This is a genomic window from Mesorhizobium sp. LNHC229A00 (assembly GCF_000502415.1).
Lineage (GTDB): Bacteria > Pseudomonadota > Alphaproteobacteria > Rhizobiales > Rhizobiaceae > Mesorhizobium.
On the sequence record NZ_AYWQ01000001.1, the window covers coordinates 567,480 to 682,513 of the forward strand.

At 62.6% G+C, this 115,034-nt stretch carries 104 protein-coding genes, 3 tRNA genes, 2 pseudogenes and 1 riboswitch (2 of these 110 cut by a window edge); of the genes and pseudogenes, 64 read left to right on the top strand and 45 right to left on the bottom strand.

The window, feature by feature from the left end; genetic code table 11:
* Positions 1-13: the end of a phytoene/squalene synthase family protein gene (locus X742_RS166925; RefSeq protein WP_031247612.1), read on the top strand. The gene continues 839 nt to the left of window position 1, outside the view; only the last 13 of its 852 coding nucleotides appear in the window; its start codon lies beyond the left edge, outside the window; the stop codon is at positions 11-13.
* 141 nt (positions 14-154) lie between these two features.
* On the opposite strand, the gene X742_RS166920 is transcribed toward X742_RS166925, so the two are convergent.
* The 4 genes from X742_RS166920 to X742_RS1000000171950 form a co-directional block, all read right to left on the bottom strand.
* Positions 155-457 carry a type II toxin-antitoxin system ParD family antitoxin gene (locus X742_RS166920; protein ID WP_023769976.1) on the bottom strand — a complete coding sequence of 101 codons (303 nt, stop codon included), beginning with the start codon at positions 455-457 and terminating at the stop codon, positions 155-157.
* Positions 458-513: 56 nt separating this feature from the next.
* Positions 514-1,926, bottom strand: a complete 1,413-nt coding sequence (trmFO, locus tag X742_RS166915) for a methylenetetrahydrofolate--tRNA-(uracil(54)-C(5))-methyltransferase (FADH(2)-oxidizing) TrmFO (RefSeq protein WP_023769977.1) — start codon at positions 1,924-1,926, stop codon at positions 514-516.
* A gap of 570 nt (positions 1,927-2,496) precedes the next feature.
* Positions 2,497-2,637 carry a DUF1127 domain-containing protein gene (locus tag X742_RS1000000171945; protein WP_013895120.1) on the bottom strand — a complete coding sequence of 47 codons (141 nt, stop codon included), beginning with the start codon at positions 2,635-2,637 and terminating at the stop codon, positions 2,497-2,499.
* A gap of 49 nt (positions 2,638-2,686) precedes the next feature.
* The gene (locus tag X742_RS1000000171950; RefSeq protein ID WP_013531315.1) at positions 2,687-2,827 is read right to left on the bottom strand and encodes a DUF1127 domain-containing protein; all 141 of its coding nucleotides are present in this window, start codon (positions 2,825-2,827) and stop codon (positions 2,687-2,689) included.
* A 235-nt stretch (positions 2,828-3,062) separates the two neighbouring features.
* Here X742_RS1000000171950 and X742_RS166910 point away from each other — a divergent pair, with 235 nt between their 5' ends.
* Together X742_RS166910 and X742_RS166905 are read left to right on the top strand one after the other, a co-directional pair.
* Positions 3,063-4,181, top strand: a complete 1,119-nt coding sequence (locus tag X742_RS166910; protein WP_023769978.1) for a DUF2157 domain-containing protein — start codon at positions 3,063-3,065, stop codon at positions 4,179-4,181.
* Positions 4,178-4,762, top strand: coding sequence for a GDYXXLXY domain-containing protein (locus X742_RS166905; protein WP_031247613.1), 585 nt, complete (start codon positions 4,178-4,180; stop codon positions 4,760-4,762). The genes X742_RS166910 and X742_RS166905 overlap by 4 nt, the downstream gene beginning before the upstream one ends.
* A 113-nt stretch (positions 4,763-4,875) precedes the next feature.
* Here the strand turns inward: X742_RS166905 and X742_RS166900 are convergent.
* Positions 4,876-4,958 (bottom strand) — tRNA-Leu (locus tag X742_RS166900).
* A gap of 360 nt (positions 4,959-5,318) precedes the next feature.
* Between X742_RS166900 and tig the strand changes: the two genes are divergently transcribed.
* Together tig and X742_RS166890 are read left to right on the top strand one after the other, a co-directional pair.
* Positions 5,319-6,803, top strand: coding sequence for a trigger factor (gene tig / locus X742_RS166895; RefSeq protein ID WP_023769980.1), 1,485 nt, complete (start codon positions 5,319-5,321; stop codon positions 6,801-6,803).
* 174 nt (positions 6,804-6,977) lie between these two features.
* Entirely contained in the window at positions 6,978-7,478 is a 501-nt protein-coding gene (locus tag X742_RS166890) for a hypothetical protein (protein WP_023769981.1), read from the top strand.
* 157 nt (positions 7,479-7,635) lie between these two features.
* On the opposite strand, the gene radC is transcribed toward X742_RS166890, so the two are convergent.
* Entirely contained in the window at positions 7,636-8,397 is a 762-nt protein-coding gene (radC, locus tag X742_RS166885) for a DNA repair protein RadC (RefSeq protein ID WP_023769982.1), read from the bottom strand.
* A gap of 187 nt (positions 8,398-8,584) precedes the next feature.
* Between radC and X742_RS166880 the strand changes: the two genes are divergently transcribed.
* Positions 8,585-8,968 carry a hypothetical protein gene (locus X742_RS166880; protein WP_023769983.1) on the top strand — a complete coding sequence of 128 codons (384 nt, stop codon included), beginning with the start codon at positions 8,585-8,587 and terminating at the stop codon, positions 8,966-8,968.
* Between the two features lie 31 nt (positions 8,969-8,999).
* Here the strand turns inward: X742_RS166880 and X742_RS166875 are convergent, their stop codons facing one another.
* Positions 9,000-9,680 carry a M24 family metallopeptidase gene (locus tag X742_RS166875; protein ID WP_023769984.1) on the bottom strand — a complete coding sequence of 227 codons (681 nt, stop codon included), beginning with the start codon at positions 9,678-9,680 and terminating at the stop codon, positions 9,000-9,002.
* 201 nt (positions 9,681-9,881) lie between these two features.
* On the opposite strand from X742_RS166875, the gene X742_RS166870 reads away from it, so the two are divergent.
* The 9 genes from X742_RS166870 (at position 9,882) to X742_RS166830 (ending at position 14,765) form a co-directional block, all read left to right on the top strand.
* Positions 9,882-10,304 (top strand): hypothetical protein, encoded by a 423-nt coding sequence (locus X742_RS166870; protein WP_023769985.1) that lies wholly within the window; start codon positions 9,882-9,884, stop codon positions 10,302-10,304.
* Positions 10,305-10,415: 111 nt separating this feature from the next.
* Positions 10,416-10,655, top strand: a complete 240-nt coding sequence (locus X742_RS166865) for a hypothetical protein (RefSeq protein ID WP_023769986.1) — start codon at positions 10,416-10,418, stop codon at positions 10,653-10,655.
* Positions 10,656-10,837: 182 nt separating this feature from the next.
* Positions 10,838-11,134, top strand: coding sequence for a DUF982 domain-containing protein (locus tag X742_RS166860; protein WP_023769987.1), 297 nt, complete (start codon positions 10,838-10,840; stop codon positions 11,132-11,134).
* A 168-nt stretch (positions 11,135-11,302) separates the two neighbouring features.
* Positions 11,303-11,566, top strand: a complete 264-nt coding sequence (locus tag X742_RS166855; RefSeq protein WP_023769988.1) for a DUF6074 family protein — start codon at positions 11,303-11,305, stop codon at positions 11,564-11,566.
* Positions 11,567-11,677: 111 nt separating this feature from the next.
* The gene (locus X742_RS166850; protein WP_023769989.1) at positions 11,678-12,079 is read left to right on the top strand and encodes an autotransporter domain-containing protein; all 402 of its coding nucleotides are present in this window, start codon (positions 11,678-11,680) and stop codon (positions 12,077-12,079) included.
* Positions 12,080-12,403: 324 nt separating this feature from the next.
* Complete coding sequence (locus tag X742_RS166845) at positions 12,404-13,633, top strand: pilus assembly protein TadG-related protein (protein ID WP_023769990.1); 1,230 nt, start codon at positions 12,404-12,406, stop codon at positions 13,631-13,633.
* Between the two features lie 6 nt (positions 13,634-13,639).
* Complete coding sequence (locus X742_RS166840) at positions 13,640-14,080, top strand: TadE/TadG family type IV pilus assembly protein (protein ID WP_023769991.1); 441 nt, start codon at positions 13,640-13,642, stop codon at positions 14,078-14,080.
* A gap of 103 nt (positions 14,081-14,183) precedes the next feature.
* Positions 14,184-14,537 carry a TadE/TadG family type IV pilus assembly protein gene (locus X742_RS166835; RefSeq protein ID WP_245273761.1) on the top strand — a complete coding sequence of 118 codons (354 nt, stop codon included), beginning with the start codon at positions 14,184-14,186 and terminating at the stop codon, positions 14,535-14,537.
* Positions 14,538-14,689: 152 nt separating this feature from the next.
* Positions 14,690-14,765 (top strand) — tRNA-Cys (locus tag X742_RS166830).
* 64 nt (positions 14,766-14,829) lie between these two features.
* Here the strand turns inward: X742_RS166830 and X742_RS166825 are convergent.
* The 5 genes from X742_RS166825 to phaC form a co-directional block, all read right to left on the bottom strand.
* Entirely contained in the window at positions 14,830-15,969 is a 1,140-nt protein-coding gene (locus X742_RS166825) for a hypothetical protein (RefSeq protein ID WP_023769993.1), read from the bottom strand.
* A 465-nt stretch (positions 15,970-16,434) separates the two neighbouring features.
* A complete protein-coding gene (locus X742_RS166820) occupies positions 16,435-16,680 on the bottom strand; it encodes a hypothetical protein (RefSeq protein WP_023791552.1) in 246 nt (81 codons plus the stop codon).
* Positions 16,681-20,168: 3,488 nt separating this feature from the next.
* Positions 20,169-20,243: transfer RNA gene (locus tag X742_RS166810), tRNA-Glu, on the bottom strand.
* Positions 20,244-20,486: 243 nt separating this feature from the next.
* Complete coding sequence (locus X742_RS166805; protein WP_023769998.1) at positions 20,487-21,728, bottom strand: YcbK family protein; 1,242 nt, start codon at positions 21,726-21,728, stop codon at positions 20,487-20,489.
* A gap of 405 nt (positions 21,729-22,133) precedes the next feature.
* Entirely contained in the window at positions 22,134-23,969 is a 1,836-nt protein-coding gene (gene phaC, locus X742_RS166800; protein WP_023769999.1) for a class I poly(R)-hydroxyalkanoic acid synthase, read from the bottom strand.
* A gap of 98 nt (positions 23,970-24,067) precedes the next feature.
* Between phaC and X742_RS01000000169515 the strand changes: the two genes are divergently transcribed.
* The 8 genes from X742_RS01000000169515 (at position 24,068) to recJ (ending at position 31,178) form a co-directional block, all read left to right on the top strand.
* A complete protein-coding gene (locus X742_RS01000000169515; RefSeq protein WP_023770000.1) occupies positions 24,068-24,460 on the top strand; it encodes a hypothetical protein in 393 nt (130 codons plus the stop codon).
* A 44-nt stretch (positions 24,461-24,504) separates the two neighbouring features.
* Entirely contained in the window at positions 24,505-25,722 is a 1,218-nt protein-coding gene (locus X742_RS166795) for an LL-diaminopimelate aminotransferase (RefSeq protein WP_023770001.1), read from the top strand.
* A 36-nt stretch (positions 25,723-25,758) separates the two neighbouring features.
* Entirely contained in the window at positions 25,759-27,072 is a 1,314-nt protein-coding gene (locus X742_RS166790; RefSeq protein ID WP_023770002.1) for a homoserine dehydrogenase, read from the top strand.
* Between the two features lie 129 nt (positions 27,073-27,201).
* Positions 27,202-27,558: a hypothetical protein gene (locus tag X742_RS166785; protein WP_023770003.1), complete on the top strand. Its 357-nt coding sequence runs from the start codon at positions 27,202-27,204 to the stop codon at positions 27,556-27,558.
* Between the two features lie 69 nt (positions 27,559-27,627).
* Positions 27,628-27,795, top strand: a complete 168-nt coding sequence (locus X742_RS1000000171965; RefSeq protein ID WP_023770004.1) for a Thivi_2564 family membrane protein — start codon at positions 27,628-27,630, stop codon at positions 27,793-27,795.
* Between the two features lie 203 nt (positions 27,796-27,998).
* On the top strand, positions 27,999-28,982 hold the full coding sequence (gene glpX / locus X742_RS166780) for a class II fructose-bisphosphatase (protein WP_023770005.1): 984 nt from the start codon (positions 27,999-28,001) through the stop codon (positions 28,980-28,982).
* 96 nt (positions 28,983-29,078) lie between these two features.
* Complete coding sequence (locus X742_RS166775; protein WP_023770006.1) at positions 29,079-29,303, top strand: DUF6434 domain-containing protein; 225 nt, start codon at positions 29,079-29,081, stop codon at positions 29,301-29,303.
* Between the two features lie 93 nt (positions 29,304-29,396).
* A complete protein-coding gene (recJ, locus tag X742_RS166770) occupies positions 29,397-31,178 on the top strand; it encodes a single-stranded-DNA-specific exonuclease RecJ (protein ID WP_023770007.1) in 1,782 nt (593 codons plus the stop codon).
* 41 nt (positions 31,179-31,219) lie between these two features.
* Here the strand turns inward: recJ and X742_RS166765 are convergent, their stop codons facing one another.
* The 4 genes from X742_RS166765 to folE form a co-directional block, all read right to left on the bottom strand.
* Positions 31,220-31,777 carry a dihydrofolate reductase family protein gene (locus X742_RS166765; protein WP_023770008.1) on the bottom strand — a complete coding sequence of 186 codons (558 nt, stop codon included), beginning with the start codon at positions 31,775-31,777 and terminating at the stop codon, positions 31,220-31,222.
* A gap of 87 nt (positions 31,778-31,864) precedes the next feature.
* Positions 31,865-32,836 (bottom strand): patatin family protein, encoded by a 972-nt coding sequence (locus X742_RS166760; RefSeq protein WP_015317575.1) that lies wholly within the window; start codon positions 32,834-32,836, stop codon positions 31,865-31,867.
* Positions 32,837-32,920: 84 nt separating this feature from the next.
* The gene (gene hisI, locus X742_RS166755) at positions 32,921-33,382 is read right to left on the bottom strand and encodes a phosphoribosyl-AMP cyclohydrolase (RefSeq protein WP_023770009.1); all 462 of its coding nucleotides are present in this window, start codon (positions 33,380-33,382) and stop codon (positions 32,921-32,923) included.
* 42 nt (positions 33,383-33,424) lie between these two features.
* On the bottom strand, positions 33,425-34,060 hold the full coding sequence (gene folE, locus X742_RS166750) for a GTP cyclohydrolase I FolE (RefSeq protein WP_023770010.1): 636 nt from the start codon (positions 34,058-34,060) through the stop codon (positions 33,425-33,427).
* A 240-nt stretch (positions 34,061-34,300) separates the two neighbouring features.
* Between folE and X742_RS166745 the strand changes: the two genes are divergently transcribed.
* Positions 34,301-34,747: an iron-sulfur cluster assembly scaffold protein gene (locus X742_RS166745; protein ID WP_023770011.1), complete on the top strand. Its 447-nt coding sequence runs from the start codon at positions 34,301-34,303 to the stop codon at positions 34,745-34,747.
* A 279-nt stretch (positions 34,748-35,026) separates the two neighbouring features.
* Here X742_RS166745 and X742_RS166740 read toward each other — a convergent pair whose 3' ends face one another.
* Complete coding sequence (locus tag X742_RS166740) at positions 35,027-35,944, bottom strand: LysR substrate-binding domain-containing protein (RefSeq protein WP_023770012.1); 918 nt, start codon at positions 35,942-35,944, stop codon at positions 35,027-35,029.
* Between the two features lie 322 nt (positions 35,945-36,266).
* Here X742_RS166740 and yidD point away from each other — a divergent pair, with 322 nt between their 5' ends.
* The 4 genes from yidD to X742_RS166720 all read left to right on the top strand — a co-directional run bounded on the left by yidD (position 36,267) and on the right by X742_RS166720 (position 40,741).
* Positions 36,267-36,641: a membrane protein insertion efficiency factor YidD gene (gene yidD, locus X742_RS166735; RefSeq protein ID WP_023770013.1), complete on the top strand. Its 375-nt coding sequence runs from the start codon at positions 36,267-36,269 to the stop codon at positions 36,639-36,641.
* A 137-nt stretch (positions 36,642-36,778) separates the two neighbouring features.
* Positions 36,779-37,597, top strand: coding sequence for a class D beta-lactamase (gene blaOXA / locus X742_RS166730; protein WP_023770014.1), 819 nt, complete (start codon positions 36,779-36,781; stop codon positions 37,595-37,597).
* A 144-nt stretch (positions 37,598-37,741) separates the two neighbouring features.
* Positions 37,742-39,718 carry a threonine--tRNA ligase gene (gene thrS, locus X742_RS166725; protein WP_023770015.1) on the top strand — a complete coding sequence of 659 codons (1,977 nt, stop codon included), beginning with the start codon at positions 37,742-37,744 and terminating at the stop codon, positions 39,716-39,718.
* 84 nt (positions 39,719-39,802) lie between these two features.
* Positions 39,803-40,741: a GNAT family N-acetyltransferase gene (locus X742_RS166720; protein ID WP_023770016.1), complete on the top strand. Its 939-nt coding sequence runs from the start codon at positions 39,803-39,805 to the stop codon at positions 40,739-40,741.
* A 3-nt stretch (positions 40,742-40,744) separates the two neighbouring features.
* Here X742_RS166720 and X742_RS166715 read toward each other — a convergent pair whose 3' ends face one another.
* On the bottom strand, positions 40,745-41,707 hold the full coding sequence (locus X742_RS166715; protein ID WP_023770017.1) for a hypothetical protein: 963 nt from the start codon (positions 41,705-41,707) through the stop codon (positions 40,745-40,747).
* 154 nt (positions 41,708-41,861) lie between these two features.
* Between X742_RS166715 and X742_RS166710 the strand changes: the two genes are divergently transcribed.
* A complete protein-coding gene (locus X742_RS166710; RefSeq protein ID WP_023770018.1) occupies positions 41,862-42,446 on the top strand; it encodes a nitroreductase in 585 nt (194 codons plus the stop codon).
* The gene (locus X742_RS166705; RefSeq protein WP_023770019.1) at positions 42,447-43,055 is read left to right on the top strand and encodes a flavin reductase family protein; all 609 of its coding nucleotides are present in this window, start codon (positions 42,447-42,449) and stop codon (positions 43,053-43,055) included. It abuts the gene before it with no gap.
* A 3-nt stretch (positions 43,056-43,058) separates the two neighbouring features.
* Here the strand turns inward: X742_RS166705 and X742_RS166700 are convergent, their stop codons facing one another.
* Positions 43,059-43,940: a CoA ester lyase gene (locus X742_RS166700; RefSeq protein WP_023770020.1), complete on the bottom strand. Its 882-nt coding sequence runs from the start codon at positions 43,938-43,940 to the stop codon at positions 43,059-43,061.
* Complete coding sequence (locus tag X742_RS166695; protein ID WP_023770021.1) at positions 43,940-44,392, bottom strand: MaoC family dehydratase; 453 nt, start codon at positions 44,390-44,392, stop codon at positions 43,940-43,942. The genes X742_RS166700 and X742_RS166695 overlap by 1 nt, the downstream gene beginning before the upstream one ends.
* A gap of 151 nt (positions 44,393-44,543) precedes the next feature.
* On the opposite strand from X742_RS166695, the gene X742_RS166690 reads away from it, so the two are divergent.
* Entirely contained in the window at positions 44,544-45,737 is a 1,194-nt protein-coding gene (locus X742_RS166690; protein WP_023770022.1) for a DUF2336 domain-containing protein, read from the top strand.
* On the opposite strand, the gene X742_RS166685 is transcribed toward X742_RS166690, so the two are convergent.
* Together X742_RS166685 and parE are read right to left on the bottom strand one after the other, a co-directional pair.
* A complete protein-coding gene (locus X742_RS166685; RefSeq protein WP_023770023.1) occupies positions 45,734-47,803 on the bottom strand; it encodes an FUSC family protein in 2,070 nt (689 codons plus the stop codon). The two genes, X742_RS166690 and X742_RS166685, sit on opposite strands and share 4 nt — an antisense overlap.
* Before the next feature lie 44 nt (positions 47,804-47,847).
* A complete protein-coding gene (parE, locus tag X742_RS166680) occupies positions 47,848-49,905 on the bottom strand; it encodes a DNA topoisomerase IV subunit B (protein ID WP_023770024.1) in 2,058 nt (685 codons plus the stop codon).
* Positions 49,906-50,143: 238 nt separating this feature from the next.
* Here parE and cpaB point away from each other — a divergent pair, with 238 nt between their 5' ends.
* The 10 genes and pseudogenes from cpaB (at position 50,144) to X742_RS1000000175415 (ending at position 59,225) form a co-directional block, all read left to right on the top strand.
* A complete protein-coding gene (cpaB, locus tag X742_RS166675) occupies positions 50,144-51,070 on the top strand; it encodes a Flp pilus assembly protein CpaB (protein WP_245273760.1) in 927 nt (308 codons plus the stop codon).
* A 30-nt stretch (positions 51,071-51,100) separates the two neighbouring features.
* Positions 51,101-52,546: a type II and III secretion system protein family protein gene (locus X742_RS166670; protein ID WP_023770026.1), complete on the top strand. Its 1,446-nt coding sequence runs from the start codon at positions 51,101-51,103 to the stop codon at positions 52,544-52,546.
* Positions 52,547-52,655: 109 nt separating this feature from the next.
* A pseudogene (locus X742_RS166665) lies at positions 52,656-53,030 on the top strand (secretin); the annotation flags it as partial.
* 3 nt (positions 53,031-53,033) lie between these two features.
* Positions 53,034-53,303, top strand: coding sequence for a hypothetical protein (locus X742_RS166660; RefSeq protein ID WP_023770028.1), 270 nt, complete (start codon positions 53,034-53,036; stop codon positions 53,301-53,303).
* 33 nt (positions 53,304-53,336) lie between these two features.
* Positions 53,337-54,548 carry a response regulator/pilus assembly protein gene (locus tag X742_RS166655; protein ID WP_023770029.1) on the top strand — a complete coding sequence of 404 codons (1,212 nt, stop codon included), beginning with the start codon at positions 53,337-53,339 and terminating at the stop codon, positions 54,546-54,548.
* A complete protein-coding gene (locus tag X742_RS166650) occupies positions 54,545-55,963 on the top strand; it encodes a CpaF family protein (protein ID WP_023770030.1) in 1,419 nt (472 codons plus the stop codon). The genes X742_RS166655 and X742_RS166650 overlap by 4 nt, the downstream gene beginning before the upstream one ends.
* 5 nt (positions 55,964-55,968) lie before the next feature.
* Entirely contained in the window at positions 55,969-56,934 is a 966-nt protein-coding gene (locus X742_RS166645; RefSeq protein WP_023770031.1) for a type II secretion system F family protein, read from the top strand.
* Between the two features lies 1 nt (position 56,935).
* The gene (locus X742_RS166640) at positions 56,936-57,898 is read left to right on the top strand and encodes a type II secretion system F family protein (protein ID WP_023770032.1); all 963 of its coding nucleotides are present in this window, start codon (positions 56,936-56,938) and stop codon (positions 57,896-57,898) included.
* 334 nt (positions 57,899-58,232) lie between these two features.
* Positions 58,233-58,706, top strand: coding sequence for a tetratricopeptide repeat protein (locus tag X742_RS166635; protein ID WP_023770033.1), 474 nt, complete (start codon positions 58,233-58,235; stop codon positions 58,704-58,706).
* 231 nt (positions 58,707-58,937) lie between these two features.
* Positions 58,938-59,225 (top strand): hypothetical protein, encoded by a 288-nt coding sequence (locus X742_RS1000000175415; protein WP_023770034.1) that lies wholly within the window; start codon positions 58,938-58,940, stop codon positions 59,223-59,225.
* On the opposite strand, the gene gcvP is transcribed toward X742_RS1000000175415, so the two are convergent.
* From gcvP to gcvT, 3 genes are read right to left on the bottom strand one after another with little or no spacing between them, the layout of a single operon-like run.
* The gene (gene gcvP, locus X742_RS166625) at positions 59,226-62,036 is read right to left on the bottom strand and encodes an aminomethyl-transferring glycine dehydrogenase (RefSeq protein ID WP_023770035.1); all 2,811 of its coding nucleotides are present in this window, start codon (positions 62,034-62,036) and stop codon (positions 59,226-59,228) included.
* An 18-nt stretch (positions 62,037-62,054) separates the two neighbouring features.
* Entirely contained in the window at positions 62,055-62,423 is a 369-nt protein-coding gene (gene gcvH / locus X742_RS166620) for a glycine cleavage system protein GcvH (RefSeq protein WP_015317602.1), read from the bottom strand.
* A 5-nt stretch (positions 62,424-62,428) separates the two neighbouring features.
* A complete protein-coding gene (gene gcvT / locus X742_RS166615) occupies positions 62,429-63,529 on the bottom strand; it encodes a glycine cleavage system aminomethyltransferase GcvT (protein ID WP_023770036.1) in 1,101 nt (366 codons plus the stop codon).
* 149 nt (positions 63,530-63,678) lie between these two features.
* Positions 63,679-63,765: riboswitch (glycine riboswitch) on the bottom strand.
* A 172-nt stretch (positions 63,766-63,937) separates the two neighbouring features.
* On the opposite strand from gcvT, the gene X742_RS166610 reads away from it, so the two are divergent.
* Positions 63,938-64,939 (top strand): hypothetical protein, encoded by a 1,002-nt coding sequence (locus X742_RS166610; RefSeq protein WP_023770037.1) that lies wholly within the window; start codon positions 63,938-63,940, stop codon positions 64,937-64,939.
* Here the strand turns inward: X742_RS166610 and X742_RS166605 are convergent.
* The 7 genes from X742_RS166605 to X742_RS166575 form a co-directional block, all read right to left on the bottom strand.
* The gene (locus tag X742_RS166605; RefSeq protein WP_023770038.1) at positions 64,936-65,373 is read right to left on the bottom strand and encodes a GNAT family N-acetyltransferase; all 438 of its coding nucleotides are present in this window, start codon (positions 65,371-65,373) and stop codon (positions 64,936-64,938) included. The two genes, X742_RS166610 and X742_RS166605, sit on opposite strands and share 4 nt — an antisense overlap.
* The gene (locus X742_RS166600; protein ID WP_023770039.1) at positions 65,373-66,164 is read right to left on the bottom strand and encodes a molybdopterin-binding protein; all 792 of its coding nucleotides are present in this window, start codon (positions 66,162-66,164) and stop codon (positions 65,373-65,375) included. Before X742_RS166600 ends, X742_RS166605 begins: the two co-directional genes overlap by 1 nt.
* Position 66,165: 1 nt before the next feature.
* Positions 66,166-67,047, bottom strand: coding sequence for a cytochrome b/b6 domain-containing protein (locus X742_RS166595; protein WP_023770040.1), 882 nt, complete (start codon positions 67,045-67,047; stop codon positions 66,166-66,168).
* A gap of 97 nt (positions 67,048-67,144) precedes the next feature.
* Positions 67,145-67,822: a DUF1345 domain-containing protein gene (locus tag X742_RS166590; protein WP_023770041.1), complete on the bottom strand. Its 678-nt coding sequence runs from the start codon at positions 67,820-67,822 to the stop codon at positions 67,145-67,147.
* 30 nt (positions 67,823-67,852) lie between these two features.
* Positions 67,853-68,320, bottom strand: coding sequence for a YaiI/YqxD family protein (locus X742_RS166585; RefSeq protein ID WP_023770042.1), 468 nt, complete (start codon positions 68,318-68,320; stop codon positions 67,853-67,855).
* 64 nt (positions 68,321-68,384) lie between these two features.
* On the bottom strand, positions 68,385-68,954 hold the full coding sequence (gene gfa / locus X742_RS166580; RefSeq protein WP_023770043.1) for an S-(hydroxymethyl)glutathione synthase: 570 nt from the start codon (positions 68,952-68,954) through the stop codon (positions 68,385-68,387).
* Positions 68,955-69,021: 67 nt separating this feature from the next.
* Positions 69,022-70,149, bottom strand: a complete 1,128-nt coding sequence (locus X742_RS166575; RefSeq protein ID WP_023770044.1) for an S-(hydroxymethyl)glutathione dehydrogenase/class III alcohol dehydrogenase — start codon at positions 70,147-70,149, stop codon at positions 69,022-69,024.
* A 252-nt stretch (positions 70,150-70,401) separates the two neighbouring features.
* Here X742_RS166575 and X742_RS166570 point away from each other — a divergent pair, with 252 nt between their 5' ends.
* The 3 genes from X742_RS166570 to X742_RS166560 all read left to right on the top strand — a co-directional run bounded on the left by X742_RS166570 (position 70,402) and on the right by X742_RS166560 (position 76,908).
* Positions 70,402-72,414 carry an acetyl/propionyl/methylcrotonyl-CoA carboxylase subunit alpha gene (locus tag X742_RS166570; protein WP_023770045.1) on the top strand — a complete coding sequence of 671 codons (2,013 nt, stop codon included), beginning with the start codon at positions 70,402-70,404 and terminating at the stop codon, positions 72,412-72,414.
* A 107-nt stretch (positions 72,415-72,521) separates the two neighbouring features.
* Positions 72,522-76,049 carry a DNA polymerase III subunit alpha gene (gene dnaE / locus X742_RS166565; protein WP_023770046.1) on the top strand — a complete coding sequence of 1,176 codons (3,528 nt, stop codon included), beginning with the start codon at positions 72,522-72,524 and terminating at the stop codon, positions 76,047-76,049.
* A gap of 55 nt (positions 76,050-76,104) precedes the next feature.
* Positions 76,105-76,908: an ion channel gene (locus X742_RS166560; protein ID WP_023770047.1), complete on the top strand. Its 804-nt coding sequence runs from the start codon at positions 76,105-76,107 to the stop codon at positions 76,906-76,908.
* A gap of 9 nt (positions 76,909-76,917) precedes the next feature.
* Here X742_RS166560 and X742_RS166555 read toward each other — a convergent pair whose 3' ends face one another.
* Positions 76,918-77,799 carry a DMT family transporter gene (locus X742_RS166555; RefSeq protein ID WP_023770048.1) on the bottom strand — a complete coding sequence of 294 codons (882 nt, stop codon included), beginning with the start codon at positions 77,797-77,799 and terminating at the stop codon, positions 76,918-76,920.
* A gap of 191 nt (positions 77,800-77,990) precedes the next feature.
* Between X742_RS166555 and X742_RS166550 the strand changes: the two genes are divergently transcribed.
* Entirely contained in the window at positions 77,991-78,497 is a 507-nt protein-coding gene (locus X742_RS166550) for a hypothetical protein (protein ID WP_023770049.1), read from the top strand.
* Between the two features lie 6 nt (positions 78,498-78,503).
* Here X742_RS166550 and X742_RS166545 read toward each other — a convergent pair whose 3' ends face one another.
* Complete coding sequence (locus X742_RS166545) at positions 78,504-79,832, bottom strand: DNA polymerase IV (RefSeq protein WP_023770050.1); 1,329 nt, start codon at positions 79,830-79,832, stop codon at positions 78,504-78,506.
* A 65-nt stretch (positions 79,833-79,897) separates the two neighbouring features.
* Between X742_RS166545 and X742_RS166540 the strand changes: the two genes are divergently transcribed.
* Positions 79,898-80,485 carry a GNAT family N-acetyltransferase gene (locus X742_RS166540; protein ID WP_023770051.1) on the top strand — a complete coding sequence of 196 codons (588 nt, stop codon included), beginning with the start codon at positions 79,898-79,900 and terminating at the stop codon, positions 80,483-80,485.
* A gap of 93 nt (positions 80,486-80,578) precedes the next feature.
* A complete protein-coding gene (locus X742_RS166535) occupies positions 80,579-82,153 on the top strand; it encodes a hypothetical protein (RefSeq protein WP_245275478.1) in 1,575 nt (524 codons plus the stop codon).
* A 73-nt stretch (positions 82,154-82,226) separates the two neighbouring features.
* On the opposite strand, the gene X742_RS166530 is transcribed toward X742_RS166535, so the two are convergent.
* Both X742_RS166530 and X742_RS166525 read right to left on the bottom strand, forming a co-directional pair.
* A complete protein-coding gene (locus X742_RS166530) occupies positions 82,227-82,880 on the bottom strand; it encodes a hypothetical protein (RefSeq protein ID WP_023770053.1) in 654 nt (217 codons plus the stop codon).
* Positions 82,877-83,176: a DUF3572 domain-containing protein gene (locus tag X742_RS166525; RefSeq protein WP_023770054.1), complete on the bottom strand. Its 300-nt coding sequence runs from the start codon at positions 83,174-83,176 to the stop codon at positions 82,877-82,879. The genes X742_RS166530 and X742_RS166525 overlap by 4 nt, the downstream gene beginning before the upstream one ends.
* A 246-nt stretch (positions 83,177-83,422) precedes the next feature.
* On the opposite strand from X742_RS166525, the gene X742_RS166520 reads away from it, so the two are divergent.
* The 9 genes from X742_RS166520 to ugpC all read left to right on the top strand — a co-directional run bounded on the left by X742_RS166520 (position 83,423) and on the right by ugpC (position 93,614).
* The gene (locus X742_RS166520; protein ID WP_006334976.1) at positions 83,423-83,794 is read left to right on the top strand and encodes a response regulator; all 372 of its coding nucleotides are present in this window, start codon (positions 83,423-83,425) and stop codon (positions 83,792-83,794) included.
* Positions 83,795-83,827: 33 nt separating this feature from the next.
* Positions 83,828-85,201 (top strand): PleD family two-component system response regulator, encoded by a 1,374-nt coding sequence (locus tag X742_RS166515; protein ID WP_023770055.1) that lies wholly within the window; start codon positions 83,828-83,830, stop codon positions 85,199-85,201.
* A 541-nt stretch (positions 85,202-85,742) separates the two neighbouring features.
* Complete coding sequence (locus X742_RS166510) at positions 85,743-87,278, top strand: FAD-dependent monooxygenase (protein ID WP_031247619.1); 1,536 nt, start codon at positions 85,743-85,745, stop codon at positions 87,276-87,278.
* Positions 87,279-87,363: 85 nt separating this feature from the next.
* Positions 87,364-88,098: a FadR/GntR family transcriptional regulator gene (locus X742_RS166505; protein ID WP_023770057.1), complete on the top strand. Its 735-nt coding sequence runs from the start codon at positions 87,364-87,366 to the stop codon at positions 88,096-88,098.
* Positions 88,095-89,282 carry a PLP-dependent transferase gene (locus X742_RS166500; RefSeq protein ID WP_023770058.1) on the top strand — a complete coding sequence of 396 codons (1,188 nt, stop codon included), beginning with the start codon at positions 88,095-88,097 and terminating at the stop codon, positions 89,280-89,282. Before X742_RS166505 ends, X742_RS166500 begins: the two co-directional genes overlap by 4 nt.
* A gap of 25 nt (positions 89,283-89,307) precedes the next feature.
* Positions 89,308-90,585 carry a sugar ABC transporter substrate-binding protein gene (locus X742_RS166495; RefSeq protein ID WP_023770059.1) on the top strand — a complete coding sequence of 426 codons (1,278 nt, stop codon included), beginning with the start codon at positions 89,308-89,310 and terminating at the stop codon, positions 90,583-90,585.
* A 185-nt stretch (positions 90,586-90,770) separates the two neighbouring features.
* Positions 90,771-91,694, top strand: a complete 924-nt coding sequence (locus tag X742_RS166490) for a sugar ABC transporter permease (protein ID WP_023770060.1) — start codon at positions 90,771-90,773, stop codon at positions 91,692-91,694.
* Positions 91,694-92,542 (top strand): carbohydrate ABC transporter permease, encoded by an 849-nt coding sequence (locus tag X742_RS166485; protein WP_023770061.1) that lies wholly within the window; start codon positions 91,694-91,696, stop codon positions 92,540-92,542. The genes X742_RS166490 and X742_RS166485 overlap by 1 nt, the downstream gene beginning before the upstream one ends.
* 4 nt (positions 92,543-92,546) lie before the next feature.
* Positions 92,547-93,614 carry a sn-glycerol-3-phosphate ABC transporter ATP-binding protein UgpC gene (ugpC, locus tag X742_RS166480; RefSeq protein ID WP_023770062.1) on the top strand — a complete coding sequence of 356 codons (1,068 nt, stop codon included), beginning with the start codon at positions 92,547-92,549 and terminating at the stop codon, positions 93,612-93,614.
* A 91-nt stretch (positions 93,615-93,705) separates the two neighbouring features.
* Here the strand turns inward: ugpC and rpmG are convergent, their stop codons facing one another.
* The 8 genes and pseudogenes from rpmG to X742_RS166440 all read right to left on the bottom strand — a co-directional run.
* On the bottom strand, positions 93,706-93,873 hold the full coding sequence (rpmG, locus tag X742_RS166475; protein ID WP_006201775.1) for a 50S ribosomal protein L33: 168 nt from the start codon (positions 93,871-93,873) through the stop codon (positions 93,706-93,708).
* A 154-nt stretch (positions 93,874-94,027) separates the two neighbouring features.
* Positions 94,028-94,486 (bottom strand): hypothetical protein, encoded by a 459-nt coding sequence (locus X742_RS166470; protein WP_023770063.1) that lies wholly within the window; start codon positions 94,484-94,486, stop codon positions 94,028-94,030.
* A 114-nt stretch (positions 94,487-94,600) separates the two neighbouring features.
* Entirely contained in the window at positions 94,601-95,779 is a 1,179-nt protein-coding gene (locus X742_RS166465; RefSeq protein ID WP_023770064.1) for an MFS transporter, read from the bottom strand.
* Between the two features lie 78 nt (positions 95,780-95,857).
* Complete coding sequence (locus X742_RS166460) at positions 95,858-96,598, bottom strand: NUDIX hydrolase (RefSeq protein WP_023770065.1); 741 nt, start codon at positions 96,596-96,598, stop codon at positions 95,858-95,860.
* 73 nt (positions 96,599-96,671) lie between these two features.
* On the bottom strand, positions 96,672-97,106 hold the full coding sequence (locus tag X742_RS166455) for a DUF983 domain-containing protein (RefSeq protein ID WP_023770066.1): 435 nt from the start codon (positions 97,104-97,106) through the stop codon (positions 96,672-96,674).
* Positions 97,106-99,412, bottom strand: a complete 2,307-nt coding sequence (gene rnr, locus X742_RS166450) for a ribonuclease R (RefSeq protein WP_023770067.1) — start codon at positions 99,410-99,412, stop codon at positions 97,106-97,108. The genes X742_RS166455 and rnr overlap by 1 nt, the downstream gene beginning before the upstream one ends.
* 6 nt (positions 99,413-99,418) lie before the next feature.
* A complete protein-coding gene (gene topA, locus X742_RS166445) occupies positions 99,419-102,037 on the bottom strand; it encodes a type I DNA topoisomerase (protein WP_023770068.1) in 2,619 nt (872 codons plus the stop codon).
* A gap of 345 nt (positions 102,038-102,382) precedes the next feature.
* A pseudogene (locus X742_RS166440) lies at positions 102,383-102,565 on the bottom strand (hypothetical protein); the annotation flags it as partial.
* Positions 102,566-102,785: 220 nt separating this feature from the next.
* Here X742_RS166440 and X742_RS166435 point away from each other — a divergent pair.
* The 4 genes from X742_RS166435 (at position 102,786) to X742_RS166420 (ending at position 107,938) form a co-directional block, all read left to right on the top strand.
* On the top strand, positions 102,786-103,532 hold the full coding sequence (locus X742_RS166435; RefSeq protein WP_023770071.1) for a cytochrome c biogenesis CcdA family protein: 747 nt from the start codon (positions 102,786-102,788) through the stop codon (positions 103,530-103,532).
* Between the two features lie 159 nt (positions 103,533-103,691).
* A complete protein-coding gene (glmU, locus tag X742_RS166430; RefSeq protein WP_023770072.1) occupies positions 103,692-105,068 on the top strand; it encodes a bifunctional UDP-N-acetylglucosamine diphosphorylase/glucosamine-1-phosphate N-acetyltransferase GlmU in 1,377 nt (458 codons plus the stop codon).
* A 201-nt stretch (positions 105,069-105,269) separates the two neighbouring features.
* On the top strand, positions 105,270-107,093 hold the full coding sequence (gene glmS / locus X742_RS166425) for a glutamine--fructose-6-phosphate transaminase (isomerizing) (RefSeq protein WP_023770073.1): 1,824 nt from the start codon (positions 105,270-105,272) through the stop codon (positions 107,091-107,093).
* A gap of 92 nt (positions 107,094-107,185) precedes the next feature.
* On the top strand, positions 107,186-107,938 hold the full coding sequence (locus tag X742_RS166420) for a DUF502 domain-containing protein (protein WP_031240956.1): 753 nt from the start codon (positions 107,186-107,188) through the stop codon (positions 107,936-107,938).
* On the opposite strand, the gene recG is transcribed toward X742_RS166420, so the two are convergent.
* Positions 107,890-109,998 carry an ATP-dependent DNA helicase RecG gene (gene recG / locus X742_RS166415; protein WP_023770075.1) on the bottom strand — a complete coding sequence of 703 codons (2,109 nt, stop codon included), beginning with the start codon at positions 109,996-109,998 and terminating at the stop codon, positions 107,890-107,892. The two genes, X742_RS166420 and recG, sit on opposite strands and share 49 nt — an antisense overlap.
* Before the next feature lie 92 nt (positions 109,999-110,090).
* Here recG and X742_RS166410 point away from each other — a divergent pair, with 92 nt between their 5' ends.
* The 3 genes from X742_RS166410 to X742_RS166400 form a co-directional block, all read left to right on the top strand.
* Entirely contained in the window at positions 110,091-110,378 is a 288-nt protein-coding gene (locus X742_RS166410) for a succinate dehydrogenase assembly factor 2 (RefSeq protein ID WP_023770076.1), read from the top strand.
* A gap of 73 nt (positions 110,379-110,451) precedes the next feature.
* On the top strand, positions 110,452-113,949 hold the full coding sequence (mfd, locus tag X742_RS166405; RefSeq protein ID WP_023770077.1) for a transcription-repair coupling factor: 3,498 nt from the start codon (positions 110,452-110,454) through the stop codon (positions 113,947-113,949).
* A 157-nt stretch (positions 113,950-114,106) separates the two neighbouring features.
* Positions 114,107-115,034, top strand: the 5' portion of a protein-coding gene (locus X742_RS166400) for a 3-deoxy-7-phosphoheptulonate synthase class II (RefSeq protein ID WP_015317645.1). It continues 446 nt past the right edge of the window; 928 of the gene's 1,374 nt are visible here — the first part of the coding sequence; the start codon lies at positions 114,107-114,109; its stop codon lies off the right edge, out of view.

The window sequence follows — 115,034 nt, forward strand, 5'->3', positions numbered from 1 at the left end:
AACATTGACGTAAACGTCAATCGTGATGGAAGTCCGCCTGCCGAGAACTGTCGCCGAAGACGACAGGCTGGCCCGGAGGAGATCCCGTTCATGAGCTTGCCCGTGATTGCCTTCACCTTCGGTTTCAACCTGGTCAGGTTCGGATATTCCTTCACTAAGAACGACGGCGAGACGCTGACTTATCATTGTCTCGCGCCAGTTGCGAAATGCGGTCCTTAACTCTGTCGATTGCCTCATTGAGTGGAATGGCGGGTCTCGTATCCTCGATCGACGCCTTCACACGCGCCCTGATCGAGGCCATGCGTTCGGCGTGTTCCTCTTCTTCGCGTTGGAAAGCGTGAAGAGCCGCGCGGATAACCTCGCTGGCCGAGCCGAACGAACTGTCCTCGACTCGTTCGCGGATCATGCGTGCCATCGCGGGTGTGACGGTGACGGATAGTTTCTCGGCTGCTTCCATGGAACGGCTCCGCTCGTGTATACTTTACACCGAGCGTTCCAATCAGAACCGCGAGGTTATTCGGCAGCCTCAGCCGTTTGCGCCGGCACGCCCAGCCATTCACGGCAGTCTTGCAGGGCACGCGAGGTGATGGCGTGGCGCTTGGCAACGGTCTTGTCCTTGCCGCGCAGGCGCTTGCCTTCGATCTTCACCGCTTCCACCGGTGGGAACAGGCCGAAATTGACGTTCATGGGCTGGAAGGAACGCTTTCCCGGTTCATCGTCGGAGACGATGTGGCCGCCGGTGATGTGGTTGAGCAGGGCGCCGAAGGCCGTGGTGAGCGGCGGCAGCGATGGTGTGTGCCCAAGGCGCTCGGCGGCGGCGAAGCGCCCGGCGAGCAGGCCGATGGCGGCGCTTTCGACGTAACCCTCGCAACCGGTGATCTGGCCGGCGAAGCGTAGGCCGGGATGCGACTTCAGCTGCAGCGAGCCGTCGAGCAAGGTCGGCGAATTGATGTAGGTGTTGCGGTGCAGGCCGCCCAGGCGCGCGAAGTCGGCGTTTTCGAGGCCCGGAATCGTGCGGAACACGCGCACCTGTTCGGCATGCTTCAGCTTGGTCTGGAAGCCGACCATGTTGTAGAGCGTGCCCAGCGCATTGTCCTGCCGCAACTGGACGACCGCATAGGCCTTCACCGTCGGATTGTGCGCATTGGTGAGGCCCATCGGCTTCATCGGTCCGTAGCGCAGCGTCTCGACGCCGCGTTCGGCCATGATCTCGATCGGCAGGCAACCGTCGAAATAGGGCGTGCCTTCCCATTGCTTGAACTCGGTCTTCTGGCCGTCGACCAGCGCCTGCACGAAGGCGAGATACTGATCCTTGTCCATCGGACAGTTGATGTAGTCCTTGCCGGTGCCGCCAGGCCCGACCTTGTCGTAGCGCGACTGGAACCAGCAGGTATCCATGTCGATCGTGTCGAAATGGATGATCGGCGCGATGGCATCGAAGAAGGCGAGCGCATCGGCGCCGGTCGCTTCGGCGATCGACTGGGCAAGCGATGGCGCGGTCAGCGGCCCGGTGGCGATGATCGTCTGGTCCCACTCCGCCGGCGGCAGGCCGGGAACTTCCTCGCGCTCGATGGTGATCAGCGGGTGTGCCTCGAGCTTTTTCGTCACCGCGTCGGAAAAACCATCGCGGTCGACGGCAAGCGCGCCGCCTGCCGGCACCTGGTTGGCGTCGCCGGCGCTCATGATCAGCGAGCCGGCCAGCCGCATTTCGGCATGCAGCAGGCCGACGGCGTTGTTTTCGGCGTCGTCGGAGCGGAAGGAATTGGAACAGACGAGTTCGGCCAGGCCGTCGGTCTTGTGGGCATCGGTGCCGCGAACCGGGCGCATTTCATGCAGGATGACGGGAACGCCGGCCTCGGCCGCCTGCCATGCCGCTTCGGAACCGGCGAGGCCGCCGCCGATGATATGGATTGGATTTTTGCTCATGGTCGCCGGAATAATCGCTTGCCGCGGCGATTGCAATTGTCGCGTGGCGGTAACGCGAAACGCCGGGTCGGGAACATCTGCCCCTGAATACAACAACACCCGCCGGGGGAGGAGGTCCGGCGGGTGTCGTTTTGGGGGTCGACCCTCGGGAGGAGGTGAAGGCCGACCGTATTCGCCATCGCCGGGGAGGAGGTCGGCTCAGGCGAAATTCTCTCCGCATTTTTAGAGAGGGCGAAACCTCTGGGGCAAATTCGTTTTCCCCGGGGAAACAGCGCCCGCCGCGGGAGGAGGTGCGGCGGGCGCCGTTTGGGTGGCCAACCTTGGGGAGGAGGTGAAGGTTGGGCCTATTCGTCATCGCCGGGGAGGAGGTCGGCTCGGACGAAATTCTCTTCGCATTTTTAGAGAGGGCGAAACCTCTGGGGCAAAATTCGTTTGCCCCGGGGGGAACAACGCCCGCCGCGGGAGGAGGTGCGGCGGGCGCCGTTTTGGTGGTCAACCCTTGGGAGGAGGTAAGGGCTGACCGTATTCGCCTGGGTCGGGGAGGAGGTCGACCCCAGCGAAATTCCTTGGTTAGATCGCCCTGCGGGCGACGATCTTGATTTCGTCGCGGACGATACCGAGATCATGCAGTTGGCGGTTCGAAAGGCGACCCAGCTCGGTAACCGTCTCGCGATAAACGCGCCAGTTACGATAGTTGCGGATCAGGTTCATTGTCGTTCTCTTTTCAGAAACTTGTTCGGACCATTCGCGGTCCGAAGAATTAGACCGCCTTGCGAGCGACGTAAGGAATGTCGCTGCGGCTAATGCCGAGGTCGGTCAGTTCACGGTTGCTCAGGCGGCTCAGCTCGGAGACGGTGTCCCGGTAGCGGCGCCAGTTGCGGTAGTTGCGGATCAGGTTCATGGTAGTTCTCGTTTCGTCTTTCTTGCGGATCATTCCGTTTGTGTACGAACCATAAGTAGGGGGACCCATATCGATTTAAAAGCGCTATGGCTGCATGGCAGCAATGCAAATTGTGCAATGCAGCATTAACGCGGCTTCACCGACCCGACGCAAGGAAGTCGGAATCAGAAAGTGCCGTAACGTCAACGGTTTGGCCTGATCGGCTGAAAAAAAACCAGCTGGGGGAGGAAGGGGAATGGCGGGCTATTCATCACGACTAAAGTCCGATATCGCGCGGTGGCGGCAGGCAGGCCTGATCGACGCCGCCACAGCCGATTCCCTGACCCGTGACGTCGACGCAAACGCCCGCCGGTCGCTCAGCTTTGGCTCGATCCTCGCGATGATGGCGGCCCTGCTCTTTGGCGCGGCGATCCTGATCTTCGTCGCCGCCAATTGGGAAGCGATCCCAAGACTGGCGCGGGTGGCCGCGCTGTTCGCGGTTATCCTTGGCGGCTATGTCGGCGGCGCGGTGCTGAAGACGCGCGACCATGCGGCGATCGGCGAAGCCCTGTGGATCGTGGCTGCTGCCGCGTTCGGCGGTTCGATCGCCCTGATCGGGCAGATGTACCATTTGTCCGGCGACCAGGCTTCCGCCCTGGTCACCTGGGGCGCCGGAACGGCGTTGGCCGCGGTGGCGCTGCGCTCCAACGCGCTGACCGTGGCAGCGGTCGGTGTCGCCGATGCCTGGCTGTTCCTGAAAGGGTTCGACTATTACAGCCGCAGCGAGTTTCCGCACGCTTTCGTCGTCATGGCGGTGGTGCTGTTTGCCGTTTCGTTCTGGACCCGCAGCCAGTCGGCAAGGCACCTGATCATCCTGTCGCTGCTCTTCTATCTCGTGCTGTTGGCCATGGATCACGCGACCCTGCCAGTGGCGATCCCTCTGGTCATCGTCTCTGTCGTGCTTTTCGCTGCTGCCGTCCTTGCGCCGGAACCGGTCGACAGGATCGTGCAACTTGGCGGCCGTTTGCCCCTGCACGCGCTGCTTGGCTTTCTCACCGGCCTGGCCATCATCCAGTTCGAACTGGCTGACGAGAGCACCTACAACAGCGGTTTCGCGACCGCTTCGGTCGTCGCATTGGCTGGTATCGTCGCGGCAATCGTGTTCGCAGGCCGTGAGAGCCGTGGCCTGCGCTGGCTGGCCTATCTCGGCTTCGCCTTCGAACTCGCCATGATTTATGTCGTGACGCTTCAGTCGATGCTAGACACCGCCGGCTTCTTCCTTGCCGCGGCGCTGCTGCTCGGGGTGCTTGCTATCGTCATCATCCGCGTTGAAAAACGCATGAAGGGTCCGGCCATTGGGGGAGCCACGGCATGATGACCGGGAAGAGGCTTGTCATCTCGGCGCTGGTGCTGGCGCTCGCCCAGCTCGGTTTTCTCAGTTGGATCATCGCCAGCCGGGCGGCGATCCTGCGTAACGGCAAGGAAGTGCTGCTGAAGATCGAACCGGTCGATCCCCGCGACTTACTGCGCGGCGACTATATCGTCCTTGGCTATGACATCTCGCGCATACCGGTGAAAATGATCGCCAACATTGCGCCGGACAAACAGTCCAGCGACGACACCTCGATCGTGGTCCGGCTAAAGAAGGGCGCCGACGGCTACTGGACGCCGACCGCCGCCTGGTTCGGCACGGCGCCGACGCCGGCCGCCGCGGACGAAGCCGACATTTCGGGCCATGTCGCCGCAGGTTGGGACCTTCGCGGCGAAGGCATGACGATCGCCCCGGATTACGGCATCGAGCGCTTCTATCTGCCCGAAGGCGAGGGGATGGCGATCCAGAGCGACATGCGGGTGCGCCCGTTCGGGATCAAGCTGGCGCTCGCCGCCGACGGCACGGCGCAGATCAAGGCGCTGATGGATGGCGACAAGACGCTTTTCGAGGAGCCGCTTTATTAGGGTCGTGAGACGCGCGATAACGAGGCCGGTCCTCCTTCGCCAGGCTTCGGAGCACGCTCCTTCGTCTAGCGAGCGTCGGGTGGCCTGCCACCCGACGCTCGAAGCGCGAAGGGTGGTGCGGGTAGAGGGACTCGAACCCCCACGATCTCTCGCCAGAACCTAAATCTGGTGCGTCTACCAGTTCCGCCATACCCGCGTGGCCCGGCAATCCCATGTAGCCATCATTCTGTCAATGTCGGAGACAAGATGTCGGCTCAGGGCCGGAATGTTGGTTATTCGCCTGAACGCGAAGACTGTTGAAAATTGGGCTCGCCTGTGACAAAAGGCGTGTCAAATGTGACGGAACGCGACGATCCGCTTCTACAAAATGTGATAAGAAGTAGGAAAAACAAGAACTTATTCACATTTTGGAACGCAGTTTGGGAGAGTTTGAGCCGTATTTCCGGTCAAATCGCCAGGTTCCGTACCAAAAGCCATTCCCGGCAAGAATTACCGGCAGGCTGTGAACGGCAGGGAGCCGTTTGGCAGCCTCATTGGTGAAAACAAAGGTTTTACGATGCAGGTCACCGAAACACTCAATTCCGGTCTCAAGCGCGAGATCAAGATCACCGTGCCGGCCGGTGATATGGAAGCCAAGCTGATGGCGCGGCTGTCGGACGCCCGCAACAAGGTCCGCATCAACGGCTTCCGTCCGGGCAAGGTGCCGGTGCAGCACCTCCGCAAGGTCTATGGCAAGTCGTTCATGGCCGAAGTGGTCAACGAGATCCTCAACGACTCGACCCGCTCGATCATCACCGGGCGCGGCGAAAAGGCCGCCATGCAGCCCGAGGTCATCATGACCGAGGACGAGAAGGAAGCCGAGAAGATCCTGGCCGGCGGCGCCGACTTCGAGTTCCGCCTCAACTACGAGGTCATTCCGGCGATCGAGATCAAGGATTTCTCCGACATCAAGGTGACGCGCCAGGTGTTCGACGTGCCGGATTCGGAAATCGACGACCAGGTCAAGCGCGTCGCCGAATCGGCGCGCAGCTACGAGCCGAAGACCGGCAAGGCCGCCGAAGGCGACCGCGTCACGATCGACTATGTCGGCAAGATCGACGGCGAGGCTTTCGCTGGCGGCGCCGGCACTGACCAGCCGCTGGTGCTGGGTTCCAAGGAGTTCATTCCGGGCTTCGAGGATCAACTGATCGGCGCCAAGGCCGGTGACGAGAAGCAGGTCACGGTGACCTTCCCGGAAAACTACCAGGCGGCGCATCTGGCCGGCAAGGAAGCGACCTTCGAGGTAACCGTCAAGGACGTATCGAAGCCCGGCGACCTCGAAATCAACGACGAGACCGCCAAGAACCTTGGCCTGGAATCGCTCGAGCGCTTGCGTGACATCGTGCGCGGCCAGATCGAGAACCAGTTCGGCTCGATGACGCGCCAGAAGGTCAAGCGCCAGCTGCTCGACCAGCTCGATGCGGCCTATTCGTTCGAAGCGCCGTCGAAGCTCGTCGAAGCCGAGTTCAACAACATCTGGGCGCAGGTCAACCGCGACCTGGAAGCCGCTGGCCGCACCTTCGCCGACGAAGAGACCACCGAGGAAGAAGCGCGCGCCGAATACATGCGCCTTGCCGAGCGCCGCGTGCGCCTTGGCCTGGTGCTGGCCGAGATCGGCGAGAAGGCGGGCGTCACGGTTTCGGACGAGGAACTGCAGCGCGGGCTGTTCGAGCAGGTTCGTCGCTTCCCGGCCAACCAGCAGCAGGAAGCCTTCGAGTTCTACCGCAGCAATCCCGAGGCGCTCAACGCGCTGAGGGCGCCGATGTTCGAGGAGAAGGTTGTCGACCACCTGCTCGAACAGATCTCGGTCACCGACGTCAAGGTCAGCAAGGAAGAGCTGATGGCCGACGACGAGGAAGACGACACCAAGGGCAAGGCGAAGCCGGCCAAGAAGGCCGCGTCGAAGAAGGCCGAAGCCAAGGCAAGCGATGCCGCTGACGAGGCGGAAGAGCCGAAGAAAAAGGCCGCGCCGAAAAAGAAGGCCGCCAAGGACGCCGAATAGGTCGCTCATTGCAGCGAATTCCGATAGGCCGCCTCTGGGCGGCCTTTTTCGTTGCCAAACTGCAACATCGGATTCGTTCCTGATGGGCACCGGTGGCGATACGAAGCCTTGATCATTATCTGGTTGGTTGGAAGACCAGAGGTAATTGGTGATGTCGTTGGGGTGTTCGTGGGAATGAGGCGCGCTGCCGCCACGGTGCTTTTCCTTGCCTGGGCCTGCGGCGCTGCCGGGGCCGGTACGGACAATTGGCGTTTTGACACCGCCAATGACGGCCTTGTCACCGCCTCGGTCTATGCCACCAACAAGCTCATCACCGGAGGCGGCGCGCTGAGCTACAGCCCGGTGCTGACCATCGCTTGCCGGGCTGACGGGGAGCCGGCCTGGACCGAATGGCTGCAATTGAACGACGCGGTCTCCGCCAGCCGGAAAATCACCATGTCGGTTACCATCGACGGCGCCGGCAAATTCGACGAGAGCTGGTCCGTCGGCACGCGCGGCAGGCAGCTGATGCGCGACGGCGCCGATGGCATCAAGCGCCTCGTTCCGGCAAACCGCCTGCTGCTGTCATGGCGCTTCGGATTGTTGTCCGGGCGGGGCCAAGCCGATTTCGACCTCGCCGGCTTCGACGAGGCGGTCAGCCAGATTGCCGGCAGCTGCAAGACCGGTCGGCCTTGATTTTAGAAGAGTGGCGATCTTTTGGGCTGTCGCTACTGGAAGATTGATCCGCGAAATGCGCGGTATCAGCATCGTTCTTTCAACGATTGAATGATCTCAAATTCGGGCGAGGATAATCGCCAGCGCCGTGGCGGTGCTGCCTCGCTGAATTCTGGACCTAGATCAGCAGCAGGCCCTTCATGCTGGAATAGCCCTTGCGCCCGATTATGATGTGGTCATGCACGGAAATGCCCAGCCGCTTGGCGGCCTCGATGACCTCTTTCGTCATGGCGATATCGGCACGCGACGGAGTCGGGTCGCCGGAGGGGTGATTGTGGACCAGAATGATCGCGGTAGCCGACAGTTCGAGCGCGCGCTTGACCACTTCCCTGGGATAGACGGGCGTGTGGTCGACCGTGCCTGTCTGCTGCACCTCATCTGATATCAGCGCGTTCTTCTTGTCGAGGAAAAGGATGCGGAACTGCTCGCGCGCCTCGAACGCCATTGCCGAGCGGCAATAGTCGAGAAGCTGCTGCCACGACGAGAGGATTTCGCGGCCCTGAACCTCGCCGCGCGCCATGCGCTGGGCGGTCGCCGCGACGACCTTCAGCTCGATCGCCACGGCCGGTCCGATGCCCTTGACCTCCTGCAACAGGCCGACGGGCACGCCGAGCACTTCGGCCAACGTGCCGAAGCGGGCCAGCAGCGCCTTCGCGACCGGCTTGGTGTCGGCGCGCGGGATCAGGCGGAAGAGCAGGAGTTCCAGAAGTTCATAATCGGGCAAGGCATCTGGGCCGGCCGAGGCAAAGCGCTCGCGCAGACGATCGCGATGGCCGAGATAGTGAGGCTTTTCGGTAGGAGCCTGTCTGGCCTTCGTGGCTTGCCGCACCGGCGCCTCGGAGAAGAAACTCCGTTCGTCGTCATCGCCTTGTGTCGCCATGTGCCGCCCATCCAGCCCGAGCAATGATCGCTGATCCCCGCGAAATACTAGGACGGCGGGCAGGGTGCGGTCGAGGTCTTTTCGGCGGCAAGGAATGAGTAGCCTCCGACTTCGACGCAATGTTGCGGCAATGGGGGTCGCGCAAGCTCACCGCATTGCCATTGATGGCCCGCATCGGAGAACCAAGATGCCCAGCCTCGTTCGTATCCTGCTATACGTCGGACTGTTTCTAGGCTTCGGTCCTGCAATGGCTGCCCCGGTGATCGATGCCGTACCCGCCGGTAGCCGCTCCGATCAGAGCCTTCCGATCCATTTCATCCAATACGATGATCCCTGCACGGACGGGCGTTACAGCGACGGCAAGCCGCATAACTGCCGGGAGCTCTTGCGCATGCTGGACCGCCGGGATCGTTATCGGGAACGGCACGACAATTACCCGCGCCAACGCTACGATCCCTGCACCGATGGCTGGGTCAGCGATGGCCGACCGCGCAGTTGCCGGAAAATAATGCGCTGGCTACGAGATATGGACGAGGATGAAGACTGGCGGCCACGCAAGCACTGGGAATAGGCCGCTATTCAAAGAACCTCGCCACGTCGTCCTAAGCCGGCAAGCCCGGACGGTCGAGCTTTTTGGGCGACAGCGTGAAAATCTCGCAGCCGGTGTCGGTCACGCCGATCGTGTGCTCGTACTGCGCCGACAGCGAGCGATCGCGCGTCACCGCCGTCCAGCCATCCGACAACACCTTCACATGCGGCCGGCCAAGATTGATCATCGGTTCGATGGTAAAGATCATGCCGGCGCGCATTTCCACACCTTCATTGGCGCTGCCATAATGCAGGATGTTGGGGGCGTCATGGAACAGCTGGCCGACGCCGTGGCCGCAGAAATCGCGCACCACGGAGCAGCGCTCCGCTTCGGCGTAGGTCTGGATGGCGGCGCCGATGGCGCCGGTGCGCGCGCCCGGCCTGACCGCGGCGATGCCGCGCATCAGGCACTCATGGGTGACCTCGAGNTGATTGATCGAGGTGCAGGAGGATTTCGTGTAACCGCGATAGTTGAGTGTGGCCGGCAGCGCACCGTTGTCCATGCCGAACTCGAAGACGAAACGGTCGATCGTGTCCGTGGTGACGCCGGGACCGACCATTGGCACCAGCTCGTCCAGGCAGCGCGCGGTGAGGTCGCATGCCTTGCGCATGCCGGCAAAGCCTTCCTCGCCATAGAGGCGGATCTGGCCGGTGTTTCTGAGCGGTGCCGTGGCGGCGTCGAGATAGGTGACCATTTTGTCCATATCGAAGGTGGCGCGCGGCAGGAGTGCAGGCGCGTGGATCCCACCAGATTTGGCACTTGGGGGCGAATGGTTCAAGGAAGAACTGCCTGATGTGGCCCCAGCCGCCCGGATATTCGCTTGCCGAGGCTATACTTTTTCCCGTTTTTCGCGGCGTTGCTTTCCTTTGAGGCAATCGTGCGTTAGGGCGGGTTTATGTTTTGGAGATCGCTTCCGTTCGCGGCGACCAGGCGCTTCAAGTCGCTTGAAGCGCCACTGACGCCAGCCTGCTCATGTCTGATGGGCCTTGTGCTGCTGGCGATGCTGTGCCTCGGCCGGCCGCACACGCCCATTTCCTGGGATCGTGCGCAAGGCGGTGCCAGCATCGGCCTGGAACGGTCGGGGGAGGTGGCAGCGCTGCTGCGTGTCACCAGCAAGGCCCAGGCGCTGGAGGTTCGCGGCGCCCGGCCGGTGATCGCCAAGTTCGCCGGCGGCCATCCGACCCTGTCGGTTCCGCAGGCTGTCTTCCGTCGGTTGGCCCCGACGTCGCGGGAGATGTCTGTTGCCGGCCGTGGGCCGGTCTCCGCGCCTCGCGTGAGCACCAACCAGCCACGTGCGCCACCGTCCATACGACCCTGAGCGGTCCGGGACCGCACGTTCACCTTCATTCCAAACCATTCGCGTCGGGACCCGTGCGGCGGCCGAGAGCCGCGCATTGGTGGCGAAGCGCGTCATTTTCGGATCATTGCAATGCAACAGCGTATCAAGACATTCAAAAGCCTGTCAGGCGCGGCCTCGGCTGCTTCATTTCTTTCCGTCCAGGCTTTCATCGGCATCGGAACCGTTTATTGGGCAATCGCGGAAACGCTCTATTTGTCGGGAGCCGGAGCGCTCGTCCTTGGCGTGCTGTTTGCCTTGCCGTCGGCCTACGTTCTGCTGATGGCGGTACGCATGGCCTTCGACGCGGAGACCGATCCGGCAAACCAGTAATCGCTGCGGGGGCGAAGGAAAGCACTGCCGGGCCGCCTGGTGCGGGCAGGCTTTGCCTTTGCCCGCTGCAGCAAAGCGGCGGCTTTCCGCAGTGACGACACATTTCCGTGGCACAAAACGGACAAAGCAACTTTTGACCACGAACGGCGTTGCTTGGGCGATGCCGGTTCGGGAGATGTCGAATGGACAGATTGCAATTCGAGGTGCCGGTGCGCATCGCACCAGGCCCTGGCTTGCCCGTCGAGGAAATCTACAGCGTCGAGCAGGCGCTCGATTTTCTGCAGGATTGGCCGGCACGCCGGCAGGGGCCAGTGTATCAGAAAGCCTTCAACGCCTGCTTCGGTGCCACGGTGGACGTGGTCGAGACCGAAGACGCCTGCCGGGCATTCATGGCGTTCTGCCGTGTCACCGGACTGATGGCCGGCGACATGATGGTGCCGCGCAAGCGCGGCGGCGAGGCGAGAGCATTGGAGGCCTGAGGGCCGCAGCGAATGGCCGGGTGAAACAGTCCGGCTTCGAGAGTACATGACAATTCGCGTGCGCGAGGTATCGGCCGGTCACCGTTAAGCTTCCGTTTCCACCTTCGGGGTTAGCCATTGCTTGTTCGGCAATGGTTGATTCGTTGCGTCAGTTTCATGGTTCGGAAGATGTACCCAGAAAAAGTCCGTGCGTTCCCGATCGATCGTCAGCTATTCTTGGTCAGGGAAGTTGCCGCCAAGCTCGGCAATCTGCATGGCGAGACCGCCACTTCGTTCTGGAAGGCAAAAGCGACGGAGTTGCTCGATCTCGTTGTCGGGACGGGCAGGGACAGAACGGCAGCCAGCGACGAAGTACGCAGGTTCTTCCTGGCAGTGCAAAGAGAATTGTTGGCTGAGTCGAACGGCGAGTCCGTGCCAGTTCTTTCTGCCTGAAGAAGCTGACGATCAATCCAGCCGGATATCGCTTACCGGGACAGGCGCTGCCGCCGCTGATCCAAGTGCGGGCGTGCAGCACTACACCTGCAGCAGTAATGATCCAGCGCGGTGAACGATCACGCCGGCGACGCCTGCCAGCAAACGTCGCTTGGCACTGGCGCGCTCGGCTTGAGCTTCGACCACCGCGTCGTCACCTCGCTGCCGGTCTCCCTCGGCCTGCAACTCGACACGACGATCGCCATCGGCGGCGACCAGTCGCTGCAGGCCTGGGGTCGTGCGGCATGGGTCCACGAGTTCGAACCTGACCGTTCCGTCAGGCCGAGCTTCCAGGCAGCGCCGGGCTATTCCTTCGTGGTCCAGGGCGCCGCGGCAGCTGAGGACGCGGTCGCCGTCAACGCCGGCCTGAAGATGAACTGGAGCAACAACACCAGGATGTTTGCCACGTTCGATGGCAAGTTCGGCGACGGCGTGCAGACCTATGGCGGCAATGTCGGCTTCAAGGTGAACTAGTAGGCAACGGTACGGGAGAAGCGAAGAGGCTCGTGCAATCCCCTTGTTGACGCGCATGCCATTCAGGCCTTGCGCCGGAGTCTTGGACAAATGGCCGAGACGGGCAAACAAGAACACTGTGCCCAGGGAATGTCTCGTGCCCATCGGGGCATGTCATTCGCGGTGTCTGTCATCAGGCAACGGTAGACCATTCCTGCCTGCCGGCCGGTGGCTTCCCGTTCTTCCAGTTTGGCGGCGGCCGCCAATCAAACAATGGCACCCCTGATCGAAAATGAGCCTAAGTTTTTAGCCTTTCGTTCATATATGCGTGCTTTCTAATTGATCATGGTGTTCAACTGCTTCACCCGGATACGGCTGACGGCGGCCGGCATAGGTCGCAGCAGAGCCGCGAACGTCGCCACCATCTTTGCCCTCACCCTGCCGATCGTTGTCGGCGCGGCGGGTTTTGGTGTGGAAACCTCCTATTGGTACTATAATAGCTTGAGACTGCAGGCCACGGCGGATGCCGCGGCCTATGCCGGCGCGCTGGAGCAGATCTCGGGTTCCGACACGCCGACGATCGTCGCGGCGGCGACCCAGTCGGCAGCGACGAATGGGCTTGGCGTAGGCACGATCGTTGTCAACACGCCGCCCGCATCCGGACCGAACACGGCCAAGAAAGCGGTTGAAGTGATCGTCGGCCAAAAGCTCAATCGGATGTTCACTCTGATCTTCACTCAGACCCAGGTTCCAGAACAGGCGAGGGCGGTGGCCCTGATCACCAATGCTTCGAAGGCCTGCATGCTGGCGCTCGATCCGACCGCCTCGCAGGCTGCCCTCTTTTCAGGCAACACCAGCGTGAAGGTCACAGGCTGCTCGGTGATGGCCAATTCGATCGCCTCGGATGCCATCAAGCTTCAGGGATCGGCGGGTCTCCAGGCCGATTGCCTGATAACGGCGGGCGGCATCTCCCTCAGCAACCCCGTCACCACCGTTTGCGCGGCCCCGATCACACAGGCGCTGCCTGCCGCGGATCCATTTGCCGGCCTGCCGGCCCCGGCGGCCTCGAACCCCTGTCAGAATGCCAACAAATCAGCGCTGGGACCGGGTACATATTGCAATGGACTGAGCTTGAGCGGCAGCGTGACGCTGCAGCCTGGCGTTTATGTCATCCAGGGTGGCGATTTCAAAGTGAACGCCAACGCCAACATAGCCGGCAATGGCGTACTCATTTACCTCGCCGCTGGATCGCGTGTGTCGATGAATGGCAACGCCACGGTCAATCTGAGCGCGGCGACATCCGGCATCTACTCGGGCGTGCTGATGTATGGTGACAGAACGGCCACCGGCGGACAGAGCACCTTCAACGGCACGGCAACCTCGCTGCTGACGGGCGCGCTCTATTTTCCCAAGCAGCAGGTCAATTATCTCGGCAATTTCTCTGGCCAGAACGGATGCACGCAGGTTGTCGCCGATATGATCCAATGGTCCGGCAACTCGACCATCAATCAGGACTGCACAAGTCTCGGAATGCGCGACATTCCCGCCACGCAATCCGTAGCGCTGGTCGAGTAGCCTTCCATGGAACGACCATCGGTTCCGATCCTGAGCGATGATACCGGCGTCGCCGCGGTCGAGTTCGCACTAGTGCTCCCTTTCCTGTGCGTGGCGTTGCTTGGTATCCTGGACGGTTGGTCCTATGTGACCAGCTCGCTGTCGATGCGCGCCGGCGTGAAGACCGCCGCGAACCTGATCATGGCTGGGTCGACCAATGATACGGCGACCCAGGCCGTTGCCATTGCGAGCTGGGAAAAGCGGCCGGCGGACGGCCAGGTCGCCCTAAGTCGGATCTATATGTGCGGGACGACCGTTGTCGACGCGTCCACTTTGTGCAGCGGGCCGAAGGCGCCCTCGGTCTTTGTTCAGATCCAGGCGTCCGCCACCTGGGAGCCGCCCGTCACCTTCGGCGTCTTTTCCGCCTCCAGCACCATCGGCCACCTGGAGGTGATCCGTGTCCGCTAGGGGTAGTGCAGGAAAGGTGCCTGGTGGGTTTCCTTTCGGAATTGCGTCGATAGGCAACTCGGGAGCAAGCGCGTTCAGGTGGGATCGGTCCGGCGGGGCCGGGTTGGAATTCGCGCTCATAGCGCCGTTCCTTGTCATGCTGTTGTTCGGAATCTTTGCCTTTGGTTGGTCGATGAACGCCGTCTCCAGCGTTCGCTATACGCTGGAGACGACGTCGCGTTCGCTGCAACTCCAGAACACGTTGTCCCAAGCCGCCCTGCAATCGATCGCGACGCAGAAACTGCAGGCCCTGGGCCTGAAGGATGTCAACGTCACCATCGCTATCGATCCCGTGAGCGGCGGCTTTCGCATGGCGCATCTGACCGCCACCTATGCCTTCGTCATAGACTTTCCTTATTTCAACGTCTTCCCGATCAACTACGCGACGACGGTTACCGTGCCGCTGGTCGGCAGTTAGACACGTAGGCTATCCCTGCCATGTCGGCGAAGGAGTCTTGGAACTGTTCCATTCCGCCCAGTAACGGACTCTTTTGCCAGGGCGGGATTGCCGAAATTTTTACCCAAGCTATCAAGAATCCTTAAACGTCTGCCCTTTACGAAAGCACGTATGGCCTCGTGGCGGAGCGGCTACGCTAGAGACTGCAAATCTCGGAAGCCTCGGTTCGATTCCGAGGCGAGGCCTCCAAATTCCGATGCGGCTGGTTCCATTCCGCATTACGCCAAGCGGTTCCGCTTGGGTGCAAAAAGCTCTAACGGAACAGATATCTCGACACCTCGGGGTTGCCGCGGCGCCACATCACGTTATCGAGGAAGTAGTGGTGTACGTTGATGAAAATCAACACGATAAAGAAGAACAGCGACGATCCAAGGACCTCCCGGTCATAGGGGACAATGGCAGTCAGCGCGGTCGGAATCAGCCAGAAACCCAGACCGCCGAGGAGGAGGCCAGCACTGATGAACTCCAGGAGCCGCACTCTGTAGGCCGGACCAAGGATCGACAGGATTCTGGATTGCGGAATTTTTTCGGCATCGCGCTCATCACGCTCGACATTGCTCTGGTAGCGCCAGACCACCGCCAAGTACTGCAAGGAATGGAGCGCCGGCACCACGAGCAGCCAGAGCGGATTTATCCTTACGATCAGAATCCAAAGATAAAGCGACGCGCTGTAGGCGATGATGCCGTTATATGGCAGGCTGCCGCCATTCCTGGTCCAGCGATTGATCAGCATCACAACGGTGGCAGCCGTGGAAGCGGCCGCGGCCGAGAGTGCAATCGCATTGAGCCATGCAGGAGTGGCAAACGTATAATATTCCAGCCCCAGATATTTTCCCTGGCTGACCGCCGTGTTCGTCTGAAGCCATGCGAACAGCCAAACGGCATAGCTGTTGACCAGCAGGATTTTCTTGTCCGGATCGGTGAAGAACCGGCGCTTCAGAACGGCATCAACCATCAACATGCCGTAGCCTTGCTTGACGTAATGCCAACCCACGAAAAAGAACATCGCGTTGGTTGCGTTCCCCAAGAGCCGGGCGTTAGCCGTTATCGAGCCATAAGCGAAAAATGCGCCCATGAGCAGGGGAACGACGATGCCGGCGAAGATGTAGCGGATCTGCAGGTTCCTGTCGTATCCGTCGCCGCGTAGCTTCCGCCCAAAATTGCGGTAGAAGAGTTGGTAGGAGTGGGCGAAGTGCGGATAGTTGATCAGATAAGCCAGGAAAAGCATCGTCGCCGCAACGAGCCCTTCGTATCTCAGCGGCACGAAATACAGCACCGGCAAAATCAGGAATGCGCTGCCGCCAAGCATCAGAAAGTCCGTGAGCGGACCAAAGAGATATTTTGGAGGCGTTGCCGCAGGAGCGCGTGTATCCGCCGAAAGGTGAACTGCCATATGAGCGCTCCCTTACGGTCCATTTAACCACCGGCCCGTTTGCTCGACAAGATCGAGAATCCGAACGGTCACCGCAACGGGCTTGAGCATCGGCCGCAACGGACGCCGTGATCCTCAAATTGTCGATGCGGTGCCGCCTTGCCAAATCTGCCGGGCACTCGCTGTGTAGAATCGGGAAGGAGAGATCGAGGCCTGAAAAAAGTCTGGTACGCCCAAGAATCAGTCCGCGCTGTTGTTCGCGATTGTCCATATTAAACAAAGATGTTGAGGAAATTGCTCCCGCCATTGTGCGCCGACGTACAGGGGCGGTTCGGGCCAGCGGACTGAAGGGCACGAATGCTGTGATAGGTGCCTTGAAAGGCCTGAAGACGGAGGCGTCAAGGGCCGATATCGCGCGGACTTTGACCAGCAACAACAGCGCGGTGCGCGCTTCTGACGGCCAATGCCGGCTCTCGGCTACAGACTTCAGAGATCGATAATGTTGCGCGTGCGCTGCTGCTCACGTGGGGTCAGCGCCACTGATTTGCGATGATCGTACCAGAGCGCCATAAGGACGATGACGATTGTTAGGCATATGCCAACGGCCAACCCCTGCAAGAATTTTGGGTCCAACCTGTGCAGATACCAGCCCAGCCAGTCATGCAGTACGGCCATCAGGCAGATCGTGATGACCGCTGCGATTAGCTGAAGGATCGTGGCCCTGTTGGTCATCATATCCGGCCCGATTACAGACGGGTGAGCACCAGTGTGAAGAAAACCTATCAGAAACCAGCGCTGATCAAGCGAGAGAAGCTTGCGTCAATCTCGGCTCAGATCGTCCCTGTATCCGGCCCGAGCGACGTCTGACCCATTTAGTGCAGCAATCAAGCGCGCTGGCTCCGGCTGGCGGGCTTTTGCAATTGTACGGTGCGGAACAATCGGCATTAACATTTGTTGGGGCGCTTATGGAAAAGGCCGATCCTCCAGAACCGATCCCGGACAGCATTCTCTTGGCCGCTGCAAGGTTGCAGGCGGCTCTCGAAAAGCGATCCAGCACCGGTTCAAGTGGAAGTGAAGGCCGACGCAGTGCCTGAGAGCTACCGTGCGGCCAGGCGACCTTACAGGTCCGCCGTGCGCCCACAAGCCAGAATGGTCGTCACGCCGTCAATGTGATCGCTCGGGGCTATCTGCCTCCAAAAGGCGTACGGTGCCCTGGTCGCCCCCGAGATTTCCGGCATCGGACCGTTTGGAAGACAATCATGCGTCCCCCCTATCAGGGCAGATGAGGCATGGACCCCGTCAAAGAGTACCTTCCTGACATCGTTCGCGACCAGGAGACCGCCTTGTCCATTCAAGGCGAGCGGCTGCTCGTGAGCTCATTCGAAAACCTGAAATCCGCGCAGGCCGCCCTTCGGCGGCTGGATAAGCATTGGGCAAACTGGGCATGCTCGGCAGCGCCACTGTGTCGATCCAGCACACGCCGCTGTGGCATTCGTCTTGCAACGCCATTTTGTCGTGGGAGAAGACAGAATGGCTTTATCCAATCAGCTGCTCGACAAAAACCTGACCTTTCAGTGTCCGGGCTGCAAAACCCCACTGGTCAGGAAAGGCTCCTGGATCAAGTCGGTAACGACGTTCACCTGTAAGCGATGCGGTCAAAGGGTACGGCTGTCTTACAGCGAAAAGCTTGAGATTTTCAGGTTGGGTACCGGTCCGCGCGACACCGGGACCTAACCTCCTGTACTCTGTTATTTCCGCCTTGGAAATTCGATCACCTTCGCCTCAGGCTCCGGCTCCAGCGGTTCATGACCAGCCCGGTCATGCCAGAAGACTTGGCGCAGACCGCGTTGGTCGACCCGCTGGCCACATCTAGGGCAGTTATAGAAGTGAAGATGCTCCTCAATATGCTGCCCTCCATGCAGTTTGCCGGGAATCGGAGGGCCAAGGTCAGATAGCTTCATCATGCGGGCTGCAACATCCGACCATGCTAAATGTTCCGGAACTATTTTAGCTCGAACTAATTGAATCGCGGTTGGGTAACAATCGGGAGGGCGTGAGTGTTGGAGTATCGAGTTGATATTATGGCCGGCGGGTCGGTTGTGTCTTCGCAGGTCGTGATGGCCCAGGTGCCATTCAAGGCGGCAGAATTACATGTCGGCCAGCGGGTCACATTGAGGCACCAGGAGGAAGACTGGCTGCGTGTCACCGAAATAAGGGGCGGGAAGCGAACCTACGCTTACGTTTGCCGGAAAAGGGCGGCGTGAGCACGGCTGCTCCGCAGGCCACATCATCATCCTAGCTGCAGGAAACACAGCGGTAGAAACCAGGAACTCACGTCGGTTTAGTCTTTTCGAGGGTCGCTTGCCATTCGGCATCGCTGCGGTAGTCCGGGGAAGTAGGTGTGAATTTCTCGCATCGGCAGTTTCAGATGGGTGTCCCGGTAAGCGCGCCGGTGCTGATCATTGAAGAACGTGATGTGGCGGAAAAGTCACGCAACTTTGAAATGCGGGGATTCAACCTGCGAGCGCTTATTGTCCAGCTGAGCGAGGCGTACCGTCACCATCGGGCAAAGGGGATGCCCCCTGACCGCGACGCGGTTCATACCTCCCCAACTAGCGCCCGGTGCGGAAAACGTGGTTTGGGCGCTTTTCTTATCCAGGCAGGGCTGCTCAGCCTAGCGCTCAAGCGCCCAGCCTGGTGCGCAGGGCGGCTTTCTTGCGATGTGTCCTTATATTAGCAAGCAACGATATATTAAGGACTGTGACGCACCCTTCCACATAATGAGGACGGGAAAGCATCTCCCTCATCGACGTTACAACGCGCGCGCACCTGGAGCGCCGCTCGACCAATGCGGAGCGGAGCAAACGCATGAGTGTCGTCAGAGCAACTCTCGAACGATTGCTGCAGTTGATTCATCGCCGAGCCCTTAAAATAGCGGCGTTGCCGGAGGATGAAAGGGATTCACACTACGACCTCCTCCGCCTGTCATGTTGCGCAGCCGCCGAGCACATCGGGCAAAGTCCTGACGAGGCAGCCATCACGGCAAACAATATGGTTCAGTTTGTTCGCGCACTGGTTGGAATCATTGAGGTTGTAGGCGAAGGATCGGACCAAGAGCGAAGCTCCGATCGGCCGCCGGCGCCGACGCGACATTTTGGTAGCCGGGAGAATAGCACCACGCGCATCTAGGGATTGCGATGCAAGTCGGCCGCCAGGGACCATGGCCGGTGTTCTTCACATGCGTTCCTAACTATGTTGGGTATGGATATGCGCGGCGGAACGTCTGAGCCGGTGCCGCTGCCTCACGGTGGTGGGCTTTGCGTGTGGCGCAAGGAACGAGTCGGCCAGCGGTAGCGTTATTGTCCATCAAACCGATGGAGGTAACCGTGAGGAAGCTGATATTCGCATCCGTTCTTGCGCTTGCCACTACTGCCGCTGTCTCCTCGCCGACCCAGGCGCAATTTCTCTTCTCACCTTTTGGCGGCCCCTTTGGCGGCTATTATGGCGGTGGGCTCGGAGGATTCCCGTTCCCCCACCGTTACGTGGGGCCTTACTATGGCGACCCGTATTACGAGGGACCATACCGGCCCTACTACAGATACCACCACAGGTATTATCCCAGATATTTCTACCACCACAGGCACCACCATAGGCACCACCACAGGCACTATTACCGCCACAGGTATTGAGATTGGCCCGGCGGCTTTGGCTTCCGGGCCTAAATTCCGTCTATACGTCATCCCAAGGGCCGACTGTCTCTGACGACATCGCCTTTACTAGGCATTTGGGGACCCAATTCACGAAGCGGGTCAAGTTAACCGCGTAGCCGCACCGCCTGGACGTGCTCTCTTCACCTACATAAATTGCAAAAACTCGCGGCACTTGATCCATAGTGGAAAGTGGGGCGCCCGAGCAGCAGGCCCCAGCAATTTCGCTGACCTTATAAAAAGAAGTGCCGACGCAGCTCCTGAAACTCGGGTTGGGTGAATAGGGCAATTTCCGCCTTATATATCCGCGAAAGTAAACCGCGGACCGATTGAAGTCAGGCCCATCCTTCGCAATCTCGCACGAATCACGGGCGTTGTTACTCACTTCAATGGGCATCAGGGACCGATTGCTCCGCGCTTGCAATTTGGCTTCGAAGCAGCTTTTTCAAAGGGGGAAATTGGCCAGAACTTGGACGGAAACCAAGCTCACTCGAGCTAAGCCGTTGAAAGATCTGGTACGCCCAAGGGGAATCGAACCCCTGTTACCGCCGTGAAAGGGCGGTGTCCTAACCGCTAGACGATGGGCGCGCTCAGACGAAGCGGCTTATACTGGCGTTGCGCGCAACCGGCAACCCGTTAGGTGCCGCCTTGGACAACTTTTTTCCAGCCTGCCAAATCGGCGTTTTCGCGAGGGCGGAAGAGCTTGCGATTTGCGGTGACGTCAGTCGCTCCGGCATCCTCGGGTGTTCGCGACGGAGCTTCGCTCCTGCTCTGCCAGTGGATGACGAAGCCGGCGACTCCGCCGACAGCCTCCAGCCCGCCAAATCGCTGCTAGCCGTCGTCACCGCCGCTGCGCCGGCGGCAGCGCCAGTTCCAGTCGCGCTCGGGGCCGACGTCGACGTGGACCGATTCGGTGTGGCAGTAGGTGCCGACGCCGCCGCGGCCGGGCATGGTCCTGATGTAGCTCGCAAGCTCCCATTTGGAGACGCCGGGCACCTGGATGTCGGCGGCGGCGCAATACATGTGCAGCGAGTTCTTGGCGCCGTTGGCGCGACGATTGCGGGCCGGATCGCGATAGCCCGAGGTCACCATCATCTTGCGGCCATAATGGCCTTCGATCGTCTTCAGCACGCGTACAAGGGACGGCTTCAGGCAGGCGACGTCGACGCTCTCATTCTGCTTCAGAAGCCCGTTGGGCGCGAGCCGAGCCATGCCGGCGGCGGACGCAACCTGATAGGAGCCGCCGGAGCCTTCGTCCTCGTTGAGGTCGACGTCGCTTTCATCGTCGAGGCCGGATTTGCGCTTTATCTCGAACAGGGCTGTCTGGCGCACGCCGGGCAAGGCGTCGCTGCCGGTGATGTGACCGGTATCGCCGCCGAGTGAAGCCAGTTGCAGTGGCTTCTGCGTGGAATCAGCAGAGGCCAAAGTGATGATCGGTTTTGCCGCGGCAGCAGCGGGCTTGGGCTGCACGGCGGGCTGTTCGCCCGATCGAGTGTTGACCAGCGGAGCAGGTGTCGCCGAAGCCGGGGTGGCGCCAAACATGGAGGCCAGGAAGCCTTTTTTCTTGGGCGTGTCGGCTTGTGGTGCCTCGCCGGCGGTCACGTACACCGGATTGTTCATCATCGGTGCCGCGGTCGGCGCCGTCGCGGCGGCATCGGCGGCGGCGATCTTCTGGGCGACCACGTCGGTCCGCTGCGCCGTCTGTACCGGCTGCTGCAAGGACTGCGACGTCTGTCCCGCGATCGTCTCCGCGCCGGCCGGTATGGTGAGCGGGAAAGTGGGCCCCGGCTTGGCCATCGGTACGTAAGCAACCGTTTCGGGAAGTGCCGTATCGCTTTCGCTCATCACGGTCGTCTGCTCTGTCGCCACCTGTGACGACGAATCGGCGGCGAGAGGCTTGCCCGCGGAGGCGGCGTGAAGGTCCGATGCGGAAGCATTGTAGCCGGGCATTCCAACCGACAGTGTCGGGTCACCAGCCGATGTGCAGGAGGCCAGAAGCATGGAGCAGAGCGCTGCCACAATGGCGCGGCGTTCTCCCTTTGCGAGGCTCCATCCTGCTGATTTCAAAGTCAAATTCCCCCTCGATGTCCGATCGGTATATCCGTGGCGCAGACTGGTATGTCCGCGTCATGGTGACCTTTGTCTCCGATCCGGAAACGAGACCTGTGTCAAATCAGCAAGCCTTTAGGTATTTTTGCAGCGATTGCCGAATTNCGCGGCGTTCTCCCTTTGCGAGGCTCCATCCTGCTGATTTCAAAGTCAAATTCCCCCTCGATGTCCGATCGGTATTTCCGTGGCGCCGACTGGTATGTCCGCGTCATGGTGACCTTTGTCTCCGATCCGGAAACGAGACCTGTGTCAAATCAGCAAGCCTTTAGATATTTTTGCAGCGATTGCCGAATTGCGGCTGCTTGATGGTTGACGACACCATTTCGCCCGCTTTTGCGGGGGCGTCAACTCACCAGACATTACAGTCCGTTACACACGGACCTTGACATAGGTACCGGGAGCATCGCCCAAGGTTTTCATATGCTTGCCGGGTTTGCGGGCAGGCACACGGATGTTGTCCTTGGCCTCTATCCAGCCTTGCCAGTGCGGCCACCAGGATCCCGGATGGTCGGTGGCGGAGGCTATCCACTGGTCGAAGTCGCCCTTCGGCGGACCGCCGGTCCAGTACTGATATTTGTTGGATGCGGGTGGATTGACGACGCCCGCGATATGCCCCGATCCCGCCATCACGTACTCGACCGGGCCGCCGAAATATTTCGAGCCAATGAAGACGGACAGAGCCGGCGCGATGTGATCTTCCCGGGAGGCGAGATTGTAGACCGGAATGGTGACATCGCCGAGCGAGACCGTGTGGCCCGCCAGTTCCATCGTGCCGCGCGAGAGGTTGTTCTCGAGATAGCAGTTGCGCAGGTAGAAGGAGTGGTTGGCCGCCGCCATGCGGGTCGAATCGGCGTTCCAGTAGAGCAGGTCGAAGGGCAGGGGGTCCTTGCCGCGCATGTAGTTGTTGACAACATAGGGCCAAATCAGGTCGCCCGATCGCAGCATGTTGAAGGCGGTTGCCATCTTTGTGCCGTCGAGATAGCCCTTTTCGTTCATCGACTTTTCCACCGCCGCGACCTGTTCCTCGTCGACGAACACTTTCAGATCGCCGGCATGGGTGAAGTCGACCTGCGTGGTGAAGAAGGTCGCCGACTTGATGCGGTCGTCGCCTTCCCCAGCCATCAGCGCCAAAGCCGCCGCCAGCAGCGTGCCGCCGACGCAGTAGCCTATGGCATTGACGTCGCGCTCGCCGGTCGCCTTCTCGATCGTGTCGAGGCCGTATTGCAGGCCTTCCCTGATATAGGCTTCCCAGTTCTTCGCGCCGTGGCGTTCGTCCGGATTGATCCAGGAGATGACGAAAACGGTGTGGCCTTGCTCGATCGCCCAGCGGATGAAGGATTTCTGCGGGTTGAGGTCGAGTATGTAGAACTTATTGATCCAAGGCGGGCAGATCAGCAGCGGGCGCTTCAGCACCGTCTCGGTCGCCGCATCATATTGGATGATCTCGGCGACGTCGCTGCGACCGACCACCTTGCCGGGCGTGGTGGCGATGTTCCTGCCGATCTCGAAGGGTGAATAGTCGGCCTGACGCAGTTTGAGGTCGCCCTTGCCGGCAGCGATGTCCTCGGCCAGCATCTTCATTCCGCGCACAAGGTTTTCGCCGTTGGAGGCGACGGTTTCGCGAAACAGTTCGGGATTGGTCAGGATGAAATTGGACGGCGAGATGGCGTTGGATACCTGCTTGACGTAGAAACTCGCCTTGTGGCGGGTATGCTCGTCCAGGCCTTCGGCATGGTCGACCAGTTCGGACGCCCAGCGCGAGGTGACGAGATAGGCCTGTTTCAAGAAGTCGAAGAAGGCGTTGCGGCCCCATTCCGGGTCCTGGAACCGCTTGTCGCCGCGCTCCGGCTTGACGGCATCGTCGGCGCGCTCGGCATTGGGGCTGACGCGCTGGATGGCATTCGCCCAAACCGTCATGTAGCCGGCGAACAGCCGCGTCTGCGCTTCAAGCGCCCGCTGCGGATCGGCGAGCCAGTATTCGCTGAGCTTGGAGAAGGTCTTGACCATGTCGACGACAGGCTCGGCGACTTGGTCGCGCACCTCACCTTTTTCGCGCGGTTCGGCCCATGCGGAAGCCGCCTTCCCAGCCTGCTCGATCATCCGAGCCATGTTCAGCGCGAAGCGTTCCGGGTCTTTCACCAGATATTGCTCGACCGTCGAAGGTCCGCCATCTTCCGCTTTGCCCGAATCGGGTGTTTTGGACATGGTTCGCGGGGTTCCTCCGGAAGCGTTTTCTTGACATATTAACATGGGACATCCGACAGGGTCCAATCTCGCTCTACCCCGGCTGCCAAGGAAACAATATGACGATTAAGTTTGGCGAGACTGTTTTTTTCTGTGCCGGCCACTTTTGCCGCATCAGCGCGGCCCTCACGCTCCTGGCCGTTGCCGGATGCTCGAGCACGAATACCGGCGGTCCGGTGCCGATGGCCACCGACGCGGGCCCGAAGGATACCGGCACCTTTCCGAACCTGAACATTCCGCCGCAGGTGGCGGCGAAACAATTCACCGAGGCCGAGAAGAATGCCAAGCTCGCCCAGTTGAAGGCCGATGCGAACAGGCAAGGCGCCAAGGGCGGTGGCGCGGCCGTCACCAACCAGGCGGCGCTGACCGATCTCGCCAAGAAGCATGGTCCGCAGACCCTGAAGCAGATCGAAGGCAAATGCGACCCCGCCCTCGACCCTACCTGCAAATGAGTATATAGCGCGCGCCCAACGCTCCCTTGCTGTCTGGAACTGCCATGGAAGAATTTCACAAGGTCCGCCGGCTTCCGCCTTACGTGTTCGAGCAGGTCAACCGGCTCAAGGCGAGCGCCCGTTCGCGGGGCGCCGACATCGTCGACCTCGGCATGGGCAATCCGGACCTGCCGACGCCCAAGGCCATCGTCGACAAATTGTGCGAGGTCGTGCGCGATCCGCGCACGCACCGCTATTCCTCGTCGCGCGGCATTCCCGGTTTGCGCCGCGCCCAGGCAAACTACTATGCCCGCCGCTTCGGCGTGAAGCTCAACCCCGACACCCAGGTGGTGGCCACGCTAGGCTCGAAGGAAGGCTTCGCCAACATGGCGCAGGCGATCACCGCGCCCGGTGACGTGATCCTGTGCCCCAACCCGACCTATCCGATCCATGCCTTCGGCTTCATCATGTCGGGCGGGGTCATCCGCTCGCTGCAAGTCGAGCCCGATGACGGCTTCATTCCGGCGCTCGAGCGCGGCGTCCGCCATTCGATCCCGAAGCCGCTGGCCCTGATCCTCAACTATCCATCGAACCCGACGGCGCTGGTCGCCTCGCTCGATTTCTACAAGGACGTTGTGGCCTTCGCAAAGAAGAACGACATCATTATCCTGTCCGACCTTGCCTATTCCGAAATCTACTTCGACGGCAATCCGCCGCCTTCCGTGCTGCAGGTGCCGGGCGCCATCGACGTCTGCGTCGAGTTCACCTCAATGTCGAAGACCTTCTCAATGCCCGGCTGGCGCATGGGCTTCGCCGTCGGAAACGAACGGCTGATCTCGGCGCTGACACGGGTCAAATCCTATCTCGACTACGGTGCCTTCACGCCGATCCAGGTGGCGGCGGCGCACGCGCTCAATGGCGACGGCGCCGATATCGCCGAGGTGCGTGACATCTATCACAAACGCCGCGACGTGATGGTCGAAGCGTTCGGCCGCGCGGGATGGACCATACCGGCCCCCGCGGCCTCGATGTTCGCTTGGGCGCCGATCCCGGAGCCGTTCCGTCATCTGGGCTCGCTCGAATTCTCCAAGCTGCTCATCGAGCACGCCGATGTGGCGGTGGCGCCCGGTGTCGGCTTCGGCGAGCATGGCGACGATTTCGTGCGCGTAGCGCTGGTCGAGAACGAACACCGGATCCGCCAGGCGGCGCGCAACATCAAGCGCTTCCTCTCGGCCAGCGCCAAGCAGCCCAACAATGTGGTGCCGCTGTCCGCCCACCGGTAATACAAATTCGATCTGATTTGAGGGGCGTCGCCTTCCATGGCTGAAGCACTGCGTGTTGGAATTGCCGGACTTGGCACGGTCGGTGCATCGGTGGCGCGCGTGTTGCGCGACAAGGCGGCGGAACTGACCCGCCAATGCGGGCGCGACATTATCGTGTCGGCGATTTCGGCACGCGACCGGAAACGCGACCGTGGCATCGATTTGAGCTCCGCGAATTGGTTCGACGATCCGGTCAAAATGGCGCAGACCGCCGAGATCGACGTTTTCGTCGAGCTGGTCGGCGGCGATGAGGGGCCGGCGCGCGCCTCGGTGAAGGCCGCGCTCGAAGCCGGCCGCCATGTCGTCACCGCCAACAAGGCACTGCTTGCCAAGCATGGCGTGGCGCTTGCCGAAATCGCCGAGAAGAAGGGCGTGCTGCTCAACTACGAGGCCGCGGTGGCAGGTGGCATCCCGGTCATCAAGACGATGCGCGAGGCGATGGCCGGCAATTCCGTCACCCGCGTCTTCGGCATCCTCAACGGGACCTGCAACTATATCCTGACCCGCATGGAGGCCGAGGGCGTCTCCTTCGACGTCGTGCTGAAGGACGCGCAGCGGCTGGGTTATGCCGAAGCCGACCCAACCTTCGACATCGAGGGCCATGACACCGCGCACAAGCTGTCGATCCTGACCAGCCTTGCCTTCGGCACCAAGATCGCCGCCAACGACGTCTACATGGAAGGCATTTCCAACATTACCCAGGCCGACATCCGTGCCGCCGGCGATCTCGGCTACCGGATCAAGCTGCTCGGCGTCGCCCAGCGCACCGAAAGCGGCATCGAGCAGCGTGTTCATCCGACCATGGTGCCGACTGCTTCGGTCATCGCTCAGGTTCATGGTGTCACCAACGCAGTGGCGATCGAGACCGATATTCTGGGCGAGTTGCTGCTCTCGGGCCCCGGCGCCGGCGGCAATGCCACCGCCTCGGCGGTCATCGGCGATATCGCCGACATCGCCAAGAGCCGGCCCGGCTTCCAGCATGGTCCCGTCTTCGGCCGTCCGGCGAAGGAACTGAGACCGTATAAGAAGGCGCAGATGCGCAGCCATGCCGGCGGCTACTTCATCCGGCTGACCGTGCATGACCGAATCGGCGTGTTCGCGGCGATCGCCAAGCGCATGGCCGACAACGATATTTCGCTGGAATCGATCGTCCAGCATGCGGTCAGCGGCGAGGCGCCGGCGCAGAAGACGGTAATTCTCGTCACCCACGAGACCACCGAGGCCGCCGTGCGCAAAGCTGTCGACGGCATCACCAAGGACGGCCATCTGACCGACAAGCCACAGGTCATCCGCATCGAGCGGGCAGGGTAGAAGGCAGCCTCGTTGCCGTGGGCAAAACCCCCGGCGGCGTGTCTTGGTTGGGTGAGGGCATCCCACTGCCGCCCGGAACGAATTGGCGTCGGTACCGTTCTCTTGGTCAGCAACCAAGGGAGCCGCTTCATGGCCGATACCAACAAATCCGACGCCCCTGACATCGGCGACATCCAGAAGACACTGGAAAAGCAGATCGCCGACCTGCGCAAGGAGATCACCAAGATCAACAAGAGCATTTCGCAGCGCAGCGCGGAGATGCTCGATGATGCCAGTGAGCAAGCATCGGATTTCTACGATACAGCCGCTTCCCGCGCCTCGCGGACAGCGCGGCAGTTGCGCAGCCGGGCCCAATCCGTTTCGGAAGTCGCGCGTGAAAATCCGGGCGCGACCACAGCCGTGCTTGGCGTGATCGGCCTACTCGGCTTTCTGGCCGGGATTGCCGTCGGCCAATCGATGAACGACACGTCGCGTCGCTGGTACTGATCGTGCTTGTGCCGAGCCGGCCTTGCCGGCTCGTTTCTCCGTTTCAGGCAATCATTCAAGGAGGGCACCATGGGTTTGTCCGTGCTGATCGGCATCCTGATTACATTTCTCGTCATCATTCTCGTTCTCTACCTGGTGCAGCGGCTGCCGCTTGATGCCAGGATGAGGCAGATCGTGCAGGTCATCGTCATCATCATCGGCATTATTTCGCTGCTCAAATACCTCGCGGTTTTCTAGGACCGCAAAGCGACGGCAATTTCTGTTCTGTGCCGGCCCGGTTCATCTCAAACCGGGCCGGCATTGTTTTCGAAGATTCGGTTCAATCGATTGTTATTGCTAAGCTTTCGATTAACCACCCGGCAGGTCTTGCCGTTGTCATGGTCGTTTGACAAAACAAGCACGCCTCTGGCGGGAGGCGGCATCAAACGAGGATTTGCCGAATGAATGTGGCCCAGAACATCGTCGCCGGCCTTGACCGGATACTCACCATGGAACTGGTGCGCGTCACCGAACGGGCCGCGGTCGCGGCCGCCAGGTTGCGCGGCCGCGGCGACGAAAAGGCTGCCGACCAGGTCGCCGTCGATGCCATGCGCGAGGAGCTCAACCGCCTCGCCATCAAGGGCACGGTGGTGATCGGCGAGGGCGAGCGGGACGAGGCGCCGATGCTCTATATCGGCGAGGAGGTCGGGACCGGCAAAGGGCCTGCGGTCGATATCGCGCTTGATCCGCTCGAAGGCACGACGATCTGCGCCAAGAACCTGCCGAACGCGCTCGCCGTGATCGCGATCGCCGAGAAGGGCAGCCTGCTGTTCGCGCCCGACGTCTACATGGACAAGATCGCGGTCGGTCCGGGTTATCCAGAAGGGGTCATCGATATCGACGCCTCGCCGGCCGAAAACGTCGCCAGCCTCGCGCGAGCGAAGGGCGTTGCTGTGACCGACATCACGGCCTGCATTCTCGACCGTCCGCGCCACGCCAAGCTGATTGATGCCGTGCGGGCCACGGGCGCCGCGATCCGGCTGATCGGCGACGGCGACGTCGCCGGCGTCATCCACACCACGGACGCGGAAGAAACCGGCATCGATATCTATCTCGGCACCGGCGGCGCGCCGGAAGGTGTGCTGGCCGCCGCGGCGTTGCGCTGCACCGGCGGCCAGATGCAAGGCAGGCTGATCATCGATACGCCGGAAAAGGTCGCACGTGCCGCAAAGATGGGCATTTCCAATCCGAAGCGGATCTATCAAGCGGAAGACATGGCGCGAGGCGACGTGCTGTTCGCGGCCACCGGTGTCACCGATGGCAATATGCTGGCCGGCGTCAAGTTTGGCCGCACATACATCACTACCCACACGATCGTGCTGCGATCGTCATCGCGGACCGTGCGCGAGATCAAGGCCAGGCACCAGGATCTGGATAAGTTCTAGGTTCCATCCTGTTGTCGGCCTCAGTGCTTGCGAACGTGCATCGCAGTCGTTAGCCCTGTGGCTGCATCGGATGATGCTGGCCGCAGGGATTTGACGATGAAGCCGTTCGACTGGCACGCGGATACGATCTCGCGCGCCACCGCCATCACGAAATTCTACCGCAACACCCAGAACGTGCGCCGCTTTTTCACCCGTGAATGCGGTAATGCTTTCAGGTTCGACCGACCGTTTATGGCCTGGCTCAAGGACGGTGCGGAGAAGACGATGGGAGATGCGGCAGACGAATGGCTTCGGCGCCAAGCTGAAAGGCGGAAAGCGTAATTTCTTGAACTTCTCCCGCACGGCGCGTCACCGCGAACTTGGCTTTGGCGGCCTTTGGCTTATCCTGCCGCCAACCATGAGTTGGCAAAGCGCATGATGGGCGAAAGGCGCCTTTTCCTCGATGTCAGGCAGTCGGCAACCGGTCTCTCCTGGGAGCACCGGCTGACCGAACGGCAGGACATGATCGCGCTTGCCATCGCACAGGGTCATGGCGTGCCCGACATCGTCGCGCGCGTTCTTGCCGGACGCGGCGTGGCCGTCGAGGAGACGGAGCGGTTTCTGGACCCGACGATCCGCGACCTGTTGCCGAACCCGGCCTCGCTGACCGACATGGACAAGGCCGCCATCCGCATCGCCGCCGCCGTCATGGCGCGGGAGAAAATTGCGATCTTCGGCGATTACGACGTCGATGGCGCGGCCTCGTCGGCCTTGCTGAAGCGGTTTCTCACGCATTTCTCGGTGCCGTCGGAAATCTATATCCCGGATCGTATTTTCGAGGGCTACGGTCCCAATCCCGATGCCATGCGCGAACTGGTATCTCGCGGCGCGACGCTGATCGTCACAGTCGATTGCGGCACCAACAGCGCCGTTTCGATCGACGCGGCCAATGCCGCCGGCGCCGATGTCGTGGTGCTCGACCACCACCAGGTCGGCGGCGTCTTGCCCGCGGCAATTGCCGTCGTCAATCCAAACCGCGACGACGACCTTTCCGGACAGGGCCATCTCTGTGCCGCCGGTGTCGTGTTCCTCGCCTTGGTACAGACTGCAAAGGTGCTGCGTGGCCTGAGCGATGTCACGCCGCCCGACCTGCTTTCCCTGCTCGATCTGGTGGCGCTTGCCACCGTCTGCGACGTGGTGCCGCTCACGGGCGTCAATCGCGCCTTCGTCGTCAAGGGTTTGCAGGTGGCGCGACAGCAGAAGAATGAAGGAATGGCCGCGCTGGCAAGGGTGTCACGCGTTGGCGAGCCGATCAGCACCTTCCATCTCGCCTACCTGATCGGTCCGCGCATCAATGCGGGCGGGCGCATCGGCGATGCAGCACTCGGCAGCCGGCTGCTTGCAACTGACGATCCGGTCGAGGCGCAGACCATCGCCGAGACGCTCGACCGGCTGAACCAGGAGCGGCAGCTGATGGAGCAGGAGATGCTCGCCGCCGCGCGCGCCGAGGCCGATGCCGAACTCGCGGGCGGCAGCGGCCCTGCGATCGTCGTCACCGCCAGCAACAGTTGGCACCCCGGCATCGTGGGCCTGCTTGCCTCACGGCTGAAGGATCACGCACGGCGGCCGGCATTCGCTATCGCTTTCAACGCCAACGGCACCGGCACGGGCTCCGGTCGTTCCGTGTCGGGTTTCGACCTTGGCCGGCTGGTGCGCGAAGCTGCCAATGCCGGGCTCATCGTCAAGGGCGGCGGCCATGGCATGGCTGCCGGCATCACCGTCGAGCGGGCAAGACTGGGTGAGCTCAGGGCCTTCTTCGAGGAGCGGGCGGCCGCCGACGTTTTCAGATTGCAGGATGAGGAAAGCCTGGCGATAGACGGCGCGCTTGCCGCCGAAGGCGCGACGCTCGGCCTGCTCGATGCCCTGGAAAAGGCGGGCCCCTTCGGGGCCGGGCATGTCGCGCCGGTTTTCGCGCTGCCACGCCATCGGCTGGCCGATATCAGGCCGGTCGGCACCAGCCATATTCGCGCCGATTTACAGTCGGAGAGCGGCGGCCGCATCCAGGCGATCGCCTTTCGCGCCGTCGATACAGTGCTCGGCGAGTTCCTGTTCAAGAACCGCGGCAAGACGGTGCATGTCGCCGGCTCGCTGTCGGGCAATTACTGGAACGGCAACCGTACGGTGCAGTTTCGCATCATCGATGCCGCGCGGGCGTAGGTGCGTGCCGGAAACCTGGGCAATTCAGCAACCTGGGCAATTCAGCCGGCCGGCGCATAACGCAACAGCGTCACGCCCTGGGGGAGACTTTGGGTGCCGACCGGGGTCAGCGCCAGCGACAGGCCGGATTGAAAATACGGTTTGCCGCCCCCCAGCACCACGGGATGCATGTAGAGCCGGTATTCGTCGATGAGGCCGGCTCGTGCCAGAGAGGCGGCAAGATCGGCGCCGCCAAGGATGACGAGGCCGTCGGTCCGCGCCTTGAGAGATCGTACCGCATCCTGCGCATCGCCATCCACCAGCCGGGCATTGAGCCCGACTTGCCGAAGCGTGGTCGAGAAGACGATCTTCGGCGTTTCGCGCCATGCATGGGCAAAATCCCGCTCGACCTGGGTGGCGCCGGTCTCGCGTTCAGGGCTGTCCCAGAAGCGCATGGTTCCGTAAATGCGCCGTCCGGCGAGCACGGCGGAGGCCTGTCTCATCATGTCGTTGAAATGCTGGTGCAGTTCCGCCTCGGGCACCGGCAAGCCGCTGTCATCGTTCGATCGGGCGATATAGCCGTCCAACGACGTCAGCATGGAATAGACAATCCTGGCCATCGGCACCTCCGCCTCGATCGACGCAGATCATCATAACCAATTGCGTTTTGCAATCAGTTTGTCCTGAGGCCAAATACAGGAAACGGTCTAGGCGAGAACCGTCTGCAGCCGCGTCAGTTCGCCGATCTGCGCCATCGTCGCTTGGTAGCCGAGCTGGATCGCCTCATCGGCCCGGTGAAATTCGGTGAGACCGATATGGCTGAGCTTGGGTTGCAGCGACATGTCGGGCGGATCGCCGGCAAGTCTCGCCCGCGAAATACGGTCCTGGATGATGTTGAAGGCTTCGACCATCACGCCGGTGATGCCCAGACGCGTCTGGTGCGATTGGTGTTGAGCGTCGACCTGGCCGGGCCTTGGCGCATCCTTTTCGATAACCAGCTCGCCGGCGCTGTGCTTGATCACGGCGGCGCGGCCGAACAGGTCGTAGTGGAGGTTGACCGCCACGACGAGCGGCTGCTCGTAGGCGCGGCAGACCGAAACGGGCACCGGGTTGACCAGCGCTCCGTCGACCAGCACGCGGCCGTTGCAATCGACAGGCTCGAACACGCCAGGCAGCGCGTAGGACGCGCGCATGGCGGTGATCAGCGAACCGCTCGACAGCCAGATCTCGTGGCCGGTACGGATTTCCGATGCAACGCAGACAAATGGCTTGGGCAGATCGTCGAAGCGGATGCCGGCCACGTGCTCGCGCAGGCGCGCGTCCAGCTTCATGCCGCCGAAGAGGCCGCTGCCGCGCAGGTTGAGATCGAGCAGGCCGAAGATGCGTCGTCTGGTGAGGCTGCGGGCGAACTCTTCCAGCTCATCCAGTTTGCCGGCGAGGTAACAGCCTCCGACCAGGGCGCCGATCGAAGTGCCGGCGATCATCGAGACTTCGATGCCGGCTTCATCGAGCGCGCGCAGTACGCCGATATGAGCCCAGCCTCTGGCGCAACCGCCACCGAGCGCGAGCGAAATGCCTGTTTTCTTGGGGGAGGTTGTTTCGGACGCGCCGCCTGCCGAGGACAGGCCATTGGCCTCCCTGACATCTGGTCTGTTACGCAATGACGCCCATTCGAGCATCAATGATCTCCCTTGTCCCAGGCTAGTATACGGATGGGCTGTATCGAAATGATGAATCTATGTGGTCGGTGTCAGGCAGAAGGTTCAAATTGATGGCTTTCGATACGTGTTTTCCGCATCGAACAGCGGCCTGCTGCCGTCGTCGGCAAGCGTCCCCTTGCCGTCGATCAGCCCCACCGTCCGATAAAAGCATGAACGCCGGCCGGTGTGACAGGTTGCGTCGTGGCCCAACACTTTCACGCGAAGCCACACCGCATCCTGGTCACAATCCGTGAGCATCTCGACGACATGTTGGAAATTGCCCGAGGTTTCGCCCTTCTTCCAGAGCGTGTTGCGCGAGCGCGACCAGTAGTGGGCAATGCCTGTTTCAAGCGTCAGAGCCAGCGCCTGTGCATTCATGTGAGCGACCATCAGCAGCATGCCGTCGGCGGCATCGGTCACGACGACGGTGACAAGACCGGCGGGATCGAAGCGCGGCGAAAACACCGCGCCTTCCTCCAGGGCCTTCTTGTCCGAGGGAGCTTCCGGAAATTCCAGTGCCGACATTGCCGGTCTATCTTCCTGTTGACCGCGACGTCGGCAAGGGGCTTACGCCCTGCCGCCGCGCACCATGGTGACAAAGCGAACCTGCTCTTCAGGCGTATCCTTGAAGACGCCTGTGAAGGTGGAGGTCAGCGTGGTGGAACCTTGCTTGCGGATGCCGCGCATGGCCATGCACATGTGCTCGGCCTCGATCATGACGGCGACGCCGCGCGGGTTGAGGACGTCCTGGATTACGCCGGCAATCTGGGCGGTCAGGGCTTCCTGCGTCTGCAGCCGATGGGCAAAGATATCGACGACGCGCGCGATCTTGGACAGGCCGACGACCTTGCCGTCGGGCAGATAGCCGACATGCGCCTTGCCGATGATCGGCACCATGTGATGTTCGCAATGCGAATGGAACTGGATGTCCTTGACGATGACCAGGTCATCGTAGCCGGCGACCTCCTCGAAAGTACGGCCAAGCTCCTCGGCTGGGCACATGTCGTAGCCGCCGAACATCTCGCGATAGGCCTTGGCCACGCGCTTGGGCGTGTCGATCAAACCCTCGCGATCCGGATTGTCGCCGGTCCAGCGCAGCAAGGTGCGCACGGCGGCCTCGACTTCGGCCTCGCTCGGGCGGTCGGTGACCGGCTTTTCCATGTAGGCGGACTGGGGCATGAGTTTCTTGATGACGGCATCCATAAAAGGCGTCTCCCGTAGTTCCTCTCAGAGGAGGAACGAGTTGAACGGACCACGACCTTTCGGTGTCGGAAACTCGCCCCGTTTCCAGCCCCGTAAGCGGCGTGAACTTCCCGGCAAGGACAGTGGCGTTCGCCGCCTTGTCGATACCGGACTGCCAGCATTATATATGGTCGTGCCGAGCGAATGAAAGACGCAGCAACGGCAATCGCTGTTCGCTTGGCGGCGACGGATTGGAAAATAATGATCAACGACGTCTACAACGCGAAAATTCTCGGTTTTGCCGGAAATATCGCCCGCATCGGCCGGCTCGATCATCCCGACGCGACCGCGAAGGCGCATTCCAAGCTGTGCGGGTCGACCGTTACCGTCGACCTCAAGATGGAGGACGGTGTGGTCACCGACTTCGCCCACGACGTGAAGGCCTGCGCGCTCGGCCAGGCATCGTCCTCGATCATGGCGCAACATGTAGTCGGCGCCAGTGCCGAGGAATTGCGCGCGGTGCGCCAGACCATGCTGAAGATGCTGAAGGAGAACGGCGCGCCGCCGGAAGGCCGCTTCGCCGACCTCGGCTATCTGGAGCCGGTGCGCGACTACAAGGCGCGCCATGCGTCGACCATGCTGACCTTCGACGCCGTGGTCGACGCCATCGGCCAGATCGAGAAGAAGCGCGCCGGCGAAGCGGCCTGAAGTGGGCTTCGACCTTACGACGAGCGGGTCCCGCCAGAGCGGTCGTTCATGCCATAGCCTGGTTGCCGAAGCCGCCATTCGGGCGATCACGCGTTGCGCGCCGTTTCCCGAACCTGGCATACCGGGGCGCCCGGTATGATTTGTGACGCGACATCGTCGTCACATTCAAACCAGCAGTCGACCCGGCGGCGGGAGATCCGTCCATGGATATCAACGACCTCGATAAGCTTTTCGGAAAATACAAGAAGGTAACGTATCCGGGTTCGTCCAGCGCACGGCTCAGGCCGGAGCTTTCAGCGTTCGCCTGCTTTCGATGAATTCGCTTCTTAGCCAGTTGGCGAAGGCCGCTGCCGGTTCCGAGAGACCGTGCAAACTCCTGGCCACCAGCCAATAGGCCCCGGATGCGACATCGATGTCGAACGGTTTGACCAGTGCCCCGGTCTCCAATTCTTCTCCAATCTGCAGGAGATCGCCCAGCGCCACGCCGTGGCCGAGCAGCGCGGCCTGCTTGGAGAGTGAGGCGTCCGCAAGCATCGGCCCGCGCGTGGGCATGGCGTTGGCAGGTACGCCCGCCGCTTCGAACCAGCGCGCCCAACCCTGGCGATTTTCCTCGTGCAATAGCGTGAAGCGAGCAAGATCGGCCGGCTTCTCGAGGGCTGGGCCCGATGAAAGCAGCGCCGGCGACAGAACTGGCGAATCGACTGTCGAGGCCAGCCGCTCGGCTTCGCTGCGGGGCCATGACGTCGCGTTCGAGCTGAAACGTAAGGCAAGTTCGGGTTGGTCGCTGCGGAACTCGATCAGCCTTGGGTCCACTTCGAGGGAGACGTCGATATCGGGCCGCAACTGGCGAAACCGGTTGAGCCGGGGCACCAGCCAGACGGCTGCAATCGACGGCTCGACGCTGACACGAACCACGGCCTGCGCGGGGACCGCGACCAGTTCCGAGAGCAGTTTGTCGATATCGTCGAAACTTCTGACCAGTTGAGCAAGCAGCCGACGGCCTGCGTCCGTCAGTTCGACGCGGCGATGGTGCCGGTCGAAAAGCGGTTGGCACAGGAAGGTTTCGAGTTCGCGGATCTGCCGGCTGATCGCCGCCTGGGAGACGAAAAGCTCCTCGGCGGCCTTGCTGAAGCTCAAATGCCGCCCCGCCGCCTCGAAGCTCCTCAACGCCGTAAGGGGCAAGCGTCCACGCTTCATTTCGCATAACCCAGGATTATCCGAAATGGAAATTATACTCGTTTGAAGGGGAGCGCCAGCGGCAGTCTAATCTCGTCAAAGGAGATGCCGCCATGATTCAGTTGCTGGAGATCCTTGGCGACGTCATACGGATCGCTACGTTCCAATGGCGCGACGAAAGACGCGCTACAAGGCATCACGAAGAGTGGTCTCATCCTGGCCAGTGGGCGCCGCCAGCCGACCGGCGGCCATTTCGCCGTTCCCGCCCGTGACCGCACGGCGATCGGGATTGCGTTCTCCAGTGCAAGCGCACATCTATCAGCTGGAAAACGCGGAGATCGCAGTGGGCGACCAGCACAGGCATGCGCATACTGCCGGAGCGTCGAGGCGCGGCCGCAACTGGCCCGGCCCCTGGCGCAAGACGCCTGGGCGCTTGTTCGGCACCTCGCTCGTGCGGCTTTACCAATTGACGCTGTCCGGCTTTGTCGGCAATTCCTGCCGTCATCTGCCGACCTGTTCGGAATACGCGCATGAGGCGATCGCCCGCCATGGCCTTTGGGCCGGCGGCTGGATGGGGTTGTTCCGCGTGCTGCGCTGCGGTCCGTTCGGCACGCACGGCGTTGATCTCGTGCCGCAGGCGCTTCCATCCCACTACGTCTGGTTCATGCCATGGCGGTACTGGCGGATCGGCCGCAAGCGCGGCGAAGCGCAGGGCTAAGTGGCTGGTCACGCCGCGCTGTTTACGCTCCGGTAGGGTTAACGGAAGCCTGCACAACAACTGCGCATTTGAGACAAAATCGAGACAAGAGACCTCGCTAAGCCCGCTCGCGAACCCCCTTCTGGAGCGAGCAGAAAATGCGCAATGTCGATCGTCTTCCCTTTATCATGGCTGGTGTCCTGTTCCTGCTCGCCTGGCTGCTGGGATTTCCGATGCGCGCGCAGTCCGAGCCGCTCGCGGATGTGCAATGCACGCTGATCGCCGATGCTGTAACCGGCAAGACGCTTTACCAGGACGGTACATGCGACCAGCGCTTCAGCCCAGCCTCCACGTTCAAGGTGCCGCTTTCGCTGATCGGTTACGACGCAGGCATCCTTGGCGATGAACATACCCCGGCATGGGACTACAAGCCCGAGTTCAACGCGGTGAAACGCGACCAGAAAACCGTCGATCCGACGATCTGGGAACGTGATTCCATCATCTGGTTCTCACGCGAGATCACCCGCAGGCTCGGAACTCAGAAATTTGCCGGCTACGTATCGAAGTTCAACTATGGCAATGGTGACGTTACCGGCAATCCTGGCAAGGATGACGGGCTCACCCATTCCTGGGTCAACTCCTCGCTTAAGATCACGCCAGTCGAACAGGTTGCCTTCCTGCGGCAACTGCTCGCCGGCACAATGCCGGCGTCGGCCAGGGCGCATGAAATGACACGCGCCATCATGCCGAACTTCAAGGCTGGCGACTGGGCCGTTCAGGGCAAGACCGGCACGACGAGGCTCGGCGCGGGCGGCAAGGACAAGCGCTCGCTCGGATGGTTTGTCGGCTGGGCTGGGAAAGACGGCCGCCAGATCGTGTTCGCCCGGCTCGTCGTCGATACGAAGCGCACCGATATGCCGAAGGGGTTGGCGACACGGGCCGCGTTCCTGAAGGACCTGCCACGGCTGATTAAGTGAGCCGGGCTTTACGGCGGCGGCATCTGCTCATAAAAGACTGCCGCCGCCGGACGCATCCGGCACCCTGGCAGGTCGCAGCCCCGAACCGCTGATGATCTGCATTTACCACCCGCGCTCGTTTGCGGGACTGGATAGGAGATACACATGCTGAATTCCGTTTCCCTGACATTTCCCGATGGCTCCGTGCGTGACTACGATGCCGCGATGACCGGTGCCGGCCTGGCCGAATCGATCTCCAAGTCGCTGGCCAAGAAGGCCGTGGCCTATGCAATCGATGGCACCGTGCGCGATCTCTCGGACCCGCTCGGCAAATCCGGCAAGGTCGAGATCATCACCCGCGAAGATCCGCGCGCGCTGGAACTGATCCGCCATGACACCGCGCATGTGCTGGCGGAAGCCGTTCAGGAGATATGGCCGGGAACGCAGGTCACCATCGGGCCGGTGATCGAGAACGGATTCTATTACGACTTTGCCCGCAACGAGCCGTTCACCCCGGACGATTTCCCGGTGATCGAGAAGAAGATGCGCGAGATCATCGCGCGCAACAAGCCGTTCACCAAGGAGGTCTGGTCGCGCGACAAGGCGAGACAAGTCTTCGCCGACAAGGGCGAGCGCTACAAGCTCGAACTGATCGATGCCATTCCCGAGGACCAGGATCTCAAGATCTATGCGCAGGGCGACTGGTTCGATCTCTGCCGCGGTCCTCACATGGCCTCGACCGGCCAGATCGGCAACGCCTTCAAGCTGATGAAGGTGGCTGGCGCCTATTGGCGCGGCGACTCGAACAACCCGATGCTGACGCGCATCTACGGCACGGCCTGGGCCGACCAGGCGCAGCTCGAAGCCTACCAGACGATGCTGGAGGAGGCCGAGAAGCGCGATCACCGCAAGCTCGGCCGCGAAACGGACCTTTTCCATTTCCAGGAAGAGGGGCCGGGCGTGGTCTTCTGGCACGCCAAGGGCTGGAAGATGTTCCAGAACCTGGTCAACTACATGCGGCGCCGGCTCGACGAGCAGGGCTACCAGGAGGTCAACGCCCCGCAGGTGCTCGACAAGAGCCTTTGGGAGACGTCGGGCCACTGGGGCTGGTACCGCGACGCCATGTTCAAGGTGACAGTCGCCGGCGATGAAACCGACGATGACCGCATCTTCGCGCTGAAGCCGATGAACTGCCCGGGCCACGTGCAGATTTTCAAGCATGGGCTGAAATCCTATCGTGACCTGCCCGTAAAGCTGGCGGAGTTCGGCAATGTGCATCGCTACGAGCCGTCGGGCGCGCTGCACGGGCTGATGCGCGTGCGCGGCTTCACGCAAGACGATGCGCATATCTTCTGCACCGAGGAGCAGCTGGCTTCCGAGTGCCTGCGCATCAATGACCTGATCTTGTCGACCTATGCCGATTTCGGTTTCGACGAAATCAGCGTCAAACTGTCGACACGGCCCGAAAAGCGCGTCGGCACGGACGAGGCCTGGGATCATGCCGAGGCGATCATGGGCGGCGTGCTGGAGACGATCCGGACAAGGTCCGGCAACCGCATCAAGACCTCGATCAATCCGGGCGAGGGCGCCTTCTACGGGCCGAAGTTCGAATATGTGCTGAAGGATGCCATCGGCCGCGAATGGCAATGCGGCACGACGCAGGTCGACTTCAACCTGCCGGAACGCTTCGGCGCCTTCTACATAGGCTCGGATTCGGAGAAGAAGCAGCCGGTCATGGTGCACCGCGCCATATGCGGTTCGATGGAGCGTTTTCTCGGCATCCTGATCGAGAATTATTCCGGCCATTTCCCGCTATGGTTCGCGCCGCTGCAAGTGGTGGTGGCGACGATCACGTCAGACGCCGACAGCTATGCGACCGAGGTGGTGGCGAAACTGAAGGCCGCCGGCCTGCTGGCGGAAGCCGACCTGCGCAACGAGAAGATCAACTACAAGGTCCGCGAGCACAGCCTGGCCAAGGTGCCCGTCATTCTGGTCTGTGGCAAACGCGAGGCGGAGGAGCAGACGGTCAACATCCGCCGCCTCGGTTCGCGCGACCAGGAATCGCTCGGCCTTGCCGAAGCAATCGAACGGCTGACCGAAGAAGCGATCACACCTGACCGCCGACGCAAGCGCGCGGCTTGAATCGGAGTGTTTTCGATCGAATGGCGGTGGAGCGATCCACCGCCATTTTCATATCCCTGTCATGGCAACGTTGTAACGAGCCCCATGCTCAAGCTGAAATCGCGCGAACGACCGTTCCCAGAGCTTTCCTATGCCAATCCGCACCAGCCGGCGCTGGCGCGCTGGTTCATCCATTCGGTCGAAGGCCTGTCGGGCCGCGATCGCTTTGCCGCGCTTTATGATTTCTGGCGCCGCCAGGTGGTTCCGCCGGGCGAACGTGTGTTCAGCCGAATGCTGGACCTCATCGACGTGCGCGTGCAAAGCCCGGACCAATGGCCGCCGAAGGATCTGCCCAATACGCCGCTGGTGATCGTCGCCAACCACCCCTTCGGAATCGGCGACGGCATTGCCGTGCTCTCGCTGGCTGAGCAACTCGGCCGGCCCTTCCGTGTGATGATCCACAAGGACCTGCTCAGGATCCGCGAGATGGAGCCCTATTCGCTGCCGATCGACTTTTCCGAGACCAAGGACGCGGTGAAGAACAACATGGCCGTGCGCCATGAAGCAGTGCGGGTGCTCAGGGAAGGTGTCACGATCGTGGTGTTTCCGGCCGGCGGCGTCGCCACAGCGCCCAAGGGTTTTGGCCGCGCGCGCGACCTGCCGTGGAAAATGTTTCCCGCCCGTCTCGTCCAGGAGGCCAAGGCATCGGTCATCCCGATGCATTTCTCCGGCCAGAACGGCAGGCTTTTCCATCTGGTCAGTGGGCCGATGAACATGGCCGAGCGCGACGGGCGTGTGGCCAAATTCGTCGGCAAGGCCTCGTTGACCTTGCGCACCTCGCTGCTCATTCGTGAATTCGCGCGGCTGTCCGGCAGGGCGATCGACGTGCGTGTCGGCAATGTGCTGAGCTGGAACGAACTGGAGCCGTTGCGCGACCGCAAAACGTTGCTCGACCGTCTCTATCGCGGTGTATTCGATCTGGCGCCGAGCCTGCCGCGCCGTCGCATTCCGTTCCTCCCGGCGCGAACCAAGCTCGCCGCCTGAGGTCTAATCGGCGCCTTCCTCGGGATCCATAGCCGCTGCTTCGGTGGCGAGAACCTCGATCTCCTGGTTCTGCCCGCCAACGACCGTGAAATCCTTCTGGTAGATGCGGTCGCGGTTCTTGGCGATGATGGTGTAGTCGCCTTCGGCCAGCACCATCGAAGCGAAGGCGCCGACGGTTTCCTTGATCGGATCGCCGGACTCGTTGAGCAGCGACCACGAGGTGTCGGCAATCGCTTCGCCGCCCGCCTCGCGCACCAGCTTCATGGTGATTTCGGCGGCGTGATGCTCAACGGTGGCTTCGGTCAGCTTGCCGGCCTCGACGCGGATGTCGGATCGGATGACCGCATTGACCGCGCCGTAGGTCGAGACGACATGGTAGATGCCGGCATTGAGCCGCACGACGCTGTTGGGTTCGACATCGGGAATGATCAGCGCGCGGTCGCCATTGGCCTCGGCGGTGCCCTCATAGATTGAAAAGCGCAGTTTCTTCGGCGGAATGCGCACGCCGCCGGACAGAACCGCGTCGAGCTTCAGGCCGCCGGCATCGAGCACGAGGCTTTCTCGCTTGGCTTCCTTGCCGACCGTGATGCGCTTGGTGGCGCCGGCGCGGCCATAGGAAGCGTGGACCAGGTAACTGCCGGGCTCGAGCTGGAAGACGGCGCTGCCGCCATGGGAGGAGGCGACCATCGGCAATTTGCCGTTGACCGCTTCGGGCTTGAAGACACGCCAGACTAGTCCACGTGTGATGTCGGTGCCCTTGTCGGTCAACTGGGCCGAGAGCGTGATGGCGCCACCGCCGCCAAGCGCCAGCGGGGTCTCGCTCTTCGGCGTTGCATAGCTCGAAATTCCGGGAAGTTTCAGGTCGCCGACGCCGTCCTTTTCCTGCGCGACAGCCATGGAGACCGGCAGCAGGAACAGCGTGGCGCAGAGCCGAACCAGGAAAAGACGTAGTCGCCCCTCAAACATGCCTTGCGTTGAAGCCCATGGCGGTGGCAATTTCAAGGCTTAAGAGTCCGATCCGGGACTCTTCAGCCCGGCGTTAGCGCGCCTTTGCCCAAGCCACCCGATTCCCGATGGTGCGCTTCAGCTCAAGACAGAGTGTTTCAGGAGACTTGCGTCCATGGCGTCGCCGATCATCGACTTCCTGCTGACCCGAAATTCGGCGCCGATCCCCGACCTCAGGGAACCGGCGCCAAGCGACGCCGATATCGCCACGATGATCACTGCCGCCACGCGCGTGCCCGACCATGGACGGCTCGAACCCTGGCGCTTCATCCTTTATCGCGGCGAAGCCCGCATCGAGATCGGCAAGAAACTAGCGGCCTTGGCCGAACAGCGCGAGGGGCCGTTGCCGGAAGGCCGTGTCAACCAGGAACTGGCGCGGTTCTCGCGCGCCCCACTGGTGATCGGTGTCGTATCCATTCCCAGGGAAAACCCAAAAATCCCGCAATGGGAGATGTTCCTGTCCGGAGGCATGGCGGCGATGAACCTGGTGATCGCGGCCAATGCACTGGGCTATGGCACGAACATGATCAGCAACTGGTATTCCGACGTGCCGGAGGGCAGGGCGATCCTCGGACTGGCGCCGCAGGAGCGCGTCGTCGGTTTCATCCATATCGGCTCCTACGCCGGTCCGGCGCCGGAGCGGCCACGGCCCGATCCGGCCAAGCTCTACACCGATTACGCCGGACCCTGGGCGGGCTGAATGTTCTACGAGCCGTCCAAGGGGCATGGACTGCCGCACGATCCGTCGAAGGCGATCGTGGCGCCGCGCCCGATCGGCTGGATATCGACGCTGAACAAGGCAGGCGAGGTCAATCTGGCACCATATTCGTTCTTCAACGCCTTCTCGACCCGGCCTTTCATCGTTTGGTTTTCCTCCGAAGGCGAGAAGGACAGCGCCTCGTTCGCGCAGGAAACCGGCGAGTTCGTCGCCAACCTGGTCAGCCGCGATCTTGCGGAGAAGATGAATTACACATCCGTCGACGCGCCGCGCGGCGTCAACGAGTTCGTCTATGCCGATCTCGCCATGGCGCCTTCGCGTCTCGTCAAGCCGCCGCGCGTGGCGGCTGCACCCGCGGCGCTCGAATGCCGGGTTACGGAAGTGTTTCACCCAAAGGCGCTGGACGGATCGCCAACGAGTGCCTTTGTCGTCGCCGGTGAGGTGATCGGCGTGCACATCGAGGATGCTTTCCTGAAAGACGGCCTGTTCGACATCACCAAGGCCGGCAATGTGGCGCGTCTCGGCTACATGGATTATGCCAGCGTCGACGAGGTCTTTGCGATGCGCCGGCCGCGCTGGGGCAAGGAGTAGCCGTCAGGCGGATATGCCGGCGGCTTTCGCGCGGGCCAGAAGCCGTTCGGCCAGCCGTAGATGCGGGCGGTCGAACATCTTGCCGTCGATGCCGACGACGCCCGGATTTCCGGCCGCCTCGAAGGCCGCTACGATAGCCGCCGACTGTCTCACCGCCTCGGCAGAGGGCGTGAACGCAGCGTTGATGACAGACACCTGATCGGGGTGGATCGCCATCTTGCCGGTGAAACCGTCACGCTCGGCCTCGGCACATTCCGCGGCGAGGGCCGCCATGTCGCGAAAGCCGGGGAATACGGTGTCGATCGCGGCGACTTCCGCGGCTCCGGCCGCGAGAATGGTCGTCAGACGGGCGTGACGGAAGAGATCGGTGTAGCGGCCGTGCTCGTCGCGGGCAGAGCGTGCGCCTATCGCCGCCGACAGGTCTTCCGCGCCCCAGGTGAGACCGGCGAGCCGTGCGCTTGTCCCCGCATAGGTGGCGGCGGCGAGCACACCCGCCGGAGTTTCGGTGATGATCGGCAGGATTTTTATCGACCCGTCGCGCAGGCCGTTTTCAGCCTCCCGGACCCTGAGCTTGGCCGCGAGCTGCTGCACATGCTGGCCGCTGTTCGATTTAGGCAGCATGATGCCGTCCGGTCTTGCCGGAACGAGCTTGGCAAGATCATCGTCCGTCATCCCGGTCGAGAGGTCATTGACCCTGACATAGAGCGCCGAGTTGGTTTGCCCCCTGCGTTCGAGGATGAAGCGCGCCGCGATCTCGCGCGCCCGCTCCTTGTTCCGCGGCGCCACGGAGTCCTCGAGATCGACGATGACCACGTCGGCGCCGGCGCCAAATCCCTTCTCCAGCTTCCGTTCGGAATCGCCTGGAACGAACAGCAGCGAGCGCATCAGTCTGCCTTCTTCAGCATCATCGCTTGCCTGATGCATTGAGCGACCAGATCGCCATGCTGGTTGTAGGCGCGGTGCTCGAATTCGACGATGCCGCGGTCGGGCTTCGACCTGGATTCGCGCACCGAGACGACAGATGTTTCGACGCGGATGGTGTCGCCATGAAAGACCGGGTGAGGAAACACGGTTTCCTTCATGCCGAGATTGGCGACCGTCGTGCCGACAGTGATGTCGTTTACCGAAATGCCGATCATCAGGCCGAGCGTGAACAGCGAGTTGACCAGCGGCTTGCCCCATTCGCTCTTGGCGGCGAAATCGAAGTCGATATGCAGCGGCTGCGGGTTGAGCGTCATCACCGAAAACAGCATGTTGTCGCTCTCGGTGACGGTCTTGCGCAGCGTGTGATGGAAGACATGGCCGACAACAAACTCCTCGAGATATAGCCCTGCCATCTACCGCCTCCTGCGCTGTCTGACGGTTGATAGGCGCTGCTTCAGGCCCTCGCAAGCCAGTTAATGAACATGGTGAACCGTTCGTAAACCATTTCTGCCTACCCTACTCCCGGGGCCGGAAACCCTCCGGCGAGGGGCGTGAGCAGACGGCATGGTTGTTGTTTCGCATTTTCTGAAATGGATCTACACGGCCAGGGTGTCGGAGCGCGCCGCCGCGGCCCATGCGCTGGCCCGAGCCTATGTCAATTGCGAATTGCCGTTCGAGGATCGCTGCGCCGCCGAGGCGGCGCTGACGCTGCTGCTCGACGACGCCTCGTCGAAAGTGCGGCTGGCGATGGCGGAAGCGCTCTCGATGAGCCATCACGCGCCGTTGCAGATCATCAGTGCGCTTGCCGCAGACCAGCCGGAGGTCGCCGGGGTCGTGCTGGCGCGCTCGCCGCTGCTCACCGACGCCNCGCTTGCCGCAGACCAGCCGGAGGTCGCCGGGGTCGTGCTGGCGCGCTCGCCGCTGCTCACCGACGCCGACCTGATCAACCGCGTGGCGGCGAGCCAGAAAGCAACGCAGAAGCTGATCGCCGACCGGCCTGTAGTCTCGATGGCGCTTTCGGCGGCCATCGCCGAGATCGGCGAGGCGGAGGCCTGCGCCGTGCTTTTGGCCAATAGCGGCGCCGACATCGCGTCACTCAGCTTCCGGCGCATGGCGGAACGCCATGGGCATCTGCCTCTGGTGCGCGAGGCGCTGATCTCGGACATCAGGCTGCCTGCCGACTGCCGGCATATGCTGCTCGTCAAGCTCGGCGAGACATTGAAGACATCGCCGCTGGTCATGGCGTTGATGGGAGCCGCGCGTGCCGACCGGGTCATGCGCGATGCTTGCGTCAAGGCCTCGGTGACGCTGATCGAGGGCACGCGCCAAGAAGAGCACGCGGCCCTGATCGAGCATCTCAGGCTGCGCGGCGACCTGACCGCGAGCTTCCTGATCCGCACAATCGCGCATGGCAAGGTCGATTTCTTCGGCTCGGCGCTGGTCGCGCTCAGCCAGCAGTCCGAAGCACGGGTGAGGGCGCTGCTGGCCGGCGGGCACGACGTGGCCCTGCAGGCGCTGTTCCGCGGTGCCGGCATGGCTGCCGCCACGCATGCCGTCATCCTGCGCGCCCTGAAAATCTGGCGCGAGGTTGCCAACGGNAAGCGCGTCGCCGGCGTGCAGGAAGTCAGTTGGCTGATGCTCAAGGAATTAGGCGGGCAATCCGCCGAAGGCGATCTTGCCGCCTTGGTCAAGTCGATCCATCTCGGCGCCCTGCGTGAGAATGCACGCGGCCATGCGCTGGCGATCGCCGCAGCTTAAATCTTTTCCCTCGCGAAGAAGTCCGGGAAGTCCTCCATCGCCGCGGCGATGATGCGCAGGGACGCCGCGATCCGCAGCATGTCCCCAGTGGCGTTTCGCTGGGCGATGCCTGCCGCATACTGCCGGGCGACGGCAATGGTCGCTGTTTGCGGATCGCCAGGGGTACGGAAAAGCAGCTCGCGCGCCAGTCCCCTCAGGAAATTGGCGATTGAAAGCGTCGTTTCCGATGGGATGGCATGGTTTTGGCTGGCAATGCGCAGTCGCAGGATCTCCAAGCCGACCGTGACGGAAGCGACGCCGCCTCCCAGCACCGCCTCACCCTTCCTGCCGGAATTCTGGACCAGCGGCATCAACTGATTGACCCGGTCATAAGCGAGGCTCTCGAAGGCCGAACGCCTCGGCACGCGCTCATGCAGGCAAAGCCGCGCCAGATCCTCGCGCATGGCGCGCACGATGCGGTCGGCCGCGAGCCATGGATCGGCCGGCAACACGACGATGAAGACGCCGATGGCCAAGAGGATGCCGACCAGGATCGATGCCGAGCCGGCGAAGAAGGGGCCGGGATCGTAGGTCATCGCCTGATGTGGGCTGAGAAAGGCCAGGAAGTTGATGGCGAAGGCTGTCGCCACGCCGACATAGCGCGGATTGGCCATGGCGAGTGCCGCTGGCACCATGATGGGCACGACGAACAGCATGAACCAGCCGAAGCCGGGCATAGCGGGGAGCGCAACCTGGCCGACGAGAAAGGCAAAAGGCAAAGCGAGCAGCGTGCCCTTGAAGAACCCCCAGGATACTTGCACCGGGTCGGGGCGAGCGGAAAACAGGCTCGACACCACGGCAACGAGGATGACGGTGCCGGCCGCTTCCGACCACTTCGTCGTCAGCCAAAAAGCAGCGACCAGCAGCGTGGCAACGGCCGCGCGGACGGCGTTGCGCGCAGCACCGGGATAGTCGCGATGCACCACCAGGGCCGGCTGCTGGCTGCCGGGACCTGGACGGCGCGTAACCGGCGCGCGCAAGGCGTCGAGGCCACGCAGCACCTGTTTCAGCGCCTCGGCGAAATCGGCCGCGATGGTGAGGCGGGTAATGGTGCCGACCCTGTCCTCACCCTGGTCGGTCGAGGCGTCGGGCATTTGCCGGGCCCTGATCGAGATCGCGTCGAGCCGCGCCACCCAGGATGAGGTATCGTCCAGCGCTCCCGGCTTGGCTGCCAGTTCGCTGACAAGGGCCTGCAGTTCCGAGCGCACCGGGATGAGGGCCGCGTTTTTCGGAGCGGCATGCGAATAGAGCGCGCGCGCCGCCGAAAGAGCCGAAAGCAGTTGTCCGATGGTGCGCCGCACCGGATGCGCGCGCGGCGCGAAGCTCGGCGCTTCGAGCCTGGCATAGGCGCGCATCTCGCCAAGCGTCTGGGTATCGGCGACAAGCTTCCGGTGCAGGCCGATCAGCGTTGCCCGGTCGCCGCCTGAAAACGCACCGCCGGCATAGGTGGCGAGGTCGAGAATGCAGCGTTTCAGCCGCGAGACGATGGCGTCGCCGGCCAGTTTTGGCAAGATCAGCCGGCTAGTCAGGCCGGCGCAGACGATGCCGAGCACGATCTCGGCACAACGCGCGACCGCGAGGTCGACGACCAGATGCGGTTGTCCGAAAGCGGGCAGGCCGATAATCATTGCGGTGTAGCCTGCAAGGGCCGCGCCATAGGCCTCGGGATTGCGCAGCAGCGACGAGACGAAGGTGCAAATGCCAATCCAGACGGCAAGCGCCGTCACCAGAATCCAGGGGCCGGTACCGAACGCCGTGGTGATGCCGATTGCCGCGACACCGCCGGCCAGCGTGCCGAGCAGGCGGTAGAAGCCTTTCGCCAGCACCATGCCGGCAACCGGCTGGGCGACGATGAACACCGTCATCATCGCCCATTGCGGATGGTCGAGCTTCAGCGCGTAAGCGGCCAGCAATGCGATCATGCCGGCCGAAACGGTGCGGAGCGCAAAAATCCAGTCAGAGCGTGTCGGTTGCGTCAGCCCGGCCAGGCTCGTCTCGAAATAGGTCTTCAGCCGCGGCCAGGTCACATGCTGGTCTCCATGTCAGGAATGCAAGCTAAACGCGCCAGCGGCTAGATATCCAGCACTTCCGTCTCGGCGAATTCGGCGCGTTCCTGGATGAAGCGGAAACGGGCTTCGGGCTTGGTGCCCATCAGCTCATCGACCCTGTCCTTGGTGGCGGAATCGATTTCGTTCACATCAACCCTGAGCAAGGTACGCTTCCTTGGGTCCATGGTGGTTTCCTTGAGCTGCGCGGCCATCATTTCGCCCAGGCCCTTGAAGCGGCCAAGCTCGACCTTGCCGCGGCCGGTGAACTCGGTGCGCAGAAGCTCATCCTTGTGGGCGTCGTCGCGGGCATAGGCGACCTTGCCGCCTTGCCTGATCGAGTAAAGCGGCGGCACCGCCAGGTAGAGATGGCCGCCGCGCACCAGCGCCGGCATCTCCTGGTAAAAGAAGGTGATCAGCAGCGAAGCGATGTGGGCGCCGTCGACATCGGCATCGGTCATGATGATGACGCGGTCGTAGCGCAAATCCTCGTCACGGTATTTTGACCGCGTGCCGCAGCCGAGCGCCTGGATCAGGTCCGATATCTGTTGGTTGGCGGCAAGCTTGTCATTGCCGGCGCTGGCGACATTGAGGATTTTTCCACGCAGCGGCAACACGGCCTGGCTGGCACGGTCGCGTGCCTGCTTGGCCGAGCCGCCGGCGGAATCACCTTCGACGATGAAGAGTTCGGCACCAGCCGCCGCGTTCTGCGTGCAGTCGGCGAGCTTGCCCGGCAAGCGCAGCTTGCGCACCGCGCTCTTGCGCGACACTTCCTTTTCCTGGCGGCGGCGCACGCGTTCGTCGGCGCGCGCGATCACCCAGTCGAGCAGCTTCGAGGCTTCCTGCGGATTATCGGCCAGCCAATGGTCGAACGGGTCGCGGATCGCGGTCTCGACGATGCGTATCGCTTCGATCGTCGCCAGCCTGTCCTTGGTCTGGCCGACGAATTCCGGCTCGCGGATGAACACCGACAGCATGCCGGCGGCCGAGATCATGACGTCTTCCGACGTGACGATCGAGGCGCGCTTGTTGCCGACGAGGTCGGCATAGGCGCGCAGGCCGCGCGTCAGCACGTTTCGGAAGCCGGCTTCGTGGGTGCCGCCTTCACCGGTCGGGATGGTGTTGCAGTAGGAATTGATGAAGCCGTCGCCACCGAACCAGGTCACCGCCCATTCCAGCGAGCCATGGCCGCCTTGCTTGTCGCTCTTGCCGGCGAAGATTTCGCGCGTCACCTGGAAGTCGTCGCCGAGCGACGCCTTCAGATAATCCTTGAGGCCGCCTGGGAAATGGAATTCCGCCTTGGCCGGTGTCTGATCCTTTTCCTTGATCAGGGAGGGATCGCAGGTCCAGCGGATCTCGACGCCGCCAAACAGGTAAGCCTTCGAACGCGTCATGCGGTAGAGACGCGCCGGCTCGAAGGCCGCCCCCTTGCCGAATATCTGCTCATCGGGGTGGAAGCGGATTTTTGTGCCGCGCCGGTTGTGAACTTCGCCGAGTTGCTCCAGTCCGGTCACCGGGACGCCGCGCGAAAAGCGTTGGCGATAGAGCTGGCGGCCCCGCGCGACCTCGACCTCGAGATGATCCGACAGGGCGTTGACGACGGAGACGCCAACGCCGTGGAGGCCGCCTGATGTCTCGTAGACCTTGGAGTCGAACTTGCCGCCCGAATGCAGCGTCGTCATGATGACTTCGAGCGCCGGCTTCTTGAATTTTGGGTGCATGTCGACCGGAATGCCGCGGCCATTGTCCGTGACTGTGAGATGGCCGTCGGCGGAGAGTTCGACATCGATGAAGGTGGCATGGCCGGCAACCGCTTCGTCCATCGAATTGTCGATGACCTCGGCGAAGAGATGGTGCATCGCCTTGTCGTCGGTGCCGCCAATATACATGCCTGGCCGGCGGCGCACCGGCTCAAGGCCCTCAAGCACCTCGATGTCGGCGGCGCTGTAGCCCTCGCTGCCATCCTTGGTTGCGGCTGGGCGCCTGGCGGCCGCCTGCACCAGCGGATCCGCCGGGCGCGCCGGCGTGCGAACCGGCTGCGGCTGTTTCTCCAGATTGCCGAAAAGATCGTTGTTGTCGTCCATGCCTGCCATAGAGTCCAAGCTGCGAATCACCCCGTCGATACTGCCACGCTTTTCAGCGCCAAGCGACGGAGGTTCCTGTTACGTTCGGGGATTTAACTGCTCTTACCCTAAAACCATTCGATAACCAAGCGGGCGGAAATAGCTCAAATGCCGCCGCGCAATATTCCTGATTCTTTAACAATGCCGCCTAGCGTGAGCCCAACATAACAAGAAACGACCGGCATCAGGGGTTTTCGGCGTGAGGGGCAAGGCCATAACGATGATCGGCATCGCCGCCGTTTTCGGGGCGATCTCGATCTTTGTCGCGGATTTCTGGGTCAAGAGCCAGGCCAAGGCCGATGCCCAGGAGAAAACGGCCTCGATCGCTGCTCCGGCCGCGCCCAGGATCGAGTTCAAGACCATCGTGGTGGCGAACGCGCCATTGCGCTACGGCATGGAACTCGACCGCGCCAAGCTCAGCGAAATCCCGTGGCCGCAGGATTCCCTTCCGCAGGGCGCCTTTGCCACCATCGATGGATTGCTTGGCGAAGGCGGCCGGGTCGCGCTGTCGCCGATCGAGATCAACGAGCCGGTGCTGCTCACCAAGCTGTCGGGACCGAACGGCCGCGCGACGCTGTCCAACATGCTGACGCCCGGAATGCGCGCGGTCACCATCCGCACCGACGAGATCGCCGGCGTCGGTGGCTTCGTCACGCCGGGCGACCGGGTCGATGTCGTGCTGACCCGCGACGCCGGCGAAATCCAGGAAGTCGCCAAGAACGCGCAAGGGGCTGCCGGTTCGACCATCACCTCGGAGATCGTCGTTGCCGACGCCAAGGTGCTCAGCGTCGGGCAGGGCGCCGACGAGCGCCAGACAACGCCGCAGGTGGCCAATTCCGTGACCCTCGAGGTGACGAGCGACGGCGCGCAGAAAGTGGCGCTTGCCCGTACCGTCGGAACGCTGTCGCTGTCGCTTCGCTCCGCCAGCGAAGGCGGCGATGGCAAGAACGGCGTCACCACCATCTCTTCCTTCGGCGGATCCGTCGCTTCCAAGACACAGGCCGTGGCCGGCTCTTTGTTCGATGCCATAGCGAAGGAGCCGGAGAAGCCGAAATTCAAGACGATCATCGTGACGCGCGGCACGCAGGCCGAGGAATATCAGGTTCCAACGCGGGACCAGAAGTAAAGACCGGTGGGGACCGGGCGGGACGGGACAATGTTGATGCGTACCCTATATCGAATGACGGCTCGGTCGCGCTTCGTGCGCGCCCTGGCAACGGCGTTTGCCCTGGCTGCGAGCGGCGTGCTCGCCTTGCCCGGAGCGGCAAAGGCGGACAACGACATCGTCTATGTCTCGTCGACGAAGAATGCGTCGATCAAGGTTGCCAAGGGCAAGCCCAAGACGATCATGACGAGCGCCGCCTTCTACCAGATCGTCATCGGCGATCCCGAAATCGCGAACGTCAACCCGCTGACCGACAAATCCTTCTATGTCCTGGGCAACAATCTCGGCACCACCGGCATTGCGCTGTTCGACCAGAACAAGCAGCTCGTCGGCACCGTGGACATCGAGGTGACGCTCGACACCGACCAATTGGCGAACACAATCCGTGCCAGTGTGCCGGACGCCAAGATCAAGGTCGGCTCGGCCAACGGCCGTGTCGTGCTGTCGGGTGAGGCGGATGACGCCGTTGCGGCGGATAAGGCAAGCAAGATCGCCAGCCGCTTTTCCGGCAATGAGGAAGTGATCAACTCGGTCAATATCTCGTCGTCGCAGCAGGTTCAGCTCAATGTCCGGTTCGTCGAGATCAACCGCCAGGCAGGGCAGGACTTGGGCGCGAAATACAGCGCCAATTTCGCCTACGGCTTCGGCGGTCGCGACGTTTCACTGGATCCGGGCACGGTGCCAGCGGCGGGGAACGGCGAGATCATCGGCCGACTGCTGTCGAACGGCGTCTCGATCGACATTGCCATCAAGGCGCTGGAAGAGCGCGGCCTTGCCCGTCGGCTGGCTGAGCCGAACCTGATCGCGCGTTCAGGTGAGACAGCGAGCTTCCTGGCCGGCGGCGAGTTTCCGATCCCGGTTTCGGAGGACAACGGCAAGATTTCGGTGAGCTACAAGAAATATGGCGTTAGCCTGGATTTCAAGCCGACCGTACTCAAGGACGGGCTGGTCAGCCTCGACATCGCGCCGGAAGTCTCCTCGATCGATGCGTCGGCATCCTACAATATCGGCAACATTTCCGTGCCCGGCTTCATCGTGCGCCGCGCCAAGACCTCGGTCGACCTGAAGAACGGCCAGAGCTTCATGATCGCCGGGCTTTTGCAGTCCCAGAACGACATCACCACGTCCCGCATTCCCGGTCTTGGCAAGATGCCGGTGCTTGGAGCGCTGTTTTCGTCGAAATCCTATCAACGGCGCGAGACCGACCTGGTCATCATCGTCACGCCGTACCTGGTCAAGCCGGTCGATCCGTCGAAGAAATTGGCCGAGCCGACCGACGGCACCCAGCCCGCCAGCAATGTCGACTATTTCCTCAACAACACCGAGGAGGTGAAGGCGTCGGATACGGGCCGCGCGCTGGCGCTGGCCGATGGCAGTGCGGCACGGGCCGCTCCTGCCACCAAAGTCGGTCATTTCCTCGACCTGCCGAAGGACTGAGCCATGCGTCTGATCCTGAAATGGTGCATCGCCCTGCTTCTTGCCGGTCTGGCAAGCGGCTGCACCAGCGACGACTACGTGCGCAGCGAAGGGGTGACGTCCGGCACCNCTGAAGAACGGCCAGAGCTTCATGATCGCCGGGCTTTTGCAGTCCCAGAACGACATCACCACGTCTCGCATTCCCGGCCTTGGCAAGATGCCGGTGCTTGGAGCGCTGTTTTCGTCGAAATCCTATCAGCGGCGCGAGACCGACCTGGTCATCATCGTCACGCCGTACCTGGTCAAGCCGGTCGATCCGTCGAAGAAATTGGCCGAGCCGACCGATGGCACCCAGCCCGCCAGCAATGTCGACTATTTCCTCAACAACACCGAGGAGGTGAAGGCGTCGGATACGGGCCGCGCGCTGGCGCTGGCCGATGGCAGTGCGGCACCGGCCGCTCCTGCCACCAAAGTCGGTCATTTCCTCGACCTGCCGAAGGACTGAGCCATGCGTCTGATCCTGAGATGGTGCATCGCCTTGCTTCTTGCCGGTCTGGCAAGCGGCTGCACCAGCGACGACTACGTGCGCAGCGAAGGGGTGACGTCCGGCACCGGCGAGGCACAGGCCGCCAACACCGTCATGCAGATGGTCGACCCGTGGAAGTACGGCGTCCAGAACACGACACTTCTCGTGCCTGCCAAGCGTGGCAGTGCCGGCCCCGTCGCGCCCGATCAGGCGGCCGGTGCCAAGGCTGCGCAAACGACCACCGACAACTGATCCAGACGGCGATCGACCTCACAGGCGGCGAGAATGGCAAACAACAGCACCAAGAAAATCCTGCTCGTATCGACAGACCGGACCTTCGCGCAGGACACGAAGACGGCCTTTGCCGCTTCCGAGGTCATCCAGCTCATAACGGTGGAGAAGAACGTCACCGAGCTGCGCGGCGAGGTCCAGGAAGCCGAGTTCGGCGTCGTCATCGTCGACATGGATGCGGCGAAACTCGAGGAGATCGAGTCACTGCAGCGCGTCATGCGCCGGCTCGAGGGCAAGGCGCCGGTGGTCGTGGTCACCCAAGAGTTCAACGCCGCGGCCGTGCGCATCCTGGTGCAGCTCAAGGTCGCCGACTTCCTGGTCAAGCCGATCACCACTGCAGACCTCGTGCGTTCGGTGGTGCGGGCTCTGCAGGGGCCTGGGCGCGAGGAAAACAGCGAGTCGCAGATCTATACCTTCATGCCGGCCGCCGGCGGCGTCGGCACCACGACGCTGGCGCTGCAGACCGCGTTCCAGCTGCATCATTCGGTGACGCGCGGCGCCTCAACCTGCGTGGTCGACCTCAACTTCCAGCAAGGTGCCTGTGCCGAATATCTCGACCTGGAGCCGCGTTTCGACATCACCGAAATCGAGAACCAGCCTGAGCGCCTCGACCGGCAACTGCTCGATGTGATGCTGTCCAAGCACGCCAGCGGGCTGTGTGTGCTGGCGGCGCCGACGCATCCGTCGGAAATGCGCTCGTTCAAGACCGATGTCGTGGTGCGCATGCTGGACCTCGTTTCGGCCTATTTCGACAATGTCGTCATCGACATGCCGCGCACCTGGTTTCCGTGGACGGAAACGGTGCTGCTCGGTTCCAACAAGCTTTACATCGTTGCCGAAATGACGGTGCCGTGCCTGCGCCATACGCAGCGTCTGATCCAGGCCGTCTACGAGACCGCCGGCAAGGAGGTGAAGCCGAACGTGATCGTCAACCGTTTCGAGCAGAAGATGTTCGACAACGGCATCAAGCACGCGGACGTCCAGGAAATCCTCGGCGAGCATTTTGTCGGCGGCATCGCCAACAATTACCGGCTGGTGCGCGAGGCTGTCGACCGCGGCGTGCCGCTGCACGAGATCGATCCCAATGCCAATGTCGTCAACGACCTGAAGAAGATCATCCTTCCGGAAGAGGCGGTGGCAACCGCGAGCAAGTCGAAGTCGCTGTTCGGCTTCGGCAGGGGCCTCTTGAAAAGGAAAGCTGGATGACCAGCCGTTTTTCCACCCTGCAGAACCGTGACGCGCGTCCGCGCCCGGCTGAATCGACGCCGGTCGCGCATCACGCAGTCGTCATCCCGACCAGCCGAAAGGCTTTGCCTGCGAAGGCGGAGGCGGCGCCGGCAAAGAATGCCAACAAGGTGCTCGATGCCCGCGTTCGCATCCACCGGCTGCTGCTCGAGGAGATCAATCTCGTCGCGCTGGAGCGCTTGCCCAAGGAGGAGATGCGCCGGCAAGTGCATGATTTCGTTTCGGAAAAGACCCGCCAAGAGCGGATGGCGATCAACACCGCCGAACTCGACGCGCTGGTTGACGACATCGTCGACGAGATGGTCGGCCTCGGCCCGCTCGAGCCGCTGCTCAAGGATCCCGATATCAATGATATCCTGATCAACGGCCATCAGAACTGCTTCGTCGAAAAGAAAGGCAAGCTGCAGCAGGTCCATATCCCGTTCAAGGACGAGGCGCATCTGCTCAGAATCGTCAACAAGATCGTGGCCGCCGTCGGTCGCCGCGTCGATGAATCGCAGCCGATGGTCGACGCTCGCATGCTGGACGGCTCGCGGTTCAACGCAGCCATCCGCCCGGTGGCCGTCGACGGCCCGCTGGTGTCGATCCGCAAGTTCTCCAAGAACAAGCTTGGCCTGCACAGGCTGGTCGAATTCGGCGCCATCACGCAGAACATGGCCGAAGTGCTGGCCGCGGCCGTCCACGCCCGTAAGACGACGATCATTTCGGGCGGCACCGGCACCGGCAAGACGACGATGCTTAACGCGCTGTCGGCGTTCATTCCAGAAGACGAGCGGTTGATCACCATCGAGGACGCGGCGGAACTTCAATTGCAGCAGCCGCATGTCGCACGCATGGAGACGCGTCCCGCCAACATCGAAGGCCATGGCGAGCTCAAACAGCGCGACCTGGTCAAGAACGCGCTGCGCATGCGTCCCGACCGCGTCATCCTCGGCGAGTGCCGCGGCGAGGAAGCCTTCGACATGCTGCAGGCCATGAACACCGGCCACGAAGGCTCGATGGCGACCATCCACGCCAATACGCCGCGCGACTGCATTTCGCGCCTCGAGCAGATGCTGGGCATGACCGGCATGCCGATGACGGTGCAGTCGATCCGCAGCCAGATCGCCAGCGCCATCGACATCATCGTCCAGCTGACCCGACTTTCCGACGGCAAGCGCAAGGTGACGAGCGTCGCCGAGGTGACCGGCATGGAGGGCGATGTCATCCAGATGCAGGAGATATTCCGCTTCGTGCGCACCGGCATGGAGGCCGATGGCAAGATCCTTGGCTACTACGAGGCGACCGGCATTCGGCCGCGTTTCCTGGAAGACCTGCGCGCCATGGGCATCGACTTTCCCGGACGTTATTTCGAACCCGGCCGGCCGCAGGAGTAGCCGGCGTGTTCGACGGGTTCAGCGCGATCTATGTGGTCTATGCCGGAGCCGCACTGACCGGCATCATGGTGGCCGAGGCCGTCTACCTGCTCTACGCCGGACGCAGCGACAAGCGCACCGCCATCAACCGGCGCATGAAACTGCAGGAAAGCAAGATCAGCCAGGAACAGGTGCTGATCCAGCTGCGCAAGGAGCGCGGTCTCGACGCGGGAACGTCGCTGTTTTCGCCTGACCGGTTCCGTGCCCTGCGCACGCAGTCGGGAATGGTAATGCCGCTTTCGAAATTCCTGACGATCACCTGCGGTGTGGCGACGGCCGTTGCCCTGGCCGCGATCTGGCGCGGGCTGCCGCTGCTGATGGGGCTCATCCTGTTCGTCGTGCTGGTGCCGTTGCTGCCGGTCATGGCGATGCGCTTCATGCGCAAGCGCCGGCTGAAGCGTTTCGGCATGCAGCTGCCGGAAGCGCTGGAGCTGATCACGCGCGGCCTCAAGGCCGGTCATCCGGTGCCGGTGGCCATCGCCATGGTGTCGCGCGAGATGCCCGATCCGATCGGCACGGAATTCGGCGTCATTGCCGACGAAGTCACTTATGGTTCCGACCTGGTCACGGCGCTGAATGCACTGTTCGACCGGGTCGGACACGAGGATCTGCCGCTGTTCATCACCGCCGTGTCGATCCAGACCAGTTCGGGCGGCAACCTGCGCGAGATCCTCGATGGGTTGTCGACGACGATCCGCGAACGCGGCAAGCTGCGACGCAAGGTGCGCGCCATTTCGACGGAAGGCCGCCTCTCGGCCTATATTTTGACGGCCGTACCGGCGCTGCTGTTCACCGCCATCATGGCCATGATGCCGGGATACTACAGCGACGTCTGGGGCGTGGCGAAGACATGGTACATGATCGGCGGCTCGGTTAGCTGGCTGATGCTGGGCAATCTGATCATGTTCAAAATGTCGAATTTCAAGTTCTGACATGCAAAGCGTCATTGAATTCCTCGCTTCCCTCGCGCCGACCTCGCTGATGCCGGTGGCCGTCCTCCTGCTGGCCGCGGGAGCGGCCGCTGTCGCATGGCCGATGGTGGTGGCGAAGGGCGACCGCAACGACGTCAAGCGCCGGCTCAAGGTCGACCAGGGTCCGGTGGCCGCCAGACCCGAACCGATGCAGAAGAAGAATAGCGGCGTCGTGCGCGAGCAAGCGATGAAGAGGGCACAGGAATTCTATGCAAAGAGCGACCCGGAAAATGTCGCTCGCCTGCGCCTGAAGCTCATCCAGGCGGGCTACATGGAGCCGCGCGCCGTCGGCATGTTCTTCCTCATCCGGTTCACGGCAATGATCGGCACGACGTTCGCCGTCTTCGTGCTCAATCGGTGGATGGCCAGTCCCGACGCGACCATGACCAGCCGGTGGACCTTCATCATCCTGTCGGGGGCCGCCGGCTATTTTTTGCCGGGCCTGGTGCTGACCCAGAAGGTGCGCGAGAAGATGCGCGAATACCGCAACGGCTTCCCCGATTTCATGGACTTGATGATCGTCTGTTCGGATGCCGGCATGAGCATGGAAGCCGGCGTCGAGCGCGTTTCGAAAGAACTCGCCAAGAGCTATCCGTCGCTCAGCCAGAACCTGCAGCTCGTGTGCTTGGAACTTCGGGCGGGGCGCAGCTTGGACGACGCGCTGAAGGCGCTCGCCGATCGCCTCAGCCTGGATGAGGTACGCTCCTTCGCCACGCTCCTGCAGCAGTCGAAGGAACTCGGCACCAGCCTGTCGGGCGCGCTCAGGGTGTTTTCGGACGAGATGCGCCACAAGCGCATGTCGTTGGCAGAGGAGAAGGCCCATGCCTTGCCGGCCAAGATGTCCGTGCCGGTCGTGGTCTGCATCCTGCCGGTGGTGTTGATGATCGCGGTCATTCCCATCATCGTCAAACTGACGGCCCATTAGCTGTAATTTGGAGTGCGGGCGAGGTGATGGTGTTCACCGTGCAAAAGTCCGTCGAGGCGATTTCAAGAAAGTTATTGGGTACGGCAGGGGTAAATCGGACCTGCAACGGCCTTAAATGAGTGACAGGTCCCATGCAAATGTCTTGCGCACCCTCTTGCTGGGCCTCGCCCCGCCGCCGCTCGCGTCCGCGGAGATTTGAGATGGCACGCCCGGTGGTTAATGATTGCTATTCCGGAAACTGAAAGTTAGCTGCATTTCGGCACCGAAGCTTAATCGCTCTTCTGTAGTCTCTTTCCCGAAGAACGACCCGGCAAATCGGGCGACGGGGCAGGGCATGCGTCAGATAAAAATTGCGGCGATGGCCATGATGGCAGCCGCCTTAATGATCAGCGGGTGTACGACGAACAATAACGTCGACACGACCAAGACCACTGCAATCCAGCCGGCAGGGAAGGATGTCGCCACATCCGACCTGGCGGAAGGCAAGGCACAGTTTCGCGATGCCAATTATGGTCTTGCCGAAGCGCATTTCCGCAAGGCCGTCGAGCTGAAGGCCGACAGTGCCGAGGCCTGGATGGGGCTTGCGGCTTCGTATGACGAACTTGGCCGCTTCGACTTCGCCGACCGCGCCTATGGCCAGCTCCTGAAGGTTGCCGGCCGCAAGCCGCAGATCGTCAACAATATGGGCTATTCGCAACTGTTGCGCGGCAACAAGAAGAAGGCCCGGGCGCTGCTGCTCGAGGCGAAGACCGGCATGACCGATCCCACCGTTGTCGACGCCAACCTCGCCTTGCTGAACAAGGGCTGATGCCGTTTGATGGTCGCGCCGTCCAAGGGCGATTTCGGCACAGTTGGCATCGACGCTTTGTAAACCCTATCCGCGGCTTGGGTCGAGATATCGCCCAAGCCATGTGCGAGGGCTGCCGCTGACCTAGAATGCGGCGCAACCGCCGACGCTCGAGAGGCCCCCGCCCGATATGCTGGATTTCAGTTCGCTCCTGCTCGCAGCCGCGCTGTCGGGTACCTGTCAGCCGCTACCATGGTTGCGATCTGGCTCACGGCGCCGCGGGCGGGTTTCGTGCTGACGGTGGCGTGCGGCATTATCGTGCTCGTGGCGCATGTGATCCTCTTCTGGCGCTATACCAGGGAGCCCGATCCGCTGCTTTGCCAGATCGCGCTGGCGCCCGACGGCAGCACCCTCGACGAGGTGATGGCCAGGGCCCGACTCACGCTCTATGGCGCCAAGCGCGCGGGGCGAAATTGCGTCATCGGCTGCAAGAGGACGGGCAAGGCCGACCCGGTCAGGCCGGCCTTGCGTTCCGAGTAGCTATTCGGCCGCGCCAAGATAATCCGACAGCGGCGGGCAGGAGCAGACCAGATTACGGTCGCCCGCGACATTGTCGATGCGCGACACTGGCGGCCAGTACTTCGTCGCCGTGTCGGCATCGCCGGCGGGATAAGCCGCCTCCAGACGCGAATACGGGTGGGTCCATTGACCGGCCAGCGCCTCGGCAGACGTGTGCGGCGCGTTGACCAGCGGATTGTCGGCCAAGGGCCATTCGCCTTTGGCCACTTTCGCCGCTTCGCCGGCAATGGCGATCATGGCCTCGCAGAAGCGATCCAACTCGCGCTTGGGCTCGGACTCGGTCGGCTCCACCATCAGCGTGCCGGCGACCGGGAACGACATGGTCGGCGCGTGGAAACCATAGTCGATCAGGCGCTTGGCAATGTCCTCGACACTGATGCCGGCGCTCTCCTTGAGCACGCGGGTGTCGAGGATGCATTCGTGGGCGACGCGGTCGCTCCGGCCCTTGTAAAGCAGCGGGAAGTGCGGGGCGAGCCGTGTCGCCACATAATTGGCCGAAACGATCGCTGTCTCGGTCGCCTGCTTCAGGCCGGAAGCGCCCATCATGCGGATGTACATCCAGGTGATCGGCAGGATGGAAGCGCTGCCGAAGGGAGCGGCGGCCACGGCATGAGCCGAGCCTTCGCTGACATGGCCCGGCAGATAGGGCTTCAGATGCGCCCTGACACCGATCGGACCGACACCCGGGCCGCCGCCGCCATGCGGGATGCAGAAGGTCTTGTGCAGGTTCATGTGGCAGACGTCGGCGCCGATGTCGCCTGGCCGGGCGAGGCCGACCAGCGCGTTGAGGTTGGCGCCATCGAAATAGACCTGGCCGCCATGCTCATGGATGAGTGCGCAGAGGTGGCGCGCGCCTTCCTCGTAGACGCCATGGGTGGAGGGATAGGTGAACATCAGCGCCGCGAGATTCCTGGAATGCTCGTTGGCCTTGGCGCGCATATCGTCCATGTCGATGTTGCCGTCTTCCAGACAGCGCACGACGACGACGCTCATGCCGGCCATCGCGGCACTCGCCGGATTGGTGCCATGCGCGGAAGACGGGATCAGGCAGACGGTACGATGGCCCTCGCCGCGCGAGCGGTGGTAGGCGCGAATGGCGAGCAGCCCGGCATATTCGCCCTGGCTGCCAGCATTGGGCTGCAAGGTCACGGCGTCGAAGCCGGTGATCTCCGACAGCCAGCCTTCCAGTTCGCCGATCATGGCGCGGTAACCGGCCGAATGGCTTGCGGGCGCGAAGGGATGCAAATTGGCGATTTCCGGCCAGCTCACCGGCATCATTTCCGCCGCGGCGTTGAGCTTCATGGTGCAGGAGCCCAGCGGGATCATGGCGCGGTCGAGCGCCAGGTCCTTGTCGGCCAACCGGCGCAGAAAGCGCATCATCTCGGTTTCCGACTTGTTCTGGTGAAAGACCGGCTGGGTCAAAAACTCCGTGCCACGCGGCTTGCCGGGCACCGTGCTGTCGGCGGAAGCGGCAGCCTTGGCATCGAACAAGGCCGCGATCGCGTCGAGATCGGCGTCGGTCGAGGTCTCGTCGAAACTGATGCCGACATGGTCGGCATCGAGCACACGCAGCAGCCGGCCGGTCTTTTCGGCGGCGACCGCGATCTGGGCGGCCTTGCCGTTGGTCTCCACCGTCACCGTGTCGAAGCGGCTGGAGCCGAGCACCGATACGCCCGCCGCCTCGAGGCCGCTTGCCAGGCAGTTGGCCAGCGCGTGTATGCGCCCGGCGATCGCCTGCAGGCCGACCGGGCCGTGCCAGATGGCGTAGGCGGCGGCCATATTGGCAAGCAGGGCCTGTGCGGTGCAGATGTTGGACGTCGCCTTGTCGCGGCGGATATGCTGCTCGCGCGTCTGCAAGGCGAGGCGGTAGCCGGGACGGCCCTTGCTGTCGGTCGACTGGCCGACCAGGCGGCCGGGCATAAGCCGCGTCAGCTTGTCGGAGACCGCGCAATAGGCCGCATGCGGGCCGCCAAAGCCCATCGGCACGCCGAAGCGCTGCATCGGGCCGACCGCGATGTCGGCGCCGAGTTTCGCCGGCGCGTCGGTCAGCGTCAGACCAAGCGGGTCGGCGATAAAGACGACAACCGCGCCGGTGGCGCGCGCTTTTTCGATCGCCGCCTTGTGGTCGCCATAGACGCCAAAGGTGTCCGGCCAGGAGACGAGCAGGGCGGCGGTGTTGTCGTCGATCGTCTCGCCGTCGATCTCGATGCCGAGCGGCTCGGCGCGGGTGCGCACGACGTCCAGCGTCTGCGGGTGCGGCGTGCCCGCAAGCGCCACCTTGGTGCGCTTGTCGCGGTGGTGGCGCAGCGCAATGCCGACCGCTTCGGCGACCGCTGTCGCTTCATCCAGCAGTGAGGCTGATGCCACCGGCAGGCCGGTCAGTTCGGTGACCAGCGTCTGGAAGTTGAACAGCATTTCGAGCCGGCCCTGGCTGATCTCGGCCTGATAGGGCGTGTAGGCGGTGTACCAGGCCGGATTCTCGAACAGATTGCGCTGGATGACCGGCGGCACGTGAACGCCGTGGTAACCAGCGCCGATAAAGCTTTTCAGCACCATATTCCTTGCCATTATCACCGACAATTCGGCGAGAGCTTCGGCTTCGCTGGCGGGCGCCGGGAGGTCCAGCGGCTGGTCGAGCCGGATCGATCTCGGCACGGCCTGGCTGATCAGCGTCTCGACCGAGGGAACACCGATGACGGCGAGCATGGCTCTGACGTCGGCAAGGCCGGGTCCAATGTGGCGGGCCGAGAACGGGTAGGGAGCTGCGGTCATGTCAATAAATTCCTGATGTCAGGCGATATGGGCTTTGTAGGCTGCCTCATCCATGAGGCTGGCGAGCTGACTTTCGTCGGCGAGCTTCATCTTCCACAGCCAACCGGCCCCGGTTGCCGCCGAGTTGACCAGCGAGGGGTCGGAGGACAGCGTGCCATTGGCTTCGGTGATCTCGCCATCGACCGGCGCATAAACGTCCGAGGCTGCCTTGACTGATTCGACCACGACGGCGGTGTCGCCCTTGGCGAGCTTCTTTCCCGTTTCCGGCAGTTCCACGAAGACGAGGTCGCCGAGCTGCTCCTGCGCGTAGTCGGTGATGCCGACAGTGGCGATGCCGCCCTCGACGCTGAGCCACTCGTGATCCGATGTGAAATAGGTTGTTGCCATGGAATTCATCCTTTGCGGTAGCGATGAGGGGTGAAGGGCAGAGAACTGACATCGACTGGGATCTTGGTGCCGCGCACGTCGGCGAAAATCCGCGTTCCGGGCTTTGCCAGCGGCGTGGCGACATAGCCCATGGCGACCGGATGGCCGGCGGAAGGGCCGAAGCCGCCCGATGTGACATGGCCGGCAGGATTGCCGTCGGCTTCGAACAGCGCGGCACCGGCGCGCACCGGCTGGCGACCCTCCGGTTTCAGCCCGACGCGCTTTTGCGCCGGGCCACGTTCCACGGCGGCGCGCAAGGGTTCGGCGCCAATGAAGGTGCCGGAGGAACGGATTTCTTTCGGGATCGCCCACATCAGCGCCGCCGCGGCCGGGTCGGTCTCCGCCGTGATGTCCTGGCCATGCAGGCAGAGGCCGGCCTCCAGCCGCAGGCTGTCGCGCGCGGCAAGGCCGATCCAGAGCACGCGTTCATCTTCCAACAGCTTGGTGACAAGGTCACGCGCATCGGCCTCCGGCAGGCCGATCTCGAAACCGTCCTCGCCAGTGTAGCCGGACCGGCTCATGAACCAGTTTTTTCGCGGCTCGACACCATGCATGAACAGCAGTGAGCCGGTCTCGATGCCGGCGCGGGAGAGGGCAGCCCAGGCTTCGGGGCCCTGGATCGCCAGGAAGACGCGGTCGAGCGGCTCGACCTTGGCTTCGAAATCGGTCGCCAGGGCGCGCAAATGCTTTTCGTCGGCGACGGCATTGCCGGCATTGGCGACCACCATGAACCTGCTGTCGCCGAGCCGGGTGACGATCAGATCGTCGAGAATGCCGCCTGCTTCATTCAGGAAGAAGGATAGCTTTGACTGCGAGATTTCGAGCGCGTCGGCGTCCAGCGGGCAGGCGCGGTTCAACAGCGCAACCGCTTCCGACCCGCTGACCTCGAACAGTTTCATATGCGAGATGTCGAACAACCCCGCATGCTCGCGGGTGTGGAGATGCTCTTTCATGACGCCGGCCGGATAGGTCAGCGGCATCGACCAGCCGGCAAAGGCGCCGAAGCGCGCTCCGGCAGCCGCATGAATATCTTCGAGGGGAAGGTGTTTGTCGTCGTCGCCCGTCATGTCGCCTCCAGAGTCGCACGCAATCGGCCGCTGATGGCGACCAGTCCGTGCCCCTCTGTCTGAAGCCTGAGAGACTCGCGCAGCCGGAACTCTGTCAGCGGCGCTTACACCTTCGGCGCGGGGGCAAGCCCCGACTTTCCAGAGTGTCTTTCCCGTCTACGGTTCTTTTGCCTGAGAGATTTCGGGCGATTTCCCCTTCGGCGGCAGCTCTCGCTGCTCTCTCCCGCAAACAGGTAGGACTCAAAACCCTGAGCCCTCGACGCGCCATCCATAGCCCGTCGACGACACCTTGTCACCTCCCAGCGACATTGTTCTGACAAGTCTTCGCTAACCACGCCGTTTGCCGGTTTTTCAAGACACTCCTGATAAAGCTGACCGACGTGACGCGTTGGGGGGCGGGGACGACAGATGGGCGAGTTGATCATGAGTGCTCCGGTGGCGGGGCTGACTTCGAAGAACCGCATTGCTTCAGAGGATGTCGTGATGCTGCGCCGCGACGTGTTCGCCGACGGCGTGGTGAGCCGGGGCGAAGCCGAGGCCTTGTTCGCGCTCGACCAGACGGCGCGGGACAAATGCGCTGAATGGGCGCCGTTCTTCGTCGAGGCGGTCACCGACTACATCGTCCATCAGGAAAAGCCCTTGGGCTACATTTCGGGGGAGAATGCCGACTGGCTGGTCCGCACGATTTCGCGCGACGGCATGGTCGACAGCCGGACCGAACTCGAATTGCTGGTCCATGTGCTGGAAGAGGCGAAATCCTCGCCGAGCCGGCTTTGCGTCTACGCGCTGGAGCAGGTCGCCCACGCCGTCGTCGACGGTAAGGGAGCGCTGATGCTCGGCGGCGCTCTGGTGCCCGGACTGATCGCCAGGGCCGAAGTCGAGCTTTTGCGCCGCATCCTCCATGCCCATGGTGGCGACGGCAACATCGCCATCACCCAGGCCGAGGCCGAGGTGCTGTTCAGGATCAACGAGCGGACCGCCCAGGCCAATAATGATCCGTCCTGGAACGACCTGTTCGTCAAGGCGATCGCCAATTTTGTCATGTGCTCGGCCGGTTATGAGGCGCCCACCCGCGAGGTGGCGCTGCGCCAGGAAACGTTCCTCGATCACGCCGATCCGGAAATCGGCGGCTTCTTCAGCCGCATGATCTCCGGTGGTCTTGCCGGTATCATCGAGGCCTACCGCTCTCCTGACGACATAGAGACCGAATGGGAAGCCAAGAACAGAGCCACCGAGGCGCTGGCCCGCCGTGCCGAGACGATCGATGCCGGTGAGGCAAAGTGGCTGGTCGGACATATGGGGGTGAACCGGCCCTTGTACGAAAATGAGCGCGCACTGCTGACCCTGATCAAGCATGCCTCGCCGGAAATTCATCCGGCGCTGAAGCCGTTGCTCGACAAGGTTGCCTAAGCCCCGCCGTCCGCTGCTATCGTTCTGCAAAGAATGATATTGGAATGGCCTTCGGGCCATCCCGAGAATTCGGCCATGCGCTCGAAGCCAGCCTTTTCATAAAGGCCTGGTGTCTGGAAGTCGTGGCTGGAGACCCAGATTTTCCTGACGCCGCGATCGGCGGCCTCCGCGACAAAGGCGTCGAGCAACTGCCTTGCGTAGCCGCGACCTCGGTGAGCCTCGGCAATCCACATCAAGGTCAGTTCGGACGTGCCCGCCCAGGAATAGCCGGCGGCTACTCCGACTGCGTGTCCCGCACCATCGCGGATGACAAAGGCCAGCCCTCGGTCATCGTCGCGGTCCGTCATACGTCGGTTATCGCGGTGGAGACGCTCCTCGAGCGAACTCAATTCCATGGGGGACAAATCGTGCTCGGCCCGTATGCGAGGGACCATCAAATCCCGCCATACCAGTCATAGCCGTTGTCTTCCCAATAGCCGCCCCGGCCGCCACCGATAGTGGCGAAGCCGTCGACCAGTTCGATCTTGTAGAGATATTTCGGCATTTTGTAGCCGAGCTGGCGCTCCACGCGGACACGCAGCGGCGCGCCGTTCTCGACCGGCAGCGGCTTGCCGTTCAGGCCGTAGGCAAGGATCGTTTGCGGATGGCGAGCATCGATTAGGTCGATCGTGCCGTAATATTTGATGTCGCCTGACAGGCTGCGGTCGATCGTGTCGAGGCAATGGAACATGACATAGCGCGCCTGTGGCTTGACCACCGCCTGGTCGAGCAGCAGCGCCAGCGGCGTGCCCGTCCATTTGGCGATGCAGCTCCAGCCTTCGACGCAGTCGTGGCGGGTGATCTGGGTGCGGCTCGGCATGTTCATGAGCTGCTCGCGGGTGAGCGACAGCGGCTTTTCCACGAGGCCTGACACTTCCAGGCGCCATTCGGCGAAGTTGTTGGTGAGCAGGGCCTTGTAAGCGTCGTCGTCCGGCGCGGTCACGCCGTTCGGCCGCATTGGCTGACGGATATCAGCCTCGGTGAATTCCGGCGCCAGCGAATTGCCGCCGCCGAGCAACCGTTGTGCCTTGTGGGTCAGGCCATTGGCGTTTTCGAGGAAGCTGCGTAGGCCGCTGCCGATGCTGAGCTGGCTGTCGAAGGCGTCGCAGCCAGACAGCATGATGCCGGAAGCGCCGAGGCTGGCGGCGGTGAGGAATTTTCGGCGGCTTATCTCAAATTTCGCCATCTCAGGCACTCCTCTGTGACGTTTTGTCGTCATGAACGGGAGGATCGGTGCGGTACCAGCCGGTGATTATCGAGCGCAGTTCGTTGATCGGGCCGGCGGCGAGGATCATCAGGATGTGAATGACGAAGAAGGCGACCAGCAGCAGCATGACGGTGAAATGGATGGTGCGTGCCGTCTGCCGGCCACCGGTCAATTCATTGAGGAAGGGCAGCACCGAATTCATGCTCGGCGACATGGCGAGGCCGGTGATGATCATCAGCGGCAAGAGCACGAACAGCACGCCGCCATAGGCCATCTTCTGCAGCGTGTTGTATTCGCGCGTGTGGTGGAATTTAAGCCTGGCGTGGTTGGCGATGTCCCGTGGCAAGCGTCTGAGGTCATCCAGGCGCGGCGCCAGGTCGCGGCGTATGTGGCCGTTGATCAGGCTGGCGACGAGCCAGACGATCAAGGTCGTCGTCAATATCCAGGCGAAGAAGAAATGGATCACGCGGGCGGTACCGAGGTCATAGTAGGACGGGATCGTCGCCCAGGACGGGAAACCGCGCGCCGTCTCGTTGCCGGCCGGGCCCGACCAGCCGAGGACGCCTGTCGTGTCGAAGCGGTGCCCGAAGATTTCGGTGTAGCCGCGCGGCCCGGCATTGGTGTTTTCGGCGCCTATGGCGAAAATGGTGTTGTTGTAGTCGAAGCCGGATTGCTTGCCGATGTAGAGTTGCGGGCGGGCATTGAAGATCTGCAGGCCGGACAGCAGCATGAAAAACAACGAGATGGCCCAGAGCCAGTGTGTCAGCCGCGTCCAGCGCGACTGCCGGTAGATCAATGTTTTCTCTTTTGACGCGGGGGCGCCCGGTCCAATTTCGGATTGGCTTCTGGCAACCGATTCCATCTTGTCTGGTCTCCCGGCCTTGCGGCTTGTCCTAAGAGTTCATTGTCCTCTTGATACGTCGCGATCCAAACCGATGTTTCATGCGATCACGGATTTATTACGGACCGCCCAGGCTGACGGCGAGATTGACGGCGGCGGCGACGATAACCGTGTTGAAGAAGAACGACAGGACCGAGTGCACAAGCACGACACATCGCATGTGCGTCGTCGAGATGTTGGTGTCGGCGGTCTGCGCCGTCATGCCGATGACGGTCGAGAAATAGAGGAAATCCCAACCCTCGGGGCGTTTGTCGCCCGGGAACAGCAGACCGCCGACCGGGATCTTCTTATTGGTGCCGGTGTCGACCGCGTCGCCGTCCATCCAGTAGACATGGGCATAGTGGAGCGCTGCCATGGCGTGGATGGTGAACCAGCCGAGCGGGATCGACAGCAGTGCGAAGCCGAGTTCGATCGGGTGATCCCCATCCTTGCGATTGATCAGCAGGAACAGGGAGACAAGTGCAATGCCGACGACAACGAGCGTGACCGCGAAGATCACCAGCACCGGCTGATCGGTGGCGCGTGCATTCTTGCTCAGGTACTTGCCGGTGAATTTGGGCATCTGGCTGACTACAAGAAGGACGTAAGCGGCAAAAAATATGTTGGCGCCGATCGAATAGGCGAGTGGGGCGTGCAGCAGCAACGCCAAAAGCAGCGCAAACGCACCGATACATGCCGACACCGCGAACAGCATGTGGCGCTGCATCGGTTTCTTAATCGGGGTTTCGGCGGCCATGGCGGTCTCCACCTGGATGGCGCTTTGTTGCTAGCCCGGTGTGGCGGATTTCAGCGCGCGCCGCAAGATGCGGTCGAGTTCACCCAGGAACCGGGAACGATCCTGCGGCGCGAAGCTGGCATTGTAGCCCTTGCTCTCGCCGGTTTCGCGCAGATGCTGCTTGAGGTCCCGCATCGCCACCGCCATGCCGATCGTCTCGGGCGTGAAAGGACGTCCGGTCGGTCCCAGCACATGCGCGCCGAGCGCCACAGCGCGGGCGGCGAGCGGAATGTCCGCCGTCACCACGATGTCGTTGGGCTTGGTGTTCTCGACGATCCAGTCGTCGGCGGCATCGGCGCTCTTGGAGACCACGACATTGCGGATCATCGGGTCGCGGGAGGGGCGCAGACCGCCATTGGAGACATAAGTGACGACGACGCCATGGCGCTCGGCGACCTTTTCTACCTCCGCCTTGACCGGGCAGGCGTCGGCGTCGACGTAGATGGCGGGTGCGGGCATTGTCTCTCCGGAAACGAGCGGGGGCCGGAAACATATCCGGCCCCCGCCTGAAATCTCATGGCCATCAGGCCGGCAGGGCGCCGGACTTCTTCGCCGTCCAGGTGGCGATGTAGTCCATCAGGCCCGGATTGAGGCAGTCGTAGGGCTCCAGCCCGATTGTCCTCAGCCTGCCGCGAATGCCGTCCATGCGGCTCGGATCGACACCCGATTCGATGATCGAGGACACGAAGGCGGTGAAGCCCGGCGGCGACCAGCCGTCTTCCTCGAAGCGCTCGGGATGAATGAAGGACAGGCCCTTGAACGGATGGTCGCGCTCGACCGGCCCGTGCATGTGGACCCCGCATTGGGTGCAGGCATGACGCTGGATCAGCGCCGAGGGGTCGATCACCTTGAGCTTGTCGCCGTTCTCGGTGACGGTGACATCGCCGGTGCCGGCGACCGCAACCACCGAGAATACAGCACCTTCTGGCTTCCAGCATTTGGTGCAGCCGCAGGCGTGGTTGTGGGCGATCTGGCCCTTGACCTTCACCTTGACCGGCTTGCTGGTGCAGGCGCAGACCAGCGTGCCGCCGGCAAAGCTGGCGCTTTCCCTGGGCAGCCCATTGTCGATCTTCGGATGCAGTTTCTCCGCCATTTTTTCTCTCCTCCCATGTTTCACCACAGGGGTCGCCGGCCGGATGGCCGGCGGCGTGTGGCTGTCTTTAGTAAACCACGACACTGCGGATCGACTTGCCCTCATGCATGAGGTCGAATCCCTTGTTGATGTCCTCGAGCTTCAGCGTGTGGGTGATCATCGGGTCGATCTGGATCTTGCCGTCCATATACCAGTCGACGATCTTCGGCACATCGGTGCGGCCGCGCGCGCCGCCGAAGGCGGTGCCCATCCAGCTGCGGCCGGTGACCAGCTGGAACGGCCTGGTCGAGATCTCCTGGCCGGCGCCGGCGACGCCGATGACGACCGACTTGCCCCAACCGCGATGCGAGGCTTCCAGCGCCTGGCGCATGACCTTGGTGTTGCCGGTGCAATCGAATGTATAGTCGGCGCCGCCGATCTGGTCGGCGCCGCGCTTGGTCATGTTGACGAGGTGGGGCACGATGTCGCCGTCGATCTCCTTCGGATTGACGAAATGCGTCATTCCGAATCGCTCGCCCCACTCCTTCTTGTCGTTGTTCAGATCGACACCGATGATCATGTCGGCGCCGGCAAGCTTCAGGCCCTGGATGACGTTGAGGCCGATGCCGCCGAGGCCGAAGACCACCGATGTCGCGCCTTGCTCGACCTTGGCGGTGTTGATGACCGCACCAATGCCGGTGGTGACGCCGCAGCCGATGTAGCAGATCTTGTCGAAGGGGGCGTCGGGGTTAACCTTGGCCACCGCGATCTCCGGCAGCACGGTGAAGTTGGAGAAGGTCGAGCAGCCCATGTAGTGGAAGATCTTGTCCTTGCCGATCGAGAAGCGCGACGAGCCGTCCGGCATCAACCCTTGGCCCTGGGTGGCGCGGATGGCCGTGCACAGATTTGTCTTCCTCGACAAACACGACGGGCACTGACGGCATTCGGGCGTATAGAGCGGGATGACATGGTCGCCCTTCTTGACCGAGGTGACGCCCTTGCCGACATCGACCACCACGCCGGCGCCTTCATGGCCGAGAATGGCCGGAAACAGGCCTTCCGGATCGGCGCCCGACAGTGTGAATTCGTCGGTGTGGCAGATGCCGGTCGCCTTGATCTCGACCAGCACCTCGCCATCGCGCGGTCCCTCGAGGTCGACCTCCATGATCTCCAACGGCTTTCCGGCGGCGACAGCGACAGCGGCGCGGGTTTTCATCGGGCAATTCCTCCAAAGGCGATTTTTGAGCCCAAGGTTTCAGGTTTTGGGCTGCTCATCAACTCTCAGATGAGACGAAATCTTGGCTTTCTTGACGCAGATAGCACACCGCTCGACAACCAGCCCGGCTCGGCAGGGCAGTGCGATAGAGCGCCGGCAAGGAACGCTCGTCATGTCGTCCACCGCGGCACTTGAGACCTGGCGACTTAGTCCATAGAACTGAACCATCCGCCGGAGGGGAATTCTGCCCGCATGTTCACCAAGATCCTGATCGCCAATCGTGGCGAGATCGCCTGCCGCGTCATCAGGACGGCGCGCAAGATGGGCATTGCCACGGTTGCTGTCTATTCCGACGCCGATCGCGATGCCGTGCATGTCGAAATGGCCGACGAGGCGGTGCATATCGGGCCGTCGCCGGCCGCGCAGAGCTACCTCGTTCCTGAAAAGATCATCACGGCCTGCAAGGCGACGGGCGCTCAGGCCGTGCACCCCGGCTATGGCTTCCTGTCCGAGCGAGCCGCGTTCTGTGAAGCCCTGGAAGCGGAAGGCATCGTCTTCATCGGGCCGAAACCCAAGGCGATCAAGGCGATGGGCGACAAGATCGAGTCGAAAAAATTCGCCAACGCCGCCGAGGTTTCGACGGTTCCGGGTTGGCTCGGCGTCATCGAGAATGCCGATCATGCCGAAAAGATCGCCGGCGAGATCGGCTATCCCGTGATGATCAAGGCCTCGGCCGGTGGCGGCGGCAAAGGCATGCGCATCGCCTGGGACCAGTCGGAAGTACGCGACGGATTCGACCGAGCGCGCTCGGAAGCCAAGAGTTCGTTCGGCGACGACCGTGTCTTCATCGAAAAGTTCGTGGTCGATCCGCGTCACATCGAAATACAGGTGCTGGCCGACGGGCATGGCAACGCGCTCTATCTTGGCGAACGCGAATGCTCGATCCAGCGCCGCAACCAGAAGGTGGCGGAAGAGGCGCCATCGCCCTTCCTCGATGCCAAGACGCGCAAGGCGATGGGCGAGCAGTCGGTGGCGTTGGCCAGGGCTGTCGACTACCAGAGCGCCGGCACCGTCGAGTTCATCGTCGACAAGGACAAGAACTTCTATTTCCTTGAAATGAACACACGATTGCAGGTCGAGCATCCGGTGACCGAACTCGTCACCGGGGTCGATCTGGTCGAGCAGATGATCCGCGTCGCCGCCGGCGAAAAGCTCGCCTTCAAGCAGGGCGACATCAAACTGAACGGCTGGGCCGTGGAAAGCCGGCTTTACGCCGAGGATCCCTATCGCAATTTCCTGCCGTCGATCGGCCGGCTGACACGTTATCGGCCGCCGGAGGAAGGCCGCTTCGGCGACGTGGTCATCCGCAACGACACCGGCGTCACCGAAGGCTCCGAAATTTCCATGTTCTACGATCCGATGCTGGCCAAGCTGTGCACCTGGGCGCCGACGCGGCTCGAGGCCATCGACGCCATGTCGGAAGCGCTGGACAGCTTTGTCGTCGACGGCATCGAGCACAACATCCCGTTCCTGGCGGCGTTGATGCAGCATCCACGCTGGCGGGAAGGGGCGATATCGACTGGCTTCATCGCGGAGGAATATCCCGGCGGTTTTGCCCCCGTCGTGCCGAACAGCGATGAAAAAGCCGTGCTGGCATCGATCGCGACCGCGGTGGAACTGCTGCGCCGCGATCGTCTCGACCGGTTGGGCGGGCGGCTGGCGCCGCATTCGGGAGCGCTCAAGCGCGACTGGGTGTTGAAGATTGGCGAAGAGTATTTGTCGGTGTCGATCCTCGAAGGCATGATTTCCATCCCGATGGAAATGGACCTGTCCATAGATGGCGGCAAGGCGCTGACCATTTCGTCCGATTGGCGGCCTGGCGATCTGATCTGGCGCGGCACGGTCGGCAAGCGCAGGGTTGCCGCCCAGATTCGTCCTGTCGCCAATGGCCTCCGCATCGCCTGGAAAGGCATGTCGGTGACCGCGCGCGCCATGCTGCCGCGCACCGCCGAATTGGAACGGCTGATGCCGGAGAAAATAGCGCCGGACACGTCGAAGCTGCTGCTTTGCCCGATGCCGGGCCTCGTCGTGTCGATCGCTGTCGCCGAAGGCCAGGAGGTCAAGGCGGGCGAGACGCTGGCCGTGGTCGAGGCGATGAAGATGGAAAACGTTCTGCGCGCCGAGCGCGACCTCGTCGTCTCGAAACTCAACGCCAAGCCGGGCGACAGCCTGGCCGTCGACGCGGTGATCATGGAATTCGCCTGAACGGCTGGAAGCCTGTGGGTCGGTAGTCGTTTGTGCTGGACTGGCATCGTCCGGTCCCGGACAATACATCTCCATCGACTCAAGCCTTACGGACAGCGCGAGAAACCATGGCGGATGAGAGACTTCCACGCGATCCCCTGAAGCGCGAGGCCGCGATCGCGGCCGCGCGGCCGGAGGCGCCGGCGCGGCCGTTCGTCCATCTTCGCGTGCACTCGGCCTATTCGCTGCTGGAAGGCGCTCTGCAACTCGGCAAGATTGTAGGCCATGCCATCAAGGACGAAGCGCCAGCAATCGCGGTGACCGACACCAACAATTTGTTTGGCGCCTTGGAGTTCGCCCAGAAGGCGGTGAAGGACGGCATCCAGCCGATCATCGGCTGCCAGATCGCACTCGCCTTTTCCGGCGAAAACAGCGACGGCCAGCGTGACCGCCGTCGGCAAGGTCCCGATATGCGGCCGGTCGTGCTGATCGCGGCCACGGAAACCGGCTATTCCAACCTCGTCAGACTGGTCAGCCGCGTTTATCTCGAAACACCGCCCGGCGAAGCGGTGCACCTGACCACCGAAATGATGGACGGCCAATGTGACGGCCTGATTTGTCTTAGTGGCGGGCCGCGCGGCCCGATCGGCATGGCCCTGAAGGAAGATCGCCGCGATCTTGCCGAAGTGCGCCTGCTGACGCTCAAGGCGATGTTTGGCGACCGCCTCTATGTCGAACTGGACCGGGTTTCGGGCTACGACCGGATGATCGAGAGATCCTCGATCGATCTCGCCTATGCCCATGAATTGCCGCTGGTTGCCACCAACGAAGCTTTCTTCTCATCGCGCGACGAGTATGAGGCGCATGATGCGTTGATCGCCATCGCCGAGGGGTCGGTTGTCGCCGTCGACACCCGCCGCCGGCTGTCGCCGGACAATTTCCTGCGCAGTCAGGCCGATATGGCGAGATTGTTCGCCGACCTGCCTGAAGCCATCGACAACACTGTCGAGATCGCGCTGCGCTGCTCCTACTATCCAAAAACCCGCAGTCCGATCCTGCCGCGTTTCACGGGCGGAGATGCCTCCGACAAGGACGCCGCCGAAAAGGCCGAGGCCGAGGAACTGGCCCGTCAGGCGCGCGAGGGGCTCGATGCGCGGCTCGCCCTGCACGGACCGACGCCGGGCTACACGGTCGAGCAGTATCGTGAGAGGCTCGAATTCGAGCTTGGCATCATCGAAAAGATGAAATTCCCCGGCTACTTCCTGATCGTTGCCGATTTCATCAAATGGGCCAAGGCGCAAGGCATTCCGGTCGGCCCGGGGCGTGGTTCGGGCGCTGGTTCGCTGGTTGCCTATTCGACCACCATCACCGACATCGATCCGCTGCGTTTCTCGCTGCTGTTCGAACGCTTCCTCAATCCGGACCGCGTGTCGATGCCCGATTTCGACATCGATTTCTGCCAGGACCGCCGGGAAGAGGTGATCCGCTACGTCCAGCAGAAATACGGCCGCGACCAGGTCGGCCAGATCATCACTTTCGGTACGCTGCAGGCGCGCGCCGTGCTGCGCGACGTCGGCCGTGTGCTGCAGATGCCCTATGGCCAGGTCGACAAACTCTCGAAAATGGTGCCGCAGAATCCGGCCAATCCGGTCAAGCTCGCCGATGCCATCGCCAACGAGCCGCGCTTTGCCGAGGAGGCCGAGAAGGAGCCGATCGTCCAGACGCTGCTCGACATGGCGCAGAAGCTGGAGGGCCTCTACCGCCACGCCTCGACGCACGCCGCCGGCATCGTCATCGGCGACAGACCTTTGTCGGAACTGGTGCCGATGTACCGCGATCCGCGTTCGGACATGCCTGTCACCCAGTTCAACATGAAATATGTCGAGCAGGCAGGGTTGGTGAAGTTCGACTTCCTCGGCCTGAAGACGCTGACGGTGCTGGAGACGGCCGTCAAGTTGATCCGCCGGCGCGGCATCGATATCGATCTGGCGACCATCCCGCTCGACGATCCCGAGACCTACGCAATGCTGTCGCGCGGCGAGGTGGTTGGCGTGTTCCAGGTGGAAAGTGCCGGCATGCGCAAGGCGCTGATCGGCATGCGGCCCGACTGCATCGAGGACATCATCGCGCTGGTTGCCCTCTACCGGCCGGGACCGATGGAGAACATCCCGACCTACAACGCCAGAAAGCATGGCGAGGAGGAGATGGCCTCGATCCATCCCAAGATCGATCATCTCGTGAAGGAGACGCAAGGCGTCATCGTCTACCAGGAACAGGTGATGCAGATCGCGCAGGAGCTGTCAGGCTATTCGCTTGGCGAAGCCGACCTTCTGCGCCGCGCCATGGGCAAGAAAATCCGCGCCGAGATGGACAAGCAGCGCGAACGCTTTGTCTCCGGCGCGGTCGAGCGCGGCGTCGCAAAGCCGCAAGCCGACTTCATTTTCGACCTGCTGGCAAAGTTCGCCGACTACGGTTTCAACAAGTCTCATGCCGCTGCCTACGCTGTCGTCTCCTACCAGACCGCCTATCTGAAGGCGCATTATCCGGTCGAGTTCCTGGCGGCGTCGATGACGCTAGACATGGGCAACACCGACAAGCTCGCCGACTTCCGCCAGGATGCGCTGCGCCTCGGCATCGAAGTCCTGGCGCCGTCGGTCATGACGAGTTTCCGTGCCTTCGAGGTCGGCGAGAACCGGATCTATTATTCGATGGCCGCGCTGAAGGGCGTCGGCGATGCCGCGGTGGAGCACATCGTCGCCGTTCGCGGCGAAAAGCCGTTCAAGAGCCTGGCCGATTTCTGTGAAAGGGTCGACCCGAAGATCGTCGGCAAACGGGTTTTCGAAAGCCTGATAATGGCCGGCGCGCTCGACTGCTTCGGCCACGACCGCGCCCAGATGTTGGCTGGCGTCGAACGGATGATGGGGCTGGCGTCGCTCGCCCAGCAGAACGCCGTTTCGGGTCAGGCCGACATCTTCGGCGCCTCGCTCGGCGCACAGTCCCAGGCGCTCAATCTGCCGGCGACCGATCCGTGGCTCGCCGCCGACCGGCTGCACCGTGAATTCCAGGTCGTCGGCTTCTATCTCTCGGCGCATCCGCTCGACGAGTACAAGGCGGCGCTGCAGAAGATGCGGGTGCAGAACTGGGCGGAGTTCTCCGCCGCCGTCAAGCGCGGCGCTTCCGCCGGCCGGCTTGCCGGCACTGTTACCAGCAAGCAGGAGCGCAAGACGCGCACCGGCAACAAGATGGGCGTGGTGGCCTTTTCCGACACCTCCGGCCAGTACGAGGCGGTGCTGTTTTCGGAAGGGCTGGCGCAGTACCGTGACCTCCTCGAGGCCGGCCGCTCGGTTGTCATCACGGTCGCGGCGGAGGACAGGCCCGAGGGCGTCAACCTGCGCATCAACTCGGTGCAATCGCTGGAAGACGAGGCAAGCCGCATCCAGAAGGCGCTGCGCATTTTCGTCAGGAACGATGGACCTGCCTCGATGATCCAATCCCAGCTCACGCAGCGGGGTGAAAGCCAGGTGAGCATCATCGTGATCAAGGAAGAGGCGCAGGGCGAGGTCGAGATCGCTCTGCAAGGCGGCTATCGCGTCTCGCCACAGATCGCCTCGGCGATGCGCGCCGTGCCGGGCGTGATTGAAGTGGAACTGGTGTGATCCGCGCGCTTGACAGGCGGCTATCCGCGGGCCAGCACCGGCTGCTCATGCCAGCATGAAGGCCAAGGAGAGGCGCCCATCGCAGGACCTTTCCGCGACGGCGCGATTACGCGACAGGCTGCGCAGGCTCTATCACGGACGCTCGCCGGCCGCGTTCCGGTTTCAACTGGTGGCTGTCATCATCGACCTCGCCATCATCGGCTTTTTCATCGCCACCCCGGTCATCCAGCAGTCGGCCTCGTTTTTGTGGCTGGACTATGCCGTGGCGGCTCTCGTCGCCTTCGATCTGATTGCCAGGCTGCTCGCCTCCAAGGACATGCAGCGCCTGATGAAGCAGCCGACCCTATGGGTGGATGCCTTCATCCTTCTGACGCTGCTGATGCCGACGGCTCTCGCGAGCCTCGGCTTTCTGCGCATCCTGCGGCTATGGTCGCTGTCGCGCAGCGGTTCGATCTGGCGGCATTTCGAGATGCGCGGTCTGCGGCCCTGGCGCGAGGCAAGCCAAGCGGTCATCAGCCTTTTGACCTTTCTCTTTGTCATCACGGGCTTCGTCTACACGTTCTTTTTTCGCGACGGAGCCGGACTGGAAAACTACATCGACGCGCTTTACTTCACCGTCGCGACCGTGACGACCACAGGCTTCGGCGACATCGTGCTGCCGGGCATAGTCGGCAAGCTGACGGCGATCGTCACCATGATCATCGGCATATCGCTGTTCGTGAGGCTGGCGCAGGCGATCTTTCGGCCGGCCAAGGTGTTCTTTCCCTGCCCGCAATGCGGGTTGCAGCGTCATGAGCCGGACGCAGTACACTGCAAGGCGTGCGGACACGTGCTCAACATTCCAGACGAAGGGAACTGACCGGCAACGCTACGACGCCGCGACCTCTGCCGGCTTGACTGCCTTGCGCTGCAAGTTGAGCAGATTGCCCGTCAGGATCAGCAATGCACCGCCAGCGGTGAAGGCGTCGATCTGCTCGCTGTAAAGCAGCCAGCCGATGAGCGCCGACAACGGTACACGCAGGAAATCCATCGGCGAAATGACGGTGGCGTCGGCATGGCCAAGCGCACGGGCCATGCAGAAATGCGACGACATGCCGGTGAAGGCAATCAGCACGATCCATGGCCACAGTTCCAGCGGCGGGTTGCGCCACTCGTAAAGGGCTGGAACGAGGCCGACCACGGACTGGATGATCAGCATCCAGAAGATGATGCGCACGACGCTGTCCGTCCGCGTCAGCGACTTGACCAGGACCACCGAGATCCCGAAGCAAACCGCGGCGCCGAGTACGATGAGATGGCCAGGATCGATCGAGCCCACACCGGGGCGAACGATGATCACCACCCCGATCAGGCCCAGCACGATCGCGGCAAGCTTTGGCCGGGACAGCCTTTCACCAAGAAAGGTCGCCGCCAGGATCGCCGTCCAGATCGGTGTGGTGAATTCGATCGAAATCAGCACGGCCAACGGAATCAAGGTCAATGCGTAGAGCCATGCCGCCTGCCCGGTATAGTGGATGACGTTTCTGGCGATATGAGCGGTGGGACGCTGCGTGCGCATCGCCGCGAAGCCGCCGCTCATCATCACCAGCGGCAGCAGAATGAAGAGCCCGATGACGGAACGCAGTTCCAGCACCTGGAAGACGTTGAGCTCGGCGGTCGTGGCGCGCCCGGCGACCGACATCGCCAGGAACGAGGCGATCGACAGCGCCATCCAGAAAGCGGCCTTGGGGATCGAGGGGGTAGGTGCCATGTCAGTTATCTCGCAAGCCGGGGTTTTTGCCGCAACCACTAGCCGCCGCATTTGACTGGGCCAGGGATATCGACGCGACGTTGCAAAACGGCCCTGTCGCGGGCGGAACCTGACATGGCAAGCCGCGTTGAGTCGCGATGTCCGCCTGAGCATCACCGATCGCCGTTCCACCCGTCACAAGGAGACCTTCGATGACATTACTCACGCGGTTTGTGCTTGCCGGGTGCCTGGCCGTCGCGGCCACTGCCGCGCATGCGGACGAGAGCAAATTTCTCCAATCCTTCAAGGGCAATTTCGCCGGCAAGGGAACCGTTCAGGTGACGACGCAGGCGCCAACAGTCAGCGTTTCCTGTACGTTCAAATCGAATGCGACATCGTCTTCGCTGTCCCTCGACGGCAATTGCCGCGGCCTGATCCTGGTGACACGCGCCATCAGTGCTCGCCTGAAGACCAGCGGCGCCAAATACAGCGGTGTCTATGTGGGATCGCGCACCGGACCGGCGCAGTTGAACGGAAACCGTTCCGGCAATGCGATAAACCTTGCCATCCGCTGGGCCAAGGAGGTCAATGGCGACCGCGCCGCGCAGCTTACCGTGCAGAAAAACGGTGCGGACGGCATTGTCTTGACCGTGGTCGACCGCGATCCCAAGACCGGTAAGAGCGTGGTGACCAGCCGCATCGATCTTCGACGCAGCTGATCGGGTTCAATCTTCCAGCGGCTCCGGCGGATGGGCGTCGCGGCCCTTGCCGAAGGTGTAGCCGGTTTGCACCGCCTTGCGGCCGAACTTGTCGCGTAGCGCATCGATGGCACCTTCGGCCATGGCGCGCTTGCGCGACTGCAGATCGACCAAATCCGGCGGATCGGCCTTGTCGTCGTCGGAGAGGTCGCTGACGCCGATGCCGAGCAATCGGAATTTCGTTCCGTCGGTCTCCTTGCGAAGAAGTTCCACGCCGGTCGAAAAGATGCGGTCGGCGAGCCGGGTCGGGTCGCCGAGCTGACGGTTGCGCGTGCGCAGCCTGAAATCCTGGGTCTTCAGCTTCAGCACCACGGTGCGCCCGGCGATACCTGATTTCTTCAGCCTCGCCGAGACTTTTTCCGAAAGGCCCCTCAGCACCGAGACAAGCTCGTCCAGTGAGGCGATATCGGTGTCGAAAGTGGTTTCGGCCGATACGCTCTTGGCGTCCTGGTCGGGGTCGACGCGGCGGACATCCTCACCGCGCGAAAGCCGGTAGAGTCGTTCGCCCATCACCCCATAGCGGCGCATCAGGTCGCCACGCTCCATCTTCTGGAGCTGGCCGATGGTGCGGATGCCATCCTGTTCCAGCGTGGCGTTGAACGCCTTGCCGACGCCCCAGATCATGGTCACCGGCTGCGTGGCCAGAAAGCCGACCGCCTCCGCCTCGCCGATAACGGAAAAGCCGCGCGGTTTGCGGAAATCGGACGCTATCTTGGCGAGGAATTTGCAATAGGACAGGCCTGATGAAACGGTGATGCCGATCTCCTTCTCCACCGCCAGCGAAAAGCGCGCCAGCACCACGGCCGGTGGCAGTCCGTGCAGGCGCTCGGTGCCGGCAAGATCGAGGAAGGCCTCATCGATCGACAGCGGCTCGACCAGCGGTGTCAACGCCTGCATCATGGCGCGTACCTCGCGGCCGACGGCCACGTACTTTTCCATGTTGGGCGTGATCACGACGGCCTCCGGGCAGGCCTCGAGCGCCTTGAACATCGGCATGGCGGAGCGCACGCCGCGGATGCGAGCGATGTAGCAGGCGGTGGAGACGACCCCGCGCTTGCCGCCGCCGATGATCAGCGGCTTGTCCTTGAGCGCAGGGTTGTCGCGCTTTTCGATGGCCGCGTAGAAGGCGTCGCAATCGATATGGGCAAGGTGCAGCCGGTAAAGCTCGGGATGGCGGGCAAGACGAGGGCTGCCGCAGCGTTCGCAACGGCCCGTTTCACTGCGCTGAAAGGTCAGGCAGTCACGACAAAAACCGTGGTCGGGATTGTTGACAGGGGCCGCCATCGCTGCGAACATAAAGAGAACAGAACCAATGGTACGACAGCGCAAGGCCAGCGACAAGCCTGGCCTGGGGAGAACGCATGAGCACGACCGTAGTGCCGCTGGCGCCGGAGCTCTGGCCTGAATTCGAGGACCTTTTCGGCAAGCAGGGCGCCTGCTACGGCTGCTGGTGTACGCATTTCCGGCTGGCGCCGGCCGCGCGGCGCGAGAGCAGCCGTGAACGCAACAAGGATCACATCAAGGCGCGCATCGAAGCCGGCCCGCCGCCCGGCCTGCTGGCTTTCGAGGACGGCAAGGCGGTCGGCTGGATGCAGATCGGGCCACGCGCCGACGTGCCCGAATGGAACAACAAGGGTAGGGGCTCGGCGCCGATCGATCCCACCGACGCGTCCGATCCGGCCGTTTGGGCGATCTCGTGCTTTTTCATCCGCGCCAAGGCGCGCGGCAGGGGCATCACGCACCGCCTCGTCGAAAGTGGCATCGAGTTCGCCCGCAGGAACGGGGCGCGGCTCGTCGAGGCCTGCCCGATCGACCTGTCCCGCGATTCGCGTTCGATCGGCCTGTTTGTCGGGTCATCGGGGGTGTTCGAGACAGCCGGGTTCGAAAGGCTTGTGGAGCGCAAGGCCGGTCGGCCGCTGATGCGGCTGGTGTTGAAGCCGATTGCCTGACTGTCATCGGCTTGCAGTCGCGATGGTATTTCCCTACCAGAGATACGAAACCATTTTTGCCTTTCGAGCGAACGGAGAATTCCCGTGAACCGTATGCTGCCTATTGCCTTTACCGCGCTCCTGCTGAGCGCGCCTGCTTTCGGCCAGTCCGTCGACAGTCAGGGCGCCAAGCAATTGTCCGATGATCTGTCGCGCTATGTCGGCAAACAGGCGCTCGACAAGGGGATCCTGAAGGTTTCGACAGAAGGGGACGCCTACAAGATCGAATTTGATTTCAAGGCGCTGGCCAGCAGCTTTCCCGACCAGAAGCTGGTGAAATTCGACTTTGCGCCCTACGCCCTGCTGGTCAAGCCGCGCAGCGACGGGTCTTGGGATGTCTCGATGGATTTTTCGCAGAGCGCCTCCTTTGAATTCAACGGCCCTCAGGGAAAGCAGAGCACGCAGTTCTCGATCAAGGACGGCAAGGGCAACGGCATCTACGACCCCAAGCTGGCGGCCTTCACCAACGCCACGAGTTCGATGGCCGGGATGACGATGTCGTCGCAGGATGCCAAGCAAAAGATGGATGTGACCGCCGGCGCCGGCTCCGTGACGCTTTCCGCGACCAAGGCGACCAATGGCGGCGTCGATTTCACGACGTCGCAAAAGATTTCGAACTTCGTCGAAGCGATAAAATTCAACGATCCCGAGAGCGGGCTGAATTTTCCCGTCACCGTGAAGTCGCCGGAATTTTCCGTGGAGGCCAGCGGCAAGGGCGTGCAGACCAAGCCTCTGCTCGATCTTCTGGCGTTTGCCGTGGCCAACGAGGACGAGAAGACGCTGAAGGCAAACCAGGCGCGGCTCAAGTCGCTTCTGCTTGCAGCGCTTCCGGTGTGGGAGCGTGTCGACGGAACCTATGGCTTCAAGGACTTCGGGGTCGACAGCCCGATCGGCACGTTCGGAGCAACCCAGTTCGGCATAGCGTTCGGTTCCGACGGCGTCGCCCAGAACGGTAAGGTCAGCTATGGCATCAAGGCTTCGGGGTTGACCGTGCCGCAGCAGCTTTTGCCGAGTTGGAGCGTGGCATTGCTGCCCACCGATATCGACCTGAATTTCGGTGGCGCCAACATCGATCTCGACAGCATGGCGAAGAAGGCCATCGAAGCCTTTGATCTCAACCAGGATCCGCCGCTGCCGGCCGAGTTCGGCGACCAGCTCAAAGCCGACTTCCTCGCCAAGACGCCGAAGGTCGTCATCGGCCACAGTATCGTGAAGAACAAGGACATGGAGATCGCACTGGAAGGTGAGATGACAAGCTTCGGCCAGAAACCCGACGCAAATCTCACTGTCGATGTCGCCGGCTTCGACAAGATCATGGAGCATCTGCAGGAAGCGGCGAAGGCGGAGCCTGAGGTCGGGCAGTATGTGCCTGTCGCTCTCATGGCGAAGGGTTTTGCCAAGACGCTGCCGGACGGCAAGCTGGAATGGGCTATCAACACCAAGGCCGACGGCTCGGTCACTGTCAACGGTGTCATGCTGAAGCCCGCCGACCCTGCGGTGGACGATGGCGTCGACGGCGGTGACGGCTCGGACGATGAGAGCGGCGGACACAATGGCGGTAGCGATAATGGCGGCAGCGATAATGGCGGCGGCGCTGACGGCGGGGCGGGGGCGAAGCTCAATCCTTGAGTGTTCTGCCCTCGAGCAATTCCGGAACAGTGCGAACCGTTTTTCTGTCCGGGATCGCACCAAAACGCCTGGATTAGAACCCCAGCGCGCCAGCGATCTTAGGCGCGGCTTCGTGCCAATCCTGGACGACGATGACATCGTCCGGGACCGATGGCAGGAATCTGCGCAGCGAATTGTCGGCCATCAGATGGAAAAGATTTGCGTCGGCGACCGAGTCACGCACCGACGCCAGATTGGCCGGCTGATCGTCGACGAAGACCACCGGCCTGCCGCTCTTGCCGCGCAGTTTGGCTACCGCCGGTCCCTTGGCCATCTCGGTGGTCAGCAGCGGATAGGCTAGCCCCAGTGCATCGAGATGGGCGCGTCGCACGGCACGATGCCGGTGCGGCATGGCTGTCAGCAATATAATTTCCGCGCGGTCTCCGAGCCCCGTCAGGGCTTCCGCGGCGCCATCGGTGATGCTTTGCCAATCGGCTTGCGCGTCGAAGAAATCGCCCAGGAGTGCGGTGACTTCGGGTTGTTCGATCAGGCGGCCGCTCGCTGTCTCGGCAATGTTGCCGGTCAGCCGGAAGGAAGCCAGCGTCAGGCCATAGCCGCGCGCCTTGAGAAAATGCGGGAAAGGCCGGATGAATTCGAGCACCACGTCATCGACGTCGAGCACCAGCAGTGGTCGGTCGTCAGCCGCCAGTTCCTCGATCTGGCGCGCGGTTTCGGGATCATCGCTCATGTGGAATACTCGTGATTGTCATCGCCAAGCGGCAAGGCGCGCAACGCCTTGCCGACAGCCGCTGGTGGCGTGCCGGTTTCCTCGGCGAAGCGCATCAAGGTCGGCTCGTGGGCGAGAATGAACTGCAGGACGCCGGCCAGGAAACCCGGCTCGCCGGCCGCCCGGCGGATCGAATGCGCCTCTATTCCCGTGATCGCCAGAAAGCGCGGTAAAAGCTCCGGATCGGCGGCAACGAAGCCCAGTGCCTTCACGGCAATGGTTTCCGCCTCCTCGCGCATTGACGCTGCGTTTGCCATCACTACCTTCGGTGTGTGGAATGAGTCTCTCCCGCAGTAATGGCAAGAATTGCTTGCGGCAAGCCATTAGCGTAGGGCGCGCCCTTTGGACGCGCAGGGAGGCGAGGCGGAATTCATGCTGCTTTGCAGGCTTCGGGTTTCCGTTTCGTCAATGATATTGCCGTATAGTGAAGCAGGGTTTGGTGCGTTCAAGGAAAGAGCGCATGACGGCCACCTCCGGCGGAGGACGGTCGGGACGGGATGTCGATGCCTAAGAAGGTCATGATCGTCGAGGACAATGAGCTCAATATGAAGCTCTTTCGGGACCTCATCGAAGCAAGCGGTTACGAGACGGTGCGCACCCGAAACGGTCTGGAGGCGCTCGATCTGGCGCGCCAGCACCGGCCGGACCTCATCCTGATGGACATCCAACTGCCCGAAGTGTCGGGACTGGAGGTGACCAAATGGCTGAAAGAGGACGACGATCTTCACGTCATCCCGGTGATTGCGGTGACTGCCTTTGCGATGAAGGGCGATGAGGAACGCATCCGCCAAGGCGGCTGCGAGGCGTATATTTCGAAGCCGATCTCGGTGCCGCGTTTCATCGAAACCATCAAATCTTATCTGGGCGATGCCTGATGTACCCTTCCAGCCGAGCCGGAGCGTTGTGAAATGACTGCACGGATCCTCGTCGTCGACGACATCCCTGCCAATGTGAGGCTGCTGGAAGTCCGGCTGCTGGCCGAGTATTTCGAGGTTCTGACCGCCACCAATGGGTCCGATGCGATCGAGACCTGCGAGAACGGCAAGGTCGATGTCGTGCTGCTCGACGTAATGATGCCCGACATGGACGGGTTCGAGGTCTGCCGGCGATTGAAGAGCGATCCGGCGACGTCGCACATTCCGGTGGTGATGATCACCGCGCTCGACCAAGTCACCGACCGCGTGCGCGGGCTCGAGGCCGGCGCCGACGATTTCCTGACCAAGCCGGTCAACGACTTGCAGCTGATGACGCGCGTCAAGAGCTTGGTGCGACTGAAGTCACTGACCGACGAGCTTCGGCTGCGCGCCTCGACCACGCGCAACATCGGCATCGAAGAACTTTTGAGCCGCAATTTCGCGTCCGAGGACACGACGCCGAAGGTACTTTTGATCGACGAGCGCAAATCGTCGGTCGAGCGCCTCCAGAAGATGCTGCGCGACCGAGCCGACCTCGACGTCACCGGCGATCCGCATGCCGGATTCTTCCAGGCCGCGGAGACGCCCTATGAATGCGTGATGATCTCGACGGCCTTCGCTGATTTCGACCCGCTCAGGCTCTGCTCGCAACTGCGCTCCCTCGACCGCACCCGTTTCGTGCCGATCATCCTGCTGGCGGAGGAGGGCGAGGAGGAGCGCATCATCCGAGGGCTCGAACTGGGCATCAACGATTATCTGATGCGGCCGATCGACCAGCAGGAACTGACGGCGCGACTGCGCACCCAGGTGCGCCGCAAGCGCTACAATGACCAATTGCGCGCCAGCATCACCCAGACCATCGAAATGGCCGTGACCGACGGCCTGACCGGGCTGCACAATCGCCGCTATCTAGACAGCCATTTGCAGACGCTGTTCGACCGCGCCGTGGCGCGGCGACGGCCCCTGTCGGTGATGATCACCGATCTCGACCGCTTCAAGTCCATCAATGATGCGCATGGGCATGACGGCGGCGACGAGGTGCTGCGCGAATTCGCGCGGCGGCTGCGCAAAAACGTCCGGGGTATCGACCTTGCCTGCCGGTTCGGCGGCGAGGAGTTCGTGGTGGTGATGCCCGATACGGACGGCGCAGTGGCCGAGAGGGTGGCCGAACGCATTCGTGCCGAAATCGCCCAGATGCCGTTCGCCATCGGAGCCGAGGGCAAGACGATCGAGGTCACCGTCAGCGTTGGCGTGTCATCGGTGCTGAAGGGCGTGGATACGGTTGCGGCGCTGATGAAGCGCGCCGATCTCGCGCTCTACGAAGCCAAGAGCGGCGGCCGCAACCGCGTCGTTGCCAAGGCAGCCTGACGGTCCGGGCCCGATTATCCGGTCAACCCCAACAGGGTTACCCATTTACCTTAATCCAAGCGATTCACGAGCCTTGGTTAAGAAACTGTTGATTTTCATAAGCTCTTGCGCAAATGTGAAGTCCAAGAAGAAGCCGGCACGAGGTAGACAGCCGGCTCGATCCTCGAATACCCCATGATGCTCAGGTCCGCCGCATCTCCTGGGTCCGTGGGGTCGGCCGGCCGGCGCTGGCACATAGTGGCCTCCTCGTACCGCTGCCAAACGCCGACCGGCCCCCTTCATCCGATATGACATCAGGAATCGGCATCAAGCCCCGGAAGTGCCGGGGCTTTTTTGCGGCAGGGTCCCGCTTTCTGGATTGAAAAGGTCGCACCTTCGCCCGCTATCGCTTGGCAACGCCGCGACCTTTCACAGCCATATGCATAGGGGGAAGGAGAGCCATCCCCTCCATTTCATACATATGGCGCGCAAGGGGCTTGCGGCAAGACCCGCCTGTTCCCGTAGAACCACGACCTGAGTTAACGGAAACGGGAGTGGCGAAATGACGGAATTGTTGCCAGGAGGCCGAGTGCGTGGGGATCATGCGGTGGTGATCGCCGGAGGCGGTCCGACCGGGTTGATGCTGGCTGGCGAACTCGCATTGGCGGGCGTCGATGTGGCCATTGTCGAGCGGCGGCCAAACCAGGAACTCATCGGTTTGCGCGCGGGTGGCCTGCACGCCCGCACCATCGAGGTGCTCGACCAGCGCGGAATTGCCGACCGCTTCCTCTCGCAGGGACAGACATCGCCGTCGGTGGGCTTCCACATGACCCGGTTGGACATCAGCGACTTTCCCACGCGGCACAACTATCTGCTGGCGCTGCGGCAAAACCACATCGAGCGGATATTGGCCGAGTGGATCAGCGAGTTCGGAGTGCCGATTTGTCGCGGGCAAGACGTCACGGGCTTCGCACAGGATGATGGTGGCGTCGACATCGATCTGTCCGGCGGCCAGCGGTTGCGGACGCAGTATCTCGTCGGCTGCGACGGAGGACGCAGCATGATCCGCAAGGCCGCGGGGATCGCGTTCGAAGGATGGGATCCGACGATGAGCTGGATGATCGCCGAGGTCGAGATGGCGGAGGAACCGGCATTGGGCTTTCGCAGTGACGCCCATGGCATCCATGCGATCGGCAAGATTGAGGAAGGTGGCCGGGTGGGTGTCGTGCTGACCGAGCAACACCTGACCATTGGTGGCGAACCGACACTGCGCGATCTCAGCGAGGCGCTTGCCGGCGTCTACGGCACCGACTACGGGGTCCACAGTCCGACCTGGATTTCCCGGTTCACCGACATGACGCGGCAGGCTGCCGCTTACCGCGACAGACGTGTGCTGCTAGCCGGTGAGGCCGCCCATATCCATCCCCCAATGGGCGGACAGGGTCTCAATATCGGCGTGCAGGACGCGGTGAACCTGGGATGGAAGCTGGCCCAGGTGGTAAAGCGAATATCGCCGGAAAGCCTGCTCGACAGCTACCAGGCCGAACGCCATCCGGTCGCCGCCCGCGTGCTGCGCAACGCGATGGCGCAGGTCGCGCTTCGTCGGATGGATGCTCGCACCAAGGCCTTAAGCGACACATTCGCCGAACTGCTCGCCATGGATGGGCCACGCAAACGGATCGCCGCGGAGATGTCTGGGCTGGGTGTCCACTACGATCTCGGGGAAGGGCACGGGCTGCTTGGGCGACGAATACCCGACCTCGATCTCTCCACCGCCAACGGGCCGTTGCGACTGTTCACGTTGCTCCACGACGCGCGGCCGCTGCTCCTCAATTTCGGTGAGCCAGGCAGGTTGAATATTGTGCCTTGGGCCGGCCGGGTCCGGCAGATCGACGCTTTGTATGCCGGTGCCTGGGAGCTTCCCCTACTCGGAACGGTCGGCGCACCCGACGCGGTCTTGATTCGGCCCGATGGATACGTGGCTTGGGTTGGCGTTGAGAATGAACAGGGATTGGCCGATGCGCTGACCAGATGGTTCGGACCGACTGCCGGAGCCGGGCGCCCTTCCGAACGCAGCGCGTCACCTTCCATGGGCTGAAGGCCGGGCGCCTCCTGACAAGCAATTGACAGGAGGCGCCGTCTGTGCAGAAATTGGTTGGACCATTGGACCACTTGGAGGAAATGTGGACCAGAACAGTCTGCCACCCATTCAGACGACGGCCCGTGACGACGCCGTGCTGAAGGCATTGGTGAGCTTCGTCCGCGCCGAGGCCTTGCGGCCTGGCGAGCGACTGCCGACCGAGCGCATCCTGGCCGAGCGGCTCAAGGTGAGCCGCAACACGGTGCGCGAGGCGCTGACGCGGTGGGAAGGACTGGGTCTGGTCGAACGCCGGCAAGGCAGCGGCACGTTTCTCAAGGCGGCCGTCTCGCCCGACATGCTGCATTTGCCGTTGACGCTGGCGGGCGGCAATGACTTCACCAGCCTGATGCAGACGCTGGAAATCCGCCGCGCGCTGGAGGCGGAAGCAGCGGCACTGTGCGCCGAGCGGGCAAGCCCGGCCGACATTGCCGAGATCGAAGGCAAGCTCGATATAATGGAGCAGGCGTTTCGCACCCTCGACGGCATGTCATCGGAAGAGGACTGGGAATTCCACCAGGCGATCTACCGGGTCTCCGGCAATCCGCTGTTCGAACAGATCATCGCCGCCATGCACGAACTGTTCCATCGCTTCTGGGAGCATCCGCTCGGTGTGCGCGATTTCGGCCATGCCAGCTTTCCCTATCACCGCACCATCTACGAACGTATCGCCGCGCGTGATCCGCGGGGAGCCCGCGACGAGGCGCTCAAGCTCATCGCCACCGTCGAGGACGATCTGAAGCGCGGTGCGGCCAAACTCAAACTTTCGGACCTGAAATGAACGGGCATCCAGACGGCTTCGACCACGATTATCTCGCCGAGGCGGCGACGCTTTTGGCGCATGACGAACCGTTTCCCGGCGGTGCCGTCGTGCCTCCGATCTACCAGACCTCGTTGTTCACCTTCGCCAATTATGCGGAAATGGCCGATACTTTTGCCGGCAAACGAAAGCAGCCGATCTATTCACGCGGCGACAATCCGACGGTCATGGAGTTCGAGGCCCGAGTCGCCGCGCTCGAGGGCGCCGAGGCCGCACGCGGCTTCTCCAGCGGTATGGCGGCGATCAGCGCCACCGTGCTTGCCTTCGTCGGCGCGGGCGAGCGCATCGTTGCGGTACGCAACTGCTATGGCGATGCCTACCGGCTGTTCGAGCGGCTCCTGCCGCGGCTCAACATCAAGGTCGATTATGTCGACGGCTCCGACCCGGATGCGGTTGCCTCGGCATTGCCCGGCGCCAAGCTGCTCTATCTGGAAAGCCCGACCTCGATGGTGTTCGAGCTCCAGGACCTGCCGCATCTGACCCGGCTGGCAAAAGAGCAGGGCATCGTCACCACCATCGACAATTCCTGGGCGACCCCGGTGTTCCAGAAGCCGATCTCGCATGGCGTTGACCTCGTGCTGCACTCGGCCTCGAAATATCTCGGCGGCCACAGCGACACCGTTGCCGGCGTGGTGGCCGGCTCGGCAGCGCACATCAAGCATATCAACGAGCAGACCTATTCCTATCTCGGCGGCAAGCTGTCGCCGTTCGAGGCCTGGCTTTTGCTGCGCGGCCTGCGCACGCTGCCGCTGCGTCTGCCCCACCATATGAAGAGCGGGCTTGCCATCGCCGAGCGGCTGAAGGCGCATGGCAATGTCGAGCGGGTCAACCATCCCGCCTATTCGAACCATCCGGGCAAGGCGACGCTTGCCGGCTATGGCGGATTGTTCTCGTTCGAGGTTACCGAGGACATCGACATTCCCGTGTTCGTCGACGCGCTGAAATATTTCCGCATCGGCGTCAGCTGGGGTGGGCATGAGAGCCTGGTCGTACCGGCCAAGGCGTCGCTGGAGCAGACGCCGGGACTGAATTCGATGGCGCGCTTCGGCGTCAGCCCCCGAACCATCCGCTTCAATGTCGGATTGGAAAGTGTCGAGGATCTCTGGGCGGATGTCGCCCAGGCCTTCGAAAAAGCCAGAAAATAGCGGGTTCAAAATGGGAGTCTTGAACATGAAAAAACTGACCGTCATGCTTGCCACCGTCGCGGGGCTGGCGATTTCCGCCGGTGGCGCGCTCGCCGATTCAACCCTGAAAATGGTCGAGGTTATCACCAGCCCGCCGCGCACCGAATTCCTCAAGAAACAGATCGCCGAGTTCGAGGCGGCCAATCCAGGCGTCAAGGTCGAATTGGTCTCGCTGCCCTGGGGCCAGGCTTTCGAGAAATTCCTGACCATGGTGCAGGCCGGCGATACGCCCGATGTGGTCGAGATGCCGGAACGCTGGATGGGGCTCTACGCCAACAATGCCCAGCTCGAGGATCTCGGCCCCTATATGGCCAAATGGGACGACGCCAAGACGCTCGGCGACCGCGCCAAACAGTTCGGCTCGACGGTCAACAACACCCAGTTTATGATTCCGTATGGCTACTATGTGAACGCGCTGTTCTGGAACAAGAAGCTGTTCAAGGAGGCTGGTCTCGACGGCCCGCCGGCGACACTCGACGAGTTTGTCGCCGATTCCAAGAAGATCTCGGCCATTCCCGGAAAATACGGCTACTGCCTGCGCGGCGGGCCGGGCGCCTTCAACGGCATGCACATGTTCATGAACATCGCTCAGGGCAAGGGCGGCTATTTCAACGAGGACGGTACCTCGACCATCAATGAAGAGGGCTCGGTCAAGGGCCTGCAGATGCTGGCCGACATGTACAAGAATGGTCTGGCGCCGAAGGATGCAGTGAGCTGGGGCTTCAACGAAACCGTCACCGGCTTCTACTCCGGCACTTGCGCCATGCTCAATCAGGATCCGGACGCGCTTCTCGGCATCGCCGACAAGATGAGCGCCGACGACTTCGCCGTGGCGCCGCTGCCGGTCGGACCAAGCGGAAAGTCCTATCCGACGCTCGGCTATGCCGGCTGGGCGATGTTCGCCAACTCGCAGCACAAGGACGACGCCTGGAAGCTGATGGCGACGCTTCTGTCGCCGAAGGACAATCTGGAATGGGCCAAGGAAGTCGGCGTCGTGCCGATCCACAAGGGTGCGGACCAGGATCCCCATTTCAAGACCGAGCAGTTCAAGGGCTGGTTCACGGAACTCAGCGACGGCTCCAAATATGAAATGGTGACGCCGCCGACGCATCTGGAAAACCTCGGCAATTTCGTCGACCAGGTCGCGATCAAGAACTTCCAGGAAGTGCTGCTCGGCCAGAAGACGGCCAAGGAGGTCGCCGACCAATGGGCTGCCTTCCTGACCAAGGAACAGCAGGACTGGCTGGCGAAGAACAAGAAGTAGGCACCTGCTCTTCCTTCTCCCCGTTCACTCACGGGGAGAAGGTGCCACGAGGTGACGGATGAGGGGCGGCGCCAGCATTCGCAAGTTCGCGCTGCCCCTCATCTGCCTACCGGCATCTTCTCCCCGTGAACGGGGGGAAGGGGGCAGCTTCAATGCCGGCATCCATCCTTCACCGTGAGCATCGTATGACCTATGCCGTATCCGAAATTCGATCCGCGGCGCCGCCACGAAAAAAGCGGCTCTCCTACGCGACGATCGAGCCTTGGCTCTACCTCAGCCCGGCGATCATCCTGCTGGTCGTGGTGCTGCTCGTGCCGTTGGTCATCGGCATCAGCTACTCCTTCCGCAAATTTTCGGCCTTCAAGTCCGAGTATGTCGGGCTCGGGCAGTATGAGGCGATGCTGTCGGACCAGGTGCTGGGCCAGGCGCTGATCAACACGTTGTGGTGGACGGTGGCCAGCCTGTTCTTTCAGTTCTTCCTCGGCCTTGGCCTGGCGCTGCTGCTCGACAAACCTTTTCCAGGCCGCAAGGCGGTGCAGGCGCTGGTCTTCCTGCCCTGGGCGGTGCCGTCCTTCCTGTCGGGCCTTACCTGGGCCTGGCTGTTCAACCCGATCGTCGGTCCGCTGCCGCACTGGCTGTTCGCCTTGGGGCTGAAAGCCGAACCGACCAACGTTCTGTCCGATCCCTCCACCGCCATGTGGGGGCCGATCGTAGCCAATGTCTGGTTCGGCATTCCGTTCTTCGCCATAACGCTGCTGGCGGCGCTGAAGTCTATTCCCTCGGAACTGCATGAGGCGGCGGCGATCGACGGCGCTTCGCCGTTGCAACGTTTCACCAAGGTGACGCTGCCCTTCCTGGCCCCAACCATCGCCATAACGGTGATGTTGCGCACGATCTGGATCGCCACTTTTGCCGACCTCATCTTTGTCATGACCGAGGGCGGACCGGCCGGCTCGACCAACACGATGCCGGTCTACATCTATGTCAGCGCCTTCAAGTCGCTGGACAAGGGCTATGCCTCGGCCGTGGCGGTGCTGCTGCTCGTCCTGCTCATCGCCTACGCGATCGTGCTGATCGCCATTCGCCGCTCGCTTGTGAGGCACGTCTGATGATCGCCGGACGCTCAGCTTCACAGCGCTTCTTCGGCGGCATCGGCCTTTACGCCGCGATCGCCGCCTACGTCGTCTTCGCTCTGTTCCCGATCTACTGGACGCTGAAGATCTCGGTCACGCCGGAGCGGCTGCTCTATTCCGAAGGCATCACCTTCTGGCCGTCGCACATGACGATCCAGAATTTCGTGACCGTGCTCGAAGCCACCGATTTCCCGCGCTATTTCCTCAACAGCGTCATCGTCTCGGTGTCGACGGCGGCACTGGTCACGGTCATCGCCACGCTCGCCGGCTACGCCATGTCGCGTTTCACCTTTCGCGGCAAGGCTGCACTGGCTCTCATGTTGCTTCTGACCCAGACCTTTCCGCTGGTGATGGTCATTCCGCCTATCTACCGCGTGATGGGGCAGATCGGCCTGATCAACAGCCTGACCGGGCTGATCATCATCTACACCGCCTTCAACACCGCCTTCGCCACCTTTCTGATGCAGTCGTTCTTCGACGGCGTCCCCAAGGACCTGGAGGAGGCGGCGATGATCGACGGCTGCACGCGCGCGCAGGCAATGCGCAAAGTGATCGTGCCGCTGACGTTGCCCGGCATGGGCGCGACGCTGGGCTTCGTCTTCACCGCCGCATGGAGCGAGCTGCTGTTCGCGCTGATGCTGATCTCCAGCGACGACCAGAAGACCTTCGCCGTCGGCCTGCTCACCTTCATCGGCAAGTTCGCCGTCGACTGGGGACAGATGATGGCGGCGTCGATCCTGGCGCTGATCCCGGTCTGCATCTTCTTCGCTTTCCTGCAACGCTATCTCGTCACCGGCCTGACCGCCGGCGCCGTCAAAGGATAGACCGATGGCCTCTGTCACGCTCGAAAAGGTCCGCAAGGATTATGGCTCCGTGCGCGTTCTGCACGCGGTCGATCTCGAAATCGCCGATGGCGAGTTCGTCGTCCTGGTCGGACCGTCCGGCTGCGGCAAGTCCACGCTTTTGCGCATGATCGCCGGGCTCGAGGAAGCCTCGGGCGGCGAGATCCGCATCGGCGAGCGGCTGGTCAACGATGTTGCACCCAAGGACCGCGATATCGCCATGGTGTTCCAGTCCTATGCGCTATATCCGCATATGGACGTCTCGAAGAACATGGGCTTCAGCCTGATGCTGCGCAAGGCCGAGAAGCCGGCGATCGATGCGCGCGTCGATGGTGCCGCGAAGCGGCTGGGGCTCGATACGTTCCTGCAACGCCTGCCCAGGCAATTGTCTGGCGGCCAGCGCCAGCGTGTCGCCATGGGCCGTGCCATAGTGCGCGATCCCAAGGTCTTTCTCTTCGACGAGCCGCTGTCGAACCTCGATGCCAAGTTGCGCGTTCATATGCGCGCCGAGATCAAGGCGCTTCACCAGCAACTGAAGACCACTTCGGTCTACGTCACCCACGACCAGATCGAGGCGATGACCATGGCCGACCGCATCGTTGTCATGCATGACGGGCTGATCCAGCAGGTGGGCGCGCCGCTCGATCTCTATGACCGGCCGGCCAATATATTCGTCGCCGGCTTCATTGGCTCGCCTGGGATGAATTTCCTGCCGGCGACGGTGGAGAAGGGCGCCAAGGTGGACGCCGTGTTGTCCGATGGCCAGAAGCTTCGGCTGCCGCACGGCCTGCCGCTCAGGGACGGTGACGTCATCACCGTCGGCCTGCGGCCCGAGCATATCCGGCTGGCTGATGACGGCGCCCTGCAAGGCGAAGTGGGAGTGGTGGAGCCGCTCGGCCTGTCGACGCAGTTCTACGTCAAACTGGCCGGCCAGCAGCTTTGCGTCTTTGCGATGGGCCGCGCGGCCGTGAAGCCCGGCGACATGGTGCGCCTGTCGGCCGATCCGGCATCGCTGCATTTGTTCGACGAGAAGAGCGGCGACCGCATCGGCTAAGCGCTCAGCCGGGCTGACGGACATCAGCCGCCCGGCCAAACGAAAACGCCGCCCGATGGGCGGCGTTTCGGCATTCCAAAGGGAAACCAGATTACTTGATCTTGGTTTCCTTGAATTCTACGTGCTTCTTGGCGACCGGGTCGTACTTGCGGAACGACAGCTTGTCGGTCTTGGTACGGCTGTTCTTGCTGGTGACGTAGAAGAAACCGGTGTCGGCGGTCGACAGAAGCTTGATCTTGATGTTTGCGGCTTTGGCCATGATCTCAGTCCGTTATGTTCGTGGGGTTTTGGCCGCTGGAGCACGGGAAAACACCCGGACGCGGGAAACTTGGCGCGACACATAAAGAACGTGCCTGGAAAGTCAAGCCCGGCCAACCTTATGTGGCTCGCCCAAGCAGCCCAGAATGCATAAATCAGGCGGTTTCCGCTTCGGATACCGCAACCTTCTTCCAGTCTCCGGTCGTGTTCCACCAGCGATTCGGATTGGCACGGTCGTCCAGCCCCTTGGAGCGGCTGGCAAGGATCGGCTGGATGCGGATCACCGGCTCCTGATAGGAATGCGCCTGGAAAATCGCCTCGACGACGCGAGCCGCCAGCGCCTGGTCGTCGGGCAGTTCGAACGAAACCTCGACCGTGCCGGGGCGCCGCCGCAATTCGGCCTCGGCGCCGGCGGCCGCGCCGGCAAGTGGCCGGTAGCGCTCGATGCCATGCGCCGACTGGTAGGCGTTTCGATCATATTTACCCATAACCAGCGGGGCGATCGCAACCACCGCATCCATGATGCGGTCCACGTCCGAGGCCGGAGCCTGGAAGGTTACAAGCAGCAGAAGCGTCATTCGCAGTGATGTGGTCTCAAAGCCGCTGTCGATCATGGCAGTGTCCTCAACTTCGGGTATCAGGGGACACTCTTTTAACCGCACGCTCCTGACACGGTTCTGTCAGTATCTGCCGCGGCGCGGCGGATAAGGGCACTCGACGGTGGGGTGCTACAGCAGGAGCTTGCGGACGAGCCTGAAGCAGACCAAGGCGATGTAGGCGGCGAAGAACAGGCCGAGCGACCAGCCAAAGCCGGAAGGTCCGAAACTGTCCATTCCGATGCCGATCGCCTGCGGACCAAGCACCATGCCGACGCCGTAGCACAGCACGAAAGCGGCATTGGCCGAAGCCAGCTCGTGGCCGGAGAGCTGCGAACCGAGATGGGCGAGGCCGATCGTGTACATGGCCGCGACGACACCGCCCCAGACGAAAAGCAGGGCAGCCATCAAGTGCCAGTTAGCGGCAAAAAACGGCATGAACATCGTGCCGGCGAGACCGACCGTGGCGCAGGCGAGCAGCAGATAGCGCCGGTCCGAGACGCGGTCGCTGATCATGCCGATCGGGATCTGCAACAGCACGTTGCCGAGACCGATCATGGTCAGCAGCAGCGCCGCGTCGGCCTCGGAATAACCGATGCGGTTGCCGTAGATCGGGAACAGCGCGAAGCCGCCAGTCTCGACGGCGCCGAACACGAGTACGGCGAAAGTCGCGGTTGGCACCAGCCAGATATAGCGCAGGAAGTGGCTGGTTTCGCTGTCGGCCACGATGGTCGGGCTTTCGTTGCGCGCGGCGAGCACCGGTATGGCAGCCAGCGTCACCAGGGCAATGATGACGCCGAACGGCCTGAAGCCGGAGCTGCCGAGATGAGCAAACAGCCACGGCCCGGCGGCAAAGCCGAGCGACAGGACGGTGGCATAGATGCCAAGCACAAGGCCGCGCCGGTGTGGCGGCGCCGACGTGCTGATCCAGAATTCCGACAGGATGAACAGCACTGTCAGCGCGATGTGAAGAACGACGCGCAGCGGAAACCACATCCAGAAATCGGGCGCGAAATGGAAACCGACGAAGGCGAGCGCGCCGGTGGCAATCATGGCGATCATGGTCCAGGCGACGCCGAAGCGCATGGCGAGCGGCGTGGCCAGCGGCGCCCCGGCGATCGAGGCCAGGCCGGCGACAGCCGTGTTTAGGCCGATCATCGAGGCCGAATGACCGCGTGTTTCCAGGATGACGCTGAGCAAGGGCATGCCGAGGCCGATGGCGATGCCGACGACGCTGATCGACGAAATCGCCGCCACCATCGGCAGCCAGTGTACGCGTTCGTCGCCCTGTGGTTGGGTATCGACCGTCATGGGATGCTGAATACTCTGTCTCTTTGATCTTGCGCAATTCCCGCGGGAAAACCGCGGCACACTTTTCCTGGAATTGCTCTAGAGAAGTTCGCGGGTGAAGCGGTTGCGGACAAGCCGGTAGAAAGGGACAGGTCCGCCCGGCCGCAGCAGCGGATCGTCGGCGAGCCGTTTTTCCAGATCGTCCAGGATCATTCGGGTGATGTCGGGTATGTCGGCCTGCTTGGCCTTGGCGAGCGGCAGCCAGACCAGTTCCTCCAATTCGTTGGTCGGGCCGCCATCGGCCAGTTCGACGGCGACATCGCCACGCCAGGCGCTGAAGAAGCGGGTGTCGAAGCGGCGCACCCGGTTCGGCGGCGTGATGGCGCGCGCGACGAAGCGCAGCGCTTCCAGCGACGGTGCCACGCCATGTTCGACGAAACCCTGCCAATCGCGCCTGGTCGTGGCAAAGGCGCCTTTGCGGCCGATCAGCAGGCCGGCTTCCTCGTAGGTCTCGCGGACCGCCGACAAAGCAATGGCGCGGGCACGGGCGCGGCTGGTGCGGCCGGGGCCGGCCGTCAGCTTGGCTTCTTCGTGCTGGTCGAGTGCCGTCGCTGTCGGTATGCGGCTGTCGGCAGGGTCTGTTCGGCCGCCGGGGAACACGAACTTGCCTGGCATGAAAGCGTGTGCGGCGTGGCGGCGTCCCATCAACACCTGGACGTCGTCGCCATTGCGGTCGAGCAGGATGAGCGTCGCGGCGTCACGCGGACGCAGGCGCCCGCCGCCATGCGTGGCAAGACCCTTGTCGAGCTTGTCGGCATCCGCCTTGGTCAATGCTTCCATGCGCAGGGACCTAGCGGAAACTTCTTGCATGCGAAAGTAGCCTTAGCGATTGGCGTGTTGCGCCAGCGGCGCCTCAGGCGCCGTGGTGGGACTCCGTCCCATCCTTTTCGCCACCGAATCCGTGCATATAGAACGCCCATTGCAGTCCGATGACGGCGCCCTTGACCGGTTGCAGCAGCGCGATGGAGAGCAGGATGGTCAAAGGCACCCATATGGCAATGTGCTGCCAGGTGGAGAGCGTCGAGGTCGCTTCCACGCCCATGAAGGCACCGAGAACGATATGGCCGACGATGACGATGACCAGGTAGGCTGGCAGATCGTCGGCGCGATGGTGATGGATCTCCTCGCCGCAGACGCTGCAGGTTTCGACAGTCTTGGTGAAGCCGCGGAACAGCTTGCCTTCGCCGCAGTTCGGGCAGCGGCCCAAGAGGCCCCGCTTCATCGCCGTCCACAGTGGGCGGGCAATCCGGCCAGACTGATGTTCGCCGCCAAAAACCTGTTGTTCCATCATCGTCTCCTGCCGCGCGACCCCGGTCGCGATTGCGACGCACGGGCCCGGCCCTTAGCCTTGTGAAACGACCTGCTGGAGCCTGGCAGGGGCTTTGGGTCGGTCAACATCTCGAAGCGCATCGCGCCGGCCATTGGCGCCACCTCGACGAGCCGGACCTCGACGCGGTCCGCGAGCTGGTAGCCTTTGCCCGAGCGTTCTCCGAACAGGGAGCGGGCCGTTTCATCGTATATATAGTAATCGCCGCCCAAAGTTGAAACCGGGATGAAACCATCGGCGCCATATTGCGGCAATTGGACAAAAAGTCCTGATTTGGTGACGCCGGAGATGCGGGCGTCGAAGCGGTCGTCGATGCGCTCAGCGAGGTAGGCCGAAATCAGCCGGTCAACCGTGTCGCGCTCGGCAGCCATTGCGCGCCGCTCGGTGCCGGAGATCAGCACCGCAACGTCTTCGAGGCGGGCCTCCTCATCCTGCGTCAGTCCGCCTGGGCCCAGGCCGAGCGCGGCAATAAGTCCGCGATGCACGATCAGGTCGGCGTAGCGGCGGATCGGCGAGGTGAAATGGGCGTAACGGCTGAGGTTGAGGCCGAAATGGCCGATGTTCTTGGGTGAATATTCGGCCTGGCTCTGCGAGCGCAGCACCACTTCGTTGACCAGCGCCTCGTTGTCGGCGCCGCGCACACGCTCAAGAATGCCGTTGAACTGGCTGGGCCGCATCTGGGCGCCGCGTGCCAATGACAGGCTAAGCGTCTGCAGGAATTCGCGCAGCGATTCCTGCTTGGCCAGCGACGGCGCGTCATGGACGCGATAGACCAGCGCCTGCTTCTTGCCCTCCAGCGTTTCGGCCGCGGCGACATTGGCCTGGATCATGAACTCTTCGATCAGCTTGTGGGCGTCGAGCCGCTCCGGCACGACGACGCGGTCGACCGTGCCATCCGGCTTGAGCAGGATCTTGCGCTCCGGCAGGTCGAGCTCCAGCGGCTGTCGGCCGTCGCGGCCGCGCTTGAGGATCGCATAGGCCTCCCACAGCGGCCTCAGCACAGTGTCGAGGATCGGGCCGGTCTTGTCGTCCGGTACACCGTCGATCGCGGCCTGGGCCTGGCTATAGGCCAGCTTGGCCGCCGACTTCATCATGACGCGGTGGAAGGAATGCCTGATCTTTCTGCCCTCCGCGGAGAAAGTCATGCGCACCGCGAGTGCCGGACGATCCTGACCCTCGCGCAGCGAACAGAGATCGTTGGAGATGCGTTCGGGCAGCATCGGCACGACGCGATCGGGGAAATAAACCGAATTGCCGCGCTTCAGCGCTTCGCGGTCGAGCGCCGTGCCATGGCGGACGTAGGCCGCGACATCCGCGATGGCGACCGTCGCGATGACGCCGCCGGGGTTCTTTTCGTCGAGGTCAGGGGTGGCGAAGACCGCGTCGTCATGGTCCTTGGCGTCGGCCGGATCGATGGTAACCAGCGGCAGGTCGCGCCAGTCCTCGCGATGGTCAAGCGTCGCGGGCTTCGCCGCCTCGGATTCGGCAATGACGTCGGCTGGGAAAATGTGGGGAATGTCGTGCGCGTGGATGGCGATCATCGAAACCGCCCTTTCGCTGGTCAGCGAACCCAGCACATTCAGCACCTTGGCGCGGGGCAACCCAAAGCGGGAGGCTCGCGCTGGCTCGACTTCGACCAGGTCGCCGTTTTTGGCGCCGTTCTGGAATTCCTTGTCGACGATCAGCTCGGGCTGGCGCCGTTCCACCGGCTCGATGCGGAAGCTGCCGTCCTGAAGCACGCGAAAGACGCCGAGGACAGCGTCCGTGCGCTTCTCGAAGATCTTCATCACTCGGCCGGTATAGGCAGGCCCTGACGGATCGTCGGTCGGGAAGGTTTTGGCCAGCACGCGGTCGCCGATGCCTGGCGCGGGACCGTTGCCGCTGCGCGAAACGCGGATCGAGACCACGGGAGGCTCGCCCGGACCGACTGCCTCGGCCGGGTGCGCCAGCAAGATGCCATCGCCGTCGCGGCCAAAGATGTCGAGCACGGCGACATGGGGTAGGGCGCCGACCCTGGCCAACCGCTTGCGCTCCTTGGTCAGAACGCCTTCGTCCTGCAGGTCGCGCAGGAGATCTTTCAGCCAGACGCGGTCGTCGCCGCGCAACGCGAACGCCTTGGCGATGTCGCGCTTTCCGGCGCGATCTGGGTTTTCGGCGATATAGCGCAGGATTTCGTCGCGCGAGGGCCGATAGTCGTCCTTGACCTTGGCCCGGGTGTCGGCGGTGCGGGGATCGCCGTGACTTCTTCCGGTGATCCTGCGCGCCACGCCGTTCTACCCTTTTTTCTTCGCGGCCGGCTTCTTGGCCGCTGTTTTCTTGGCGGTGGGGGCTTTGATTGCCGCCGCCTTGCGGAACGGCTTCTTGCCACCGCCGCCCTTGGCTTCCTTCTCGGCAATCAGCGCCAGCGCATCCTCGATCGTCACCGATTGCGGATCCTTGCCCTTGGGCAGCGTGGCGTTGACCTTGCCGAAATTGACGTAGGGGCCGTATTTGCCGTCGCGCACGACGATCTTGCCGCCATCCGGATGGTCGCCAAGCTCCTTCAGAGCCGCAGGCGTGCCACCGTTGCGGCCACCCTTGCCCTTGGACTGCTTCTCGGCAATCACTGTGACGGCACGGTTGAGGCCAATGGAAAACACATCCTCGATGCTGTCGAGATTGGCGTAGGTGCCATCGTGCAGCACGAACGGCCCGTAACGGCCGAGGCCCGCCGAGATCATCTTGCCGGATTCGGGATGTTTGCCCACGTCGCGCGGCAGCCCCAGCAAGGCCAGCGCCTTCTCATGGTCGATGGAATCAGGCGTCCAGCCCTTGGGCAGGCTCGAACGCTTTGCCTCCTTGCCGTCGCCGCGCTGGATGTAGGGGCCGAAGCGCCCCGAGCGCAGCGTGATTTCCTCGGCCGTATAAGGATCCTTGCCGAGCAACTTGGTACCGTCCTCGCCGCCGCCATTCTCGCCATTGGGATTGGCGGCGTCGCCGAGCTGGCGGGTGAAGGAGCATTCGGGATAGTTCGAGCAGCCGACGAAAGCGCCGAACTTGCCGAGCTTCAGCGACAGATTACCGGTGCCGCATTTGGGGCAGATGCGCGGGTTGGAACCGTCCTCGCGGGCGGGAAAAACCAGCGGTGCCAGTTCCTCGTTCAGCGCATCGAGCACATCGGTGACGCGCAGCTCCTTGATGTCGGCGACGGCGCCCGAGAAATCCTTCCAGAAATCGCGCAGCACGTCCTTCCAGGCGAGCTTGCCGTCGGAGATCTCGTCGAGTTTCTCCTCCAGCGACGCGGTGAAGTCATACTCGACATAGCGCGCGAAGAAGCTTTCCAGGAAAGCCGACAGCAGGCGGCCCTTGGCCTGCGGCACCAGCCGGCGCTTGTCGATGGTGACGTAGTCGCGGTCCTCGAGCGTCTTCAGGATCGCGGTGTAGGTCGAGGGGCGGCCGATGCCGAGTTCTTCCAGCTTCTTGATCAGCGACGCCTCGGAGTAGCGCGGCGGCGGCTCGGTCGTGTGCTGGGTGGCATTGATCGCGCGGCGGGCAAGCTGCTCGCCGGAGCGGATCTCGGGCAGACGGCGGTTTTCCTCGTCTTCGGTGTCGTCGTCCTTCTGATCGGTGTAGGCGGCGATGAAGCCGTCGAAGCGAACGACCGAGCCGACAGCGCGAAGTTCCGCGGTGCGGGCGCCATTCAGCGCCTCGATCTCGACAGTGGTGCGCTCGATCTCGGCCGACTGCATCTGGCTGGCGATGGCGCGCTTCCAGATCAGTTCATAAAGCCGCATCTGGTCGGAATCGAGATATTGCCTGACCGATGCGGGGGTGCGCATGAAATCCGTCGGCCGGATGGCCTCGTGCGCTTCCTGGGCGTTCTTGGCCTTGGCGGTGTACTGGCGTGGTTTCTCCGGCAGGTACTTCGGGCCGAATTCCTTCGCAATGGCATCGCGAGCAGCATCGATCGCCTCGGGGGCCATCTGCACGCCGTCGGTTCGCATATAGGTGATCAGGCCGGTGGTCTCGCCGCCGATCTCCATGCCCTCATAGAGCCGCTGGGCCACCTGCATGGTGCGCGTGGCCGAGAAGCCGAGGCCCGATGAGGCGGCCTGCTGCAATGTCGAGGTGGTGAAGGGCGGACCGGGGTTGCGCCTGGTCGGCTTGGCTTCGACGGACAGCGCCTTGAAGGTGGCGCCTTCGAGCATCGCCTTGATGTCGTCGGCCTGTGCCTTGTTGGCAATGTCGAGCTTTTGCAGCTTCTTGCGCTCGAAGGCGGTGAGGCGGGCTTCGAAGGTCTCGTTGCGCGGCGTGCCGAGGAGAGCTGATATCTGCCAATATTCCTCGCGGATGAAGCGCTCGATCTCGGATTCGCGGTCGCAGACCAGGCGCAGCGCCACCGACTGGACGCGGCCGGCGGAGCGGGCGCCCGGCAATTTGCGCCACAGGACAGGCGACAGGGTGAAGCCGACGAGATAGTCGAGCGCGCGGCGGGCCAGATAAGCGTCGACCAGCGGCGCATCGATCTGGCGCGGATTGGCCATCGCCTCCAGCACCGATGATTTGGTGATGGCGTTGAAGACGACGCGGCTGACCGGCTTGTCCTTCAGCGCGCGCTTCTGCTTGAGCACTTCCAGAACGTGCCAGGAGATGGCTTCACCTTCGCGATCCGGGTCGGTGGCAAGGATCAGGCCGTCGGCGTCCTTGACCGCCTTGGCGATGTCGGCGAGCCGCTTGCCGGAGGCGGTGTCGACCGCCCAGGACATGGCAAAATCCTCATCCGGGCGCACCGAGCCATCCTTGGCCGGCAAATCGCGGACATGGCCGAACGAGGCCAGAACCTTGTAGTTCCTGCCCAGATATTTGTTGATTGTTTTTGCCTTGGCCGGCGATTCGACGACGACGACGTCCATGAGGTCTCATATCAGCTGTGATGCGGCAGAAGAATTCCGCTGCGCGCGACGAAATCTCGGTTCTGTTCGTCGCTCACATGGCCGCGCTTTTGCATCCGGTCAAGGGCAGGCGCCCAAAATGCGGGGCCGCCGACAGCAATACACTCTAAGAGTGTATGGAGAACATCACATATTTTAGAATGAGTGGGCGCAAGCCTCGGAAGATTGGGAGAAGTTCAATTTGTTGCTGGTCCAATCGGGCTGGAATGGGCCAGGTCGAGTCCGGCGACGGCCCGGCCGCCGGACTCGGAGGGATGCCCGGCGGCCGTTGAGAAGTCCCGTTTGGCGGAACTCCCGATGGGAAACTCAGTCCGCCTTGACGACGTGCCAGACGCCGGCGACGCCATCCCCCGTCACGTCGCCGGCCTTCTTGTCCTTGATGAAGGTGTAGACCGGCTTGCCGTCATGGGCCCACATCTTGGTGCCGTCGGTACGGTCGACGACGCTCCATTCATCGTCCGCCTTGGCGCCGGCCTTGGCCTTCAGCGGCGACCTGCCGCGCGAGGTCAACGCATTGAAGGCGGGNGGTTATCGTTTTCATGGAAATCTCCGTGGCTGATATTCGAAGGCGCGCGGGAAATCGCGGCCTCGTCGTGTCAACGCCTTGCGCGGATGCTTTCTTCCCCGCCCGCGATGACTTACCACACGATGGTGATTGGCGGACAAACCGGCGTGCCGCTATATCGTCGCCAAAGGTTGGAGTTTTGGAATGGCATTGGATATCGGCTATGTCAGCGCGGTCGGGGCGGGGGCCATCTCGTTCCTCTCGCCATGCGTGCTGCCGCTGGTGCCGCCTTATCTCTGCTACATGGCCGGCGTCTCCGTCGACGATTTCCGCGGCAATGCAGGTGCGACGGCACGCGAGGGCGCGCGCGGCGCGCTGCTCTATTCCTCGATCGCCTTCGTGCTCGGTTTTTCCACCGTGTTCGTGGCGCTAGGCGCCGGCGCGTCGACCATCGGTCGGCTGCTGCGCGTCTGGCAGGAGCCGCTGGCGATGGGCGCCGGCGTGCTGATCATCCTGATGGGCCTGAATTTTCTCGGCATCCTGCGTATTCCGCTGTTGTCGCGCGAGGCGCGTTTCCAGTCGCAGGGCAAGCCGGCAAATGCTATCGCCGCCTATGTCATGGGGCTCGCCTTTGCCTTCGGCTGGACCCCCTGTATCGGCCCGGTGCTGGGGCCGATCCTGACCCTGGCCGGCGGCCGCGAAACGGTGGGCGAGGGCGCGCTGCTGCTCGCCGCCTATTCGCTCGGACTTGGCATCCCGTTCCTGATCGCGGCGCTGTTCTCCGGCGCCTTCATGCGCTTCCTCGGCAAATTTCGCGTCCATCTCGGCCGCGTCGAAAAGGCCATCGGCGCACTGCTGGTGGTCGCTGGCGTCTTTTTCCTCACCGGTGGCGTGCAGACGGTGTCCTACTGGTTGTTGGAAAATTTCCCGGTGCTGGGGCGGCTGGGCTGACGCTTGTCGACTTGCGGTGAGGTACGGGATTTCAACTGAGGACCCGCTGATTGAGAGTCAGCTGCTTTATCATCTCACCGGAATTTAACCGCATTGGTGCAGCATGGCGCCACTGCTATCGTGTCTTGATTCCCAACCCTTTCATACGGTTGCCCGTCCATGAGCCAGAGATCCTGCCTGTCCGTCATCCTCGCCGCCGGCGAAGGCACGCGCATGAAGAGCGCGCTGCCGAAGGTGCTGCACCAGATCGCGGGCCTGCCGATGGTCGCTCACGTGGTGAAGGCGGCCGACGCCGCCGGCGCCACCAGCGATGCGATCGTCATCGGACATGGAGCGGAAGAGATGCGCAAGGCGGTAGCGAAATTTTCACCCAAGGCCGAAACCTTCGTGCAGGAAGAGCGCTTGGGTACGGCGCATGCTGTTCTTGCCGCACGTGAAGCTATATCAAGGGGTTATGACGACATCCTGGTGATGTTCGGCGACACGCCGCTGATCGATGCGGAAGCGCTCACGATGGCGCGGCTGAGATTGGCGGAAGGTGCTGCCGTCGTGGTGGTCGGATTCCGCCCACCCAATCCGACCGGCTATGGCCGGTTGATCGAAAAGGATGGCAAGCTCACGGCTATCCGCGAGGAAAAGGACTGCTCCGAAGAGGAGAAGAAAATCGGCTTCTGCAATGCCGGCATGATGGCGGTGGCGGGCGCGCACGCGCTGACACTGCTCGACGCGGTCGGCAACAAGAATGCCAAGGGCGAGTATTATCTGACCGATATCGTCGAGATCGCCAGTGCACAAAATCTCGATGTCGTTGCCACCGAAGCCAGCTTCGAAAGCGCGCTCGGCATCAACAATCGCGCCGAACTGGCGCAAGCCGAAGCCATCTGGCAACAGCGCCGGCGCCATGACGCGATGCTGTCGGGCGTGACGCTGATCGCCCCGGAAACCGTGTTCTTCTCGTATGACACCGACATCGGCGCAGACACCATCGTCGAACCCAACGTCTGGTTTGGTCCGGGCGTGAGGATCGCCGGCGGCGCCAAAATCCACGCCTTCAGCCACATCGAGGGCGCCACCATCGGGTCCAATTGCGATGTCGGGCCGTTCGCACGGCTGCGGCCAGGCGCCGATCTCAGAAACAAGGCCAAGGTCGGCAATTTCTGCGAGGTCAAGCAAGCCGTCATCGAGGACGGCGCCAAGGTCAACCATTTGACCTATATCGGCGACGCGCGTGTCGGCGCGGGCGCCAATATCGGGGCGGGCGCCATCACCTGCAACTACGACGGCTACTCAAAGTTCTTCACGGACATCGGCGAGGGTGCCTTCATCGGCTCCAATTCCTCGCTCGTGGCGCCGGTGTCGATCGGCAAGGGCGGCTACATCGCCTCGGGCAGCGTCATCACCGAAAGCGTACCCGACGATGCACTGGCCTTCGGCCGCGCCCGCCAGAAGACGATCCCCGGCAAAGGCAAGGAATTGCGCGAACGCTTTGCTTCCGCGGCGGCCGCGAAGAAGAAAGCGGCTGGCGCCGACCATTAGCGATTGGGTCGACGGTCTGCTTTCTCGCCGAAGCCATCGAAAAACCGAATGATTGCAGTAACTGGATTGCAAGAGCGGGCTGTCATGGTGCATGCCTGCTGAAGCGTCCGTTACAGCGGACGAAATGCAATGTGACTTTCGCGGCAGGCCGGCCACGCCTAAATATCGCTGGTTTTCCGTTGGCAATCGGGGACTGTCTGCATGTGCGGTATCGTTGGAATCGTCGGCCACTCGCAGGTTGCGCCACTCATCGTCGACGCACTGAAGCGGCTCGAATATCGCGGCTATGACTCCGCCGGCGTCGCCACCATCGAGAAGGGCGAGCTCGGCCGCCGCCGTGCCGAGGGCAAGCTGGTCAACCTCGAACGCCGCCTCAAGGATGAGCCGCTCGACGGCATGATCGGTATCGGCCATACGCGCTGGGCAACCCATGGCGTGCCCAACGAGACCAATGCGCACCCGCATTTTTCGCACGGCGTCGCCATCGTCCACAACGGCATCATCGAGAATTTCGCCGAACTGCGCGAGGAGCTGATCCGCGACGGCTATTCCTTCTCGTCGCAGACCGACACCGAGGTTGTTGCTCACCTGGTAGCGCGCGAGCTTGCCAAAGGGTTGAAGCCGGTCGAGGCCGCGCATCAGGCGCTCAAGCGGCTGGAAGGCGCCTTTGCGCTGGCCATCATGTTCAAGGGTGACGAGGACCTGATCGTCGGTGCGCGCAATGGCCCGCCTTTGGCCGTTGGCCATGGCGATGGCGAGATGTTTTTGGGATCCGACGCCATCGCGCTCGCTCCGTTCACCAATTCGATCACCTATCTCGAGGACGGCGACTGGGCGGTGGTGCGCCGCGACGGCGTCGCCATCTTCGACATCGACGGCAAAAAGGTCGATCGCAAGCGCCAGCAGTCGCTCTCGACCAGCTTCATGGTCGACAAGGGCAACCGCCGCCATTTCATGGAGAAGGAGATCCATGAGCAGCCCGAGGTGATCTCGCACACGCTGGCTCATTATGTGGACTTCGTCTCCGGTGTCTCCAAGCCGCTCGATCTGCCATTCGACTTCGCCAAGATCGGCCGGCTGGCGATCTCCGCCTGCGGCACCGCCTATCTCGCCGGCTTGATCGGCAAATACTGGTTCGAGCGCTATGCGCGGCTCCCGGTCGATATCGATGTCGCGTCGGAATTCCGTTACCGCGAGATGCCGTTGTCGGCCAACGACGCCGCCTTCTTCATCTCGCAGTCGGGCGAGACCGCCGATACACTCGCCTCCTTGCGCTATTGCCGCAAGGCCGGGATGAAGATCGGCGCCGTCGTCAATGTGCGGGAATCGACCATGGCTCGCGAATCCGACGTCGTGCTGCCGACGCTGGCCGGGCCAGAGATTGGCGTCGCTTCGACCAAGGCTTTCACCTGCCAGTTGTCCGTGCTCGCGTCGCTTGCCGTGCGCGCCGGCGTGGCGCGCGGAGCGATCTCGAAGGAGCAAGAGAAAACGCTGGTGCGAGCGCTTTCGGAAGCGCCGCGCTATGCCAACCAGGTGCTCAAGCTCGAAGAGCAGATCGAACGGATCGCCCGGGAACTGTCGCGTTACAAGGACGTGCTCTATCTCGGACGGGACACCAATTTCCCGCTCGCCATGGAAGGCGCGCTGAAGCTCAAGGAAATTTCCTACATCCACGCCGAAGGCTATGCCGCGGGGGAGTTGAAGCATGGGCCGATCGCGCTGATCGACGAGAACATGCCGGTGATCGTGATCGCGCCGCACGACCGCATCTTCGAAAAGACCGTGTCCAACATGCAGGAAGTGGCGGCGCGTGGCGGCAAGATCATCCTGATCACCGACGCCAAGGGCGCGGCGCAGGTGAGCCTGAAGACGATGGAGACGATCGTGCTTCCGGATGTGCCGGAAATCATCTCGCCAATCATCTATGCGCTGCCGATCCAGATGCTCGCCTACTTCGCCGCCGTGTTCATGGGCACCGACGTCGACCAGCCGCGCAATCTGGCGAAGTCGGTGACGGTGGAATAGGCGCTTGTAAACAGGCGCCTTTAAAAACTTCGCAGTTCCAAAGCGCCTTCCGGTTCACTAATGTCGCGTCGCAATAGCGCCTCCGGTGAACCATGTCAGACGCTCCCAAGACTTCCGGCATGACGCGGCTGAGGAACTATTTCCTCACGGGCTTCATCGTCTGCGCCCCGCTGGCGATCACCGCCTATATCGCCTGGTCGTTCATCGGCTGGGTCGATTCCTGGGTGAAACCGTATATTCCGGCGCGGTACAGCCCCGACACCTATCTGCCGTTTCCGGTTCCGGGGTTCGGGCTCATCGTCGCGCTCATCCTGATCACGCTGATCGGTTTCCTGACAGCCAACATTGTCGGCCGCGCCATAGTCGGCTTTGGCGAGCGCTTGCTTGGCCGCATGCCGCTGGTGCGCGGCATATACGGCTCGCTGAAGCAGATTTTCGAGACCGTGCTGTCGAACAAGGGCGACATGTTCCGCCAGGTCGGGCTGGTCGAATATCCACGCAAGGGCGTGTGGTCGCTGGTGTTCGTCGCCAGCGAAAAGGAAACCGAGATCAACCAGAAGCTCGACCAGGAAGGCGACCCGCTGATCGCCGTGTTCATGCCCTGCACGCCGAACCCGACGACCGGTTTCCTGATGTATGTTTTGAAGTCGGACATCGTGCCGCTCGACATGACCATCGAGGACGGCGCCAAACTGATCGTGTCGGCCGGGCTGGTAGCCCCCGAGGTGAAGACGAAACTGGTGACGCTGAACGGCGAGCCGATCAACGGAACCCTGGCCAATCCGCCGCTGGGACCTCATCCGGCCCGCAGGAGCCGCACGGCCTCGTCGCGGCCAAACAAGTAGAGCAGGAGCCGCAGCGCCTCGCCGCGGTCCGATTGCAGTTCGGGGTCGCGCGACAGGATCAGCCTGGCGTCGTCTCTGGCGGCCTCCAGCAGGTCGGCGTGCACCTCGATGCGCGCCACCTGGAAACCCGGCGTGCCGGACTGGCGGGTGCCCAGCAATTCGCCTTCGCCACGCAGTTTCAGGTCCTCCTCGGCGATCCGGAAACCGTCCTCGGTCTCGCGCATCACCGACAGCCGGCGTTTTGCGGTCTCGCCAAGCGGATCCTTGTACAGCAGCACGCAGGACGAGGGCTTGTCGCCGCGTCCGACCCGGCCGCGCAGCTGGTGCAACTGGGCGAGGCCGAAGCGTTCGGCATGCTCGATGACAATGATCGTGGCGTCAGGAACGTCGACGCCGACCTCGATGACCGTGGTGGCGATCAGGATGCGCGTCTCACCCTGCTTGAAGGCCCGCATCGCCTCGTCCTTCTCGACACCCTTCATACGGCCATGGACAAGGCCGATGCGATCGCCGAACAGTGGCTTCAGCGAGGCAAAACGATCCTCGGCCGACATCAGTTTTATTTCTTCGGATTCCTCGACCAGCGGGCAAATCCAGTAGATCTTCTGGCCATCCGCGACGGCATCGAGCATGCGGCCGACCAGCTCGTCGAGCCGCTCCAGCGGCAGCGTAACGGTGCGGATCGGCTGGCGGCCGGCCGGTTTTTCAGTCAGCTTCGACACGTCCATGTCGCCGAAGGCGGTCAGCACCAGCGTGCGCGGGATGGGGGTCGCGGTCATGACCAGCATGTCGGGCGCGTCGCCCTTGGCGGTGATGGCAAGCCGCTGATGAACGCCGAAGCGATGCTGCTCATCGATGACGGCCAGGACCAGGTCGTGGAAGCTGACGGTTTCCTGAAACAGCGCATGGGTGCCGACGACGATGTCTATCTCGCCGCTGGCAAGACCCGCCAGCGTTTCGGCTCGCTCGCGGCCCTTTTCACGGCCGGTCAGGATGGCAATGCGCAAGCCGACCCTGGCGGCAAGCGGGGTGATCGTCGCCAGATGCTGGCGCGCGAGGATTTCGGTCGGCGCCATCAGCGCCGCCTGGCCGCCGGCCTCGACAGCACGTGCCATGGCAAGCAGCGCCACCACCGTCTTGCCCGAGCCGACATCACCTTGCAGCAGCCGCAGCATGCGCTCCGGATCGGCGAGATCAGCGTTGATTTCGGCGAGCGCGAATTCCTGCGAGGGCGTAAGCGAATAGGGCAGTGCGGCCCGCAGCTTCTCGACGATGCGGCCATCGCCGACGAGAGGGCGGCCTGACAGGCGCCGCACCTTTGCCCGCACCAGGGCCAGCGAGACCTGGCCGGCGAGCAATTCATCATAGGCAAGGCGGCGCCATGCAGCCCCTTCGACCGCGACATCGATCGGGTCGGCGGGATAATGGACGCGGGTCAGCGCGTCGCCGAAGGACGCGAAGCTCTCGCGGCGCATGAAGGCATCATCCTGCCATTCCGGCAGCTCCGGCAGGCGGCTGAGCGCCTGGCCGATCGCACGGCGCAGCACCTTGCCGGACAGTCCCGCGGTCAACGGATAGACCGGCTCCACCAGCGGCAGGTTCTCGGCTTCGCTGGCGAGCGCGATATGGTCGGGGTGGACCATGGTCGGGCGGCCGTTGAACCATTCCATCCGGCCTGACACCACGACAGGCTCGCCCACAGGCATTGCCTTTTCGAGATAGGCGGCATGGGCATGGAAGAAGGTCAGGCCGATTTCGCCGGTGTCGTCATGGGCGTACACCCGGTACGGCACCGACCTGTTGCCGCGCGGTGGCGGCTGGTGGCGGTCTATGCGCAACTCAAGCGTCACGATCGCGCCTTCGGCCGCGAGTGCGATGCCCGGCCGGTTTCGGCGGTCGATGACGGTGTGCGGCAGCACGAACAGGAGGTCGCCGGCGCGTGCGGCGCGGTCGCCGAGATCGGCGGCAACGACCTTCTCGATCAGCGCGCCAACCTTCGGCCCGACGCCGGCAAGCGAGGTGATCGGGACAAACAGGGGATCGAGGATGGAAGGACGCATGATGTCAGCTTATGTCGCGACGGCCGCAGCGCAAGGCTGACAGCGCCCACTATCCACGCTATATGCGCCGCTTGTAGCGAGGATGCGGCACAATGACCGGAACGAAACGATCAAGCGAGGGGCTGGACGCGCATCGCCGCAAGCTGTTGTTCCGTTCGTGGCATCGCGGCATGCGCGAGATGGACCTCATCCTCGGCACCTTCGCCGATGCCGAGATCGGCACCTTGACCGCCGAGGAAATCGACCAATATGAGGGGCTCCTCGATATTGTCGACACGGAATTCCTGCCGCTGGTCACGGGCGAACGCCCGGTCCCGGCGGAGATCGACTGTGCCGTCCTGCAAAAAATCCTGGCGTCCCGCCGGACAATGACTTTCTGAACACACAAGCAATTCCAGGAAAAGTGCGAAGCGGTTTTCCCATGGGAATTGCGACAAACAAGACCGTGATTTGATGGCTCTCATTCCCACCATTGGCTTGCCGAAGGGCCGCGCCGGCCAGTTCATCGTTGACGGTGTCGCGGACGGCTACGAGGCTTTCGCGCTGGTGCAGACGGCGCTCGAGATCGCACCCGACAAGCCGGTGCTGTTCGTGGCCCGCGACGGCCAGCGCCTGCCTTCCATCATCGAGGCGCTGTCGTTCGTCGCGCCGGGCCTGCCTGTGCTGGAACTGCCTGCCTGGGACTGCCTGCCATACGACCGTGTTTCGCCCGGTTCGGATGCCGCCGCCAAGCGCCTCGATGCGCTGACCGCCATGATCGCACTGGCGAAGAAGCCGCACCGTGCGGTCATTCTCACCACCGCCAATGCGCTGCTGCAGCGCATTCCGCCCGCGGAGCTTGTCGAGGCCCAAACCTTCCACGCCCGGCCCGGCAACCAGATCGACATGAATGCGTTGATCGCGCGGCTGGAGACGTCGGGATTCGAGCGGGTGCCGACCGTGCGCGGCATCGGCGAATTCGCGGTGCGCGGCGGCATTCTCGACCTCTTTGCGCCCGGCTGGAGCGAGGCGCTGAGGCTTGATTTCTTCGGCGACACGCTGGAATCGATCCGCGTCTTCGATGCCGCCACGCAGCGCACCACCGGCCAGCGCAAGTCGATGGCGCTTCAGGCGATGAGCGAGGTGGCGCTGACGCCCGAAACCATCAGCCGCTTCCGCCGCTCCTATATCGAGGCTTTCGGCGCACCCCAGCGTGACGACGGACTCTATGCGGCGGTCAGCGAAGGCCGGCGCTTCGCGGGCATGGAGCATTGGCTGCCGTTCTTCTACGAGCGGCTGGAGACGGTGTTCGACTACCTGCCCGACGCACCCGTGGTTTTCGACCATCTGGCACATGAGGCGCTGGCCGAGCGCCATACGCTGATACTCGATCACTACGAGGCGCGCAAAAAGCAGGCTGACGCGGCGCTCAAGGATGCGGTTCCCTACAAGCCGGTGGCGCCGGATCTGCTCTATCTCTCGCCGGAGAATCTGAAGGCTTCGCTTGGCGAGCGCGAAGACATCGACTTTACCGTGTTCGACGCGCCGGACCTGGGGAGCAAGAAAGTCTTCCACGCCGGCTCGCGCCATGGCCGCAGCTTCGTCGAGGAGCGAGCCGATCCGAACGTCAATGTCTTCGATGTCGTCGTCCGGCACATAGCCGACGAGCGCGCGGCGCGCCGCCGGGTCGTTATAGCCGGCTGGACCGAAGGCTCGCTCGACCGGCTTGGCCAGATCCTGGCCGAGCACCGTCTCGGCAATCTCAAGCAGGTCAAGACGCTGGCAGAGGCCGAACAGCTCGAGCCGGGACAGGCCGCATTGGCGGTTTTGCCACTGGAATCCGGCTTCGAGACTGAAAAGCTGGTTGTCGTCGCCGAACAGGACATTCTGGGTGACCGGCTGATCCGGCGTTCGAAGCGCAAGAAGCGCGCGTCCGACTTCATTGCCGAAGCCTCGGCCTTGTCGGCCGGCGATATTGTCGTCCATGCCGACCATGGCATTGGCCGTTTCATCGGCCTGCGCACCATTGAAGCGGTCGGCGCGCCGCATGACTGCCTGGAAATCCATTATGCCGGCGACGACCGGCTATTCCTACCGGTGGAGAACATCGAGCTGTTGTCGCGCTACGGCTCCGACACGGCCGAAGCGACGCTCGACAAGCTCGGTGGCGGCGCCTGGCAGTCGCGCAAGGCGAAGCTGAAGCGGCGCCTGCTCGACATGGCCGGACAACTGATCCGCATCGCCGCCGAGCGGCAGATGCGGGCGGCACCGGCCCTGGTGCCGGCCGAAGGCCTCTATGACGAGTTCGCCGCCCGGTTCCCTTACGAGGAAACCGACGACCAGCAGACGGCCATCGACTCGGTACGTGACGATCTCGGCGCGGGTAGGCCGATGGACCGGCTGATCTGCGGCGATGTCGGCTTCGGCAAGACCGAAGTGGCGCTGCGCGCCGCCTTTATCGCGGCGATGGAAGGGTTTCAGGTCGCGGTGGTGGTGCCGACGACATTGTTGTCGCGTCAGCATTTCAAGACATTCTCGCAGCGCTTTTCCGGACTGCCGATACGTGTCGCACAAGCGTCGCGGCTGGTGGGCTCAAAGGAGTTAGCCGAGACCAAGAAGGGCATTGCCGAAGGGCAGGTCGATATCGTTATCGGCACCCATGCGCTGCTGGGCTCCGCAATTTCGTTCAAGAATCTCGGCCTGCTGATCATCGACGAGGAGCAGCATTTTGGCGTCAAGCATAAGGAACGGCTGAAGGACCTGAAGACCGACGTCCATGTTTTGACCTTGTCGGCGACGCCGATCCCGCGCACGCTGCAACTGGCGCTGACGGGCGTGCGCGAGCTGTCGCTGATTGCCACGCCACCGGTCGACCGCATGGCGGTGCGCACCTTCATCTCGCCCTTCGACCCATTGGTCATTCGCGAGACGCTGTTGCGCGAGCGCTACCGGGGCGGCCATTCCTTCTATGTCGTTCCGCGTATCAGCGATCTGGCGGAAATTCATGATTTCCTGAAGGAATCAGTCCCTGAGCTGAAGGTAGCGGTGGCGCATGGCCAGATGCCACCGGGCGAACTCGACGACATCATGAATGCCTTCTATGACGGCCAGTACGATGTGCTTTTGTCGACCACCATCGTCGAATCCGGGCTCGATATCCCAACCGCAAACACGCTGATCATCCATCGCGCCGACATGTTCGGCCTGTCGCAGCTCTACCAATTGCGCGGCCGCGTCGGACGCTCGAAGGTGCGCGCCTATGCGCTGTTCACACTGCCGGCCAACCGCAAGCTCACCGACACTGCCGAGCGCCGTCTGAAGGTACTGCAGTCGCTCGACACGCTCGGCGCCGGCTTCCAGCTCGCCAGCCATGACCTGGATATCAGGGGCGCCGGCAATCTGCTGGGGGAGGAACAGTCCGGGCACATCAAGGAGGTCGGTTTCGAGCTCTACCAGCAGATGCTGGAGGAAGCGGTCGCCGAGGTGAAGGATTCCGGCGAGGTGCAGGATGGCGGCTGGTCGCCGCAGATCGCCGTCGGCACGGCGGTGATGATCCCGGAAGGCTACGTGCCGGACCTGCAGCTCAGGCTGGCGCTTTACCGCCGCCTCGGCGATCTCGAAAACACCGAGGAGATCGACGCTTTCGGCGCCGAACTGATCGACCGTTTCGGCCCGTTGCCGGAGGAAGTGAAACATCTTCTCAAGATCGTCTTCATCAAGGCGCTGTGCCGCAAGGCCAATGTCGAGAAGCTCGATGCCGGGCCAAAGGGTATCGTCATCCATTTCCGCAAGCGCGAGTTCTCGAACCCGGTCGGGCTTGTCAAATACATCGGCGAACAGGGCGCGCTGGCCAAGATCAGGGCCGACCACAGCGTGGTCTTCATCCGCGACTGGCCGACGGCGGAGAAGCGTCTGGCGGGCTCGGCTGTGGTCATGACGCAACTGGCGCGACTGGTGGAGAAGACGGCCTGATCTCGCCTTTCGGGCCGTCCTGGGCGCGTCAGCCATTCGCCAGCACCGCAATTCCGGTCTAGAATAGGAAATCGGCTTCGTGTATGGAGCCGCCACCCCAGTTGGGGCGAGAAATGGCGGGCGAGGGTGTCCGCCGGAAAGAGCGTTGGGTGCAGCGATGACGAAATGGTCGCCGAATTCGTGGAGAGCAAAGCCGATCAAGCAAGTTCCCGCCTATCCGGACCTTGCCGCGCTGAAGAACACGGAAGCCCAACTCGCCACCTTCCCGCCGTTGGTCTTTGCCGGCGAGGCGCGCAAGCTGAAGAAGCAGTTGGCGGCGGTTGCCGCCGGCGAAGCCTTCCTGCTCCAGGGTGGTGATTGCGCGGAGAGTTTTGCCGAGCATGGCGCCGACAACATCCGCGACTTCTTCCGGGTCTTCCTGCAGATGTCCGTGGTGCTGACCTTCGCCGGTGCGCAGCCGGTGGTGAAGGTCGGCCGCGTTGCCGGCCAGTTCGCCAAGCCGCGCTCGTCCGACAACGAGACCAAGGGCGAAGTGACGCTGCCGAGCTATCGCGGCGACATCATCAACGGCATCGAGTTCGACCAGAAGTCGCGCATTCCCGATCCCGCCCGCCAGGAAATGGCCTACCGCCAGTCGGCGGCCACCCTCAACCTTCTGCGTGCCTTCGCACAGGGCGGTTATGCCAGCCTGGAGAATGTGCATCGCTGGATGCTCGGCTTCGTCTCCGACAGCCCGCAGGGCGAGAAATACGAGTCGCTTGCCAATCGCATCACCGAGACGATGGATTTCATGCGCGCGGTCGGCATTACGTCCGAAACCAATTTCGCGCTGCGCGAAACCGACTTCTACACCAGCCACGAGGCCCTGCTGCTCGGCTACGAGGAGGCGCTGACCCGTGTCGATTCGACCTCGGGCGACTGGTACGCCACGTCGGGTCACATGATCTGGATCGGCGATCGCACGCGTCAACCCGACCACGCCCATGTCGAATATTGCCGCGGCATCAAGAACCCGCTTGGCCTGAAATGCGGTCCGTCGCTGACGCCGGACGGCCTCCTGGAACTGATCGACCTGCTGAACCCCG

Bases quoted from the DNA above. Each gene is read 5' to 3' on its own strand.
- X742_RS166515 (WP_023770055.1), top strand. From the start codon at position 83,828: ATGACTGCACGGATCCTCGTCGTCGACGACATCCCTGCCAATGTGAGG.
- X742_RS1000000171965 (WP_023770004.1), top strand. From the start codon at position 27,628: ATGGGTTTGTCCGTGCTGATCGGCATCCTGATTACATTTCTCGTCATC.
- X742_RS166495 (WP_023770059.1), top strand. From the start codon at position 89,308: ATGAAAAAACTGACCGTCATGCTTGCCACCGTCGCGGGGCTGGCGATT.
- X742_RS166710 (WP_023770018.1), top strand. From the start codon at position 41,862: ATGGCGTCGCCGATCATCGACTTCCTGCTGACCCGAAATTCGGCGCCG.
- X742_RS166745 (WP_023770011.1), top strand. From the start codon at position 34,301: ATGATCAACGACGTCTACAACGCGAAAATTCTCGGTTTTGCCGGAAAT.
- X742_RS166650 (WP_023770030.1), top strand. From the start codon at position 54,545: ATGACCAGCCGTTTTTCCACCCTGCAGAACCGTGACGCGCGTCCGCGC.
- X742_RS166540 (WP_023770051.1), top strand. From the start codon at position 79,898: ATGAGCACGACCGTAGTGCCGCTGGCGCCGGAGCTCTGGCCTGAATTC.
- X742_RS166870 (WP_023769985.1), top strand. From the start codon at position 9,882: ATGTTTTGGAGATCGCTTCCGTTCGCGGCGACCAGGCGCTTCAAGTCG.
- X742_RS166740 (WP_023770012.1), bottom strand. From the start codon at position 35,944: ATGAAGCGTGGACGCTTGCCCCTTACGGCGTTGAGGAGCTTCGAGGCG.
- X742_RS166485 (WP_023770061.1), top strand. From the start codon at position 91,694: ATGATCGCCGGACGCTCAGCTTCACAGCGCTTCTTCGGCGGCATCGGC.
- X742_RS1000000171950 (WP_013531315.1), bottom strand. From the start codon at position 2,827: ATGAACCTGATCCGCAACTACCGCAACTGGCGCCGCTACCGGGACACC.
- X742_RS01000000169515 (WP_023770000.1), top strand. From the start codon at position 24,068: ATGACGATTAAGTTTGGCGAGACTGTTTTTTTCTGTGCCGGCCACTTT.
- parE (WP_023770024.1), bottom strand. From the start codon at position 49,905: ATGGACGACAACAACGATCTTTTCGGCAATCTGGAGAAACAGCCGCAG.
- X742_RS166550 (WP_023770049.1), top strand. From the start codon at position 77,991: ATGACATTACTCACGCGGTTTGTGCTTGCCGGGTGCCTGGCCGTCGCG.
- blaOXA (WP_023770014.1), top strand. From the start codon at position 36,779: ATGCGCAATGTCGATCGTCTTCCCTTTATCATGGCTGGTGTCCTGTTC.
- X742_RS166535 (WP_245275478.1), top strand. From the start codon at position 80,579: ATGCTGCCTATTGCCTTTACCGCGCTCCTGCTGAGCGCGCCTGCTTTC.
- glpX (WP_023770005.1), top strand. From the start codon at position 27,999: ATGAATGTGGCCCAGAACATCGTCGCCGGCCTTGACCGGATACTCACC.
- X742_RS166790 (WP_023770002.1), top strand. From the start codon at position 25,759: ATGGCTGAAGCACTGCGTGTTGGAATTGCCGGACTTGGCACGGTCGGT.
- gcvH (WP_015317602.1), bottom strand. From the start codon at position 62,423: ATGGCAACAACCTATTTCACATCGGATCACGAGTGGCTCAGCGTCGAG.
- X742_RS166455 (WP_023770066.1), bottom strand. From the start codon at position 97,106: ATGGAACAACAGGTTTTTGGCGGCGAACATCAGTCTGGCCGGATTGCC.
- X742_RS166640 (WP_023770032.1), top strand. From the start codon at position 56,936: ATGCAAAGCGTCATTGAATTCCTCGCTTCCCTCGCGCCGACCTCGCTG.
- X742_RS166775 (WP_023770006.1), top strand. From the start codon at position 29,079: ATGAAGCCGTTCGACTGGCACGCGGATACGATCTCGCGCGCCACCGCC.
- X742_RS166460 (WP_023770065.1), bottom strand. From the start codon at position 96,598: ATGGAAGCATTGACCAAGGCGGATGCCGACAAGCTCGACAAGGGTCTT.
- X742_RS166560 (WP_023770047.1), top strand. From the start codon at position 76,105: ATGAAGGCCAAGGAGAGGCGCCCATCGCAGGACCTTTCCGCGACGGCG.
- X742_RS166720 (WP_023770016.1), top strand. From the start codon at position 39,803: ATGCTCAAGCTGAAATCGCGCGAACGACCGTTCCCAGAGCTTTCCTAT.
- gfa (WP_023770043.1), bottom strand. From the start codon at position 68,954: ATGGCGGAGAAACTGCATCCGAAGATCGACAATGGGCTGCCCAGGGAA.
- X742_RS166465 (WP_023770064.1), bottom strand. From the start codon at position 95,779: ATGACGGTCGATACCCAACCACAGGGCGACGAACGCGTACACTGGCTG.
- ugpC (WP_023770062.1), top strand. From the start codon at position 92,547: ATGGCCTCTGTCACGCTCGAAAAGGTCCGCAAGGATTATGGCTCCGTG.
- X742_RS1000000175415 (WP_023770034.1), top strand. From the start codon at position 58,938: ATGGTTGCGATCTGGCTCACGGCGCCGCGGGCGGGTTTCGTGCTGACG.
- X742_RS166570 (WP_023770045.1), top strand. From the start codon at position 70,402: ATGTTCACCAAGATCCTGATCGCCAATCGTGGCGAGATCGCCTGCCGC.
- X742_RS166910 (WP_023769978.1), top strand. From the start codon at position 3,063: ATGGCGGGCTATTCATCACGACTAAAGTCCGATATCGCGCGGTGGCGG.
- X742_RS166785 (WP_023770003.1), top strand. From the start codon at position 27,202: ATGGCCGATACCAACAAATCCGACGCCCCTGACATCGGCGACATCCAG.
- X742_RS166670 (WP_023770026.1), top strand. From the start codon at position 51,101: ATGTTGATGCGTACCCTATATCGAATGACGGCTCGGTCGCGCTTCGTG.
- rpmG (WP_006201775.1), bottom strand. From the start codon at position 93,873: ATGGCCAAAGCCGCAAACATCAAGATCAAGCTTCTGTCGACCGCCGAC.
- X742_RS166575 (WP_023770044.1), bottom strand. From the start codon at position 70,149: ATGAAAACCCGCGCCGCTGTCGCTGTCGCCGCCGGAAAGCCGTTGGAG.
- recG (WP_023770075.1), bottom strand. From the start codon at position 109,998: ATGCGTCCTTCCATCCTCGATCCCCTGTTTGTCCCGATCACCTCGCTT.
- X742_RS166825 (WP_023769993.1), bottom strand. From the start codon at position 15,969: ATGGCAGTTCACCTTTCGGCGGATACACGCGCTCCTGCGGCAACGCCT.
- X742_RS166610 (WP_023770037.1), top strand. From the start codon at position 63,938: ATGGGCGAGTTGATCATGAGTGCTCCGGTGGCGGGGCTGACTTCGAAG.
- X742_RS1000000171945 (WP_013895120.1), bottom strand. From the start codon at position 2,637: ATGAACCTGATCCGCAACTATCGTAACTGGCGCGTTTATCGCGAGACG.
- X742_RS166890 (WP_023769981.1), top strand. From the start codon at position 6,978: ATGAGGCGCGCTGCCGCCACGGTGCTTTTCCTTGCCTGGGCCTGCGGC.
- X742_RS166765 (WP_023770008.1), bottom strand. From the start codon at position 31,777: ATGGCCAGGATTGTCTATTCCATGCTGACGTCGTTGGACGGCTATATC.
- X742_RS166605 (WP_023770038.1), bottom strand. From the start codon at position 65,373: ATGGTCCCTCGCATACGGGCCGAGCACGATTTGTCCCCCATGGAATTG.
- topA (WP_023770068.1), bottom strand. From the start codon at position 102,037: ATGGACGTCGTCGTCGTCGAATCGCCGGCCAAGGCAAAAACAATCAAC.
- X742_RS166655 (WP_023770029.1), top strand. From the start codon at position 53,337: ATGGCAAACAACAGCACCAAGAAAATCCTGCTCGTATCGACAGACCGG.
- recJ (WP_023770007.1), top strand. From the start codon at position 29,397: ATGATGGGCGAAAGGCGCCTTTTCCTCGATGTCAGGCAGTCGGCAACC.
- X742_RS166530 (WP_023770053.1), bottom strand. From the start codon at position 82,880: ATGAGCGATGATCCCGAAACCGCGCGCCAGATCGAGGAACTGGCGGCT.
- X742_RS166905 (WP_031247613.1), top strand. From the start codon at position 4,178: ATGATGACCGGGAAGAGGCTTGTCATCTCGGCGCTGGTGCTGGCGCTC.
- X742_RS166880 (WP_023769983.1), top strand. From the start codon at position 8,585: ATGCCCAGCCTCGTTCGTATCCTGCTATACGTCGGACTGTTTCTAGGC.
- glmS (WP_023770073.1), top strand. From the start codon at position 105,270: ATGTGCGGTATCGTTGGAATCGTCGGCCACTCGCAGGTTGCGCCACTC.
- X742_RS166500 (WP_023770058.1), top strand. From the start codon at position 88,095: ATGAACGGGCATCCAGACGGCTTCGACCACGATTATCTCGCCGAGGCG.
- X742_RS166840 (WP_023769991.1), top strand. From the start codon at position 13,640: ATGGAACGACCATCGGTTCCGATCCTGAGCGATGATACCGGCGTCGCC.
- X742_RS166695 (WP_023770021.1), bottom strand. From the start codon at position 44,392: ATGGCAGGGCTATATCTCGAGGAGTTTGTTGTCGGCCATGTCTTCCAT.
- folE (WP_023770010.1), bottom strand. From the start codon at position 34,060: ATGGATGCCGTCATCAAGAAACTCATGCCCCAGTCCGCCTACATGGAA.
- gcvP (WP_023770035.1), bottom strand. From the start codon at position 62,036: ATGACCGCAGCTCCCTACCCGTTCTCGGCCCGCCACATTGGACCCGGC.
- X742_RS166700 (WP_023770020.1), bottom strand. From the start codon at position 43,940: ATGCGCTCGCTGCTGTTCGTTCCAGGCGATTCCGAACGGAAGCTGGAG.
- glmU (WP_023770072.1), top strand. From the start codon at position 103,692: ATGAGCCAGAGATCCTGCCTGTCCGTCATCCTCGCCGCCGGCGAAGGC.
- X742_RS166520 (WP_006334976.1), top strand. From the start codon at position 83,423: ATGCCTAAGAAGGTCATGATCGTCGAGGACAATGAGCTCAATATGAAG.
- hisI (WP_023770009.1), bottom strand. From the start codon at position 33,382: ATGTCGGCACTGGAATTTCCGGAAGCTCCCTCGGACAAGAAGGCCCTG.
- X742_RS166855 (WP_023769988.1), top strand. From the start codon at position 11,303: ATGTACCCAGAAAAAGTCCGTGCGTTCCCGATCGATCGTCAGCTATTC.
- X742_RS166705 (WP_023770019.1), top strand. From the start codon at position 42,447: ATGTTCTACGAGCCGTCCAAGGGGCATGGACTGCCGCACGATCCGTCG.
- X742_RS166470 (WP_023770063.1), bottom strand. From the start codon at position 94,486: ATGATCGACAGCGGCTTTGAGACCACATCACTGCGAATGACGCTTCTG.
- X742_RS166420 (WP_031240956.1), top strand. From the start codon at position 107,186: ATGTCAGACGCTCCCAAGACTTCCGGCATGACGCGGCTGAGGAACTAT.
- X742_RS166795 (WP_023770001.1), top strand. From the start codon at position 24,505: ATGGAAGAATTTCACAAGGTCCGCCGGCTTCCGCCTTACGTGTTCGAG.
- X742_RS166660 (WP_023770028.1), top strand. From the start codon at position 53,034: ATGCGTCTGATCCTGAGATGGTGCATCGCCTTGCTTCTTGCCGGTCTG.
- phaC (WP_023769999.1), bottom strand. From the start codon at position 23,969: ATGTCCAAAACACCCGATTCGGGCAAAGCGGAAGATGGCGGACCTTCG.
- X742_RS166490 (WP_023770060.1), top strand. From the start codon at position 90,771: ATGACCTATGCCGTATCCGAAATTCGATCCGCGGCGCCGCCACGAAAA.
- X742_RS166555 (WP_023770048.1), bottom strand. From the start codon at position 77,799: ATGGCACCTACCCCCTCGATCCCCAAGGCCGCTTTCTGGATGGCGCTG.
- radC (WP_023769982.1), bottom strand. From the start codon at position 8,397: ATGGCGACACAAGGCGATGACGACGAACGGAGTTTCTTCTCCGAGGCG.
- X742_RS166760 (WP_015317575.1), bottom strand. From the start codon at position 32,836: ATGCTCGAATGGGCGTCATTGCGTAACAGACCAGATGTCAGGGAGGCC.
- dnaE (WP_023770046.1), top strand. From the start codon at position 72,522: ATGGCGGATGAGAGACTTCCACGCGATCCCCTGAAGCGCGAGGCCGCG.
- thrS (WP_023770015.1), top strand. From the start codon at position 37,742: ATGCTGAATTCCGTTTCCCTGACATTTCCCGATGGCTCCGTGCGTGAC.
- tig (WP_023769980.1), top strand. From the start codon at position 5,319: ATGCAGGTCACCGAAACACTCAATTCCGGTCTCAAGCGCGAGATCAAG.
- X742_RS166920 (WP_023769976.1), bottom strand. From the start codon at position 457: ATGGAAGCAGCCGAGAAACTATCCGTCACCGTCACACCCGCGATGGCA.
- X742_RS166635 (WP_023770033.1), top strand. From the start codon at position 58,233: ATGCGTCAGATAAAAATTGCGGCGATGGCCATGATGGCAGCCGCCTTA.
- X742_RS166595 (WP_023770040.1), bottom strand. From the start codon at position 67,047: ATGGAATCGGTTGCCAGAAGCCAATCCGAAATTGGACCGGGCGCCCCC.
- X742_RS166590 (WP_023770041.1), bottom strand. From the start codon at position 67,822: ATGGCCGCCGAAACCCCGATTAAGAAACCGATGCAGCGCCACATGCTG.
- X742_RS166435 (WP_023770071.1), top strand. From the start codon at position 102,786: ATGGCATTGGATATCGGCTATGTCAGCGCGGTCGGGGCGGGGGCCATC.
- X742_RS166820 (WP_023791552.1), bottom strand. From the start codon at position 16,680: ATGACCAACAGGGCCACGATCCTTCAGCTAATCGCAGCGGTCATCACG.
- X742_RS166585 (WP_023770042.1), bottom strand. From the start codon at position 68,320: ATGCCCGCACCCGCCATCTACGTCGACGCCGACGCCTGCCCGGTCAAG.
- X742_RS166545 (WP_023770050.1), bottom strand. From the start codon at position 79,832: ATGTTCGCAGCGATGGCGGCCCCTGTCAACAATCCCGACCACGGTTTT.
- X742_RS166525 (WP_023770054.1), bottom strand. From the start codon at position 83,176: ATGGCAAACGCAGCGTCAATGCGCGAGGAGGCGGAAACCATTGCCGTG.
- X742_RS166865 (WP_023769986.1), top strand. From the start codon at position 10,416: ATGCAACAGCGTATCAAGACATTCAAAAGCCTGTCAGGCGCGGCCTCG.
- X742_RS166600 (WP_023770039.1), bottom strand. From the start codon at position 66,164: ATGGCGAAATTTGAGATAAGCCGCCGAAAATTCCTCACCGCCGCCAGC.
- trmFO (WP_023769977.1), bottom strand. From the start codon at position 1,926: ATGAGCAAAAATCCAATCCATATCATCGGCGGCGGCCTCGCCGGTTCC.
- X742_RS166410 (WP_023770076.1), top strand. From the start codon at position 110,091: ATGACCGGAACGAAACGATCAAGCGAGGGGCTGGACGCGCATCGCCGC.
- X742_RS166860 (WP_023769987.1), top strand. From the start codon at position 10,838: ATGGACAGATTGCAATTCGAGGTGCCGGTGCGCATCGCACCAGGCCCT.
- gcvT (WP_023770036.1), bottom strand. From the start codon at position 63,529: ATGACGGGCGACGACGACAAACACCTTCCCCTCGAAGATATTCATGCG.
- X742_RS166845 (WP_023769990.1), top strand. From the start codon at position 12,404: ATGGTGTTCAACTGCTTCACCCGGATACGGCTGACGGCGGCCGGCATA.
- mfd (WP_023770077.1), top strand. From the start codon at position 110,452: ATGGCTCTCATTCCCACCATTGGCTTGCCGAAGGGCCGCGCCGGCCAG.
- X742_RS166715 (WP_023770017.1), bottom strand. From the start codon at position 41,707: ATGTTTGAGGGGCGACTACGTCTTTTCCTGGTTCGGCTCTGCGCCACG.
- X742_RS166510 (WP_031247619.1), top strand. From the start codon at position 85,743: ATGACGGAATTGTTGCCAGGAGGCCGAGTGCGTGGGGATCATGCGGTG.